This is a genomic window from Candidatus Zixiibacteriota bacterium (genome assembly GCA_035380245.1).
GTDB lineage: Bacteria > Zixibacteria > MSB-5A5 > GN15 > FEB-12 > DAOSXA01.
The window spans coordinates 517,083-632,425 of the sequence record DAOSXA010000001.1 but is presented as its reverse complement, the minus strand read 5'-3'; the positions used below and the strand labels follow the sequence as shown (position 1 = coordinate 632,425).

94 protein-coding genes, 4 tRNA genes and 1 pseudogene (2 of these 99 cut by a window edge) are annotated in these 115,343 nt (G+C 53.1%); 52 read left to right on the top strand and 47 right to left on the bottom strand.

Annotation, left to right across the window (positions count from 1 at the left end; translation table 11 throughout):
• The 6 genes from guaB to PLF13_02520 form a co-directional block, all read right to left on the bottom strand.
• Positions 1–915, bottom strand: partial view of an IMP dehydrogenase gene (gene guaB / locus PLF13_02545; protein HOP06148.1) — the 5' portion only. Its footprint begins 552 nt before the window's first position; 915 of the gene's 1,467 nt are visible here — the first part of the coding sequence; its start codon is at positions 913–915; its stop codon lies off the left edge, out of view.
• A gap of 35 nt (positions 916–950) precedes the next feature.
• Entirely contained in the window at positions 951–1,667 is a 717-nt protein-coding gene (locus PLF13_02540) for a C4-type zinc ribbon domain-containing protein (GenBank protein ID HOP06147.1), read from the bottom strand.
• Positions 1,668–1,850: 183 nt separating this feature from the next.
• A tRNA-Val gene (locus PLF13_02535) sits at positions 1,851–1,924 on the bottom strand.
• A gap of 22 nt (positions 1,925–1,946) precedes the next feature.
• A tRNA-Ile gene (locus PLF13_02530) sits at positions 1,947–2,020 on the bottom strand.
• A gap of 206 nt (positions 2,021–2,226) precedes the next feature.
• Complete coding sequence (locus tag PLF13_02525) at positions 2,227–2,874, bottom strand: nitrilase-related carbon-nitrogen hydrolase (protein HOP06146.1); 648 nt, start codon at positions 2,872–2,874, stop codon at positions 2,227–2,229.
• Positions 2,875–3,081: 207 nt separating this feature from the next.
• On the bottom strand, positions 3,082–3,816 hold the full coding sequence (locus PLF13_02520; protein ID HOP06145.1) for a head GIN domain-containing protein: 735 nt from the start codon (positions 3,814–3,816) through the stop codon (positions 3,082–3,084).
• 176 nt (positions 3,817–3,992) lie between these two features.
• Between PLF13_02520 and PLF13_02515 the strand changes: the two genes are divergently transcribed.
• The 3 genes from PLF13_02515 to PLF13_02505 are packed head-to-tail and all read left to right on the top strand — an operon-like array spanning position 3,993 to position 7,281.
• Complete coding sequence (locus PLF13_02515; GenBank protein ID HOP06144.1) at positions 3,993–5,312, top strand: efflux RND transporter periplasmic adaptor subunit; 1,320 nt, start codon at positions 3,993–3,995, stop codon at positions 5,310–5,312.
• A gap of 2 nt (positions 5,313–5,314) precedes the next feature.
• Entirely contained in the window at positions 5,315–6,064 is a 750-nt protein-coding gene (locus PLF13_02510) for an ABC transporter ATP-binding protein (protein ID HOP06143.1), read from the top strand.
• Positions 6,061–7,281: an ABC transporter permease gene (locus PLF13_02505; GenBank protein HOP06142.1), complete on the top strand. Its 1,221-nt coding sequence runs from the start codon at positions 6,061–6,063 to the stop codon at positions 7,279–7,281. Before PLF13_02510 ends, PLF13_02505 begins: the two co-directional genes overlap by 4 nt.
• An 86-nt stretch (positions 7,282–7,367) precedes the next feature.
• Here the strand turns inward: PLF13_02505 and PLF13_02500 are convergent, their stop codons facing one another.
• The 3 genes from PLF13_02500 to PLF13_02490 form a co-directional block, all read right to left on the bottom strand.
• Entirely contained in the window at positions 7,368–8,258 is an 891-nt protein-coding gene (locus PLF13_02500; GenBank protein HOP06141.1) for a caspase family protein, read from the bottom strand.
• A 396-nt stretch (positions 8,259–8,654) separates the two neighbouring features.
• Positions 8,655–9,080, bottom strand: a complete 426-nt coding sequence (locus PLF13_02495; GenBank protein ID HOP06140.1) for a hypothetical protein — start codon at positions 9,078–9,080, stop codon at positions 8,655–8,657.
• Between the two features lie 89 nt (positions 9,081–9,169).
• Positions 9,170–9,835 (bottom strand): OmpA family protein, encoded by a 666-nt coding sequence (locus PLF13_02490; GenBank protein HOP06139.1) that lies wholly within the window; start codon positions 9,833–9,835, stop codon positions 9,170–9,172.
• Positions 9,836–10,186: 351 nt separating this feature from the next.
• Between PLF13_02490 and selD the strand changes: the two are divergent.
• The 6 genes and pseudogenes from selD to PLF13_02460 all read left to right on the top strand — a co-directional run bounded on the left by selD (position 10,187) and on the right by PLF13_02460 (position 16,545).
• Positions 10,187–11,161, top strand: a pseudogene (gene selD / locus PLF13_02485) (selenide, water dikinase SelD).
• A gap of 11 nt (positions 11,162–11,172) precedes the next feature.
• Positions 11,173–13,317 carry a hypothetical protein gene (locus PLF13_02480; protein HOP06138.1) on the top strand — a complete coding sequence of 715 codons (2,145 nt, stop codon included), beginning with the start codon at positions 11,173–11,175 and terminating at the stop codon, positions 13,315–13,317.
• A 536-nt stretch (positions 13,318–13,853) separates the two neighbouring features.
• Positions 13,854–14,432 (top strand): RNA polymerase sigma factor, encoded by a 579-nt coding sequence (locus PLF13_02475; protein ID HOP06137.1) that lies wholly within the window; start codon positions 13,854–13,856, stop codon positions 14,430–14,432.
• Complete coding sequence (locus tag PLF13_02470) at positions 14,402–15,049, top strand: zf-HC2 domain-containing protein (GenBank protein HOP06136.1); 648 nt, start codon at positions 14,402–14,404, stop codon at positions 15,047–15,049. Before PLF13_02475 ends, PLF13_02470 begins: the two co-directional genes overlap by 31 nt.
• Before the next feature lie 60 nt (positions 15,050–15,109).
• Positions 15,110–15,817, top strand: coding sequence for a DUF1573 domain-containing protein (locus PLF13_02465; GenBank protein HOP06135.1), 708 nt, complete (start codon positions 15,110–15,112; stop codon positions 15,815–15,817).
• Between the two features lie 155 nt (positions 15,818–15,972).
• Positions 15,973–16,545, top strand: coding sequence for a superoxide dismutase (locus PLF13_02460; GenBank protein ID HOP06134.1), 573 nt, complete (start codon positions 15,973–15,975; stop codon positions 16,543–16,545).
• Between the two features lie 304 nt (positions 16,546–16,849).
• Here PLF13_02460 and PLF13_02455 read toward each other — a convergent pair whose 3' ends face one another.
• Both PLF13_02455 and PLF13_02450 read right to left on the bottom strand, forming a co-directional pair.
• Entirely contained in the window at positions 16,850–17,284 is a 435-nt protein-coding gene (locus PLF13_02455; GenBank protein HOP06133.1) for a PilZ domain-containing protein, read from the bottom strand.
• A 215-nt stretch (positions 17,285–17,499) separates the two neighbouring features.
• The gene (locus tag PLF13_02450) at positions 17,500–20,316 is read right to left on the bottom strand and encodes a M6 family metalloprotease domain-containing protein (GenBank protein ID HOP06132.1); all 2,817 of its coding nucleotides are present in this window, start codon (positions 20,314–20,316) and stop codon (positions 17,500–17,502) included.
• A 182-nt stretch (positions 20,317–20,498) separates the two neighbouring features.
• Between PLF13_02450 and PLF13_02445 the strand changes: the two genes are divergently transcribed.
• The 6 genes from PLF13_02445 to PLF13_02420 all read left to right on the top strand — a co-directional run bounded on the left by PLF13_02445 (position 20,499) and on the right by PLF13_02420 (position 27,508).
• Positions 20,499–20,879, top strand: a complete 381-nt coding sequence (locus tag PLF13_02445; protein ID HOP06131.1) for a hypothetical protein — start codon at positions 20,499–20,501, stop codon at positions 20,877–20,879.
• A gap of 188 nt (positions 20,880–21,067) precedes the next feature.
• Positions 21,068–21,823 (top strand): DtxR family transcriptional regulator, encoded by a 756-nt coding sequence (locus PLF13_02440; GenBank protein HOP06130.1) that lies wholly within the window; start codon positions 21,068–21,070, stop codon positions 21,821–21,823.
• Positions 21,820–22,098, top strand: coding sequence for a FeoA family protein (locus PLF13_02435; protein HOP06129.1), 279 nt, complete (start codon positions 21,820–21,822; stop codon positions 22,096–22,098). The genes PLF13_02440 and PLF13_02435 overlap by 4 nt, the downstream gene beginning before the upstream one ends.
• Positions 22,099–22,159: 61 nt before the next feature.
• Positions 22,160–24,349, top strand: a complete 2,190-nt coding sequence (gene feoB, locus PLF13_02430) for a ferrous iron transport protein B (GenBank protein HOP06128.1) — start codon at positions 22,160–22,162, stop codon at positions 24,347–24,349.
• A gap of 65 nt (positions 24,350–24,414) precedes the next feature.
• Positions 24,415–25,623: a hypothetical protein gene (locus PLF13_02425; protein ID HOP06127.1), complete on the top strand. Its 1,209-nt coding sequence runs from the start codon at positions 24,415–24,417 to the stop codon at positions 25,621–25,623.
• A 142-nt stretch (positions 25,624–25,765) separates the two neighbouring features.
• Positions 25,766–27,508 carry a DNRLRE domain-containing protein gene (locus tag PLF13_02420; protein ID HOP06126.1) on the top strand — a complete coding sequence of 581 codons (1,743 nt, stop codon included), beginning with the start codon at positions 25,766–25,768 and terminating at the stop codon, positions 27,506–27,508.
• Between the two features lie 310 nt (positions 27,509–27,818).
• Here the strand turns inward: PLF13_02420 and PLF13_02415 are convergent, their stop codons facing one another.
• Both PLF13_02415 and PLF13_02410 read right to left on the bottom strand, forming a co-directional pair.
• Positions 27,819–29,951, bottom strand: coding sequence for a DUF4388 domain-containing protein (locus PLF13_02415; protein ID HOP06125.1), 2,133 nt, complete (start codon positions 29,949–29,951; stop codon positions 27,819–27,821).
• Positions 29,952–31,034 carry a type IV pilus twitching motility protein PilT gene (locus PLF13_02410; protein ID HOP06124.1) on the bottom strand — a complete coding sequence of 361 codons (1,083 nt, stop codon included), beginning with the start codon at positions 31,032–31,034 and terminating at the stop codon, positions 29,952–29,954.
• A gap of 633 nt (positions 31,035–31,667) precedes the next feature.
• Between PLF13_02410 and PLF13_02405 the strand changes: the two genes are divergently transcribed.
• From PLF13_02405 to PLF13_02370, 8 genes are all read left to right on the top strand, one after another.
• Positions 31,668–32,063: a hypothetical protein gene (locus tag PLF13_02405; GenBank protein ID HOP06123.1), complete on the top strand. Its 396-nt coding sequence runs from the start codon at positions 31,668–31,670 to the stop codon at positions 32,061–32,063.
• A gap of 821 nt (positions 32,064–32,884) precedes the next feature.
• A complete protein-coding gene (locus PLF13_02400) occupies positions 32,885–33,013 on the top strand; it encodes a hypothetical protein (protein HOP06122.1) in 129 nt (42 codons plus the stop codon).
• A gap of 118 nt (positions 33,014–33,131) precedes the next feature.
• Positions 33,132–33,497, top strand: a complete 366-nt coding sequence (locus PLF13_02395; GenBank protein ID HOP06121.1) for a septum formation initiator family protein — start codon at positions 33,132–33,134, stop codon at positions 33,495–33,497.
• A gap of 8 nt (positions 33,498–33,505) precedes the next feature.
• Positions 33,506–34,318, top strand: coding sequence for a DNA repair protein RecO (gene recO, locus PLF13_02390; GenBank protein ID HOP06120.1), 813 nt, complete (start codon positions 33,506–33,508; stop codon positions 34,316–34,318).
• 10 nt (positions 34,319–34,328) lie between these two features.
• The gene (locus tag PLF13_02385) at positions 34,329–35,663 is read left to right on the top strand and encodes a glycine--tRNA ligase (protein HOP06119.1); all 1,335 of its coding nucleotides are present in this window, start codon (positions 34,329–34,331) and stop codon (positions 35,661–35,663) included.
• A 205-nt stretch (positions 35,664–35,868) separates the two neighbouring features.
• Complete coding sequence (locus PLF13_02380) at positions 35,869–36,798, top strand: hypothetical protein (protein ID HOP06118.1); 930 nt, start codon at positions 35,869–35,871, stop codon at positions 36,796–36,798.
• A gap of 27 nt (positions 36,799–36,825) precedes the next feature.
• Positions 36,826–37,635, top strand: coding sequence for a hypothetical protein (locus tag PLF13_02375; GenBank protein ID HOP06117.1), 810 nt, complete (start codon positions 36,826–36,828; stop codon positions 37,633–37,635).
• On the top strand, positions 37,625–38,812 hold the full coding sequence (locus PLF13_02370) for a hypothetical protein (GenBank protein HOP06116.1): 1,188 nt from the start codon (positions 37,625–37,627) through the stop codon (positions 38,810–38,812). Before PLF13_02375 ends, PLF13_02370 begins: the two co-directional genes overlap by 11 nt.
• Before the next feature lie 183 nt (positions 38,813–38,995).
• Here PLF13_02370 and PLF13_02365 read toward each other — a convergent pair whose 3' ends face one another.
• The 3 genes from PLF13_02365 to PLF13_02355 all read right to left on the bottom strand — a co-directional run bounded on the left by PLF13_02365 (position 38,996) and on the right by PLF13_02355 (position 40,712).
• Positions 38,996–39,256 carry a hypothetical protein gene (locus PLF13_02365; GenBank protein HOP06115.1) on the bottom strand — a complete coding sequence of 87 codons (261 nt, stop codon included), beginning with the start codon at positions 39,254–39,256 and terminating at the stop codon, positions 38,996–38,998.
• Positions 39,257–39,618: 362 nt separating this feature from the next.
• Positions 39,619–40,152 carry a hypothetical protein gene (locus PLF13_02360; protein HOP06114.1) on the bottom strand — a complete coding sequence of 178 codons (534 nt, stop codon included), beginning with the start codon at positions 40,150–40,152 and terminating at the stop codon, positions 39,619–39,621.
• An 11-nt stretch (positions 40,153–40,163) separates the two neighbouring features.
• Positions 40,164–40,712, bottom strand: a complete 549-nt coding sequence (locus tag PLF13_02355; GenBank protein HOP06113.1) for an outer membrane beta-barrel protein — start codon at positions 40,710–40,712, stop codon at positions 40,164–40,166.
• A 168-nt stretch (positions 40,713–40,880) separates the two neighbouring features.
• On the opposite strand from PLF13_02355, the gene PLF13_02350 reads away from it, so the two are divergent.
• From PLF13_02350 to PLF13_02340, 3 genes are all read left to right on the top strand, one after another.
• Positions 40,881–41,417 (top strand): DUF4416 family protein, encoded by a 537-nt coding sequence (locus PLF13_02350; GenBank protein HOP06112.1) that lies wholly within the window; start codon positions 40,881–40,883, stop codon positions 41,415–41,417.
• A gap of 310 nt (positions 41,418–41,727) precedes the next feature.
• Positions 41,728–42,990 carry a UDP-N-acetylglucosamine 1-carboxyvinyltransferase gene (murA, locus tag PLF13_02345; protein ID HOP06111.1) on the top strand — a complete coding sequence of 421 codons (1,263 nt, stop codon included), beginning with the start codon at positions 41,728–41,730 and terminating at the stop codon, positions 42,988–42,990.
• Positions 42,991–43,122: 132 nt separating this feature from the next.
• Complete coding sequence (locus tag PLF13_02340) at positions 43,123–46,638, top strand: hypothetical protein (GenBank protein ID HOP06110.1); 3,516 nt, start codon at positions 43,123–43,125, stop codon at positions 46,636–46,638.
• A gap of 75 nt (positions 46,639–46,713) precedes the next feature.
• On the opposite strand, the gene PLF13_02335 is transcribed toward PLF13_02340, so the two are convergent.
• Positions 46,714–46,989: a hypothetical protein gene (locus PLF13_02335; GenBank protein HOP06109.1), complete on the bottom strand. Its 276-nt coding sequence runs from the start codon at positions 46,987–46,989 to the stop codon at positions 46,714–46,716.
• Positions 46,990–47,188: 199 nt separating this feature from the next.
• The gene (locus tag PLF13_02330) at positions 47,189–49,663 is read right to left on the bottom strand and encodes an ATP-binding protein (GenBank protein HOP06108.1); all 2,475 of its coding nucleotides are present in this window, start codon (positions 49,661–49,663) and stop codon (positions 47,189–47,191) included.
• Positions 49,664–49,949: 286 nt separating this feature from the next.
• Between PLF13_02330 and PLF13_02325 the strand changes: the two genes are divergently transcribed.
• Together PLF13_02325 and PLF13_02320 are read left to right on the top strand one after the other, a co-directional pair.
• A tRNA-Glu gene (locus PLF13_02325) sits at positions 49,950–50,025 on the top strand.
• Between the two features lie 152 nt (positions 50,026–50,177).
• Positions 50,178–50,555, top strand: a complete 378-nt coding sequence (locus PLF13_02320; GenBank protein ID HOP06107.1) for a CrcB family protein — start codon at positions 50,178–50,180, stop codon at positions 50,553–50,555.
• 206 nt (positions 50,556–50,761) lie between these two features.
• Here PLF13_02320 and PLF13_02315 read toward each other — a convergent pair whose 3' ends face one another.
• The gene (locus PLF13_02315; GenBank protein HOP06106.1) at positions 50,762–51,319 is read right to left on the bottom strand and encodes a GNAT family protein; all 558 of its coding nucleotides are present in this window, start codon (positions 51,317–51,319) and stop codon (positions 50,762–50,764) included.
• Positions 51,320–51,436: 117 nt separating this feature from the next.
• On the opposite strand from PLF13_02315, the gene PLF13_02310 reads away from it, so the two are divergent.
• On the top strand, positions 51,437–51,781 hold the full coding sequence (locus tag PLF13_02310) for a hypothetical protein (protein HOP06105.1): 345 nt from the start codon (positions 51,437–51,439) through the stop codon (positions 51,779–51,781).
• A 39-nt stretch (positions 51,782–51,820) separates the two neighbouring features.
• On the opposite strand, the gene PLF13_02305 is transcribed toward PLF13_02310, so the two are convergent.
• Positions 51,821–52,978, bottom strand: coding sequence for an MFS transporter (locus tag PLF13_02305; GenBank protein HOP06104.1), 1,158 nt, complete (start codon positions 52,976–52,978; stop codon positions 51,821–51,823).
• A gap of 164 nt (positions 52,979–53,142) precedes the next feature.
• On the opposite strand from PLF13_02305, the gene PLF13_02300 reads away from it, so the two are divergent.
• The 3 genes from PLF13_02300 to PLF13_02290 all read left to right on the top strand — a co-directional run bounded on the left by PLF13_02300 (position 53,143) and on the right by PLF13_02290 (position 58,124).
• Positions 53,143–55,506 (top strand): TonB-dependent receptor, encoded by a 2,364-nt coding sequence (locus PLF13_02300; GenBank protein HOP06103.1) that lies wholly within the window; start codon positions 53,143–53,145, stop codon positions 55,504–55,506.
• Between the two features lie 457 nt (positions 55,507–55,963).
• Positions 55,964–57,169 (top strand): 6-phosphofructokinase, encoded by a 1,206-nt coding sequence (locus tag PLF13_02295; protein ID HOP06102.1) that lies wholly within the window; start codon positions 55,964–55,966, stop codon positions 57,167–57,169.
• Between the two features lie 178 nt (positions 57,170–57,347).
• Complete coding sequence (locus PLF13_02290; GenBank protein HOP06101.1) at positions 57,348–58,124, top strand: response regulator; 777 nt, start codon at positions 57,348–57,350, stop codon at positions 58,122–58,124.
• Here PLF13_02290 and PLF13_02285 read toward each other — a convergent pair whose 3' ends face one another.
• The 3 genes from PLF13_02285 to PLF13_02275 form a co-directional block, all read right to left on the bottom strand.
• Complete coding sequence (locus PLF13_02285; GenBank protein HOP06100.1) at positions 58,125–58,583, bottom strand: DNA-deoxyinosine glycosylase; 459 nt, start codon at positions 58,581–58,583, stop codon at positions 58,125–58,127.
• Between the two features lie 72 nt (positions 58,584–58,655).
• Positions 58,656–58,743, bottom strand: a tRNA-Ser gene (locus PLF13_02280).
• A 272-nt stretch (positions 58,744–59,015) separates the two neighbouring features.
• Positions 59,016–60,242 carry a right-handed parallel beta-helix repeat-containing protein gene (locus tag PLF13_02275; protein ID HOP06099.1) on the bottom strand — a complete coding sequence of 409 codons (1,227 nt, stop codon included), beginning with the start codon at positions 60,240–60,242 and terminating at the stop codon, positions 59,016–59,018.
• Positions 60,243–60,359: 117 nt separating this feature from the next.
• Here PLF13_02275 and PLF13_02270 point away from each other — a divergent pair, with 117 nt between their 5' ends.
• Entirely contained in the window at positions 60,360–61,496 is a 1,137-nt protein-coding gene (locus PLF13_02270) for a hypothetical protein (protein ID HOP06098.1), read from the top strand.
• A 57-nt stretch (positions 61,497–61,553) separates the two neighbouring features.
• On the opposite strand, the gene PLF13_02265 is transcribed toward PLF13_02270, so the two are convergent.
• On the bottom strand, positions 61,554–64,502 hold the full coding sequence (locus PLF13_02265) for a S8/S53 family peptidase (protein HOP06097.1): 2,949 nt from the start codon (positions 64,500–64,502) through the stop codon (positions 61,554–61,556).
• 327 nt (positions 64,503–64,829) lie between these two features.
• On the opposite strand from PLF13_02265, the gene PLF13_02260 reads away from it, so the two are divergent.
• Positions 64,830–65,345 carry a DUF6125 family protein gene (locus tag PLF13_02260; protein ID HOP06096.1) on the top strand — a complete coding sequence of 172 codons (516 nt, stop codon included), beginning with the start codon at positions 64,830–64,832 and terminating at the stop codon, positions 65,343–65,345.
• Between the two features lie 71 nt (positions 65,346–65,416).
• On the opposite strand, the gene PLF13_02255 is transcribed toward PLF13_02260, so the two are convergent.
• Complete coding sequence (locus PLF13_02255) at positions 65,417–66,373, bottom strand: SDR family oxidoreductase (GenBank protein ID HOP06095.1); 957 nt, start codon at positions 66,371–66,373, stop codon at positions 65,417–65,419.
• Between the two features lie 213 nt (positions 66,374–66,586).
• Complete coding sequence (locus tag PLF13_02250) at positions 66,587–67,984, bottom strand: sodium:alanine symporter family protein (protein ID HOP06094.1); 1,398 nt, start codon at positions 67,982–67,984, stop codon at positions 66,587–66,589.
• A gap of 298 nt (positions 67,985–68,282) precedes the next feature.
• Here PLF13_02250 and PLF13_02245 point away from each other — a divergent pair, with 298 nt between their 5' ends.
• From PLF13_02245 to mfd, 5 genes are all read left to right on the top strand, one after another.
• The gene (locus PLF13_02245) at positions 68,283–72,956 is read left to right on the top strand and encodes a PAS domain S-box protein (protein ID HOP06093.1); all 4,674 of its coding nucleotides are present in this window, start codon (positions 68,283–68,285) and stop codon (positions 72,954–72,956) included.
• Positions 72,953–73,705 carry a response regulator gene (locus PLF13_02240; protein ID HOP06092.1) on the top strand — a complete coding sequence of 251 codons (753 nt, stop codon included), beginning with the start codon at positions 72,953–72,955 and terminating at the stop codon, positions 73,703–73,705. The genes PLF13_02245 and PLF13_02240 overlap by 4 nt, the downstream gene beginning before the upstream one ends.
• A 122-nt stretch (positions 73,706–73,827) precedes the next feature.
• A complete protein-coding gene (gene motA / locus PLF13_02235; GenBank protein HOP06091.1) occupies positions 73,828–74,685 on the top strand; it encodes a flagellar motor stator protein MotA in 858 nt (285 codons plus the stop codon).
• A 5-nt stretch (positions 74,686–74,690) separates the two neighbouring features.
• The gene (locus tag PLF13_02230; GenBank protein ID HOP06090.1) at positions 74,691–75,545 is read left to right on the top strand and encodes a flagellar motor protein MotB; all 855 of its coding nucleotides are present in this window, start codon (positions 74,691–74,693) and stop codon (positions 75,543–75,545) included.
• Between the two features lie 165 nt (positions 75,546–75,710).
• The gene (gene mfd / locus PLF13_02225; protein ID HOP06089.1) at positions 75,711–79,130 is read left to right on the top strand and encodes a transcription-repair coupling factor; all 3,420 of its coding nucleotides are present in this window, start codon (positions 75,711–75,713) and stop codon (positions 79,128–79,130) included.
• A gap of 1 nt (position 79,131) precedes the next feature.
• Here mfd and PLF13_02220 read toward each other — a convergent pair whose 3' ends face one another.
• On the bottom strand, positions 79,132–80,163 hold the full coding sequence (locus PLF13_02220; protein HOP06088.1) for a hypothetical protein: 1,032 nt from the start codon (positions 80,161–80,163) through the stop codon (positions 79,132–79,134).
• A 184-nt stretch (positions 80,164–80,347) separates the two neighbouring features.
• Here PLF13_02220 and PLF13_02215 point away from each other — a divergent pair, with 184 nt between their 5' ends.
• On the top strand, positions 80,348–81,184 hold the full coding sequence (locus PLF13_02215; GenBank protein HOP06087.1) for a hypothetical protein: 837 nt from the start codon (positions 80,348–80,350) through the stop codon (positions 81,182–81,184).
• 153 nt (positions 81,185–81,337) lie between these two features.
• Here PLF13_02215 and PLF13_02210 read toward each other — a convergent pair whose 3' ends face one another.
• The 12 genes from PLF13_02210 to PLF13_02155 all read right to left on the bottom strand — a co-directional run bounded on the left by PLF13_02210 (position 81,338) and on the right by PLF13_02155 (position 90,850).
• Positions 81,338–81,781 (bottom strand): spore germination protein GerW family protein, encoded by a 444-nt coding sequence (locus PLF13_02210; GenBank protein HOP06086.1) that lies wholly within the window; start codon positions 81,779–81,781, stop codon positions 81,338–81,340.
• Positions 81,762–82,424 carry a hypothetical protein gene (locus tag PLF13_02205; GenBank protein HOP06085.1) on the bottom strand — a complete coding sequence of 221 codons (663 nt, stop codon included), beginning with the start codon at positions 82,422–82,424 and terminating at the stop codon, positions 81,762–81,764. The genes PLF13_02210 and PLF13_02205 overlap by 20 nt, the downstream gene beginning before the upstream one ends.
• A 236-nt stretch (positions 82,425–82,660) precedes the next feature.
• Positions 82,661–83,821: a hypothetical protein gene (locus tag PLF13_02200; protein HOP06084.1), complete on the bottom strand. Its 1,161-nt coding sequence runs from the start codon at positions 83,819–83,821 to the stop codon at positions 82,661–82,663.
• 198 nt (positions 83,822–84,019) lie between these two features.
• Positions 84,020–84,328 carry a zf-HC2 domain-containing protein gene (locus PLF13_02195; protein HOP06083.1) on the bottom strand — a complete coding sequence of 103 codons (309 nt, stop codon included), beginning with the start codon at positions 84,326–84,328 and terminating at the stop codon, positions 84,020–84,022.
• Entirely contained in the window at positions 84,325–84,909 is a 585-nt protein-coding gene (locus tag PLF13_02190; protein HOP06082.1) for a sigma-70 family RNA polymerase sigma factor, read from the bottom strand. Before PLF13_02190 ends, PLF13_02195 begins: the two co-directional genes overlap by 4 nt.
• A gap of 379 nt (positions 84,910–85,288) precedes the next feature.
• Positions 85,289–86,146, bottom strand: a complete 858-nt coding sequence (locus PLF13_02185; GenBank protein ID HOP06081.1) for a GNAT family N-acetyltransferase — start codon at positions 86,144–86,146, stop codon at positions 85,289–85,291.
• A gap of 73 nt (positions 86,147–86,219) precedes the next feature.
• Positions 86,220–87,689 carry a cation:proton antiporter gene (locus PLF13_02180; protein ID HOP06080.1) on the bottom strand — a complete coding sequence of 490 codons (1,470 nt, stop codon included), beginning with the start codon at positions 87,687–87,689 and terminating at the stop codon, positions 86,220–86,222.
• 313 nt (positions 87,690–88,002) lie between these two features.
• On the bottom strand, positions 88,003–88,470 hold the full coding sequence (locus tag PLF13_02175; GenBank protein ID HOP06079.1) for a DUF488 domain-containing protein: 468 nt from the start codon (positions 88,468–88,470) through the stop codon (positions 88,003–88,005).
• Between the two features lie 182 nt (positions 88,471–88,652).
• Positions 88,653–89,555: a class I SAM-dependent methyltransferase gene (locus PLF13_02170; protein ID HOP06078.1), complete on the bottom strand. Its 903-nt coding sequence runs from the start codon at positions 89,553–89,555 to the stop codon at positions 88,653–88,655.
• A gap of 83 nt (positions 89,556–89,638) precedes the next feature.
• On the bottom strand, positions 89,639–90,091 hold the full coding sequence (locus PLF13_02165; GenBank protein ID HOP06077.1) for a hypothetical protein: 453 nt from the start codon (positions 90,089–90,091) through the stop codon (positions 89,639–89,641).
• Positions 90,092–90,292: 201 nt separating this feature from the next.
• On the bottom strand, positions 90,293–90,631 hold the full coding sequence (locus tag PLF13_02160) for a hypothetical protein (GenBank protein ID HOP06076.1): 339 nt from the start codon (positions 90,629–90,631) through the stop codon (positions 90,293–90,295).
• 3 nt (positions 90,632–90,634) lie between these two features.
• Positions 90,635–90,850: a hypothetical protein gene (locus tag PLF13_02155; protein HOP06075.1), complete on the bottom strand. Its 216-nt coding sequence runs from the start codon at positions 90,848–90,850 to the stop codon at positions 90,635–90,637.
• A gap of 1,931 nt (positions 90,851–92,781) precedes the next feature.
• On the opposite strand from PLF13_02155, the gene PLF13_02150 reads away from it, so the two are divergent.
• Together PLF13_02150 and PLF13_02145 are read left to right on the top strand one after the other, a co-directional pair.
• Positions 92,782–93,147, top strand: coding sequence for an EF-hand domain-containing protein (locus PLF13_02150; protein ID HOP06074.1), 366 nt, complete (start codon positions 92,782–92,784; stop codon positions 93,145–93,147).
• A gap of 201 nt (positions 93,148–93,348) precedes the next feature.
• Complete coding sequence (locus PLF13_02145) at positions 93,349–93,687, top strand: winged helix-turn-helix domain-containing protein (GenBank protein HOP06073.1); 339 nt, start codon at positions 93,349–93,351, stop codon at positions 93,685–93,687.
• Here the strand turns inward: PLF13_02145 and PLF13_02140 are convergent.
• Positions 93,666–94,028 carry an ASCH domain-containing protein gene (locus PLF13_02140; GenBank protein HOP06072.1) on the bottom strand — a complete coding sequence of 121 codons (363 nt, stop codon included), beginning with the start codon at positions 94,026–94,028 and terminating at the stop codon, positions 93,666–93,668. The two genes, PLF13_02145 and PLF13_02140, sit on opposite strands and share 22 nt — an antisense overlap.
• A 1,021-nt stretch (positions 94,029–95,049) precedes the next feature.
• Between PLF13_02140 and PLF13_02135 the strand changes: the two genes are divergently transcribed.
• The 3 genes from PLF13_02135 to PLF13_02125 are packed head-to-tail and all read left to right on the top strand — an operon-like array spanning position 95,050 to position 98,335.
• Positions 95,050–96,783, top strand: a complete 1,734-nt coding sequence (locus PLF13_02135) for a peptidyl-prolyl cis-trans isomerase (GenBank protein HOP06071.1) — start codon at positions 95,050–95,052, stop codon at positions 96,781–96,783.
• Between the two features lie 8 nt (positions 96,784–96,791).
• Positions 96,792–98,090: a peptidylprolyl isomerase gene (locus tag PLF13_02130; protein ID HOP06070.1), complete on the top strand. Its 1,299-nt coding sequence runs from the start codon at positions 96,792–96,794 to the stop codon at positions 98,088–98,090.
• The gene (locus PLF13_02125; GenBank protein ID HOP06069.1) at positions 98,090–98,335 is read left to right on the top strand and encodes a S4 domain-containing protein; all 246 of its coding nucleotides are present in this window, start codon (positions 98,090–98,092) and stop codon (positions 98,333–98,335) included. Before PLF13_02130 ends, PLF13_02125 begins: the two co-directional genes overlap by 1 nt.
• A gap of 143 nt (positions 98,336–98,478) precedes the next feature.
• Here the strand turns inward: PLF13_02125 and PLF13_02120 are convergent, their stop codons facing one another.
• The gene (locus PLF13_02120; protein ID HOP06068.1) at positions 98,479–99,828 is read right to left on the bottom strand and encodes a GNAT family N-acetyltransferase; all 1,350 of its coding nucleotides are present in this window, start codon (positions 99,826–99,828) and stop codon (positions 98,479–98,481) included.
• Positions 99,829–99,875: 47 nt separating this feature from the next.
• On the opposite strand from PLF13_02120, the gene PLF13_02115 reads away from it, so the two are divergent.
• Positions 99,876–100,145 (top strand): hypothetical protein, encoded by a 270-nt coding sequence (locus PLF13_02115; GenBank protein ID HOP06067.1) that lies wholly within the window; start codon positions 99,876–99,878, stop codon positions 100,143–100,145.
• On the opposite strand, the gene PLF13_02110 is transcribed toward PLF13_02115, so the two are convergent.
• Positions 100,142–100,411 (bottom strand): hypothetical protein, encoded by a 270-nt coding sequence (locus PLF13_02110; protein ID HOP06066.1) that lies wholly within the window; start codon positions 100,409–100,411, stop codon positions 100,142–100,144. The two genes, PLF13_02115 and PLF13_02110, sit on opposite strands and share 4 nt — an antisense overlap.
• Positions 100,412–101,019: 608 nt before the next feature.
• On the opposite strand from PLF13_02110, the gene PLF13_02105 reads away from it, so the two are divergent.
• Positions 101,020–101,598, top strand: a complete 579-nt coding sequence (locus tag PLF13_02105; GenBank protein ID HOP06065.1) for a cation transporter — start codon at positions 101,020–101,022, stop codon at positions 101,596–101,598.
• A gap of 248 nt (positions 101,599–101,846) precedes the next feature.
• Complete coding sequence (locus tag PLF13_02100; GenBank protein ID HOP06064.1) at positions 101,847–102,812, top strand: hypothetical protein; 966 nt, start codon at positions 101,847–101,849, stop codon at positions 102,810–102,812.
• Between the two features lie 14 nt (positions 102,813–102,826).
• Here the strand turns inward: PLF13_02100 and PLF13_02095 are convergent, their stop codons facing one another.
• Positions 102,827–103,816: a YCF48-related protein gene (locus PLF13_02095; GenBank protein ID HOP06063.1), complete on the bottom strand. Its 990-nt coding sequence runs from the start codon at positions 103,814–103,816 to the stop codon at positions 102,827–102,829.
• A 40-nt stretch (positions 103,817–103,856) separates the two neighbouring features.
• Positions 103,857–106,478, bottom strand: a complete 2,622-nt coding sequence (locus tag PLF13_02090; GenBank protein ID HOP06062.1) for a patatin-like phospholipase family protein — start codon at positions 106,476–106,478, stop codon at positions 103,857–103,859.
• Positions 106,479–106,523: 45 nt separating this feature from the next.
• On the opposite strand from PLF13_02090, the gene PLF13_02085 reads away from it, so the two are divergent.
• The 3 genes from PLF13_02085 to sppA are packed head-to-tail and all read left to right on the top strand — an operon-like array spanning position 106,524 to position 110,773.
• Positions 106,524–107,309, top strand: a complete 786-nt coding sequence (locus PLF13_02085) for an RNA methyltransferase (protein HOP06061.1) — start codon at positions 106,524–106,526, stop codon at positions 107,307–107,309.
• Between the two features lie 7 nt (positions 107,310–107,316).
• The gene (locus PLF13_02080; protein HOP06060.1) at positions 107,317–108,372 is read left to right on the top strand and encodes a hypothetical protein; all 1,056 of its coding nucleotides are present in this window, start codon (positions 107,317–107,319) and stop codon (positions 108,370–108,372) included.
• A complete protein-coding gene (gene sppA / locus PLF13_02075) occupies positions 108,344–110,773 on the top strand; it encodes a signal peptide peptidase SppA (GenBank protein HOP06059.1) in 2,430 nt (809 codons plus the stop codon). The genes PLF13_02080 and sppA overlap by 29 nt, the downstream gene beginning before the upstream one ends.
• 84 nt (positions 110,774–110,857) lie before the next feature.
• On the opposite strand, the gene PLF13_02070 is transcribed toward sppA, so the two are convergent.
• The 3 genes from PLF13_02070 to PLF13_02060 are packed head-to-tail and all read right to left on the bottom strand — an operon-like array spanning position 110,858 to position 113,758.
• A complete protein-coding gene (locus PLF13_02070; GenBank protein ID HOP06058.1) occupies positions 110,858–112,540 on the bottom strand; it encodes a PilX N-terminal domain-containing pilus assembly protein in 1,683 nt (560 codons plus the stop codon).
• Positions 112,541–112,558: 18 nt separating this feature from the next.
• Positions 112,559–113,377 carry a prepilin-type N-terminal cleavage/methylation domain-containing protein gene (locus PLF13_02065; GenBank protein ID HOP06057.1) on the bottom strand — a complete coding sequence of 273 codons (819 nt, stop codon included), beginning with the start codon at positions 113,375–113,377 and terminating at the stop codon, positions 112,559–112,561.
• Positions 113,378–113,386: 9 nt separating this feature from the next.
• Positions 113,387–113,758 (bottom strand): prepilin-type N-terminal cleavage/methylation domain-containing protein, encoded by a 372-nt coding sequence (locus PLF13_02060; GenBank protein ID HOP06056.1) that lies wholly within the window; start codon positions 113,756–113,758, stop codon positions 113,387–113,389.
• Between the two features lie 344 nt (positions 113,759–114,102).
• Between PLF13_02060 and PLF13_02055 the strand changes: the two genes are divergently transcribed.
• A protein-coding gene (locus PLF13_02055; GenBank protein HOP06055.1) for an acetolactate synthase large subunit crosses the window boundary here: on the top strand, positions 114,103–115,343 show its 5' portion. 409 nt of this gene lie beyond the right edge of the window; only the first 1,241 of its 1,650 coding nucleotides appear in the window; its start codon is at positions 114,103–114,105; the stop codon falls past the right edge of the window.

Here is a 115,343-nt window from a genome sequence, read left to right as displayed (position 1 = left end):
CGTACAAATCGAGCCGGGACCGATACCGACTTTGACACAGTCCGCACCACTGTCTATGAGAGCTTTGGCCCCGTCGGCCGTGGCGATATTACCGGCCATCAGCGGGGTTTCGGGATATTTTTTCTTTAGTTGAGAAATAGCGTTCAGGACACCCTTGCTATGGCCGTGCGAGCTGTCGACGCACAGCATGTCGACTCCTGCCGCGATCAACGCTTCGGAACGGGGCATTAAATCGTCACCAACTCCCACCGCTGCCGCTACGCGGAGACGCCCGTGCGGGTCCTTGCACGCCAGCGGATACTGGATTCGCTTCACGATATCTTTAACCGTGATCATCCCTTTGAGCATCTGGTTTTCATCGACTATCAGCAGTTTCTCGATGCGATGACGATGCAGCAATTCCTTGGCCGTGTCCAGGTCGGTTCCGGGCTTGACCGTAACCAGATTTTCGGTCGTCATCAGGTCGCTGATCGGTTGATTCGGATCGGGGGAGAAGCGCAGGTCACGGTTGGTCAGAATGCCGACGAGCTTGCCGTTATCGGTGATCGGGATGCCGGAAATGGAGAAGTGTTCCATTACCTGCATGGCGTCGCCGACCGTTCGATTGGCGGGAAGAGTGATTGGATCGACGATCATACCGGATTCGGATCGTTTTACTTTATCCACCTCGCCGGCTTGATACTCGATATCCATATTCTTATGGATTACGCCAATTCCCCCCAGACGAGCGAGCGCCATGGCAAGGTGCGATTCCGTGACGGTATCCATAGCCGCGGAGACAACCGGAATATTGAGTTCGATTCCGGGTCCGATTCTGGTCGAGACATCGGTTTCCCGCGGGAGTACCTCGGAATAGCTGGGTACCAGCAAAACATCGTCAAACGTCAGAGCGATCTTGTCGAGCAGTCTGGCCATGATTCACCTGTAACTATGATAAGCAGGCTTATGCTTCAATTGGACTGTTCGTCGTCCCAAAAGAGCAGGCAGCCGCAGTTTTCACACGTATAGATTTTGTCTCGCTTCTTGATTTCCTGTACCTTGCGCGGCGTCAACGCTTTGTAGCAGGCGCCGCAGGCCCGCTTTTTCACCACGACTACGGCAGCGCGACCTTTGCCGCGACGCACTCGTTCGTAGATGCTCAGCGTCTTGCGCGGTATTTGCGATGAGACGTCGTTGCGTTCCTGCTGTTTGCTGCTGACTTTTTCGCCGATCGAATCGACTTTTTCCTGCAACACCGCCAACTGTTTGGTGTTGGCCTCTTCGATCTGGGCTGCTTTTTCTTTCAGTTCGACAGTCTCTTTTTCGAGATTGCCGATCAGATCGATTGTTTCCAGCAACTCAGTTTCTCTGGAGGAAATTGCTTCTTTGACCGTGTCGATCTGGGCAACCAGCGCATCGTACTCCTTGTTGGTTTTGATCGACATCATCTGCTGCTGATATTTCTGCAGCTCTGCTTCTTGAGCAGCGACCTCAACCTCAAGGTGTTTCTGGCTGATTCTGGACTTATCCAGTTGATCCGTAGCTGATTCGTATTTCGCTTTAGCTTCTTCGATCTCGCGATTCAGGTTCTCCATCATATCCGGGAGATACTCTTTGGATCGCTCGAGTTCACCCAGATCGTAATCGATAACCTGCAGTTTCAGCAACAGATCAAGATCGTCGGCCATCGAATCCTCCTGCACGTCGGAATTTGTTACACCATTCATCAAAACAAAAAGCGCATCCCTACGTTGTTACGAAGGAATGCGCTATCCTTATCTCCCGCCTGTCACCGGCCTGCCGGTTCTCTTTGTACGGCGGCTCGACGCCAGGCATCATGTTGTTGAAGGCTCGTCTCATTTTTTAACACATGGGCAATACTGGACTCGAACCAGTGACCTCTCGGATGTGAACCGAACGCTCTAACCAACTGAGCTAATTGCCCATCAATCAAAATCGTCAGTTCATGGGCCCTGCAGGACTCGAACCTGCGACCCGCTGATTATGAGTCAGCTGCTCTAACCAACTGAGCTAAGGGCCCTGAAAATCAAGACCCTAAGTATAATTCCACCAATCCGGGGCGTCAAGGGTAATTAACAGCATTTATGTGAGCCGATTCCATCTGAGATTAGTCGTCGGAACGGCCTTGTCGACTCATTGATGCCCCCTGTGGTATATTATTTCTATCGACAGAATAGCAGCGAAGAAGAGTGCCGCAGGTCGAATGTCTGGATTCTCGATATTTCTCTATATCTCGACAGTCAGTGTCTCCGGGCGGCCTCGACCGGCTTCGGCCAGGATTGAGCCATCAGGTGCGACAACCATCGAGTTACCCCCGAATTGATACTTGTCGTCGGAGCCAACAGCGTTAATACCAATGATATGCACATTGAAGTCGACGGCTCGCTTAATTAACAGGTCGCGATAGTCGTCAATCCGTTCGATTGGAAACGCTGCCGGGACAAATATCTTTCGAGCTCCGGCTTCAGCCAGACGGGTGAAAATGTCCTCAAAACGGAGATCATAACAAATAGCTGTTCCCAAACGGTCGGTCGCGGTCTCGAAAAGACCAATCCGATGGCCGGATTCATATATTTGCGGTTCGCCGAACGGGGGGAACAGGTTGATTTTATGATAGAGACGATATTTACCCCGCTCATAGAAAAGGTAGCTGTTGAAGAAGCCGCCCGGTTCCTGGACCGGCAAGCCGAGCATCACGCCGAAGTTGAACGGCGATAAGGTCTCACAGATTTTCTCCAGCGGCGTGACCGGACGGCGGTGATAGAGACAACCGGTTGCAGCCAACTCAGAAAAGCAGACCAGGTCGGGATTGTCTCCCTTAGCTCGCTCGAGATGACCGGTGATGTCCAGGTCTTTGATATCTTTCTGAACCACGATTATTTTCATAATGGGGCAAGATAGGGGTGGGATGACGGAGGAGCAAGGCATAAGAAAAGCCGGCAGGGAGGGCGCCCCGCCGGCTCAGAGGCGGAGGGTTGCGACTCCGCCCAGCGTATGCGTGTGGCATGTGAGAAAGGGATGGTCTTTATGTCGAACTAAGGGCGACGCCGCCGTCCATCCGGCGCCGCCCAGAGTTGGGAACTATCTCCTCCGAATCGAGCCTGAACCCGACACATTGGTGTCGATCCGCTCCGGTCGTCCATAGTAGAGTATGTTTCCCGAACCGGACACCGAGGCATCCAGATCGTCGGTTGCTTTTACTTTGATATTGCCGGATCCGGATACCCGGGCGCGAGCACTTCGGGCAGCTAAATCGCTGCCGTCGATTGATCCCGATCCGGATATTTTCACGTCCAGTTCATCTGTTTCGCCCTCGAGAACCCCGTCTCCGGATCCGGAGAGGCTGATGGTCAGCAATTGGGTTTGGCCGTTGATCCAGAAATCACCCGAACCGCGTAAATCCATATCGAATTCATCGTTTTTAAGTCCGTCGATCTCAATATCCCCGGAACCGGAATGAACAATCTCAACCAGTTTGGGGACGGTAATCGTGATTTTACAGCCCCGGCGGCTGCTATAGGACTCCCGGCAAGTGATATCGAGTGTCTTGCCGTGAACCTCGGTTTCAATGAAGTCAACCAGGTTGTCGTCTAGATTTACTTCTACCTTTTGAGGGCTTCCGATTGTAATATATAGGTCGGCGCCGATATTGGATTCGATGGCTTCGAAATCCTGCAAGGTTCGTTCCTGGGTGATCATATCTCCGGAACCTCGCTCACCTTTCCAGCCGTCGAATAATCCTCGTGCTCCGGAAGTGGAGGTGAAGGATAAAATAAGTGTAATCGTTCCTATTATAATTGCTTCGGATGTTTTCACATGGACCTCGTCTGATTACTTAGATCAGTCCTCTTTACGAATTCGCTTGCAGGAAGTTGCATAATTCAGGATTCCAGGAAAAAAGTTTCCCGATACACTTGATTAATCGCTGCCGGGACCGAAGTTGTCCTACTGCAGAACGATGAAAAGCAGAGAACCCGTGATTAAGGATTAGCATGAAGTTACGCAAAATAATATGGTTGGTACTGGGGCTGGTAGTGGTCGTTGCCGCGGTCTACCTTTTGAAGGCCGGTCTTAGCGACGCAGCCGATCTGCAGTACCAATTTGCCGAACTCAGTAAAGGAGACGTGGAGAATAGCGTCTCAGCCACCGGCAGTCTCTCTCCGGTGACCACCGTTGAGGTAGGAACTCAGGTTTCCGGCACCATTGATCGCGTTTCAGTCGATTTCAATGATATCGTCCATCAGGGTCAAGTGCTGGCCGTACTCGATACCTCACTCTTGAAGCTGGCGGTTTTAGAAGCTCAGGCAAACGTAGAAAAGACCGAAGCCCTCCTCCAGGAGGCACAATCCAATTACAACCGTAACCAGCGGCTTTTTGAACGAGGACTTATTTCAGAAGCCGATCTGCTGCCGTTTTCCGTAGAATTAAAGACTCAGAATGCCTCTCTGACTTCGGCCCAGGCAGCTTTCAGTCGTGCCGAACGCAACCTCGAATACGCCGTCATTACATCGCCGATCAATGGAATTGTGGTTTCCCGCGATGTTGAAGAAGGCCAAACCGTGGCGGCGAGTCTTTCGACACCAACCCTCTTCGTTATTGCTCAGGATTTGGCTCGGATGGAAATCCTCGCTGAAGTCGACGAGAGCGATATCGGGGAAATAAAAGAGGGGCAGGAGGTGCGGTTCGATGTCGCCACTTATTCCGACAAAGAATTTAGCGGAACGGTTAAACAGGTGCGATTGCAACCGGAGACAGTCTCCAACGTGGTGACTTACACGGTAGTGATCGAAGCTTCCAATGAAGACGGTTATCTGTTGCCCGGGATGACAGCCACTATCGAGTTCATTACCGATCGACGCACCGATGTCCTGTTGGTGCCTAACAAAGCTCTCCGTTTTCAGCCTGATGAGAAACAAATGATGGCGGCTATGGAGAAAATGCGCTCCGAGCGCCAGGCTCAACGGCAGACTGACGGCAATCAGCCTCCGAGTGAGCGTCCGGCTGACAGCTCCGGCGCCGGTGGCGGTGGTCAGGCTATGGGACCCGGCCAGGGTATGGGAGGGGCTCAGGGAAGCCCGCCTAATGATATCGGTTCAGTCTGGTATCTGGACGACTCCGGTAACCTGCGTCCGGCCATGTTGCGTACGGGTCTTTCCAATGGAACTCAGACTGAGGTCGTAGCCAGTCGTGATCTGACTGAAGGAATGAAAGTGATCATTGGCACCGGCACCGGTACGACAACCTCATCATCAAGTAGTAATGACAGTCAGCGACGCGGTCCCGGTTTTGGTGGTCCGCCGCCCGGATTCTAATCATGGCTACGGTAATTGAAACACACGGTCTGAAGCGAATCTTCAAGGTTGGTCAAATAGAAGTACCGGCTTTACGTGGTATCGACCTGAAGGTCGAAGCCGGGGAGTTCGTGGCAATCATGGGCTCCTCAGGTTCCGGCAAATCAACTCTGATGAATTTGCTCGGTTGTCTGGACAGTCCTTCCGAAGGAGAGTACATCCTTAACGGAGAACGGGTAGACGGCCTTTCCAAAAACGAACGGGCAGCGATTCGTAATCGGAATATCGGATTCGTTTTCCAGGGTTATAATTTGCTGGCTCGGACCAACGCCCTCGAAAATGTTCTGTTGCCGCTTTTTTACGATCGCGAAGGACGTGTCGCAAATCCGGAGCAAGCCGCCCGTGAGGCGCTCAGTCGTGTCGGACTCGGAGACCGAATGGATCACACCCCTAACCAGCTTTCGGGTGGTCAGCAACAGCGCGTGGCTATCGCTCGTGCTTTGGTAAACCGTCCGGCGATATTGCTCGCCGACGAACCGACCGGTAACCTTGACAGCCGCACTTCTGTCGAAGTAATCTCGCTTTTCCAGAAACTGAACGACGACGGCGTTACGGTAATTCTGGTTACTCACGAACCGGATATTGCCGGTTTCGCTAAACGAGTGGTCGTACTGCGCGACGGATTGATCGTCAGCGACAAAACACACGAGCAACAGCGGGTCGAAAATGCCGATTCAAATGCCTCGCTGGAAGCGGAAAGGAGACCGTCATGATATCGGTAGGGAAATTGACTGCGGCTGCTTTTCGCTCGATCATGCGTAACCGCATGCGGAGTCTGTTGACCTCGCTCGGCATTATCATCGGAGTCGCCGCGGTGATCGTCATGGTGGCGGTCGGTGAGGGCTCCCAGGCCAAGATCGAATCGGATATTAATGCTCTCGGCACCAACCTGTTGATCGTTTTCCCGGGTAGCGCCACTTCCGGCGGTGCACGAATGGGTGCGGGAAGTTTCAACCGCTTCACCTTTGACGATGTCGATGACATCCGCCGTGATGCCACTCTGCTCTCGGGTGTGTCGGCAGTGGTTCGCTCCGGTGGGCAGATCATCGGCGGCAGTTCCAACTGGTCGACCGAAATCTACGGTGTCGATATCGACTATTTCGATATCCGTAACTGGCAGCTCGAGAGCGGTGCGTTTTTCGAGCAGAAGGATATCAACGGTAAACGCAAAGTAGCCCTGTTGGGAAAAACCGTGGCCGATGAATTATTCCCTGACCAGGACCCAGTTGGGCAGACGGTGCGTATTCGTAACATTCCCTTCTCCGTTATCGGTGTTCTGAAAGAAAAAGGTCAGAGTGGTATGGGTGCGGATCAGGATGATGTCGTTCTTGCTCCTTCCACTACGGTTCTCTACCGCCTCAAGGGTCGTCAATGGGTTGACATGATCAACGCCAGCGCCGCCTCCACCGAGCAGGTCGATGCCGCCATAGAAGAGATGCGCGAGATTCTGCGCCGCTCTCATAAGCTGGAAGAAGGTGACGACGACGACTTCAGCATCCGCAGCCAGGCTGAAATTACCGAGGCTGTGACCTCGACCACCAAGACCTTCACGTTGCTTTTGGGCTCCATTGCCGCGGTCAGTCTTATCGTCGGCGGGATCGGCATCATGAATATCATGCTCGTTTCGGTGACGGAACGTACTCGCGAGATCGGTATAAGGCTTTCCGTTGGCGCCCGTGAGAGTGATATCCTGGTGCAGTTTCTGACCGAAGCCGTGGTGTTGAGTATCACCGGCGGATTGACCGGGATATTGGTATCGGCGGCGGCAGTTCAAATACTCGACTATGCCTCGGATCTCAATCCGATCATGACTCCGGAGATCATGATTATCTCGTTCCTTTTCTCGGCCGCTGTCGGTGTATTCTTCGGATTCTACCCGGCCCGTAAGGCGGCTGCGCTCGATCCTATCGACGCCCTCCGGCACGAATAATCGGACAAATCAGATTAAAAGCAAAAGAAAAGGCTCGCCGTAATCGGCGAGCCTTTTGGCACGGTTCGTACGAACCGATGCGAGTCTTACATATCCATGTCGCCGTCGTAGGCGTCGGTGTGGATTGGGTCGACCTTTACATGGCGAGCGGAAGCCCAGGCCTTGAAACCGGCCTCGGCGTACGGAGCCGCTTCCTCGGCATAGATAAGGCCCTGATTCTCAACGCCGTCGAGCCAGTACCAGGTCCAGGCACCGTGCTCGAGATCGGGAGCATCGTAGGAGTACTTGACGTCTGAGGCGGTGGCCATGAAGGTACCGCTGACCACGTCGTCGTTGAAGTCACCGATGACGCAGGCGTCAATCGTAGCCAGCTTCTTGGTGCAGTTGACAGCGTTGAAGTACGACATCACCATGCCGTGAGGGATGTAGTACAGGTCGGCGGAAATGATCGCCGAGCCTTCGGTCGACTTCATGCCGTGACCGCTGTAGGCGAATGCAACCTCATCACCGGGGTCGGCGTTGTCGATCAGCCACTGGAGACCGGCGATGATTTCGTTACCGGTCGCGGCGCCATCGAGGTCCATGCGAACGGTGAATCCCTGGCTCTGGAACCAAGCCTTCATCGCGATTGCGTCGTCGTCACAGTACGTCAGGTCGTTGGCGGTGCCTTCATAATCGGAGATACCGATCACATAAGCGTACTTGTGAGCGGGGTTCGGATTGGGGTCGCCTTCGATGGTGTCTGGCGGCGGCTGCGGAACCGGCTTCTTGTTCAGGGCCATGATAGCCGGATCAGTCAGGTGCATCGTGTACTGAGCCACGACTTCAGGTGGACGAGTCTCAATGAACGTAGGACGCTGAACTAAGGCGATTGAGTGATCTACCGAGGAGTTGACCGGCTGAGTCGGGTTCTCGCTACAGCCGAATACCAACAGCAGAGTCACTACGGCCAGCAACAGAGCTAGCAGATGTCTCATGGGACCTCCTGTAAGAGGGGTTGGCGGTTTTTTGCGGTCAATGCTTAAGAGGATTAAAACTGCAATAATGATACTGCAAACAGGAGAATAGCGTCCTTTTTCTGTATTTATTATCGGCGTCGAGAGGCCTTACCTGTGTGATCAGATACGATGTGAACGCTATGCGATGCGATCTTCATTTGATCTCTCATACCGACGGTTTGCTATCGTGTCGTAAGTTTGGATTTAATAATACGATAGCAGTAATGATAGACAAAAATATGGCGGTTTTAGCTAAAATGTGGATTAAGATTATTGTCGAGCGTCACGGGAATGCGATTCGAGTAAGACACAATAAAACAGCGAGCGCTGTTCATGCGCCCGCTGTTGATATCTCCTGGGTTAATCGATGCTGTGTTAGTGATTAGCCATCGAAGTCGCTTTGTTGAAATCTTCCTGCACTTTACGGAGAGCTTTTTCCAAATCGGCTTTAGCCTCGGCAAAATCCGCATCCCCGCTGTTGGCAAGGCGATCATAATTTTCCTTGAGGGCATCGATAGCTTTTCCAACCTGCGCCACCGGTTCTTCCAGGGTTTTACGAGTAGGTTCCGGAAGCTCGGTAATCTGTTGCTTCAGGGTTTCATATCGCCCGCCCCATTCTTCAATTGCAGCTTCCATCGTCTGGAGATAGATCTTACGCATCTGTGGTGAATCGAATCCGCTCTGAGCGGTATTCTGATCGGCTGTTTTGTTGGCCCCGGCTTCTTCTTTATCAGTGCTGCCGCAGCCGACGAAGAGTAGGGTCAGCAGGGCAAGCATCAGGGCGGTAATGGTTAATTTCATGTCCAATCCTGTGTTAGTGGTAAGAGGTCACCACTCTCGATGACCTGTAATATTCTCTTGATACGGTTAAGAGATTACTCTGCTATTGCTTAACCTTCGACTTTCTTCCTTGCCGCATCTTTCAACTTATCGTTGGCATAGATAGCGATTTCCACCCGACGGTTCAACTGGCGGCCTTCGGCGGTCGCATTATCGGCGATAGGTTGATCCTCTCCGTATCCCATGATCTTGAAACGGTTTGCCAGCACCTGCAGGCCGGTCATATAATTCGCTACCGATTGCGCCCGATGCATCGACAAGTCCAGATTGTGCTCGTTGGTTCCGGTGGCATCGGTATGCCCTTCGACCAGGATGTCGGTATCCGGATACTTATTCAAAATCTGAGCCAGATCGGCCAGGTTCGACTGGGCCGCCGGACGCAGGGTGGAGGAGTTGACGTCGAAAAGGATTCCGGACTCGAATGTAACCTTGATACCTTCACCTACGCGCTCGACCTTGGCTCCCTCCAGATCACGCTCGATCTCGGCCGCCTGTTTGTCCATCTGGTTGCCGATATATGCCCCGGCTGCGCCGCCTATAACCGCTCCGAGAATCGCGCCCACGGCGGTATTGCCGGCTTTATCGCCGATTATGCCGCCGACCACGGCTCCGGCGCCGGCGCCGATAGCAGTACCTTTGTCGCGACGAGACCAGCCACAGCCGGTGACACTCGTCACCACTAACACCGCTACCATCAGTAATGCGATCTTTTTCATCTTAATGATCTCCTGATTCCTGATACTGTTTCCAACATTTATAATAATACAATAATCATAAAAGGTTCGATCCGGTCAACAAAAGTAGCACTAAATCATTTCCGAACGCTATCGCAGGAGTTGCTAAATCAGATTCAATTATTGCTCCTATGCTCTTCAGTTATCGTGCTTGTTAAGTTGACAGGACCCCGCCTCGTGAGTAAACTGTGATGTGTTCTGGAGCGACCGGGAGCTTAAAAGTCGCTACAGCCACGTTGAAGGAAGACTTCTATGGACGACAAACGTCTTGAGACTACGATAAAGTTGACGGCTGAAGTGTCCTGTGCGGGGTGAGCGTCGAAATTAGCGCCAAAGTTGTTGGCGGAGGCACTTGCAACGCTGCCTAAAAGCAGCCACCCGAACCTCTTGGTCGGGTTCAACAAAGCAGATGATGCCGGGGTGTATCGGCTTACTGACGAGATCGCACTGGTACAGACAGTCGACTTTTTCCCGCCGATTGTCGATGATCCTTACGATTTCGGTCAAATTGCGGCCGCGAACGCTCTGTCTGATGTTTATGCCATGGGTGGTAAGCCGTTAACGGCGTTAAACATTGTCGGTTTTCCGGACGGTAAGATGCCAACCAGCGTGCTCACCGAGCTGCTGCGTGGCGGGACGGATAAAATTGCCGAATCCGGAGCAATTGTAGTTGGTGGTCATTCGATTAAGGACGCCGAGTTAAAATACGGAGTGTCCGTAACCGGTCTGGTTCATCCGGATCGGGTTATCAGTAACGCCGGAGCGAAACCTGGCGATAAAATCTATCTGACCAAGCCGTTGGGTACCGGTCTTATTACCACCGGGATAAAACGCAAAGCGGTGGGGCCGGAATTGGAGCGAATCGTAAGCGCTCAAATGGCTCAGCTCAACGATAAAGCCGCAGAACAAATGGTTCGTTTTCGGACCCATGCCGCTACCGATGTGACCGGATTCGGACTCCTCGGGCATGCTCTCGAGATGGCTCTTGGCTCCGAAGTATCGTTGCGTTTTCTTGCGAACGCAGTCCCGACCATGCCGCAGGCATGTGAGTTGGCCAGGGCTGATATGATCCCCGGCGGCGCCAAAGCCAACCGAGCACATCTCGAAGGCCGTGTGAAGATCGCCGATAGCGTTCCTGAGGATCTTGTCGCGGTATTTTATGATCCGCAAACCTCGGGCGGACTTCTAATCGCGCTCGATCCTGATGATGCCGAGCCGTTTGAAAAGGCGATGAGTGACAACAAGCGAGCCGCCTGGTTGATCGGCGATGTTACCCATGCGGGAGATTTCCCGCTCTACGTGGAATAATCCGACAGACCATGTCCCAGTTATCGCAACGCAGTAGAATTATATTCTATGTTCTGACGGTAATCGTTCTGATTGGCGGAGCGGTGTTCTGGTTTCAGGACCTCGACAGCGATCCACCGTCTTATTTTTCCGGCCGAGGTCAGTCGCTCGCAACCGATCCGGCTCAATACGTTTATCACGCTCGCAACAAAGTTCTTTTCGACGACTGGGATCCGTTCGATTATTCCCGCTGGACCGTTTATCAGCACTCACTCATGTCGCTGGTCGGCTATCTCTGCTTTTCACTAAGTTCCGTATCCCGGGCTACCGCTCATGTCGCCGGTATTCTGCTCTCACTGAGCGGATTACTTCTGCTACTGGCTGGTCTTTTACGTCATTTCCGGCCCTGGACCGCTGCGGTAGCAGCTTTTTGCTTTCTGATAAATGTCACTGCTTTCACCTACGGTCGTCTTTCGTACCTGGAAAACGGTCTGCTCTTTCTGGCCGCGTTGATGTTTTTTATCTATTCCTGGTACGGGGATAAACTTTGGGGTTTGATTGCTACTGCGATTCTGGCGGCCGCAGCTACTTTCACCGGCAAGCTGTTCGGCGCACTGCTTATGCCCGCCCTGCTGGTGACTCTGTTTTTCCTCGATAAGGATGAACGCTGGAAACGAATCGGCATAGCTGTCGGTGCTTTTCTTGTTTCCGGCCTGGTGCTGATTTTCCTTCTCTATGGCTCGGACCTGACCGCTGCGTTCGGTTATGTTGGCGAACAGTCTTACGGTCTTCGCGGCTTCCCCGAGGGATTAACATCGCCCTGGGCGTTTCTGGAGCATGTTGTGTCGTACGGCTATAAGATGCGGCTGTTCTATCTGAATCCTGATATTTTAATGTATATAGTAGTCAGCGGAACACTCCTGATCCTGGTGCGGTACAACAAGGACAGCGCATCAACCCTGCGCTCGGTGCCGCGTCCTTTGTTTTTTGTTATGGCCTGGATTGCTCTCGGCTGGCTGGGTCTCGCGCCGCTCACCTATTCCCCGATCAGGTACAGCCTTCTGTTCCTGCCGGCAGCGATTGCGGTTTTATGGATGGTTCTTGATATGTTCCTGAAGAATGCCGGCCGCAAGCTCTCGGTAGTCTGGCCGGGTTGGACCGGTATGACCGCGATTGCCCTTCTCTGGTGGATTCTGACCTATCACACGGTTGCCAACCTGTTTTTCTTCAATCTCTCATCACCGCCGGTTACCATGCTTACCTGGACTACCGTTGTGGCTGTGCCGGTGGTTCTTGCTCTCGGTTTTTTCATATTAAAACGACACAGCTTCCGATTCTCGCGCAAGTGGTTGATAGCGGTGCTGGCGGTAGCTCTTGCCGTCACTACTCTGGTCAACGGTTTTCGGATCCGCCGGCTGCATTTCCTCGATCACGCTTTTACGATTCAGGAAGCCTGCCGGGACCTTGGAGAAATCGTCGGTCCGGACGCGGTTATTTCCGGCCCATACGGACCGGAGCTGACTTTCGATTCTAAATTGAAATCGTTCATTCACCTTTTCGGTGTGGCCGAGGTGGATTCGACCCTGTTTAATCGTTATCCGATCACTCATATTGCCATCGATGTCTCCAACGCCGAAGAAGCCGTTAAACAATATCCGCAAATCGGTGGACTCAAACCGATCGTAAGCTACTGGATCCGAGACATTGAGGTGCAGGTTTATAACGTCGCCGGAGCCTTCTCCAATCCGCAAGCAAATCGTTATCAGCCGACTCATTACGAACGCGCTATTTCTTATTACCTCGCTCAGCAGTACGACAGTTCAGCCCTTGAGATTGAACGACACCTGGCGCTGCATCCTGAAACTAAATCGCTCGGTCTGCTTGCAACCGATATCATCTGGAAACAGAAGCAGTACCAGGCAGCGATGGGGCTTATAACGAACCTGGCCGAGAAGTATCCTACCGACTGGAACGTACAGATGCAGGCGGCCAAGATAGTCCAGGTGGTAGCTTTAATGGCGAAAGACAACAACCTGCTGGCCCGGGCACGCAGCTATTACGAAAAGACGGCTTTTGTTAACCGTTTCCGAGGGCTTGAGGCTCAGAAAAGCTACTATGACCTGATGCAAAGAGCCGAGCGTGCCCGTCAAAACGCCGCCGGCAGCCAGACCCCGTAACTCCGTCTATAAAAGGCTGTAGTATTTGTAGGGAAGGTTTCTCCGAGACCTGCCATCTTCCGTCCGATGGAATGGTGGTCCACCTTCACGTGGATTCCCGACTCTTCCTTGTCACGTCGCTCTGCGGCGTGACAGCGACCCCGAAGGGGGCGTAGACACCGCTGGTGCCCCACCCGTTTCCGGCTGGGGCGATGTCTTCTGTAGGTCGAAACTCCTGTCTGCCGAAGGCAGATCGCGAAGCGAAGTTTCGACACCTTGTCTGGTGGCCCACCCGTCCACGGGTGGGATGTTTGGTACAAACCGGGTAGATAGGTAACAGATTAGACCGGGAACATAGGTAACAGTATCTTGAGGCATTACGGATCGACCCAACGGGAGTCGGCTGTCCTAAGCCGCCCCGTTATTCCGCCGATAATCGGACCAGAGACCTCTTTGAGGGCTTTTTCGACTTGTTACCATCTTGATTTGTAATAACTTATAGGTGGTTGGGCAAGGTGCCCATAACCATTTTAACCGCTAAGGCGTCATAAGTGCAGATGGAGCCCAAAAAGGACCGCTTCTGGAAGCTTCTGGAACCGGAGTACGTTAGGGCGAACATGTTCTGTCGTCGGCTGGCCGGCGATGCAACTCAGGGAGACGATGTTTTCGAGGATGCCCTGATAATTGCCTATCGCAAATTCCACCAGCTTCGCGATGAAATGGCGTTTCGCTCCTGGCTATACAGGGTCATGGCCAACACCTACACCAGCAGCGTCCGAAGCTCCTGGTTCCGGCGTCGGGTTGACCTGACACCGGAGATAGAGCAGACGCTGGTCGGTGACGACCCGCTTGGTCGACATACTGCCGGCCGCTGGCTTAAACGGGCCATGGCGGTACTTTCGCCCCAGCAGCGTGTCCTGATTACGCTTCATGAACTGGAAGGCTGGACCCTGACGGAACTTTCCGAGCTGACCGGTAAACCGGAGTCGGCGCTCAAATCGCGACTTTTCAGAGCCCGAAACCGGATGAGAAAGGCAATCGAGAAATACTCGGTGTGCGCCACTGAAAATAGACCGCTGTCGGATAAGACCGACGAGGAGACAGAATGCAGTGCCGCGAGGCTAGAGCCAGAATAAAGCAGTTGTCAAACGGATCACTTGATCCGGTTGCCGATGCCGATCTGAAGCGTCACCTGAACGAATGCCCTGACTGCGCCCGGTTTTGTGAGTCCACCGTACTGATGTCACGGGTACTCGAATCCGTCCGCCGGGAACAGACCGGGGATATGATGCCGTTGTCGGAGCGGCGGCGTCGGGTGATGGAACGCATTCGGACTCATCGATGGCCGAATTCTCAGCGCCATTGGAGCTGGACCGGACAATCGGTTGTCGCTGCCGTTACTACGGCGGTCGTGCTCCTGCTGTTGTTGGTGCCGTTCAATTATTATCGTATTGTCAGTTACAATCTGTCTTTGGCCGGAGTAAGTCAGGATCTGGCCGAGAATGAATCATTTTGCGATCTGCTCTATAACCTGGGTCTGCATGACGCCAATGTCGATGTTCTCGGGTGCGACAGTACCTGTAAAGTGCTGGTGCTCGATCTGAAGACTCGTGAGGAAGCTCACCTGGTTTATAGTGCCATTCAGCAGATCGACGATGATGACCTCATGGCTCAGATTGTTCCGGTGAAATCGCCCGCGAGCAGTAGTTTGCTCGAACGAGCCAACGAAACCCTGCGTGTGGCTCTCAACTAATGCGTCTGTTTGACTAAGTCATCTTACGACCGTGAATTATAACTTGGAGATATTATACCAATGAGACTAAGACATCTTCTCCCCATGCTGTTGGTGCTCACCCTGGCCGCTGCCGTTTCAGCCGGTCCCGTGTTGTCCGTATCCGAACAGGATTTCAACTTTGGCCAGGCGCCGCAGAACGCCAAAATAAGCCATATCTTCTGGCTTCGTAATACCGGTGATGATACTCTCAGGATTATCAACGTTAAACCGGGTTGTGGCTGTACTCAGGCGCCGCTCGACAAGAAGCTGATCAGCCCGGGTGATTCGGCTTGCCTTGAGATCATTTTCAGCACTAAGTCCTACAAGGGACGCGTAGTGAAAAGTCCGACTATCATGACCAACGAGGGTGGGCAGCCACATCGGGTCAGAATTCACGCCGTAATTCAGGAACAGCCGAATCAATCCTATCCGCTGATCCTGTCGCCGTCGGCTATGGACCTGGTCGATCTTCCCGGAGCCGATCAGGGCAAGTATCGGATCAACTTCAGTAATCAGTCCGATCAACCGCTTCATTTCAAGATGATCGATATTCCCGCGGATCTGGTTGCGATTGATTTACCCAAAGAACTCGCTGTCGGTGCGAATACCGATGTAACGCTCGAAATGACTTCGGTCGGGCAAACCAAGGCCTTTCTTAAATCGTTGACCTTCGAATTGGATGACCCCGATACCACTCGTGTAACTCTCCCTCTTAAATACCAGCCGCACGTCAACGCTGAGCGTTGATTTTCCGGCATAGATTTTTAGCCGCCGGTCTGCAATCGATTTTATTGCGACCGGCGGTTTCGTTTGCCGGCATTGGTTGACATGTGAAGACGTCCGGTGTATTCTGCTTTTCATATTCGACAAGGATTGATCTTGTCATAAAAGGAGGATAAACCATGGAACACAAGCTGCCCAATCTGCCGTTTGCCAAGGATGCTCTGGAACCGCATATCTCCGCTGAGACCCTGGAATACCATCACGGCAAACATCACCAGGCTTACGTCAACAACCTGAACAATCTCATTCCCGGCACTGAGTTCGCCGACATGCTTCTTGTGGATATTATCAAGAAGGCTTCCGGTGGAATTTTTAACAACGGTGCTCAAGTGTTTAATCACACCTTCTATTGGAATTGTCTGGGCGGTCCGGGCGGTGAACCGACCGGCGCTCTGGCCGAGGCGATCAACAAAGCCTTTGGCTCGTTCGCGGCCTTCAAGGAGAAGTTTTCCAATACAGCCGCCACGACCTTTGGTTCCGGCTGGGCCTGGCTGGTCAAGGATGCTTCGGGGAATCTCGAGATTGTCAGCACCTCGAACGCCGCTTGTCCCGTCAGGGACGGTAAAACCCCGTTGCTAACCTGCGATGTCTGGGAGCATGCTTATTACATCGACTATCGCAACGCCCGTCCGAAATACATCGAGGCTTTCTGGAATCTGGTCAACTGGGATTTTGTCGCCTCACAGCTTTAGACTAGCACGACATTAAGATATTCAACGAAAAGGCCGGTCGTTTTAGAAACGACCGGCCTGTTTCTGCGCGAGAAATGGGGTTTGGAGAGGTTACGATTCTCGTCGGGTGAGAATCGTGAACCGTGATGTTCTGGCTCTTCAAACCCATGAATCGCCCGAAAGTTCCAGAGTTTATTGTTAAAGTTATAACTGCCCTTAGACTATTGGCTTAGGTTGACCAATACGGCTCTAACAGGATCTCTGCCTGCCTGGCGGGAGGGCTTGTTGCCGGATAGTATGAATAGCTTCTTTTAACCGGATTCGGTTATTCCTCGGGGTAACCGGTTTCGCGGCGCATCCTGTCATAGTCAGGAAGCTGTCTCCAGTCCCGAAACCAGCTTGAAGCCAACAGGCTTGAAATCATGTCGGCATCGAACGGAGCAATATCCACGATCTCCAGACCGATATGGTAACTCCCGCGAAGCAGAGCACTGGTACAAGCTAGTTGCCAGCGACAAGCAGCAGAGAAGAATATCTCTTCCGTCTCATCGACTGACCGCGGTAAACGCATCCGCATCGAATAGGTGCGATTGCGGGCAAGTTCGTGTTGAGCCAGCAGGCGAAGGCCACCGATGTTGAGGTCGGCCAGGCTGCCCAGGAACTCATCGGTCTCGGAGTCATAGATTTCGATGTAGTTGATCGGCTTTTTACGTGGGTGTCGGCGCTTGTTCGTGAAGGCTTCGTTCTCTTGTTCGTCCATCGCATTGCTCCTGCCGAATTGGTTTCTCTATGGAAATTATCGGCAGGAACAGTGTATTTCTGAGTTGCATTGCCGGATACGAACGTATCTCCCGCAAGGATATGTTGAGAAATAGTGTGTGGGCATGTGTTGGGAGCGCGATCGCTCAGTCTATGGCTGTGAAAAAAAACGGCGGACCGAAACAGCCCGCCGTTAAGAGCGATAACTCATTCAGGCTATTTACCGGCGCAGGGATATAGATCAGGACCGTTCTGGAACATGTAAGTCACGAGGTAGACCAGGTCGGTGATGTCCGGTTCGGGATTTACCGAACCGTTCATGTTCGCTTCCCACATGCAGGGTGGTTCCGGTCCGTTCTGGAACATGTAGGTCACGAGATAAACCAGGTCGGCAATGTCCGGTCCGGATCCGTTGTGGTCGACATCCCCGACAATTTGGCAACAACTGCAAGACTCAACCAGGTAGTCCTTAACCCATTGTACAGCCAGTGTTCGTGTGTTGTCCAGGTCGGCCGGATCGGCGTCGTATAATGTGATCAGGACCGAGAAAATAACCAGTGAATCGGTAGCGCCGATAGTGAAATCGTTAAGATAGGTCAGCACCATGTGCTGGTCCTCGGCGCTCGCATGAGCGGTGTATCCGGTTTGCTGCATGGCGGTCATCAGGTCCGAAGCGACAAAATCGCCGGTGGCCCAGACATAGTCTGAGTTGGCGGCGCAGTAGGCGCCGTAGGGCTCGCTGTTGTCGTACAAATCGCAGGAGTCGTTGAGGAACCAGCCGATCAAATCGGTGCTTGCCAGGCGACGTGACTGGTCGATGCAATCGAGGTCGGTGCCGGTCTGATAGAGCATCATCCCCGGTGTAATGCCGCTGACATTCCAGCCATAATTATCCGGAACATCCCAGTCGGTAACCTCACCGATAGTCAGTCCCGAGTGGACCGCGGCGTCGTAGGTGAAGATTGTCGTTCGGTGAATCACGAAATTACAGTCGGTCAATGACTTCGGGGCGTACCAGGTGTCCTCGACAGCTAATGTCGAGTCGGCTGTCACATGAGTACCGCCGAAAAACTCGTCATAATCAGTGCTTGTTGCGGTGGGGAGCATCCAGCGGCGGTCATCGACAAAGCAGTAATGGAACTGCTGGAAAAGCGACCAGTTGCCGACAGTGTCGGTCCCGTTAACGTAACAGATCACCGAGGAACCGTCGTACAGCCATACGTTGGCGGTCTGATCGCAGTCTTCGTTCGGATGTGCCATGTTGGCCCCGCCGGAGGAGGTGTTCGATTGATGACCGTAGTTGGCCAGATTACTGACAGTGAGAGAGACACATGCGGTTGCCACCGTGTCCCAGCGTTCGAAGCGATAATCGCAAACATCACCGATCAGGTTGTGGTTGGTGTCGGCCTGATCCGGATTCGGTTCGTACGGGCAGTTGTCGTCGCAGCCGACCGTCTGGCCGCCGGTGCAGGGATTGTCCCAGGCTACACCGGAGCCGTCGCCGTCGTCCAGGACGCCGTCGAAGTCGATATCACCATAGGGATTGAAAACATAGGCGTACATCTTGTCGTCAACGATCGAGTCCACTCGCACGGTAATGTTGGTCGGGCCGAAATACCCTTCGCTCGACGGTGTCGTGGTCGGAGAGAATTCCGTCTGGCCCGGAACGTCCGGGTTGTATGTCGCCGCGCGGCGGGTTTCGTACGGATACCACCATTGGGCGCTGTCGGTCAGGCGGCCCTCGGGATTCTGATAGAGGTCCATGCTCGGATTGTAACCGGCGTCAACCACTGTCACCGTGTAGTGAGGGTAAGAGGGCATGCCGTTGTTGATTCGCCACCAGTAGGCTCCCAGGGAATCGTGTACGTGCGAGATGAGCAGGCCCCGGTCGAGGGTGTCGCAGCCATAGGTCAAGTCCGGCCAGAAATAACAACTGAAATCGGAATCGACCTTATCGAACTTGCCGGTCGAGCGCGGATTCCGGTATTCCAGCAGGAAATACTCACCCTGTGTCTCGTGGATCGGCAGCAGGTAAAGCGAACTGTCGGCATGAGTGTTGATGTCGTAAATCACCAGGTCTTCGTATTCGCCGACCAACTCGATCGGATCGATCCAGCCAAGCTGCATTTTACCCCAGCCGTTGATGTGCGGGGGGACAGCCGACCTGATCGACAGAATGCCGTAACCGGCATAGCCCATCAGACACCAGTCCACCCAGGGATGGTCGTTATCGTCGTTGGGAGTGAAGTAAGTGGTCGTGTCGAGTTTGGAATCGTAGTCGTACATGTCCGGCAGACCGAGATTGTGCGTTGTCTCATGGCAGAACACCCGGATCTGGTTGAGCGAATCGACACCGCTGAACTGGGTGGGATTGCTCGGATCGCGCAACGGCCGCAGTTCCGGTGAGGTATTCCAGGCGGATACGTAAACACCGTCGTAAGGTCCCGGACCGCTGTTGGTCGGATAACGATAGGCGTAAGACCAGATATCGTTCGGGTCGCCGGTGTCCTCCTGGCCGGTGCCGGCACGGACGAAAATGACCGCATCGACATCGCCGTCGTTGTTGCCGTCGTACTGTGAAAAATCGACGGAGGCATCGAGGATAGGGAGGAGGTCCTGGAAGTCATAGCCGGCATTGTAGATTCCGGCGTTGTACCATTCCAGAACAGTACCCGTTACATGGGCGTGACCGTAGGATACTTCTTCGAAATAATCGGCTACCGATCCGGGAGGATAGGTGTCATGGGACAGGATCATGCTGTCGAACGTGGCTGATGGGTAAGTCGACCAGCGATCGGACCAGCGAACCAGCACCACCAGGATTTTGACCGTGTCGCCGTCGAAACGGAAGGCTGCAATGTCGGCCGAATCCTCCGGCGTCAACTGTGATCCTGCTATTTTTCCGAATTGTTGGACCTGAATTTCCGGCGGGATATCGAGCAGAATTCCCTTGTCGATATCGACGGCGAAAGACGGTGTCGCCGCGAGTATCAGTAAAATGATTATCAGCGCAGACACGTGAGACTTGTTCAAAACTACCTCCTCGAATGCCTCTCTATCCTCTCTATCGGAGAGGTGAGATAGAATATGTAGAACAACGCGGTGGTGACAGGTCGAACTGAACGGCCCGGTGGCGAGTTCAACAATAGATACTGTAATGTATTGAACCCGAGCGACTTTGTCAATCAAAACGGACTCGTCGAGTGATGTTGCGAATGCAACTTGCCATCGGCGTCACGCTTCGTATATTAGCGGAGGAATATCGAAACGAAGGGGACATCATGGAATCGGAAACCGGACTTCTTTGCTGGAACTGTGGCCGCGCCACCGGAATCGAACACAAAGTATCACGTCACGACGCTTGCCCGCATTGCCTGGCCGATTTGCGTTGTTGTCGCGGCTGTCGGCATTGGGAGCCGGGGCGAAGATTCCAATGCAAGGAACCGATCGAGGTCAATATCCCCAACAAGGAAAAAGCCAACTTCTGCGATTTTTTCCAGATGCGCGATGTCTTCAAGCGGCCGGGGGGAATAAGCACCCAGACCGACACGAAGGACGACCGCAAAGCCCGTTTCGACGATCTGTTCAAAGACTGAAGTCAACATCACCCGAAGCTGACAGGCCGAGACACCTTACGGAGCATGGATCCCGCGCAGTCATGCAGGTTCCTTCGAACCTGCGATCTTGCTGTGAAAGAAATCACAAAAAACCTCTTGACAGAATGTTTGGTGTGCCATACATTTTTCTGCCAGGCAAAGATGATCAGAGATGAATGGATTAAATCATGTCGTCAGAAGCTCTAAGCGCCAGTCTTGAAGACTACCTGGAGGTGATATACCACCTCATCGCCGAGAAACAGGCAGCACGAGTCAAAGATATATCCAAACGACTCAAGGTTAATTATTCCTCCGTTACCGGAGCCCTCAAGTCGCTTTCATCCCGAGAGTTGGTAAACTACGCCCCTTATGAATTGGTCACCCTGACGCCCCGGGGTGAAACTCTGGCCCGCGATGTTATCCGGCGTCATGAGGTGCTGCGGGACTTTTTCGTGAAAGTACTCGCGATCGAAGAGAAGCATGCCGACGAGGCGGCCTGTAAAATGGAACACGCCGTGTCGGCGAAAATCCTGGAGAGATTCATTGCCTTCGTGGAATTCGTCGAGACCTGCCCGAGGGGCGGCGCCTCGTGGATAAAAGGATTCGGGTATCAATGTGACCAGGACGATTCAATGGAAAATTGTGAAGCCTGCGTTTCGGGTATTCTGATGGATTTAAAAAAGAAAAAAGCGGATATCAAGAAAAACGAACGAACGGCTATCCCTCTGGATGAATTGCGTCCCGGCAAAAAGGGCCGAATCGTAAAAATCAGTCGGAGCGGCGATGCCAGACGACGAATCGCTGAAATGGGAGTAACCTCCGGATCCCTCGTGGAGGTAGAACGAGTGGCGCCGCTGGGGGATCCAATCGAAGTGAAGGTCAAGGGTTACCACCTGTCGTTGCGCAAAGATGATGCAAATAAGATAATGGTCTATGAGCTATGAACGGATCGACGGAAATAGCCCTGCCTAATACCGCTTCTTCCTCGATTCTGCGAGGACCTCTGCCGCTGGCTTTGAGCCATGCCGGAGAGAGTTTTCGGATAACAAGGATTAATGGTAGTCGAGATTTGAAAGAGCATTTATCGGCCCTGGGATTAACGCCGGGTGTTGAAGTGGTAATTCACTGCAACGACCGGAAAGGCCCGGTGATAGTCGGCGTTAAAGGTAGTCGCTTGATAATCGGTCAAGACGCCGCTCTCAAGATAATGATCGAGTAATTTTTTTGAGCAATATGTTTGGCTTGCCTAACTTTTATTGGTATGACGAACAAACGGTAATATGAAGTCGAACAGCGTATCCGGTCGAAAAATCAGGATAGCCTTAACCGGTAATCCCAACTCGGGTAAAACTACGGTTTTCAACGCCATAACCGGCTCGCACCAACATGTGGGAAACTATCCCGGAGTTACGGTCGAGAAGAAAATCGGTTCGCGTCGTTTCGAAGGAAACAATCTGGAAATTGTCGATTTGCCGGGAGTTTACAGTCTCACTCCGCATTCGGCGGAGGAGGTGGTGGCCCGCAACTACCTTATCGAAGAAAAGCCGGATGTGGTAATCGACATAATCGACTCCTCCAGCCTGGAAAGAAACCTGTATCTGGCGATCCAGTTACTCGAGATGGGCGTACCGCTGGTGCTGGCTTTCAACATGAGCGATGTGGCTGTTTCTCGCGGTATCCGTATCGATATAGAAAAATTGTCACGATTGCTCAACGTACCCATCGTTCCGACGGTTGGGAGTCGCTCTCGGGGAATCGATGAATTACTTCAGACATCGGTGAATACGGCCGGTAATACGAACGGTACTCGCGGCCTGGTTATCGGTTACGGACCGGAAATCGATGCCGAATTGGACGGACTGCGTCAACTCATATCAGCCGACAACGGCGCCGCTCCCGGGCGACGTCGTCGTTGGCTGGCGTTGAAAACACTCGAAGGCGACCGGGAAATCGAGAAGCTTGCCGAATGGAAGGATGTTTTCAACACCCCCGATTTGCGCGATACCGTAGAAAACGCCGCGAGTCGTCTCGCAAGCAGTCTCGAAGATTCTCCCGAAGTACACATGGCCGAGTCGCGTTACGCCTACATTTCGGACATCGTGAGGGAAACAGTTTCTTCGGCGGTCGAACAGAAAAGAAACATGTCGGACCGCATTGACAGCATAGTCACCAACCGTGTCTTAGGCCTGCCGATCTTCCTCGGTCTCATGTACGTTGTTTTCCAGCTCACCTTCACCGTCGGCGAACCGTTGATGGGTTGGATAGAAAATCTATTCGGCTGGCTTGGAGGCTTAATCGAATCGAACTGGCCGAGCGACAGTGCTCTCAAATCGTTAATAGAGGATGGGATTATCGGCGGCGTGGGTGGTGTGCTGGTGTTCCTGCCCAACATACTTTTGCTATTTCTGGCGATTGCCGTTCTGGAGGACTCGGGCTATATGGCACGAGCAGCCTTTATCATGGATCGACTCATGCATAAGATTGGCCTCCAGGGCAAGAGCTTCATTCCGCTCCTGATCGGTTTCGGCTGTACTATTCCGGCGATCATGGCTACTCGCACGCTCGAGAATCAACGCGACAGACTCACCACGATGCTGGTAGCGCCTTTGATGAGTTGCGGTGCGCGCCTGCCGATCTACACCCTCCTTATCCCCGCTTTTTTCCCACGTCCGTGGCACGGCATCATGTTGTGGACCATCTACGCTATCGGTATCGTGTTGGCGATCGTAATTGCCAAGTTACTGCGCTCGACGGCGCTAAAGGGTGAATCCGCACCGTTCGTCATGGAATTGCCGCCGTATCGCATGCCGACTCCGAAAAGCGTACTGCTTCACATGTGGGAACGCGGCCGGTTGTATCTCAGGAAAGCCGGTACGGTTATTCTCGCGATTTCAATCATTCTCTGGGCGCTGACCACATATCCGCAGAAAACCGTTTTCGACAAAGACTACGACGCGGCCATTGACCGGATTCAATTAAACTATAATGCCGAACTTGTGAGCAGCGACTTGAACGAGGATGCTGTTCAAGCATTTCTGGACAAACAACTCGCCGCCGTCAAGCGAGAACAACAAGCCGAAGCCATGGCTTATACGGCCGCCGGCCGCATCGGTCATTGGATAGAACCGCTGATCAAACCAATGGGCTTCGATTGGAAAATCGGCACCGCCCTGATCGGAGCTTTTGCCGCCAAGGAAGTATTCGTGGCGCAAATGGGAATAGTTTATGCGATCGGTGAGGAAGCCGAAGAAGCCGACGCCCTGAGACAACGACTACAGGCATCTTATACGCCGCTGGTCGCATTCTGCATAATGCTATTCTGTCTTGTCAGCGCGCCGTGCATGGCAACGATAGTCGTAACCGGCCGCGAAAGCAATTCCTGGAAATGGGCTCTGCTGCAACTGGGAGGACTGACCATGGTGGCCTGGATCCTGGCAACCGCCGTGTACCAAATAGGATCGATCTTGTGAGTGGATGGGGCGGGATCAGCGAGATCAACAACGAAATGATAGATATCAATCGAATGGAAGGATGAATGTCAGTAAAGAGGATGATTCAAACGTTCGCCGTCGTATTATCGACGGCTTTGTCTGCCGCTGCCGGCAACGATCAACCGGCCGAACCGGACAACGGCTTGCCGACGGTTCACGTGGAAATGGCTATTCAGGCTGAATCCTATTCGGGCGGAGATTCAACTTACGCTTTCGGTTTCGCTCGTCTGGCCGAGACCGGATTCACGATCAGAGAAGCCAAGGCGATCATTGAAGGCAATTACGAAAATTACCTGGAGTACAATCTCGAGTTCGGATCAGCCTCGTGTCTCGACGGCGGTTTCATGGTAATCGAAGCCGGTTTGATGCTCAACCTCTCCTCCGATTGGAAGGCAGGCATTACCAAAGGACATGTCCTGCGCGGGTTCGAAATGTACGATGAATGCGTTCAGTTGTTGACGGCTGAAAAACCGGTCTTCGCCAAAAAATTCAGTCCCTGTCACCCGTTGGGTTTCGCGGTCGAATTCGATAAAGACCTGGGTGAGCATTCCGGCATTTTCACCCAACTCGTGATAGCGGAAGGCAGCGGCGGAACACTTGACGACGAGCACGATATCAATTTGGGGATTCATTATAGAACACCGCTTCCCGGACTGACCCTGGCTGCCGGTTACGATTTCTGGCGATGGAACGCACCTTACAATACAAAAGACTCTATTCCGACTCCCGGAGGTGCTCGCGACGACTATACCGTTTTCTGGACCGAGCACAAACAGATTTACGACGGTCACCGCGCCATTGCAGGCCTCCGTTACAACGACCATAACCTGGAATTGCAGGGGGAAGTCTTCCTCGGTAAAGGGTTCAAAGATGCCCTGGATATCCCTTACTACGCCGATATTTGGGCCGACTCCAGCAGCACGGCCAAGACGGTAGGAGCTCCTTTCGAGGATCTGGAGATGAACGCGGTCATGGTACAGGCCGGTTACAGCCTGCCGCTCGAAAGCGAGCGCTTCACTTATCTGCAACCATACGTGCAATATCAATGGTGGGATCAGGCCGCCAACCTCGAAGGTGATTATCGGAGCAGTTTTCTGACCGTGGGGATTAACGTCGGCCTTGGCCCCGGAGACGCTCGATTCAAAATGGATTATCAGACTTGTTTGGGATTCGCCAACGACGGCGGTCTTCCCGGATACGGAGAAGATCAACAGGCCGATCGACTCCTGATAAGACTGCAAGTAGGAATTTAGATCATACATAAAGCGATACATCGTACCGCATCGCCGGTCTCTTTGGATTGATAATGATACTTCACTTATACACCAGACAAGGTGGACGCTTTCAGTCCCCATCACCAAGCTACTACAGCCTTTGCAGAAAGGTAGGAGAGTTATGATTAGAGTTATTACGGCGGTCGCTGCCGTTGCCTTGTTAACAGGCATCATTGCGGTCGACCTCGTTGGAGCCGAGACCCGCGATGTGACTGTCTATATGAACCGCAGCCAACTAGTCGACGGCATTTTCCCGCTTCCCAGTAATCCCGCCCCGGTAACGGCTGACAAAAACCGCACCCAATATCTGTGGGAGGATTTCGAAGGAACAACATTTCCCCCGAGTGGCTGGGATACGCTCAACCTCAATGAAGGATATGGCTGGTTCCGAGGCACTTATACCGGCGGCGGGACGAATGCCGCCCTCGTTACCTGGGATCAGACCGATCCGGTTACCCTGCAGGATGAATGGTTGCTGACCCCGGAGCTTGACGTGTCCGGCGCTTCATCCCTGCTCCGAGTCGAATTCTACATGCTTCAGGGTTATGACTACCCCCATGATTTTAAGGTCTATGTCACCGACGACAACGGCGTCAACTGGACCGAAGTGTTCGATTCCTACGGCACCGGCTATCCCGAGTTCCAATGGTACTTCGTAAGTGTAGCCCTTGACGCCTGGGCCGGAAACACTAATCCGATAAGGATCGGCTTCCAATACTACGGTACCGACGCTGATATTTTCGGACTGGACAACATCGAGGTGACCGATGATCCCCCGGCTACCGGACGTTGCTGTGTTTATACCGACCCCTCCGATCCCGACTGTTATGACGGCATCATACAAACCGAGTGTGATGCCCTTGGCGGTACCTGGAGCGAGGGACTCGACTGCCTGTCCGATCCCTGTCCGATTCAGGGGCTGCAGTTGGAGCCTTCCGACGACCTCTACTCTGATCCTGATGAAGGCAGCGGACATCAACACCCGGTGGAACAAGCATCGCTCTGGACCGCCGATTACGACGGCGCCGGACATCACGAACGGATTATGCTGCGCTGGGATCTGACCGCTTATGCCGGGCAAACGATCGACAGTGCTTTCGTTAACTTATATCGCTATTTCCGTTGCCCCGGCGATTACTATACCGAATGCGACCTGTTCGTTGCCACGGAAGATTGGGATGAAGACACCTGGAATGAGTACAACCATGTTTCACATAACTCGACATCATCCCTCTACTATAATTTCGGCCCCGCCCTCGGCTGGTATCGACTGGATATTTCGGATGTAGTCAACCAATGGCTGGCCGGTACGATCAACGACTACGGTATCGTAATCCAGGCACAATACGGCGAGAAATTCAGTAAGTTCTACTCCAAGGAAGGGACTTACCCGCCGTATCTGGAATTGTACGGGGTGGCCTCGTTCGATCAGGACGGCGATGGTGTCCCCAACAGCTCCGATAACTGCCCGTTGACGGCCAATCCGCTTCAGGAGGACATCGACGCCGACGGCGTGGGAGACAGTTGCGACAACTGCCTCAATGTATATAACCCCGACCAGGCCGATACCAATTCGAACGGCGTTGGCGATGTTTGTGAAAGTTGCTGTGAGAGCCGGGGAGATATCAACCATAGCGGTTCCGGAGGACCGGATATTGCCGATCTGGTGTACCTGGTTACTTACATGTTCCAGAACGGACCTCAACCGCCATGTGATGAGCCCAGCGCTCCTGACTGCCCGGAACATCACTTCAGTGAGGCCGATATCAACGGTGACGGTAGCTGTATGCCGGATATTTCCGATCTGGTCTACCTGGTGACCTACATGTTCCAAAACGGTCCGGAGCCGGTACCTTGTCCCTAAACGACAACTCCTTTCTGTTGACACGCGGGTCGGTGCAGCGCAACAAGTACCGGCCCGCCCCCCGGCAGTTGGCTTAGAAAGTTACCAACATCTCATTGGCGAGACATCTGCCATTGTCCCCTCAAAAACCGGGGCGCCTCCCCTTCTGATCCGGATCGGAGACGCCCCGATCCCTCGTTTAGAACCAGTGCTGTTCATTAATCTGAAATATCTCCCCGATATCTGTCAATGACAACAAATCCATTGGTCGCCGACCAGGATCTCGTAATTCGGCCTTCGGACAACGTGGCTGTGTTACGCTGAGAAAATCCTACAACAACTGGCCGGCGCGGAGGCGTTCGTCGATCAAACGGCAGCCTTCCATCAGGATCGACTCGTTCGGCTCGCTGTTGTTCGGAGTGGGTAGTTGTTCGGGGGTGAGCGGTGTCACCTGCCAGAAACCTTCGGCAATCGCCAAACCCTCGTAGACTGCTTTGGCCCCGGTCAACTCGCCGCATTTGGCGTGTGTGATCTGGCCGGTGTTGAGGTAAATAACCAGTTCGTTCACTTCGGAATCAGCCGGTTTGACATCGATCCGAACGGTCTTCTGTCCCGGACCGAGCGCCTGCAACAGGTCGATCAGGTTCATGTCGGTAAGCTGACCCGAAGCTCCCGACTGCCTGAGTGCCTGGGTCGAAAGAGTTTTGCGCTGCTGAATCATTCCCTGCAGTTTGCGCATTTTGGTAATGAGCAGATCGAGGTTGACATCGAGCCCGAGAATGTCTTCGATTCCCTGATCCATCAAATCGGTCAACTCGTGGGTGGCCGTGCCCTGGACGAGCAGGAAGGTCGGAGTTTTGGCCAGGTCCATGCCGCTGCCGGTCAACTGGTCGATTACGGCGTAGATGCGGTTGCGGTCGCCGTGCAGGAGCATGATCGCCATCTCCGGCTCGGAGCGACGCACCAACTCCATGAAGTCCGATTCGATACTCTGTGAAATCGTGCGGAAACCGGCGCTCTTGATGCGTTGTTCGACGGGATAAATAGCACCCGGATGATCGCTGTAGATCATGACCTGGATCGGCGGCTCGTCCGACTGCTCGGTCAGAATCTCTTTGTGAACCATCGTAATGAACGCTTCGACCACCTCGGTCAGGAAAAGTTTCCCGACCAGGTCACGCGTCTTCTTTTTGACCACTTCGAATTTGTCGAGCGAAACATGATCGGAGTCCGGTATCGCCTCGCAGAACAAATCGGCGATTGTCAGGATATTGCCGCCAAGTGTTTCGATTGGCAGACGTTTGGTGAACTTACCGCCCAGATTCTTGTACATCGAGCGCAGTATCCCCACCACGGTCGGTGAGTAGTTGATCGACTGGAGCAACCGCACGGTCATCTTGATAACCTGCTGCTGGTCGTGCGAGTCCTCGATGCTGTAATAATGTTTCGACAGGTCGTGCAGATAAGCGGCGTTGACGATTACCAACCGGTCCTTGTCGGGAATGCCAAGCTGTTTGCAGAGCAGGTCGGCATAGCGCCCCACGTTGCCGCTGTGATTGATTGGAATTTTACGTTGAAGCGCCAACAGCGAGGTGAACAGCTCGAGGTTGCGAACCAGCAAATCTCCCTCTTCGATCAACGAACCCTGATCGAGCAGAAGATTAGAAGCGGATTCGTAATAGCGCACCCGCGTACGCGGAGAATTTTTGCGAAGACGGTCGATCAGGTCCAGATAATCGCCCGAAACGGTGTCTTTGATAAAAACCGTGTGGAAAGCGTCCTTACCGATCATCTCGATCGCATCGTCGGCGGAGTCGGTATGTTTTACCTGATAGCCGTCCCGTTCGAGCAGGGACTGCATCAACGGCGGGGCATATTGCTCGTCGCTGCATATCAGCACGACCGGTTGTTGCGCGGCAGGTTCGTTTTCGGCTTTTTCGGTTTCGACCGCCTCTTCCATCGAGGTCACATCTTCCGGAATCTGGAGCAACTGGCGGTCGGCCAGCGTGATGTCGCGTCCCTGGTAATGACGAGCGATAACCGTATCGATGGCCAGTTCGGCAGCCACATACATTTCGATATCTTTGCCGCGTGCGACAAAGCCGAGTTCGTTGCGAAGGTCGTCATCGGTGGGATCTTCGCAGGCCACTTTGAGCAGGTTGTCGTCCGGGATGTAGTCGAACGGCACCACCTTGCGCGCGAGAACGATTTTGGGAGGAATCATCTTGAGTACGACTTCGGGGATCACCAGGTCGGAAAGCACCACCCCCTGACAACCGAACTGGATCGCCAGAGCTTTCACCAATCCCTGTTCGTCGATATAGCGATGATAGAGCAGTTGGGAGCCGATTTTACCGCCGTGAGCTTTCTGACGGGTCAACGCCTCCTTGATCTGCTCCTCCGTTATCAGCCCCTCCCGAATTAGAATCTGATCCAGTCGAATGCGCTTGCTCTTGCTGCTCATCTATACTTCCACCGGTTGACTGTCCTCGAGGTTGACTTTGCTGTAGAACTCGGCCGGGTCGGTGGCAACACGAACCGCCTCCTGGGGGGTGATGATGCCGCTGTCGACCAGAGCTTTGAGATGACTGTCCAGCAGCCGCATACCCTGTTTGCGGCCGGTCTGGATGGTAGACGGAATCTGATGGGTGCGAGCCTCACGAATCTGATTGCGGATCGACGGACTGGAGAGCATCAACTCGTAGGCCACTATTCGTCCCGAGCCGTCGGCCCGATTGAGCAATTGCTGCGATACCACACCGCGCAGGGTGTCGGCCAGCATGATGCGAATCTGCTGCTGGTAATCGGCCGGGAAGACATCGATAATCCGATCAATCGTTCCGACCGCCGTACAGGTATGCAGAGTGCCAAGCACGAGCAGACCGGTTTCGGCCGCGGTGATGGCTAGCGAAATCGTCTCGGTGTCGCGCATTTCTCCCACCAGGATCACATCGGGGTCCTCACGCAGGGCTGCCCGCAAGGCCGAGGCGAAACTCTCCGAATGCAGACCGATCTGGCGCTGCGAAACGAGCGAGTTCTGCGGATGGTGGACAAACTCGATTGGGTCTTCGAGCGTGATGATATGTTTGGAGAAGCGACTGTTGATATAGTCCACCATCGCCGCGAGCGTGGTCGATTTGCCGGAGTTGGTCGGCCCCGTCACAAGCACCAGCCCGCCCCGATGTTCGGCCAGCTTGGCGACCGTCTCGCTGAATCCGAGATCATTCAGGGTGTAGATATGTTCGGGGATAACCCGTACCGCCGCCGCGATACCGGTGATCATCTTGTACATGTTGATCCGGAAACGAGCGACCTGGTCGATGCTGTAGGCGAAATCGAGATCGCCGGACTGCTCGAACCGTTTGATCTGAGTGTCGGAGAGAATCTCGTACAGGAGTGCCTTGATCGCCTCGCTGGTGAGTTTCTTATGCGAGGTTTTGTCCAGACCTCCGCCCGAGCGGACCATGGGAACTGATCCGGCGGCAAGATGCAAGTCGGTGGCGTTGGCCTGCTTGACGATTCTGAGCAGTTGGTCAATTTTAGCCATAGGATCGTGAGAACTCCATTCCTCCGTCTATCTCTGTAAGTATCGGCTAGTTGGGCTAGTTAGTTGAGAACCGAACCGCTATGTGCAAGAATTGAACAGAGGGGGGACGGGGTGATCGCTCGTGTCGGTATTGGGGTCAAGTCTGTAATGCCACCTAAAACATAGAGCCGTTGATTCTCGCTAGGGAATTTGACAATCGGGAATTCGTTAATTAACAAGTTAGCAATCTATCTCATTATCATATCTGAGCTTAATGGAGACGCGGCGACTCGATTATTTAACAATCGGGGGGATGGAGATTTGACAAGTGGGGGGGGGTAAATCCCGGTCGCACCGGTCATGTTCAAGGGCCCAAGTAGAGCATGAGCGACGCTATGATGCCTGCTGTTGTGCGACGGGCCTACCTCGCGGGACTCAAAGGTCGTAAAGCTCGCGCAATTGGCTCACGAAAGAGCACTGGTCATAGCTTGCTACAATCGCCGCAAAGGATAGGTGGGGGATGAAAGAAGTGAAGTAGACGCTGCCAGTATGACAGACTGCACCTATGTACAGCACGACAGCCCCCCCCTAAAAAAAAGATTAGCCCCATAGAAATTGCTTGACAGCCACCCATAGCCCCTATAGCTTTAGTCTATGATAAAACGTGATGTAGAATCGCTATTGAAGTGGCGTCACAGCCTTGAGCGCGAGCGCGAGGAGATTGAAAGGGCGATAGCCGAATGTGATCGGCAGATCCGTTACTTCGATGGCGTTCAGGGGGAGCTCCCGAACCTGGAAACGGAGTCGAAGCGTGCTGCCAGCGAGATCCAAGTCGAGAAGCTGCGAGAAGCTGTGATGCTCACTCTCCATAAGTACAGAGGGAAGGCGCTGACTAAGGAGGAAATAGTCACACTCTTGGGAGAAGAGACCGGATTCCCGATAGAGCATCCGGGATTCGCCGCGAGATTCAACGGCTTTATCGGGAGCTTGGTCCGGAATAAGCATATTAAGAAGACTACTAACGGAGAATTCGTTTACGAAGACTCATAACATGAACAAAAAAGCCGGAGCTGGAACTCCGGCTTAAATTTGAAATACTTGAGGCTGCATTTACCCTGAGCATTTCATATGCAAAAATATAGTGCTATATCCCATTTGTCAAGCACTAAGTGCTTAATCGACAAACATTTCCACGTTGACTGCAAGTCTAATTCGATTAATGACTTAGCCCGCCCACCCCCACCCCGCGCTATGTTGTGACTCATGTTGAGGGTTCCTAGCGTCTTATCCCTAAGGAAAACTCAGGCTGGCGGTTACCGGCCTGAGTAATAATCGAAGTTGGGGCGCGGATGGGTCCCCGGCGCGGGGATTTGGATTCGCGGCCGTGGGGTTCGATTCCCCAGCGCTCCACTGATATTATACGGTATCGACGTTCCTTGTCAACATTTGAAAGGAATGTCGATTATCTGAACTTGAAATTTATAAGGAATATAATATGGCTAAAACTACGCCTTGGCATTCGATCCTTCCTGGTACGAACTGTCATCATGACAACACAAAGTGTACGGAAGGGAATAATATCGAACCCCGATACAAGAAATCGGGAACTGGCGGTTATCCGCTCTGCGCCCATTGTGCTCGGTTAAATCGGGAAGGTAAGTAGCGCCTTGTTCGAGGTGAGAGTTCCTTACTCTCACCTCAATACTAAATTGCCTAGCAGATGGAGGTGGAAGAGGCAAGAAGGTGCCTCCCTCTCTTGGCCCTCACTCTTTCAGTTTAGCACTTCCCCCTCCCCTCCGTCAGCGACTCAAGAGGTTGTTGGCGGAGGGTAGAAGGGGCAGAGACTAAACATCGAAAGGAGGTGAGTGCCAGTGAGCGGAAACGCTAAAGACCGTGAAGGTCTTGTGGAAGTTTTCTGCCGTTACATCGTTCGTAACGGCAAGAGGATTTACCCGAAGAACGCCAAGTACTTCCACTTCTGGGTGAAGCCTAAGAAGTAGTCGGCTTGGCTGCCTCTTTCCCTCCATACTTGCTCTACTTAGGGGTCTTGATTGACGAGTTGCGTCGCTCTTATCTCTTTTTTGTTGCATCCCGGACCCGCCGAACTAATTTGCCTATATGCCGCGTCGTGTCAAACAAAGTCGCAAAATTCTCCAGCCGCTGGCCGAGAATTTCGTCAGCCGCCTCTCCAACGCCGATGCCCGTGTCCGCAGGCGTTTCATGAAAATAGGCCTCTGGCTGATCGGCCTCATGTTCTTCTGGTCGCTTATGGTCGGCGACTACGGCATCCCGCGCATCATCCGCCTCGAAATGGAAAAACAAGCGCTGATCGAGTCCAACCAGCGTATCCTCCTAGACCTGATCGACGACAGCCGCATCAAAAAGATGCTCGAAACCGACCAGCGCTATATCGAATATATCGCCCGCACCCGCTATCGGATGGTTCGCCCCAACGAAACGATCTACTACTATCGCGGCTTCTGAGCGATCCCATGTCTCTGGAAAAAACCGAAGCGATCGTCCTTAAGGCCTTCAACTGGTCCGAGTCCTCACGTACGGTTGTTTTCTTCAGCCGCGATTTCGGCAAGCTGGCCCTGGTCGACAAAGGCGGCCGCAGCATGAAATCCCGCCGAGGACGGCTGCAAACGTTCGCCCGGCTGGAGCTGTCGTTCTACGACTCCAAAAAGGAAAGCCGGGGCTACGTGCGCGAAATCGACGCCCTGCAGAGCTTCTCCATGGAGGGAGACGGAGCCCTCGGAAGGCTCGCCTATGGCTCGGCCGCCTGCGAGTTGATGTATCTGCTCCTGCCGGAAGACGAGCCCCAGCGGCAACTTTACGATTATTTTGCCTCGTATCTGGGTTATGTGGCGGCTGTCCCCAAAACCTGTCTGCCGTCGCTGTTCGTGGCGTTTTTCCTGCGGGTGCTGTCGCAGTTGGGCTATCATCCGTCGCTGGCCTACTGCGCCGGTTGCGGTCGTCCGGCGACGAGCGATGAATCCAACGGCGGCTTTGCCAACGGAGCCGGCAACGTGCCGTTTTTCGCCGATCGCGGCGGGGTGCTTTGCCCCTCTTGCCAAGCCCCGACAGATTATTATATTCCCCTTTCCGGCGTTGGCTACCGGCATCTGGCAAAGCTGCAAAACGCCTCGCTCAAGGAAGCTGCGGGGATGCCGATCCGCTATGCTGAGGCGGCGCAATTGCTCGAAGCGCTGACACGGTTCGCCGCCTGTCAGACCGATCTCAAGACCGATCTGAAATCGCTGGAGTTTTTACAGAAGTTGAAGAACAGTACCTTGATCGAATAGAAAGCAGACCATGGCCAAAAAAGAATCCGACCTGATGGACAAACTGATGTCGCTGTGCAAGCGACGCGGATACGTGTTCCCCTCCTCCGAAATCTACGGCGGGCTTATTTCCTGCTGGGATTACGGCCCGCTCGGCGCCGAGCTGAAGCGCAATCTCAAGACCTTCTGGTGGGAGGCGATGACCAGCCGCCGCTCCGATATCGAGGGCATCGACGCCGCTATCCTGATGCACCCCCAGGTCTGGGTGACCTCCGGTCATGTCAGCGAGTTCAACGATCCGATGGTCGACTGCAAAACCTGCAAGGCACGCTTCCGGGCGGATAAACTCGAAGAAGCCCGTTGCCCGCACAAACCCTCCAAAAACCCGATCGAAAACGGCTGCGACCTTACCCCGGCCCGGCAGTTCAACCTGATGTTTAAGACCCACATGGGGCCGGTCGAGGATTCCTCGTCAGTGGTCTATATGCGCCCCGAAACGGCCCAGGGAATCTACGTCAATTTCCTGAACGTGAAAAACTCCTCGCGGCAGAAAATTCCGTTCGGGATCGCCCAGATCGGCAAGGCTTTCCGCAACGAAATCACCCCCGGCAATTTCATCTTTCGCACCCGCGAGTTCGAGCAGATGGAAATGCAATATCTCGTGCATCCGACCGAGGATGAGAAATGGTTCGAATACTGGCGCGAGCAGCGCTGGAACTGGTACCGCGACCTCGGGATCAACATGGACAAGCTCCGCTGGCACGAACACGGCCCGGACGAACTGGCCCATTATGCCAAGGCCGCCTACGATATCGAGTACGAGTTCCCGTTCGGCTGGCAGGAACTGGAGGGCGTCCACAACCGGACCGATTTCGACCTTTCGCGCCACATGGAAGCGACCGGCAAAGACCTTCGCTATCAGGACGACCAGTACAAAGAAAAATTCATCCCCTACATCGTGGAGACTTCGGCCGGCTGCGACCGCACCCTGCTGACGATCCTGGTCGACGCCTACGACGAGGTCGAGATCAACGGCGAGAACCGTGTGTTTTTGCGCATCTCTCCCAAGGTGGCACCGATCAAGGTTGCGGTATTTCCGCTGGTCAAGAAGGACGGCATGCCGGAATTCGCTGAGAAAGTTTACGATGAACTGCGTAAGCGTTTCAAGGTTTTCTACGATGTCTCCGGGGCGGTAGGGCGTCGTTATGCCCGTATGGACGAGGCCGGGACGCCGTTCTGCTGCACGGTCGACGGGCAGACGCTCGAGGACGAAACGATGACCGTCCGCGACCGCGACACTATGGAGCAGAAGCGGATGAAAGTCGCCGAGGTGATTGACTTCCTCGACAAAGCCGTGCGGGGGTAGACGAAAACCCACCTGAAAGGCGTGTTGAAAAAACTCTTTTGCGGCGGAGACAAGCCCCGCCCGCTACGCGAGGTTAGGGCTCGTAGTCGCGTAGTCGGGGGGCTTGTCTCCCCGACGATGAGAAGTCAGTCGAGGTTTCTCAACAATCCCCTTCGCTGGGGTGACGCGCTACGAAGCATCGTCAGGTGTTGTGATCACGGGCCAGATGAGGACGTCTGCCGCCCACAAGATCAATCCGATTTCATTGGTTGATCTGCCGCTCGCTCTCGTCTATATTGTGACGCGGGAAGAAGATCACCGTCAGGAAGGTGGGAGTTTGCGAATGGCAAAAGGGTATATGTTCGCAAAGACGTTCGCTATCATTGTGGCTACTCTGGTCCTCGTTGGGGCGGCTTATGCTCAGGACACGCCTCCTCCTCAGATCACTGCCGAGAAGGCGGTGGAGTTGGCGCGGGAGTACGTGATCGGAGCAGATACCGTTGCGGAGAAAGCGCTCAAGATGGGCGAGCCGAAGCTTGCCCCGCTACCCCGCGACACCAACGTCCCGCTCGACAGCCTCTTGTTCCCCGACCTGCTTCTCGATCGTCCGGCCTGGGCAATTGATCTGGAGGGGTTCCGCCCGATCTTTTGGAAGGACCTCAATCCCCGGATGCCTTTGCCGCCGGACAAAGGCACCGTTTACATCGACGCCGAAACCGGACGGTTGCTCAAGGTGATGCTGGTTGATGCAGAACGGTTTGTACCAACGACGGACACCGTGCGGACCAGTCTCAACACGCTCTTCGGGGCTTACAAAAGGATCAACTGGTCTTTGTCGAAGCCCACGCCTCTGACACTTGCGACAGTTCTCAGCCGAGGCGACGTCTGGCCCCCTTATGGGGCCCTAGCGCTTAGCGCGTACTTTGTCGAGACAGAATTCCCCGAGGGCTACCCCCCGTCCACGGCCATGCCGCGTCCTGGTGAGCCCTGTTGGATGATTGGAATCAAATGGCGGCTCGATGTTCCTGTTCCTGCTCCCGGCGCTCAGCGAAGGGGGCTGAAACCGGGATGGACGGTCTTTTTTCTTAAGGAGCAAAAGGCGCAAGGGGGTCAGCCGGGAATGTCGCAACTGGATGTGCCGGAGGACTGGTGGTAAGCGATGACCTCTCGGACATGAGGGAGAGTGATAGTCTATAAGATGCGTTGTATCTCGAAAACGATCACGGTTATTGGGATTGTCGTCGTTCTTTGTGCGGAGGCGTATGCTCAGGACATGCCTCCTCCTCAAATCACTGCCGAGAAGGCGGTGGAGTTGGCGCGGGAGTACGTGATCGGAGCGGATACCGTTGCGGCCAAAGCGATCAAAACGGGTGAGCCGAAGCTTGCGCCGCTGCCTCGCGACACCAACGTCCCGCTCGACAGCCTCTTGTTCCCCGACCTGCTTCTCGATCGTCCGGCCTGGGCAATTGATATCGAGGGATTCATCACGCTGGTGTGGGGAGATAAGGCAACCGACACGTCCTTGCCGGACAAAACAACGGCTTATATCGACGCCGAGACCGGTCGACTGCTTAAGGTAACAATGGTAGATGGAGAGAGGTTTGAGCCCTCATCGGATACCACTTCGTACAGCCTTGTTACGCTGTTCGCTTCTTTTCGGGGTGCTCAATGGTCTTTGCCCTCGTCCTCGGTGGTGTCGCTTGAGGGGGCACTCGGAAGAGGTGACTTCTGGGTTCCATTTGGGGCTCTGCAGCTGAGTGCGTATTATGTTCAGGTGCATTTGCCCCCTAATAGTGAACACGCGAGGGAGGTACCACCGGATGACGAGCCGGTCTGGATGATTGGGATCAAATGGAGAAGTGACATTGTCCCCGCAGCGGAATACCCATTGAGACCGGATCTACGACCGGGCTGGACATTCGTGTTCTTGGAGAAAGATAGCGCTGTTTACCCGCCCAAGATGTTGCAGCGAGACGTGCCTGTTGACCGGTAGAGTTTTGAAAATAACTGCCATTATTGCTGCCGTAGTCCTTTCTGCGGCGATGTATGCTCAGGATGCCCCTACTCCTCAAATCACTGCCGAGAAGGCGGTGGAGTTGGCGCGGGAGTATGTGATCGGAGCGGATACCGTTGCGGAGAAAGCGCTCAAGATGGGCGAGCCGAAGCTTGCCCCGCTGCCCCGCGACACCAACGTTCCGCTCGACAGCCTCCTGTTTCCCGACCTGCTTCTCGATCGTCCGGCCTGGGCAATTGATCTGGAGGGGTTCCGCCCGATCTTTTGGAAGGACCGGGACTCTGAGCGACCCTTACCGGACAGGGGCACGGCCTACATTGATGCCGAGACTGGGCGGCTGCTCAAGGTGATGCTGGTTGACGCAGAACGGTTCGAGCCTTCAGTCGCTGATCCCCCGCGCTACCTTGTAACGCTGTTTCCCGAGTTGCTTGATGTGACTTGGTCATTGCCGGAGCCTCCGGTCCCAACTCTCGCTGAGGTCCTAGGTCGCGGCGAAATCTGGCCTCCCTACGGAGCCTTGGTGTGCTGCGCCTATTCTGTTCAAGCAGGGATCGAGGAAGGTGTCGAACAACTACCCGGCAGACCGCCATTGGATGAACCGCTATGGTTCATTGGTATCAAATGGAGGCTTGATGTCGTGCCGCCGGCCCCCGGAGCTTTGGGACCGGGTCTGCGACCTGGCTGGACATTCTTCTTCCTCAAGAGGCAAAAGGTCGGGTGGCCCTGGGCTTGCCCAGGGTTTCCAGAAGAGAACACAGGTCAATATCAGTCGGTGGAATCGTCCGGGAATTGTCGGGTTTCTCCGTTCTCGGGGCTTCGCCCGCGCTCACTTCGGAACGCCGACCTACGAAGGAAGAATGCAGGTTCGAAGACGGACCTGCGCTACGGTGTTTTGATTCGTTGCTTCCGCCCGGGAGGGGCACCTTTGTTCGGAGCTTTCAGATATATCCCGCCCGTGGACGGGCGGGCCACCAGGTTCCTAGTAGGTCAGAACCCCCGGTCGGCCGCAGGCGGATCGCGAAGCGAGGTTCTGACAAGCAACGAAACCACCGGGCAGAGACACCTGACGGCACAACAACATTGGGGCAGACGAAGACGTTTGCGGCCAAAGGACGAAGAGAAGATAGGCTCCTGCTTCCGCAGGAGCGACGTTTGACGGGATGTTGTTGTCGATTTGGAAATCCCACCCGAGGGGTGGGGCACAGGACGTCCCACCCGTGGACGGATGGGCCACCAGACGGAAGGGGGGACTCTACGGAGAGGTGAATTCAAGACATACAAAAAGGCCGGGACATCCTGTCCCGGCCTTCGTGCTCAACCCTGTTGGGCCTGCGGATATTTAGACACACCAGATACCGCGCTCAAGCGCTTTCGTGATATCATCCATTGACGGGAAATACAACACACTCATGCGCTTTCCGGTCTTGCGAGGTTTCGCCGCCACCTCACAACCGTTGATAGTAATCCGGGGCACATCAACCGGGCTGTCGCATTCCACGACGTTGGCCAAAACCCCGCGCTCGTTAAGAAAGTTAACTACGAAGTCCCGTGTCTTAGCCTGACGTGGATCCTTACTCGAGTAAACAAGTCCAACTTCCATAAGGACCTCCAAATCTGATCTATCTATACTTCTCATCAAGGCTGTCGATCAACTAAAACCACACATTCTTTAATCTTTATACGTTAGGGAATCACGAGAATAACGTAAAATTCGTACAAAGAATGCCTTTTGGTAAAGATTTCTTGTATCGCATCGCTCACTCGCAAGAAGCAGCCGGTGGAGCAGTCGCGCCATCGGCCTCGTTTGCACGTTGAGAAAGGCCTTTGGCGGCGGAGACAAGCCCCGCCGCTACGCGTCTTAGGGACTTGATCTCGCGCCGCGGGCGGCTCTGTATCGCTCTAACCAGGATAGAGTCATGACGAATACCCGGACGTTCGACCTTCTCAAAATTCCCGAGAGCATCAACTGCCGCTGGCGGAAAGCGTCACGACAACCTTACCCTCGGTAATAACGAACGTCTCGCCGTCGTTGCCGGTGCTGCCGGCGTAATAATCGAACTTGCCGGATCTCACCAGCGACTTGAGTCGCGGGATATTCCGAAGAAAAGTCAGAGATTCGCCGTAGGTAATCCTGGTCGTTCCCGGCGATACCGTGAGACTGTCGATGATAACATCGGCCGTGGGGAGAATCGAGGTCGGATTGGCTCCCGCGCCGCTGTAGTCATCGACATAAACGCTGAAAGCCACATCCGAAGTCTCGGTTGAAACAATCGTGAATTCCACCCCTACGGCATCGATAAAGTCGATATCGTCCTTGTGATCATCCCAATCCGGTTCGGTCGTCAGGTCTACCTGGTAGAAGTAGAAGCCGGCCTCGGCAGTCATATCGAAATCCTTCACGATCACGAAAGTCCCGGAAACGATCAGGCACCCGGCAACCAGCAGAGCCGACACGATCAAGCCCCCAAGCGGCAGCATCTGAATCTTTTTCAACATGGCGGTACTCCTTACTTGATGCCGAAGTTATAAGTTACACCGGCCATCAGGTTGATCGCTTTTTTAGAGCCGCTTTCCTGCGGCGCGATCATAGCTACTCCTCGGACATCGATATCGAGAAACGGCGAAACACCAATTCCCAGCCCCAAACCGGCATTGAACCCGAGTTTGGATTCATCATAACCGGTATCGTCGTTCTTGACCTTGAACGAACCGATCCCGCCGGTAAGAAACGGTTTGAGACCGAGTTTAGCGGGGGGAAAACCGATAGTGGCATCGAGACCGAACGCCGTAACCGTTGAACCATCGATTCCCAAATTGACACCGTCGACCGGATCCGGAGCACCCCATTGGGTAGAAGCAAAATAGGGCTCAATCTGCAGGATCGGGAGCAACCCGACTCGCCCTCTGGCGCCGAATACGGTACCGTTTGTCTGGTCATCCTGGACCACCGGGATACTCACACCGCCGAATGCCCCCGCCCCGAACTTGGGAAGCTGGGCCGAAACGGTACCAACCAGAAGAACGGCTGCGATTGCTGCCGTCAGCAACGTCTTCATTAATGACTCCTCCGTAATTATGTAAATGCTGTCACATGATCCTTATAAAAGGAAAATGCCTTTGATACAAATGTCTGTCAACATCAAATACGGCTTTCCCCGGTGTTGTTGGGCTTTTACGACCGGTTTTTGTTGATTCTTTCCCCGGCGCCCGGTAATCAATATGCCATGGTTAGAACTCAAGAACCGCCCGAGGGCCGTCTGGTAGTGGCGGTTATTTATTCTTCGGTAGATGCTGTCGCCGATGCTCTTCGCGTAATGGAGCGCCGGTTCGGGCGGGTGGATTTCGAGACCGCCGACCTGGACTGCAACTGCCGCCAGACCTACAAGGAAGAAATGGGTGAGGACCTGCGCCTGCGCTTTTTCGCTTTCGAGAAACTAGTGGCCCGAAATGCCCTTCCGGAAATAAAGAGCGCCTGCCGCAAGATCGAGGCTGCGTTTTCGGACAAAGTGGAAGATTATATGTTCCGCACGGTAAATATCGATCCCGGTATCATGACCGCCGATAACCTGGTTATGGCCGCCGCCCGCGATTACCGCCATCGGATCTATCTGCGTGACGGCGTGTTTGCCGAGATTGCCCTGATCTGGGCCAAGGGTCGATTCACCCGCCTGCCCTGGACTTCGACCGACTACTGCCAGGCCGAGGCCATTGAGTTTTTCGAGCGGGTCCGAGCCAGCTTTGAAGTCGTCCAACCGGTGTGATCCTGTTTCTTTTTTTTCCTCTGACAATTCAGCAAACTTACAAAGATGTAAACAAAATTAGCCATTCCGTTTACATTTACGCCAAGATGTAAACAAAATGTACGGTTTTGTTGACATCCGGTCCTCAAATTCAACTGCTTTTCAGATACTTCAATGATTCACTGCGGGTAATGGCTTTGATCAGCCCCCCCTTCTCCCCAGTTTTAAGTTTATTTCATCCGGATCAGCTTCATTAATAGTATCAATACAAAAACCGCGATGGGTATATCGTTCGGTTGCCCGTTTATATGAAAGAAAGGCTCTTTACGCGATGGATAAATTCGTGGTCAACGGCGGTCGTCGTCTCAGGGGAAAGCTCCAGGTAGAGGGTTCAAAAAACGCTGCTCTGCCGATTATCTGCGGGGCGCTATTAATCAGAAAAGGAAAGACGATTGTCAGGAATGTACCACCGCTCCGAGATATCAGGACGATAATCCGGGTATTGGAATACCTGGGAGCGGTGGTTGAATATGATGACCACAAGCACGTTATGGCAATCGACGCCTCCCGGGTCAACCGTGCTACGGCTCCTTATGAGTTGATGCGACAAATGCGGGGCTCGTTCCTGGTTCTGGGACCGCTTCTGGCCCGTATGGGGCAGGCGCGGGTGTCATTGCCGGGCGGCTGTGTGCTCGGCGCGCGTCCGGTCAATTTCCATATCCAGGCGTTCAAGGACATGGGCGCCAGGGTGACGGAAAGGGCCGGATATGTCGTGGCGCGGGCTAAACAATTGGCAGGAGGATCGATATATTTCGATCGTCCTTCACACACCGGGACTGAGAATATCCTGTTCGGAGCGGTGACGGCTAAAAATAAAACGTATATAGCCAACGCCGCCTGCGATCCGGAAATTGTTGACGTAGCGAACTTCCTGAATAAAGCCGGAGCTAAAATTCACGGCGCGGGAACGCCTAATGTAGTAGTGGAACCGGTTAAGACGCTTAAAGCGGTTGATTTTCGTGTCTCCGGTGACCGTCTGGTGGCCGGGACTTACCTTATTGCCGCCGCTGTGACGGCGGGTGATGTTTCCGTTTCCGGTATCGATCCGAATCACCTGACTTTGGTTCTTCATAAGTTGCAGGAGATGGGTTGCCGAACAGAGACGGAACGCACGAGCATACGGGTTAAAGGGCCAAAGAGACTCAAGCCGGTGTCGGTAACCACCTTCCCCTTCCCCGGTTTTCCGACCGACCTGCAGGCCTGTATCATGGCGGCTGCCTGTATCGCCGACGGCACTTCGAATATCCGCGAGACGGTGTTCCGGGATCGCTGGTCGCACACTATGGAGATGCGTCGACTCGGCGCCGAGATCAACGTCAGCGGTGATGAAGCGATAGTTTTCGGAACCTCGAAACTCCAGGGGGCCGAAATTATGGCCTCCGATATCAGGGCCGGAGCCGGGATTATCCTGGCGGCTCTGGCGGCTGAAGGGAAGTCGGAAATCCTTCGAGTGTATCATGTCGACCGGGGATACAGTCGGATGGAGGAAAAGCTGTCGGAGCTTGGGGCCGATATAACAAGAGTAACAAATTGATCTCCGGGACAGATTGTATCAAGCCTGCCTCGACGGGATTTTATAGCACCGGATTTTAATGAACCAACGGGCGTCTGAATCGTTAAAACAGTGCCGCCTGTGACATGTCATAATTATAGGATGTGGAATTCCATGAAAAAAACGTTCCTCCTGACGGCTCTGATGTTGTTGGCTCTTTCGGTCGCTGCCTCGGCCCAGGAAACCTATTTCGGTAAAAACAAGGTACGCTACAAGGATTTCGACTGGAACTATATCCAGACACGGCACTTCGATATTTACTTTTATGAAGACGCCTATGAAACGGCCAAATTCGCCGCGACTGTGGCTGAATCGGCCTATGTAGAAATCAGCACGGAATTGAATTATCTCGTGCAGCGACGAATCCCGGTCTTCATCTACAATTCACATAACGATTTTCAGCAGACCAATATCCTCTCGTCGCTGATCGGCGAGGGCACCGGCGGCTTCACCGAAGCTTACAAAAACCGCATGGTCGTCCCGTTCAGCGGTTCTTATTCGGATTTCCGCCATGTGCTGCACCATGAGTTAACTCACGCCGTCGTGTACGATCTCATATACGGTCGAGCTTTATCGTCGCTGATTTCAAAACAGCGGCTTTTCCAACAACCGCTGTGGCTGGCCGAAGGTTTTGCCGAGTATTCATCACGTCACGGCTGGGATTATTTTTCGGATATGTGGGTGCGCGACGCCACTATCAACGGTTATTTGTATCCACCGCTCTACCTCACGGGCTACAACGCCTATCGTGAGGGGCAGGCTATGGTCAAATATATCGCCGACAAATACGGCGAAGACAAGATCGGCGAGTTGTTCAAGCGAGGGAAAGTGTTTCTCTCGATGGACCGCACCATTAAACACACTCTCGGAATCGATATGGAGAAATTCTGGGAAGAATTCTCCAAAGAGATGAAACGGCGCTACTGGCCGGAAATAGCCAAGCGTAAAGAGATTGAGGAAGTTGGCAAGAAACTGACCAAATCTCGCGAGGACGGTTCCTACGCCAACGAAAAACCGGTGTTCTCAGCCGAAGGTGATGTGATCGCCATGTTCACCGACCGCTGGGACTATACTGAGATCGTACTGATCTCGATCGATGACGGCAAAGTCGTAGACCGTCTCGTAAAGGGTTCCCGTTCGGGTGATCTGGAGTCGCTTCATTCCTATGTCTCGGGTATTTCGTTTTCGCCCGATGGTCGCTACCTGGTGTTTGTGGCCAAATCCAGCGGCAAGGAATCACTGTTCTTCATGGACCTGCGGAAGAAAAAAGTTACGATCAAGAAACGATTCGATTTTTACAGCATCATGTCTCCGGCTTTTTCTCCCAACTCCGAGATGGTGGCTTTTTCCGCTCTTGAGGGCAACAAGCGCGATATATTCATTTATGATATGAAAAGCGACGAAGTCCGCAGAATCACCGATGACCGCTACGACGACGTCGACGTGAGCTGGTTCCCGGGCTCGACTCGTTTGGTCTTTTCCTCGGATCGGCCGCATCCCGATAATTCCGATCCTCGGACCGAACCTCATCCTTATGTCTCCGACGGGGCATTGATGCCGGGTGATTTTGACTACGGCTCCTACAATCTGCATACGATCGACATCGACAGTCGGGAAATCAAACCGCTTCCGGTAGGACCGGGGCAAAATGTCAAACCAACGGTTTCACCCGATGGCTCCAAGGTTGCCTTCATATCCAATCGCAACGGCATCGACAACGTCTATATCACATATCCCGACTCCGGTCAGGCGGTAGCGGTGACGGATATTCTCACCGGGATCATGTATGTATCCTGGTCTCCCAACGGTAAAAAACTCGCGGTGGAAGCATTCAATAAAGGCGGGCTGGATATTTTCGTTTTGAAGGATCTGGCGCCGGTAGGGAACAACGGTGTGCTCGAACCGACTGATTTCTACCAGGGCCGGTATGATACTTACGTCAGAGGCAAAGAACCGGACCAGGACAGCGCTGTAGCGACACGCGATTCACTACCGCTCGATTACAACGCTGTCCCATCGGACCTTCCGACGGTCGATACGGTTGAAACGATCTCGGTATCAGACACGCTTACGATCGACAGCGGCGCCGTCGATACAACTTTGGCCGTGATCGACACCACTGCTGCTTTATCCAATATCGCCGTTGATACGACGGCAGCAACTACCGAGACAACCGTTGACAGCGCGAAGGCCGACAGTACGGTTTTAGCAAGCGTCCCTGTGGATTCCATAACAACCGCCTCCGACACGACAACCGTTGCCGACACCACGGTAAGCACCTCCGATACCACGGCAACGACTCCTGAGGTAGTGGATAAAGGCAAAGCCGACGGGACCATTACTGAAACCGGTATTTACGACGGTGAATTCGTTTTCGTGGGAAGCTCCAGCGATGATCCGCTGGGAGACATCATGCAGGATATGGATGGGGACAGCACCGGTCACGGCATGCGAATTGGGCAAACCGAACCGGCCTCGTTCGACTCGATCGCTCCGCCAAACTCCGAAGGTGATTATGAAGTCAAACCATACAAGGTCAAGTTCACTCCCGATTACGTCGGAGGCGGATTCGCCTATGACACCTTCTTCGGGCTACGCGGGCAGACGGTGTTCTGGTTCTCCGACTATCTCGGCAATCATGATATTATCTTCTTGACCGATTTGTACAATTCGATCGATCAGTCGAACTTCCAGGCCTATTACTACAACAGCACCAAGCGCACTAATTTCGGTGTCGGCCTGTTCCACAGTAAGAACTATTACATCGAAGAAATCAGCGATTATGAATACCTGTTCAGCGACCGTTTTTATGGAATACAGGCTTTCGCCCGAAGGCCTTTTTCGACCTTCAGTCGCGTGGATGCAGTAGTATCGCAGTATTTCATCGATCGCGAATATCTCGACATCGATGACACCCGGCCTGACCGTAATGCCCGGGTGACAACCGGTTCGCTGGAATGGGTAACCGATAATATCATCTGGGGATTAACCGGACCGACAAACGGTCGCCGCGCCAAGCTGACTTTGACCGCCGGACGCAATTTGTTCGACACAAAGGGCGTGGAGTTCTACTCGGCGGAATTCGACTATCGTAAGTATATCCGTCTCGGACAAAGCTACTCCTTCGCGATTCGTATGTCGGGCGGTTACAGCGACGGCATGACGCCCAAGACCTACTTCCTCGGCGGCACCACCAACTGGATCGGCAATCGCACCCTCGACGCCGAGGTCTACGACGTCGAGAATCTGTACTTCGCCGACGTGGTCACTCCGTTGCGCGGAGTCGATTATTATTCCCTCAGCGGCAACCGCTATGGCTTGATGAATCTCGAATTCCGCTTCCCGTTGATCGATTACTTCGTGATGCGTTTCCCGCTGCCGTTGGTCTTAAGCCGAGTTGGGGGAGCGTTGTTCTACGACATGGGGGCAGCTATTCGCAAGGGGGAGAAATTCAGGTTTGGATCATCGTCGGGCGGCGACCACCTGGAGGACGTCCATGCCGCCTTCGGATTCGGTATGCGCGCCAATCTCGGCTTCATTCTTCTCCGCTACGACATAGCCTGGGCAACCGACTATTTGCATGTCGCCGAGAAACCGCAGTATTATTTTTCCATCGGTGCGGATTTCTAATCGACCGGTCCAAAACACGAGCATAAAAAAACGCGGCCGTCCTGGTCGCGTTTTTTATTTCTGCGAAGAAAGTCCTTATTTCTTCTTGGCCTTCTTATGTACCGAGCAGAATTTGCCCTTGCCGTCGGTGAAACGCTTGCAACGCTTTCCATCCTTGGTAATTGCGGCGCAACGGACTTTCTTTGCTACTTTCTTCTTCGGTGCAGCCTTCTTCTTGGCAGCTGCCTTCTTCAGAGCAACCGGCTTCTTGGCAGCGACCTTTTTCTTCGGAGCCGCTTTTTTCTTGGGAGCCGCTTTTTTCTTAGCAGCTACCTTTTTCTTGGGAGCGGCTTTCGTTTTGGCTTTGCGCATCGAACATCCTCCATGAAAGGGTTGTACCGCGAACGAACGGCCGGAGCATCTTCAAGTCAACTAAAAATACATGATCAATTCTTTTCTCCGTCCGCTATCTCTATCGTCGTGTGCTTCGCCAACAGAATCTACTTCAAAAAAAGATTTAAAATTAACCTGCGTCAACAATTAATCGCACACATCCACTACGACGGCTTCATTACTTCTTCGATGAGTTCAACGACGTATCGTTATTATCTCGTCCGAAATTCTGCGTAACGTAGGCCATCTCTACCAACTTGTCGTCTACGGCCGCGAGAACCGAGCCCTTGCTGAAACATCCGCTTGCGAGTCGTTTACCCGATTTGATGCCGGTGAGAATCTCGATCCCCTCGTCAATCGTTTTTACGGAGTAAATGTGGAACTTACCCGCCTTGATCGCATCGATGACATCCGGGCGAAGCAACAGGTCGTTGACGTTTTGATGCGGAATCATCACGCCCTGTTTGCCGGTTAGTTTGCGGGCAACGCAGACATCGTAGAAGCCCTCGATCTTCTCGTTGACACCGCCGATCGGTTGAATTTCGCCTTTCTGGTTGACCGAGCCGGTCACGGCGATGTCCTGGCGAATCGGTATCTCGGACAACGATGAGAGAATAGCGTAGATTTCAGTCGAAGACGCAGAGTCGCCGTCGACGCCCGAGTATGATTGCTCGAACGAGATCGATGCCGACATCACCAGCGGTTTGTCCTGAGCGAACGTCTGGCGCATGAAGCCGCCAAGAATGAGAACACCCTTGTTGTGAATCGGCCCGGAAAGTTCGGCCTCGCGCTCGATATTGATCACGCCGGCTTTCCCCAGCGAGGTAGCCACGGTGATGCGAGTAGGTCGACCGAAAGCATATTCACCGAGATTGTAAACCGAAAGACCGTTGATTTGCCCGACCGTGGCTCCCGTGGTGGACACCATGAGCGTTTCCTGATCATACATTTCCTGGATTTTATCCTCGACCAGGTTCACTCGTGAGCGTTTTTCCTGAATTGCCTGACGGACATCATCTCGTGAGACCATTTTATGGCGGCGACGCGAAGCTGAGAAGGAAGCCTCGCGAATGATATCGGAAAGGGCGGTGAAGCGGGTCGAGAGACGATCACGGCGACCGGTCAGGCGTCGGCCGTATTCGACCACCGCCTGCATCCCCGACAACTCGAACGGAAGAAGATGTTCGTTGCGCACGAGTTTCCCTACGAACTGGAAATAATCCTCGGAGCTGTGCTTGTCGAATTTCATCGAGCTGTCGAACTCGGCCTTGATCTTGAAGATTTTTTTGAAATCCTCATCCATGCGCCAGAGCAAATGATAGATCTCGGGTTCGCCGATCATCACCACCTTGACATCGAGGGGAATCGGTTCCGGTTTGATCCCGGAGCCGGCCATCATGTAAAACGGATCGTACCCGGCGATTTCAATTTCCTGATTGCGCAGAGCCCGTTTCAGGTGGATCCACATATTCGGTTCGGTGAGAAGATCCATGGCGTTGATCACGAGAAATCCGCCCGAAGCCACCAGTAACGATCCGGAGAAAATCCGCGTAAAATCGGTGCGCCAATAGCCGAAGCGGTCGACGACACGTTCCAGCGAGCCGAACAGGTTTTTATACGACGGTGATTTTTCGACAACAATCGGAACGTGAGTGGTTTCGGCATTATCGAGAATCAGGTTGACCTGAAACTCCTCGAACGGCTCCCGCTTTCGGAACGGCGGCGGTTCTTCTTCACCTCGCCGCGGTCGTGCCTCGTTGAATCGATCGATGTCCGAGGTCAACGCGTCCTGGACTTCATCGAGGTAATCCTGGATTTTCTGATCAGGATAGCGCTTGCGCAGAAGACCGACCTTATCGGCAATGAACGGCGTGATGATCGAGTCATCCAGTTTCTCCAGGGCAGCTTCCGCTTTACCCGAGAGTTTGCGTGATTCCAGGCTGGTGCTGTCGAACTCGCGCCTGAGGCTGTCCCATTGCCGCCGCAGTTCATCGAGGCGGGAGAGCGGGAATTTACCGTCGTTGGCCAGATGCTCCAGTTTATCGATCGAGGCCGGTTCACCGTCGATCAACGGCTGAATTTCGTTCCGGACAGTCATGCCCGCCTGCACCTGAACCATGACAAAACCGGCGGCATTGAGCTTTTCCTCGAAGGCGCGAATGAGTTTCTTCTGACGATTCTCGAACTCGCGCACGATCCGGCCGTGCTTCTCTTTGTAATCATCGCTGATGAAAATTTTCGGAACCGCTTTACGGATAGAGTTGATCAGATACTCCATATCCTTACGGAAACGGCGGCCGTCGCCCGCCTTGAACATCAGCACCCGGGGATTGTCTTCATTCTTGAAATTGTTGACGTAACAAACATCGTAAAGCTCCGGTGCGGCGTGGTCGAGTTGTTCGAGGAGATGTTTGATCGTCGTTGACCGACCGGTGCCGGCCAGACCGGTGACGAATACGTTGTATCCGGGAGACTTGACGGTCAGACCGGTTTGGATGGCGTTGATGGCTCGCTGTTGACCGATAATGCCGCAGCAGGGATCGATATCATCGCTGCTGCCGACGCCGCTCGGACGATAATCGACGGTATAATCAAGGTCCTTGAATTTGACTTCTTTGGATTTAAGGAAGCTTGCGCTCGATTTTACGGACATAGAGGCCTCCTGAAAGGGTTGTTGTTCGCTGCCTGTTATATGCGAAAGAAACCGTTCCGGGAAAAGGTAAAAACCTCACTCAACTCACCAAACGATTCCAGGCGCGATCTCAGCAACAGCGCTGCGAGCAACATCAGGCTGCCCGTTAAGTTGGATTAGGGCTCATCAACGCGAAACGACGGGGCTTGTCTCCGCTGCCGATTTTGGACCGTATATGTCCTCTTGACAAGCAGGAGATAATATGTATATTCAGCCACGCCTCGGACAGGAGGCGCGAAAAGTCTACGGCGGTATCGTCTAGTGGACTAGGACGGGTGGTTCTCAGCCATCAAACCGGGGTTCGATTCCCCGTACCGCTACCAAATAAAGCAGCCCGGTCTTTGCCGGGTTGTTTTGTTGAGCCTGCTTTTGGCTTGCCATAAAATGACTCGGACCATTTTCAGCAGCGATATCGGTACCGGTCCGGTATGCGTCAGGTTCAGGAACGAAAAGAGAGCGACACGATATGACAACCATGACCCAGAAACTGATCTACCTGGCCCTGGCCGGCGCTGCCGGTACCGTTGCCCGCTTCATTCTGGCTGAGATGGTGGTTCGCCTCGACGGGATTCCGGCTCGCTGGGGAACGATTGTTGTCAATCTCACCGGCTGTTTTCTGGCCGGTCTCGCCTGGACATTGTTCGAGCAACGCTGGCCCGGATCGGCAGAGATGCGGCTTTTGGTCATGGTCGGCTTCATGGGCGCTTTCACCACTTTTTCCGCTATCATTCTTGAGACTTCGGAACTGGTCCGTGCGGCTCAATGGATGTATGCCGCCGGACATGTGATTGCTCAGAACGGTCTCGGTTTCGCCGGGCTGTATGTTGGAGTGATGATCGGACGGCATATCTGAGCGGATGGATCCCGGCAGGTCCAAAGATGCACTTGCCGCGGGGATTGTTGACAAATCTAAGACAAGCCACGCCGCTACGCGATAAGGAATCCTAATCCCGCATAGCGGGCGGCCCTGTGTCGCCCGGATTACGATCGTGTCTTACTGAATAGCCGTGCGTATGACTTCCCTACGGTGCCAGTGCCTCGGTCAAGGATGCTTTGAATCTACCACTCACGGTCGGATAGAAGCAGCGAATAGATATAACCGTCGTGGAATTCCTTGTTGAAGAAATAATGGGAGCGAAGAATCCCATCGCGGTGGAAACCGAGTGATTCCAATAATGCCACCGTCCCTTTATTGAATGCCGCGGTCTGCGCATGAACCTTGTAAAGACCGCGATAGTCGAAAAGATAATCGGTCAGGATCATGATCGCTTCGGAGCCATAGCCGTTTTTGCGTTCATCCGGGTCGACAATCAATCCCAGTTCGGCTGAGCGATTGAGTGAGTTGAATCCGAAAAACCGCACTATACCGACCGGCATTTTATCTTTCTTACGGCAAATCGCGAATCTCTGCTCTGCATCGGTAATGTTGCGCGCCTTGAATCCTTCCATGAATTCAGCCGCGGTTCTGAGTATAAGTGGATGGCTGGACATTGATTGCGGTTCACTCAACGCTCTCCAGAGCCACATGTTTTCGAGGTCGGTCGGGGTGGCCGGACGAAGATAGACCTTGGCGCCGATCAGCGAAGGGGCCGCCGTGAGTTTGTCTTCATTGGACATGGTCGGATGCTCCTGTTGATTTCAACGTTAATGCTCTTGATATGGCTTGAAATGAGAGCGATTTCAACAATAATGTGGTTTGTTGACTTCCTCGAAGAAGAACCTTAGTTTTTCGTCATGAAGAAACAAATCTATCTGCTGCTGGCCTGTGTAGCCCTTTACTTCATCATTTCGGCTGCACTACAAGTCACCTATGGACCGTCTTACGGCTGGTTCGAGGGTGAGGACCATTGGGAGCCGGACGGACAAGGAGGCTGGGTGATGCATGGACACCCCGCTAAACCGATGCCGACCGAGCCAAGTGTTTATATCCCCATTATCCTGCTTTATCTGCCGGTATTTGTGCCGGGATTGTTGCTGGCTTTGTTTTTATTCACGCCGCTGTCGCGTAAATTGGAGACACCTCGTCCTCAGGAACAGGAAGAGGAACCGGCAATTCCGACGGATGATCCCGGAGAGTAAACAGAAGACAATAGATGCAAAGGCCGACAGTCTCCGCACCTACTGAGTTTTTACCGTTTCGGGTGTGCCGTTCTTCGGAACACGCAGGGCAAATAGCATATCAATGAACACGATCGTCGCTCCGGCCACGAAAGTGACCTGGTGGCCGAAAGCATTCCAGGCCATACCGCCGACCACCGGTATAATCACGGCGGTGATATGATTGGCGGTCGAGCCGAACGAAAGACAACCGGTCAAATCCTCCGGGGTGGAAATTTTACGCAGATATGATTTGATCGCAATCGATGATCCGAACAACATGTTGTCGACCAGATAGAACGAAATCAGAATCGGCAAAAAAGACACCCAGGCATAACCAAGAAAGATAAACACCAGCAGGAAAGAGCAACTCACCAAAACGATTCGTTCTCCGAGTCGATCACTCAAACTTCCAATCCAGCGATTGGTAAATACGGTAATCACGTTGTTGGCGAGCATAAGCATCGAAATCGCCGTTATATCCAGACCGTGGTTTTTGACCAACAGGAAAATGGCGAAAGTGGTGAAGATATGCCGTCGACAGCCGCGCAGAAACGACAGGGTATAATAAAGCCAGTATTTCTTTTTCAGGTGCATCTTGCGCTTTTCGCTGTCGGCTCGGTTGGCCGGCAGCGCCAGGACAAGATAAAGACCCACCAATGCCACAGCGCCGCCAATCAGATAGAACGTCACGCGGTAATCAAGAAACAACGTCAACAACAGAATCAGGCACGCCCCGATCAGTCCGGCCATTGACTCGAATGAAGCTAATTTCCCCTGCGCCCGCCCCAATTCTTCGCTACGCGCGAGTATGAGCAGTTGCGATGAGTTGGTTGGCTCGAAATAATGAAAACCTAACGACATCAGCACTGTCGCCACTCCCAACATGACCAGCGAGGGAGCCAGCCCGCACAACAACAGCCCCAGACCGACTGTCACGATCGACAGACCGACAATACGCGATTCAGTCAGATATAACGCCAGCGCTCCGACACCGAAGGCGAGTAAACCGGGAATTTCGCGAGCGGCCTGAATGATGCCGACATCGGTGGCGGTGGCCTCAAAGGTATCTACGGCGAAGTTGTTGAACATGATCCGCCAGGCATAAAAACCCACCCATACGGTCATAGAAGATAGAGTGACCGTAAAAACCGAGACTTTCTTGATACCTAGCGCCATTATCTTTCGAAGATAGCAGAAAAAAAGAAACTGACTATTGAAAAAATCTCGGCTCTCGCTCGGGACTGCTTGTTTTGCCGATCTCTTTTGCATTTCTTGAAGTTTATTGAACTAAACCGATCCGCATGCGTCACTGATATACCAATACCGCCTAAGGAGGATATTTGTCTCGCTACCCTCGCAGGCTTGAAGTTTGGCCGTTGTGGATTCTGATCATCCTCGTCTGGTGTGTGTCCCCGGTTCAGGGAAAACCATCTTCACAAGGCGGTGTGATTACCGGACAGGTCAGTGATTCACTCGACAATGAGCCGTTGAGTGGGGCGTCGGTAGCCTTGGTCGATCACTATAGCGGTACGATAGCGGATGACAACGGCCGCTTTATCCTCCGTAAATTAACTCCGGGAATATATCGACTCCAAATAAGTCAGGTCGGTTACGAGACAGCAATAGTCGACAGCCTCGTTCTATTGAGTGGAGATACGCTCCGGATTACCTGTCGCCTGAACCGAAAACCGATTAAGCTGTCAAATATCACCGTTGCTCCCGGAACATACGGCATCATGGAGCAGACACCGACTACCAGCACCGGCATGACTCGGGATCATATCGAGACCATACCACACTTCGGTGAGGACCTTTATCGAGCGATTAAGCGACTTCCGGGAATTTCGAGTGGTGAGTATTCAACTCGTTTTAAGGTCCGAGGTGGCAATTACGATGAAGTGCTGGTCACCCTGGACGGACTTCGTCTTTACGAGCCTTTTCACCTGAAAGATGTCGACGGCGGGGCATTGAGTATTATCGACATCGGAGCGGTGGATGATGTCGAGATAATGACGGGCGGCTTCGGAGCGAACTATGGTGATGCAATGAGCGGCGTGTTGACCATTGATTCCCGACGTCCCCGCCATGATGACCCCAGGTATACGGCGGGATTGAGTTTATTTAATGCTCGGTTACTAGCCGATGGATTCTATGCCGACGGTCGGGGAGAATGGCTGGTCGCAGCGCGGCGCGGGTATTTCGATCTGGCTCTGCAGCTTGCGGGTGAGGATGATGATATCAGCCCGGTCTACTATGACCTATTCGCTAAAACTCGCTATCAAATCAGCGGAAATCATATCCTGAGTGTCCATGCCCTCCATGCCGGAGACAGGTTGGAGTATTTTTATACCGATAATGATGCCGACAGCTTGTTCGCGGACTGGAACAACAGTTATCTCTGGGCTACGTTACACTCACAGCTCGGGAAAAGAATCAGCGTTTTCAATCTGGTGGGAGCGGGATATTTCGACCATGAACGACACGGGCAGGGGTACAATGAAAGTTACGGCTATGCGTTGTATCGAATCAGGGATGCCGAAGACTGCCACATGGCGGCTGCCCGTTCCGACTGGCAATGGGACCTCTCCGATAAAATTCTCCTGAGCTGGGGAGGTGAGTATCATTATCTAGGCGCTGATTTCGATTACCTCGAAGAAAGGCTTTACAATCGTGGGGCTTTTATTGATACAACCCATGTCTTTCTTGAGCGTTCGGGACGTCGGTATGCTGCTTATTTAACCGGTCGCCGGCGCTTTAAGGAAGCACTGACCCTGGAACTAGGTGGAAGGTACGACCATGCTACTCACACCGGCGGAGAACACTTATCACCGAGAGCTAATGTCAGTTACGAGTTGTCCAGTAATACGAGCCTGAGACTTGGCTGGGGTTATTTTTACCAGAGTCAGGAAGTGAGTGATCTGGAAGTACCCGATGGCGACACCCTGTATTCTCCCGATGAACGAGCCGAACATTTTGTCGCCGGTTGTCAATGGGAACCACGGCCGGGATACATGCTGCGATTCGAGGCATACTATAAACGCTATCACAATCCACGCTCTGAATTCCGGAACCTGTACGAGAATCTTCACATGTTTCCGGAAGCAGAATGGGACAGAGTCTACGTGACCAGATCCGCGGCTCGGGCACGCGGTGTTGAGTTGTTTTTCAGCAGGGACAACGGCGGTAAACTGGCCTGGTGGCTCAGTTATGCCTACGCACGGGCTGAGGATGATATCGAACAGGTGAATTACAATGGATCAATCCAGGACTACGGTCAAACAGTGCCGTCGTTACAGGATCAGGAACACACTCTTCATCTTGACCTGGCTTACCGTCCGACCGGTCGCTGGCAAATCAATCTCGCCTTTGCCTATCATACCGGCTGGCCATACTCCAGTCGCAGCCTGATCGTACAGACCGATCAGTACGGACGGCCGTATGCTTATCGAACTCAACCCCAGTATTGGGACAGCCGCGTTGATTATTACCAGCGGATCGACATTCGCGTGAATCGTCATTTCAATCTCTCCCGAGGGCGACTGACCGCTTTTGCCGAGCTGATAAACGTTTTTGACCGGGACAACTTGCGCTGTTATTACACCGATATGGAGTGCGCCAACCACGAGTGTTATCTTGTTATGAAACCTCAATACTGGTTCGGTCGACTGCCCTCGTTCGGTATAACCTATAGCTGGGATTTTTAATACCTGTCGTAGCAATTGAAGAGTTATGATGGAAACCATCCCGGCAGATAGAGATATCTCGCCGCAATCCATTATAAAACAATAAGTTAGCTTGCGGGAGTGTTGTGCGGTTAAGGACTCCAACGCCGCATAACAAGTGGCTTTGTGTCGACTGTATTACCGTTGTGTCCGGAACTTCGGTGCGGGCGTATGGCTTTTCAACAAACCCAAAGGCATGGTATTTACGTTTCATTTCTATTGCACGGTTTCCTTTGACCTGCCGTAACGGATTAATTATCTTAAGAGTCTGGCCTTCAGGAACCGTATCGGTTGACCGATACTTCGAGTCGAACGAATGCCTCAAATAGACCGACCCGCGATGAAACCTCGCAACCGGTAAAATCGTTCCTGTAAGGAGTATAAGGACAATCCGGATCGTTGAATGATCCGATTAGATAAGACCTACGGAGGTGCCTAAGTGGCTAACGTCAAGAAGACAAAAGGTGTGATCGGGATTTTAACCGGCGGTGGTGATGTCCCCGGTTTGAATCCTGCTATTCGGGCGGTGACGATCAGAGCACTGCGCGAGGGATACCAGGTAATTGGGATTCGTCGTGGTTGGGCCGGCACGATCGATATTGTTCGAGATAAAAAGGCCGACAACAGCCATTGCATCCAGGTGCTGACCGAGGAAATCGTCAATAAAGCCGGTCGAACCGGCGGGACTTTTCTGCATTCATCGCGGACCCATCCCGGCCATGTACCGAAATCACGGATTCCGGATCATCTCAAGGACAAATACACGGATGAGTTAAACGACATGACCCCCGAGGTGATCAAGAATCTGGATTTTCTCGGTATCGACTATTTAATCCCTATCGGCGGCGATGATACGCTCAGTTACGGTGTTCATCTTTTCCGGGAAGGTGTCAAGGTGGTGGCAATACCGAAAACCATGGACAACGATGTCCCCGGCACCGATTATTGCATCGGCTTTTCCACCTGCGTGACACGTACGATCCAGATGACCCACAGCCTGCGTACCTCGGCCGGTTCTCATGAGCGGATTCTGGTGTTGGAAGTTTTCGGCCGTTATGCCGGTTTCACGGCAATGTTGCCGACCATGGCCGGCGCCGCCAACCGCTGTGTAATTCCGGAATACAAGTTCGACATTGGACTCCTGACCGACCTGCTCTGTGCCGATCGACGCAACAATCCGAGCAAGTATTCGGTGGTGCTGGTTAGCGAAGGCGCCATCTTCGAGGGCTCGGAGATGATTTTCCAGGATCAGACTACCGATGCCTACGGTCATAAAAAATTGGGCGGTATCGGAGATTTGGTATCCGCTGAAATCAAGGAATTGTCACCCAAGTATAACTGTGGCCGACCGGTCAATCTCATCACTCAGAAACTGGGATATCTGGTGCGCGGCGGTGATCCGGACGCAATCGACTCGATCGTTCCAATGGCCTACGGCAACCTGGCTCTGGATCTGCTGTTATCCGGTGTTCACGGGCGACTGGTGGTACTCAAGAACGGTCGTTACGACAATGTCCCGATTGAAGTCGTAACCAGTTCGAAGAAGTTCGTCAATGTCGAGCGTCATTATAACACCGAGCGACTTCGCCCGCATTATAAGAGCTTTGAAATGCAGCCGCTGTTTATCATGACTTCAGAAAAATAGCGTCTGTGTTTCGATCGCAACCTTTCAAGCGTCGACTTCTAAAGCCGGCGCTTTTTTTATCCGGATCGGCCATGATTTCTGAAAGCCCTTGCCCTAAAGCAACATCCGGCTTATGTCGACACTCCAATAAGACATAGTTTGACCTCATGATACGGATATCACACGGAGACGGACTTACATGGTGATCCTTTTGGTAGCGGAACCGACCGGCGTTTGGTGCGACTTGCGAGATAAGCTCGACGCCGCTGGACACATTATTCTACAAACACCGAACTGCAGCCTGGCCCGTAAGGAGCTGGATCGACGAGTCGAGATTGATCTGGTCATTGTCGATGCCGGCGAATTCGGTCGGCGCGGCATGGACTTCATCAAATGGATCAAGGGTAATCCTCGCTATCAACCCATCCCCGTAATCATGGCCGGGACATCGTTCGATGAAGGAACACTCAGTCATTATATCGAGCTGGGGGTGAATGACATCATCCTGCTTCCGGTGCAGGCGGCGACACTCGACGCCAAACTGGCCAAGGCTCGCGCCACCGGCAAGAGAACGGTTTTAGTCGTCGACGACGAACCGGTTATTGTCGAAGTGCTTAAAGAGTTCCTCGAGTTGGAACGTTACCGGGTTCTCACCGCCGGAGACGCCGAAAGCGCCCTGGAATTGCTGGAAGAGGAAATGGTCGATGTCGTGGTGTCGGATATCATGTTGCCCGGCATGCAGGGAACCGAGTTGTTGATCGAGGTGAAACGCAAGTACAATCCGATGCCGGTAATTCTGATCACGGGTTGCTCCAAACAGGCCGCACCGCGACGAGCGATAGAAACCGGCGCTGATGGATATTTCGCCAAGCCGTTTCATAACAAGGACCTCGCTTTCACCCTGCGAAAGGTTCTTTTACAATACGACAACCGTCGCCGCTCGGCATCGGTGGCTCCCCCATCCGTTCCATCCTGATCAGCGCAGAAACAAGGCAAGACTGCGCCATTGTCGCAGGCGTTGACGGTCACGCCCGGCATTGGCGCTGCTCGAGGAGAGCAGTGTAAGCGTTCGATATCCCATCTCTTCAATCGTTTTTCGTTGGGAGGCGGCTTTGAGGCCGTTGAAACAGACCACTTGTAATTGTGGACAACGGTCCTTGAGAACGGTGAAATCGTTCAGCGTCGAAGTTTTGATGCTGCTGTCGGCGGAACCCTGACGTTGCCCCCGAGCGTAGATATCCCACAAACCGATACCGCGTTCTAGCAGTGTCTCGATTTTTACCTCATAAGAGATATGATGAATTTCGCGACCGATTGCCGTTCCGATCAGATACCAGAAACGATTTTGTTTATTGCCGTAGTATTCCTGTTTTCGGATCGACTCATCCGATGGGAGCGACCCGAGAATAAGCAACCGGGTGCGCCTGTCGATCACCGGCGGCAAACCTGTCTTAGCATTATTCGGGGAAATAATCACGTCTTATGCCATACAATATCGGCTTGATTATGGCGGAGGAGGTAGGATTCGAACCCACGGTACCTTTCGGCACAACGGTTTTCAAGACCGCCGCTTTCGACCACTCAGCCACTCCTCCGGCAAAGACGATTGCGGTGAAACAGATCAGCGCCTCTCAATGAAAGGCTAAATCCACTCACCGACCGGTAAATAGTGTCTAATTGGCTGGAAATTGTCAAGGCAATAGTGCTGTAGGATGAATCCTCAGTTGTAGGACAGGTCTCCCCGAGACTTGCCAAGGAATCTTGACATATTTGTTTCCCCACCCGTGGACGAGTTGGCTACCGGACGAGATATGGGGCAGACGAGGACGTCTGCCGCCCACCATCATCACGCGCCGTTCAAACAAAATCAATTCTCAATGTCCGGCACGTGCCAGGCCTGAGGACCGCCGTAAAGACCGATATGCGAGCGGGTGCCGTCGGGATTGTAGATGGTGGAGTCACCGGCATTGATGCCCGGTGATCCGGGTTGAAGGCGATAATCGTTCTCTCCGGCAAACATGGGATCATTACCGAGGTTGCCGTTGAAACCCTTTTGATCCCAGATATCGCGGTATTCACCCTCCTTGTTGCCGAAAACGATGTTGTTGGAGAACTGCCATTTGGCCCAGTCGCCATAATTCCATACTCCGACACAGGGGCAGACCCATTCTTTACGCCAGCCGTTGTCGGTAACGATATTATTGACGATACGGCCGCGGCATTCGGTCGACCAGGGAGCGATACCGCAGTTGCCGTTATGATGAACGACATTGTTGGCAATATCCATATATGACTGGCCGGTAGCGATAATGCCCCAGCCAAGGTTGTCGTGGACGAGATTGTTGCGGGCAGCGACCCAGGAAGTGCCGAACGCACCTATCCCTTTCCAATAACCGGTCACCTCGTTGCGATAGGCGAGACAGGTAGCATCCCAGGTAACGCCGATTCCGGCGCCGCGACCATCCTTGATCAGGCAGTCGGTGACAATCGCCGTCGCGCCGCGATAAAGGGCGAGACCATCCCAACTATTATTGACCAGACGACAATGATCGATCATCAAGTTAGCCCCCTCGCGCCCCACGATACCGCCGATCCCCACCACTACCGATGAATCCTCGTGGCGATGGTCGTTGTCAATGATGTTGACCTCGCGGATACAAACCTGCGAGCGCCGCACTACCAGCGCACCGTCGGTGGCGTTGCCGTCGTGATCGCGAAGACCCCCGGTGATAGTCAGATTCCGGATTTCTGTCGTAGGGGAGTTGTTTATGAACAGGCCGTAACCGGCGTTGGTGACCAGAACCGTACCCTCCCGATCTTTGCCTATCAGTACAAGCGACTTATTCTCAACGATAAAGCCATACGTAGCGATTACCTCGGTCCGTGGATCGAGACAATTGCCGCAGGTGGAATCGACCAACGGTGATGGTTTAGCCTCGAAAACCTTGGTCCCGAGCAGCAGAGTATCGCCGTCCTGGGCATAGTTGATAACGGACTGAAGGTCGGAACCGCGTTCGACCGTCAGAGTGGCCGCCGTGAGCGATGCTGTCGCCACGAACGCAAGAAAGACAACAAGGGTGGTATGGATTCTCATAATGGTTCTAATTACAATAGCAAACGGTGTTAATTCAAGGAAAATATCACTGACCGATCGCCGGATTCAGATGACTGCTGAGGTTGACGGGAGGGTAAAACTATCTATATTGTAAGCATGCTGTCACCTCAAGCGGGAGATATTCGTCACGGGCAGCGTGTTGCGTTGTTGATCTCGCGTCAACCGATGCGCCCCTGCGGAAAAACAACCTGGGTGCGTCAAACCGTTGCCGCTCTGGAGTGGGTGCGTAAATGCGGTTTGACCGTGATAAGCTCAATCGGCGTAGCGGGCTGGGATCTTATAACTACCGCCGCAAGTGAAATGAGTATTCCATTACAACTCTACTTAATTCCCGGTGCCGATGATTGGGATGGCTTTTGCGCTCAAGTTGCCCATGACTTCAGACTGAACACCGAACGAACGCAATACATCCCGGTTCATCCGGTCAGGACCGGCGGTGACCACCGAACCCTCATGCAGCTTCGCGATCTTCTGGTTGTCGAGGCGGCCGATCTTCTTGTTCCGATTGCTATCAGCGACAAAGGCTCAATGAAGAACCGGCTGGAAAAGGCCCGCGCAAAAGAGATAGCAGTCGATGAGCGTTTCCTCTGTGAGGCCTCCGTTTCACCCGCACCGATCGGCTATGTTGTCGACCCGACCCAACTCACCAACGAGGCAAGGAAGATGACAAGAGACTATTATGTACATTGGACACGCGCCAATAATGGTCCCTGGCCGGATGAGCACTCGGCTGATTATTGGCATGCCGTTGTTCGTTCCCAATCGTACCCTCGATCCGGATATGAAACACTGCGACATATTGTCACCACCGGGCGAATTATCGCCTCCTCACGGCACATGAGAAACGGTATTGCGACCGTTGGATTTTCCGATCTGCCCCCGGACAAAGCCGCCGGTTTGATGCGCTATCGGTCGCGTTACCGGGAAATGTCGTTTGAGCCTTACGGTGTCGGGATTAGGAAAACTGCGGGAAAACAACTCGGCCTCGAGCCGGTGTGCTATATGACCAATGACGAGAACGTCAACGATCCTGTTGACCTCTGGCGGTATCAGTCACAAGGTCAAAAAAGCGATTGGCGTCGAGAGAGTGAATACCGTGCCCGCGGTGATGTCAATTTGAATCGCCTGGAAAAAGATGATCTGGTTCTGTTCACGCGTTTTCGCTCAGAGGCAAATGCTCTGGCTGGTAATACCGGTCTGTGTACGATTCCCTTTTTTGAAAACCCCGTCTGAACGACAAAGGCCGCTGTCTTTAACGGACAGCGGCCTTATCGATAAATCAGTCTTGTTCTATTTTAACAGCATCATCTTACGACTGGCGCTGAAGGTGTCGGTTGTCAGTTTGTAAAGGTACACACCGGAAGCCAGATCGGAGCCGTCGAACTCGATCTCAACTTTACCTATTCGAGCGGTGCCGTCGAACTGCTTGACCACCTGGCCGGCAATGTTATAAACGGTCAGCTCATAGTCCCCTGCTTTGGCCATTTCAAACGATATCAACGTCGTCGGATTGAACGGATTCGGATAGTTCTGCGACAGGGTGAAACTGCCCGGCAAAACTCCATCGTTGGGATCGTCCACATCGGTCGGAATCTGATCATAGGCGGCACGGGCGCGGGTGGCGACATCGTACATACCGTTGAGGTCGTCGGCTGCCATGATGGCGAAGGCCACCGTGTCGGACTGACCCGGAGCAAGGTTCAATGGCTGCGCCGCGATCATCTGTATCAGATCGTTGGTTGTGGTTTTGTAGGTATTAGCTGAAACAAAGCTGTTTTTTAGGGAGTTGTATTTTTCCAATTCGGTGAAACCATCACCAAAAGAGACCAAATCACCGGTCTCCGTCATCGCCGTAGCGGTCCCACCCTGAAGAACGGTTGTGGCGCGGAAGTCCGAATAAACATCGTACGGTTTATAAGCGGTCCAGAGGAACTCGCCGGTGGAATCCCAGCCGCCGCTGTTTTTGTTATACAAGACGACATCCCAGTCGGTAAACAGACCGACATAGATGCCGCCGACGGTTGTAAGCTTATTGGTATTGGTGATGATATAACGTAGAATGATGAAGTCGTCATTGGGATAGTCGCCCCAGGCATAGCTGTATTGCTCGACCAGTACACCCAGCGGATGGGTTGCTCTTGAATCATCGAAGCGACAGTGAGATTCCTGGTCGGAGTTAGCTCCCGGTTCGGCCATACCAATACTGCCGTCCGGTACGAGACCGAAATCGGAATCCAGATCACCGGAGGTGTTGAGGAGACCATCCGACACTGTCGTAGCGCCATTGCCGATTACCAAACCGCATTGATACAACTCGTTGTCCGAGCCGTCAAAAGAGAAACCAGCGCCACCTGCCGGATACAAAGAGCCGTAGGCAAGTCCCATCGCACCGTAGTTTGAGATCGAGAAATCGATCCGGCCGACATCGTGTGTCACGAACCAGCGCTCACTGGCTGGAGTGACCTGGAAGAACAGATTGACGGTCTCGCTGTAGCTGATACCGGTGATGGTCAACGGCAGCGATAAAAGAGTGCCGATCGTGACGGTATCGGAAACCACGATACGGAACTCGTTCAAGGCGCTCACTGTATCGCCCGCGTTGATCGTGCCGATGTACGAATTGCCGTGCAATACGGTCAGCGAGGGATCACTGCCGGTGATGTTGATCGAAACATCGTACGCCCTCGATCCAAGGTTCTCCAGAACCACCTTACCGACGACAGTGTCGCCGGGACTGATCGGATCATGGGGAAATGAATAAACACGCAGACTCGGAGCGGTGTGCGACGAAGATATTTTCGAGAGTGCGGCGAGACAGTCGATCATGCCCCAGCCGTAGTCGTAGTTCGGGAAAGAGGGGCTGCCGCTAACATCCTGATTGCAGGAAGTCAGAATGGCGGTCTTGATCTCGGCTACCGAGGCATCCGGATTTTTCTGCCGCAGCAACGCTACCAGTCCGGAAACCTGCGGAGCGGCCATGGAGGTGCCGCTCAAGGTGGCATAACGGTCCCCCGGGATAGAGGAAAGAACCAAATACCCCGGCGCAACCACATTGGGTTTGACGGCCCCGTTGCAATCGGACGGCCCGCGTGATGATTTGTACCAGATTTCCAGCGGGCTGGTCAGGATATCAACGGCACCGACGGCAAAGCAATCTATGGAGTCGATAGCGCGGTTGGCAGGATTCCGTATACTTTCGTAAGTGTTCCCGGCGCCGTCGTTTCCGGCCGAGAAGATATTGACGATACCGAGACTTTCGGTGTAGTCGATCATATCGTAGAAGATATTCTCACAGCCGATACCCGCTACCCCCCAACTGTGGTTGATCACATCAGGAACATCGGAAACGGTATTAAAATCACCGTCCGGATTGGCGGCCCATTCAAAAGCGTCAATAATTGAGACACCGGCGATATCAATAACCGCAGCGGAAATCCATTCGGCATCCGGAGCTACGCCGACAGTGTCGCCGGTAGCATCGTCGTGACCAACCATCAAGCCCATCGTATGAGTACCGTGCGTAGGGTTGCAATCGGACTTGCCGCAGTCAGGTATGGTTGTCGGAGTAGCCAGGGCGTCAGTCCGGGGAAAAAACCAGGCCGCGGCATAGTTGCCGTCGTTGCCGCGCCAGGATGAACTCAGAGCCGGATGATCACCGTCGACACCGGTGTCGAACGAACAAACCAGTCGTCCCGCACCGGTATATCCCTGTGCCCAGGCAAGGTCGGCGTTAATGGCGATCAGATTGTTGGTTACCGTGGAGGCATCAGTAGACATCGATGGGGCAACCTGAGGCTCTTCCGGTTCAATGAGACTGATGCTGGGAGCGGCATAGATTGTTTCGATGTTCGGATCGGAAGCCAATTGCTCGATTTCTTCGCGAGTTAGCTCCGTCTCCACGATATTGACCAGCCAGTGCCCTTTAATCTGCCCTACCTTGCCTTGTGTTTTAAGCGTCTGCAGACGTTCCATTACCGGAGTCTGTGAGATACTGTGGTTGCGTTCGAGTTCACGGCGCATGGCCTGAAAACGACCGACGCGAGTGGTGTTATCGGAGGCGGCAACAGACAGCATCTCAGCTTTCGGAGTCGCCAATACCGGGCGAATCCAGACACTTATGAGCTCATTCTGATCGGCCGTCGCCAGTTGGGACTGAAGATCCGGGCCAATGTTTCCGGCCATCAAAGAACCGGCCAGTATTAAAAGACTGATTATCGTAGAAACGGTTATTTTTGCCATTATATCTCCATGTTGTTGACGAACGTATCTATCAGTATGTCCAATCCGAGCGAAAACCATGCCGCCCGGCGAGCTTGATTGACTATCTTAACTTATTGTTTGGCAATCTCTTACGGGAGCGAATTAAGACCGCATAAAAGCCCCCTGACAGATCAGTCAGATATTGCGCAAACCTTTTCAAGCTCTTTGACTTAGCCTTTTGGATATTGATTTGACCAACATCCTCAAAAAGCTTGTCAAAAGCGAAGATATTGCAAACTTTGGGTTTTGTAAATAGGTCAATACAGAATTGGCTGTTGGACTACGAACGCTAACCGGGGACCGACAATGAGCATGGATCAAATAAAGAGTCTTAGTCGTGAAAAATTAGAGGGAATGCTTGAGGATTTTGCCAAGAATTGGCTGGCTCATGACGGCTTATGGTTTCAGGCAGTCGAACGCCACCACGGCCTGGAAGAAGCTATCGAGCTGGACACTGAAGCCTGGGAGCGGTTTACCGTCATTGAGGCCAAAAGGATCATGAAACGCCACGACATCGCTGAGAACAGCGGCCTGGAGGGACTCAAGAAGGCGCTCGGATATCGGCTGTACGGGGTGTTGAATGAACAGGAAATCCGTCACGAGACTGATAATTCGTTCGAGTTTTTCATGATTGACTGTCGCGTGCAGTCGGCCCGTCGGCGCAAACAGATGGCGCTTTTTCCCTGTAAATCAGTAGGTCTGGTGGAATACGGCAAATTCGCGGAAACAATCGACCCGCGTATTAAAACGGAGTGCATTGGTTGTCCTCCGGATGAAAACGCCGGAAAAGAATTTTACTGCGGCTGGCGTTTTACGATATAGAAATCCCGTACAAAAAAAAACCGTCCGAACCAGGTTCGGGCGGTTTGATCGTCTTATGGCAATTACTCGCCTCAGGCAGGTTTCCCTGCCGGATCCGTAACCGATTGAGTTTTGAACCACGCAACCGTTTTCTTGAGGCCTTCGGCGAAATCCACGGTCGGTTTATAACCGAACGCTTTCAGCTTGTCGATCGAAGCAAACGAATGCTTGATATCGCCCTGGCGCTCCTCGGCGTAGTTGGCCGGAGTATCGACCCCGATGATTTTCCGGAGCTGGTCGAGCAGATCGTTGAGTGTGAACTGCCCGCCACAGGCGACATTGAAATGATCGCCGCAGATAGCATTGTTGGTGGCTGCGAGGATATTGGCCTGGACGGCGTTGTCGATATACGTGAAATCGCGCGACTGTTCACCGTCACCGAAAACGGTTGGTTGTTTGCCGGTCAAAAAGGCGGTAATAAACTTCGGCACCACCGCGGCGTATTCACTGCCGGGGTCCTGACGCGGACCGAAAATGTTAAAATAGCGCAACGCAACGGTCGGGAAGTTATAAAGCTGCCAGAAAACTTTGAGATAATACTCGTTGGTAATCTTGGTAACGGCATAAGGAGAAAGCGGACTGGGGACCATCGCTTCATGTTTCGGGAGTTCTTCGGATTCACCGTAAACCGATGAAGAGGAGGCCATGACGAACTTCTTTACCCCGGCGTCGCGGGCGGCCTGAAGCAGGTTCAGAGTGCCGTCGATATTGACCGCATTCGAGGTCAGCGGATTCTTGACCGAACGTGGCACCGAAGGCAGAGCGGCCTGATGCAACACGTAGTCGATTTCACGAACAGCCTGGACCACGGTCCAATAGTCGCGAATATCTCCTTCCATTACGTCCACGGAATCCGGCAGAGCAGCGATATTCTCGGACCGACCCGATGAGAAATTATCTAAAATCCGCACCTGTTCGCCCATTTCCGCGAGTTTCGTGGCCAGGTTGGACCCGATGAATCCGGCGCCGCCGGTAACGAGATACCTCATAAGCTCTATTATCCTCTTAAGTTATTGTCCTTCAGTTTATCTATCGGCTGACCGGACGATTCCTCAAGCCCGGTCGAGTATACCTGTCAAAATGTGGCTCTGTCAATGATGTAGTCTGCGGCTCCTCAGCCCGGCGTCTCACAAACGTAAAGGATCTTGGAAAAGAATGTACCCGGTGTCAGGCCGGGTCCGTTAATTAGTCGAAGATTGTTATCAACGGAACGGCTTATGCAGCCCCCGGGCTTTTTCGTCCATGTATTTCCTGGTCATAGCGGCCATTACGCCTGATAATCCTATCAGGGCAACCAGGTTCGGGAAAGCCATCAGGCCGTTGGCCATATCTGAGAAATCCCAAACCGCCTGGATCTTAAGCACCGCCCCGAGGAAAATGAACAACACGTAAATCCAACGGTAGTACCGTTTGGCGCCTGTGCCCAAAACGTATTCGATTCCCTTCTCTCCGTAATATGACCAGCTTAATGAAGTAGAATAACCGAATAGCAAAACCGCCAGGACAACCATCCAGCGGCCGAATTCACCGAGTGAATTCTGGAATCCCGCCATGGTCAGAGAAACACCCTGGGTGTTGGGATCAAGCCCCCATTGACCGGTAGAAAGAATCACCAGGGCAGTCATGGTACAAATAACGATAGTGTCGATAAACGGCCCCAGCATAGCCACGAGTCCCTCGCGTACCGGTTCCTCGACTTTGGCGGTAGAGTGCGCCATGGGAGCGGAACCGAGCCCCGATTCATTCGAGAACAGGCCGCGCCTAAGCCCGTGCTGTATCGTAAACCAGACACCGGCTCCGGCAAAACCTCCTGCCGCGGCAGTCGGATTGAAAGCGAAAAAGAATATCGATTGCAGACAGGGGATGAGCCGATCGTAATTGATAGCCAGCACGATCAGAGCGGAACCGACATAAGCAACCGACATGAATGGGACCAGGTAGGAAGCAACGCTTCCAATTCGTTTGATCCCGCCGATAATCACCAGCGCTACCAGACCGGCCAGGATGAGACCGATAATGATGCGAACAATTGTCTCTGATCCCGAGCCAATCCCGAATGCTTCTATGATCGAATGAGCAATGGTATTGGACTGGGCCATGTTGCCGCATCCGAATGCAGCAAAGGCCGTACATACGGCAAACATATAAGCCAGGGGCCGGAGTGATTTACTCATGCCAAGTTCGATGAAATACATCGGACCGCCGCGTACGTTGCCGTCGGGATCGATCTTGCGAAATTTGATGGCCAGCGTACACGAGGTGTATTTCAGAGCCATACCGAACAGAGCCGATATCCACATCCAGAAAATCGCCCCAGGTCCCCCAAAATAAAGGGCAATGGCCACACCACTGATGTTGCCGATACCGATTGTGGCCGAAAGAGCAGCGCAAAGCGCCTGGAAATGAGTCAACTGCCCTTGATGGGCCGGGTCGTCATATTTCCCGCTGACTATGGCTAAACCGTGGGCAAATCCTCTTATCTGTATGGCGCCCAACCTGATAGTAAGAAATATCCCCGTCCCCAGCAGGAGCATTGCAAAATATGGTTCACCCCAGATCCAGTTGGCTGCCGTACTCAGAAGGTGATTGATCGTTTGCATATATCAGGTTAATAGGCAACAGCGATGGCTAAGGCAAGTAAAAATCGGCTTAGGACTACCGATCGGTGACTCTTCTGGCTCGCGCAAGATGATACTGCACAACGCTTAAGCTATTAAACCGAGTTGCCGATAATCAAATGAGAATCCTTATATCCGCCTTCTCTTAAGAATGGCGGTGTTGGTTTCCGGAAAAGCATGGTTATAACGACTGCGTTCGATTGCTTAGATAAAAAACGGGGGCATTTTGAGGACCGTTACGCAAAGCATGCATGACAATGGAATTGGACTAAGAGTACGAGTGCTGACACCTTTAGTGGCGGTCCTGGCGTTTCTGATATGCGCCTTCTTCTATTTTTCCTATCAATACCAGAGTGATGCCGTACACGGCCAACTGGATATGCGTCTGCAATCGGTTCAGAGAACGTTTCTTGGATCCAGTCGCTATCATGCACGGCAAGTGCATCAGGCTGTGGAAACTATCCTCATGAACGACTTCGTAGCTCAACGATGGTGTGCAAAGGACACCACCTCGATAAAAGCGAGATTAAACGAGTATTTTTCTATTCTGACCAAGGATCTCGGCGCAGAAGAACTTTATTTTTCCGATACCGCGGGGAACATTATTCTCAGATGGCAAACCTATGATAATCCTGAGGTATCCGGCCAGTGTCTGACCATGGTATCGGCAATGCGTCAAAAGATGGGGGTGGAAGGTCTGGAATTGGATGAAGACGGACGCCTCAAAATGTGTGTCGTACATCCTTGGGAGTATGAGGGACGGCTGATAGGTTATATCCAAATCGAGTGCGGAACCGAATGGATACTCAAGGAAATAGCCGGACAACTCAACATTGAACTGGCGGTGTTGATCAAGAGAGAACAGGTTGATCCGGCTCTCTGGACGGAAGCACTTCATTCCACCCATAGACTTGTCGGACCGGGTAATAATCCTGATTACCTGCTTTTAGCCAGTACCATTGACAATCTTCCGGCTGATGCCTGGCGGGCTCTTCTAAGCCATTCCGGAATAAATAAGAACAGTAATTCAGATACCCATTTCTTCGGGATTGGCAAGCGGGAGATGTCCGCCCGACTCACCAAACTGCTGGACAGCTCGGGGCAACCAATCGGCGAAGTAGCGGTGATGTACGACTACACGGAGCAGTGGGATCGTCTGATGGTCGATCTGCGTTGGTTGATCTTAGTGTCTTTGGCAACCGGTTTTGCCCTGTTCCTGTTCATCTTCGTGTTGCTGTCTCGTTTCGAAAAAAACCTGTCAAGAGCACAACAGGAAGTCGTCATCGCCACCGAGAGGGAAATAAGGAACCAGCGTTTATATTTATCCCAGATCGAGTCCGAAAAACAGACTTTGGCTGAATCCGAAGAGGCACTAAGGAGAAGCCGGTCTGAAATCATGGAGCTTCTATCCAATATCCCGGCCAACATCCTGGAGATTGACCGCGATGGCCTAGTGGTATATGCCAATCGGCGATTGCCGTTAGTCGGTTCCAGAGAAGAACTACAGGGCAGCAGTTTTGCAAAGCTCCTTAAAGAAGATTCCGGACTACGATTCGAAAGCGGGCTCGCCCGGGTTTTTCAAACCAATAATAAGACATCAATTTCCGTAGTTGATAGCAGTGATGTCACCTGGCATCTGGTTATGTTGCCGCTGCATCACGCCGGTCGTTTCGATTCCATCATAGCCGTCTGTGACAACCTGTCGGAAGTACGTGCCGCTCAGGAACGACTCGAATGGCTTGAGCATGCTGTTACCCATGCTCACGAAGGGGTAGCCGTTGCCGACCTGAACGGGCAGCTTCTGTATGCCAATAATGCCTGGCTCAAAATGCACGGACGCGACAGTCAGAACATAGTTGGTATTAATCTATCCATTTTCCACACCCCCCGACAGTTAATACAGGAGGTCGAGCCGTTCAACCGGGAGGTTATGAAACATGGATTGCTGGAAGGTGACGTCGGCCACATGCGAAATGACGGTACGGAATTCCCCTGTCACATGACCTCGGTGTTGCTTACCGATGATGCCGGCACACCGGTCGGTTTTGTCGGACTGGCTGAAGATACAACGGAGCAGAAACAAGTCGAGGCTGAGCTGTGGGAGAGTCAGATTCGTTTCGAACGGCTGGTATCGAATTTCCCGGGCATGGTCTACCAGTTCAAATTGCAACGAGACGGAACCATGACGTTCCCCTGGGTCAGTCGTGGTGCGGTGGATATATTCGGGACGTCGGCAAACGAATTGATGGATTGTTTCGATTTAGTGCGGAACTCAATCCCTGAAGACGACATCGAACATATCACAACGACTATCAAGCGATCGGCGGAGAATCTGAGTGTCTGGGAGGAGACTTTCCGGGTGATCGTGGATGGTCGAGAACGATTCATGCGTGGTTTGTCGCGACCGAGAGCTTTAATCAACGGTGATGTCCTCTGGGACGGGGTCATGGTAGATGTCACTGAACAACAGCATAACGAGGAAAAGCTGACAAGGGCTCTGTCTCAACTTGAAGCGGTTCTTGATTCCGCTCGCCAGGTAGCCATCATTGCTGTTGATGAACAAGGAGTTATTACCCTTTTCAACCGTGGCGCAGAACGGCTGTTGGGATATGATGCCGATCAGTTGATCGGTCATGAAACGGCCTGTTTGTTCTACGATCCCCAGGAACTGGCTGATTTCATCAAGTCGGTTAAAGGGAGTGATGTTACGGCCGATGATCCCCTGGCGCCTTTTGCCGGTATTACCGGATCCGGATATCATGAGCGTCGCTGGAGATTTTTCCGCAAAGACGGACAAGCCATTATAGTCAAGGCCGTAGTCAGCCAAATGCCTGTATCAGATCATCGGATCAGCGGATATCTGCTGGTAGCGGTTGATGTCTCTGAACAGGTCACGGCTGAAGCATCTCTGGAGCAGACGAATCGTGAGCTTCAATCCGTCGATGAATTGAGAAAAGCCAATACGGTCCATCTTACCGGCCTGATTGACGAACTGCGGGCAGCCAACCGGCAGGCGGAGGAAACACTCAAAAGTCGCAGCCTCCTGCTGGCGCGATTGAGTCACAAAATAAGGAAACCGCTGAAGGCGATGTCTCGTCTCGCTGAGCGTGTTCTCGAAACCAACCTCACTGAAAAAGCCTCAGAATATGTGGAGACGATTTCAGAGCAGGCGGAACGTCTCGTTACGTTGATGACCGGTCTGCTGGATATCACCAGTTCCGATTCCGGTCGGAGTCAACTGGAACCGATCGAATTCTCCTTGGAAGGAATCCTGCGTCAAGCTGTGCGCTCGATGCGTCGGCAGATGAAAGAGCACCATGTCACTGTCAGTGCAAGAATGGACTGCGAATTGCCAACGGCGGTGATGGGTGATCCCGACCGACTGCTGCAGGTTCTGGTAATCCTTTTGGATAACGCCGTTCATCACGCTCATGATGGAAGTGTAATGATCGAAGTGGCTCGGGAGTGTTGTCCGGGCAAGCGTCCTCATATTCGGTTCAGCATTACCGATTCCGGATCAGGTTTCCATCCCAGTGAAAAAGGATCGGTCTTTCAATTACTCACTGAAAATGAACCCAAATATGCTCAACAGCTCACCGGGGTAGGATTACCTCTTGCCGCCCGTTTGGTCAACTTGTTGGGGGGAGAAATCTGGGTGGACGACTCTCCCCGGGATGAGTTGGAACAAACCAGAGGAGGACGGGTTAGCTTCACGGCAGATCTGCTCTTGAAAATTAAGCCGGAAGTATCGCTCGACGATAAAACCGTGCCTCATCAAACAGCACAACTCATTTCTGAAAAAGTGGAAACGATAAAGCGTCTTGAGCGACTCCTTCAAACCTGGGGTGTCACGGTTGTACGTGATTACGCCAAACTATCAAAAGGTAATACGTCAACGGTTGATTCGGATATTGTGTTGATTGATGAAGCTATGTTCGATTCAGACAAACTTGAGATTCATAGTCTCCTTAATGGATTACTTAAATTCTCCGGAACTATTGTGCTGACCGATGACAAGCAGTATCAATCGCGCCCCGGTCTGAAGACGAAAAATGTCCTTCAAGGTAAATTTCATCGGGGTGAACTTTATCATTTGGTTCGACAAGTGGCCGGCTGGTGTCACAAGGATGTTGACTGGCATCCGCTCGAACTGGACCTTGACAAACTCGCTCAGGCAACGGCCCCACCGGCGGATGAGACTGACATAGAATGGGGGCGAGTTCTGATCATCGATCGAGACGATGCCGATCGAAAGGCGGCTACCGGTCTTCTGACTCGTCACAAGTTCGATGTCACAGCGGTATCATCGTTAGCGGACGGGCTGAAGCATCTCTCTGATGAGACTGTCGATCTGGTCATACTCGATATTGATCTGGCCCGGGCAACCGGTCCCGAATCGATTGAAGTTGTCCGAGATGCCGCAGGTGAAGAGCATCATCCAATGCTCGTCATTGCTGCCCCGGGAATAGACCGAATGGAGCTTCCGCAATGGTTGTCGCAAGCGATCGATGAAACTTTGACAAAACCGTATGAACCGGCAGCATTGATTTCATTGGTAAAACGTATGATTCAACCGGGTTGGTTGTCCCCTGAACAAGAAATGAATCTACCATCAGGATTCGATGAGAGCTTTTTACTCGAACAAGCCCGGGGTGATTATCATATCGCCTATGAACTAATCGGGACTTTTACTCGTAAAGCCCGGGAATATCTGGCGGAAATCGAACGGGAGTTGTCTTCGGATGAAAACGAAAGGCTCTATGCCCTGATCAGTACTTTGGGTGATGAGGCTAATGAGATCGGTTTTTACGATCTGTCGGAATTGACTGAAAATCTCCGAAAAGCGGTCATGGACGACGATACCCTGACTATGGATGAATCGATGAAACGAATTGAACGTCTGGTGAAGAAGATCACTATCCATGTAACCACCGAAAAAACGAGTGTGTCGTGAAGATACTATTAGTCGAAGACGAACCAATTTCAGCGAAGGTCCTGACCAATGCGCTGAACCAGGGGAACCATGAAGTCCTGCTGGCGACATCGGGTTTGGAGGCATATCGCTTATTGTCCACGAGCGATGATATCGACCTGGTTATCTCAGACATTATCATGCCGGGGGTCGACGGCCTGCAGTTGATTCAGCGCATTAAAGATGAACCGCGCCTGAATCATATTCCAGTGGTTCTCACCACCGCGTCAACGGATTCAAAGACCGTTTTACAAGGACTACACCTGGGAGCCACGGATTTTATTGCCAAGCCGTTTGATGTCGTTGCGCTTGGAGATAAACTGAAGAAAATTGAGCAAGGTCTCCGCAGCGGGGTGTTGGTCGTGGAAAATGAAAAGATCGTCAGAAACCTGCTCCTGCAAATTCTCCATCGGGAAGGATATTACGCTGTCGGCGTTGAATCCGGACCGGAAGCGTTGGATATGCTCAAATCCAATAAGCGGATATGCCTGGTGTTGACCGACATTTTTATGGAACCGATGTCGGGCGAGGACCTCCTCATGGAAATTAAAAAGGTTAATGAGTCGATGCCGGTGGTTTTGATGACCGGTAATACCAGCCAATTCACCGCTGAAAAGGCAGCCGCGCTCGGGGCAGCGGGATATCTGACTAAGCCGTTCAACCGCGACGAGATAATCAGGGTAATAATGCCCTGTTTGAGAACTAGACCAGCGGCTCAGTCATCTCTCTGATCCGGCCGGTTCGATCCGGATGATCCTTCGTCTATCGAACCCTTCAGAAAGGTCGCAAATTGCCGATTTATACATTGATAACGGTTTTGTAAACATTCTTGGGAAATAGCGGATAAAAGACTATGTTTATATTCATCGGCGCAGCAATTGTAATCGGGTGCGTTTTGGGTGGTTTCGTCTGGCACGGCGGCCAGATCATGGCTCTCAATCAGCCGAATGAAGTTTTGATCATCGGTGGTGCGGCGCTGGGCTCACTCCTGATTTCCACCCCGTTGCCAACCGTAAAAGCCATGGTCGGACAGATTAAGGGCGTCATGGGGGGAGGAATGAAAAAGCAGGATTACCTTGACCTGCTGGTTATGATGTTCGAAGTATTCAATGTTGCCCGCCGCGACGGACTGGTCGGTCTCGAAAGCCATATCGAGCATCCCGAAGAATCCGAGATATTTCAGCGCTATCCCAAGTTTCTAAAAAATCACCATGCTCTGGCATTTTTCGCCGATACCATGCGGGTTATTATCTCCGGTGCGGTCCAGCCACACGATCTGGAAGACCTGATGGACTCCGATATCGAAGCCTGTCATGAAGAAGAAATGCAACCGCCGGATTCGCTCAACGCTGTATCCGACTCGCTGCCCGGCCTTGGAATCGTGGCGGCGGTATTGGGTATCGTTATTACAATGGCCAAGCTCGACGGTCCGCCGTCGGAGATCGGCCATTCGGTAGCCTCGGCTCTGGTCGGGACGTTCCTCGGCATTCTGATGTGTTATGGCTTCGTCGGCCCCCTGGCGGCTTCGATGAAACACCGGGTGTTCGAGAACCGCCAGTATCTGACCTGTATGAAACATGCCCTGCTGGCCTTCAATAAAGGTGTCGCCGGTGTGATCGCAGTCGAATTCGCTCGTCGTGCTCTTTTTATGGATGTCCGACCGGACTTCCTCGAACTTGAGTCCGCCTGTAATGCTGCCAAGAAGAGGTAGGTCAGGTGAGCGAAACCGAACAACAACCAATTATCATAAAACGCAAGAAGGGCGGCCACGGCGGTCATCACGGCGGTTCCTGGAAGGTAGCTTTTGCCGACTTCATGACCTCGCTCATGGCCTTCTTTCTGGTAATGTGGCTGGTTGGCCAGAAACAGGAAGTCCGAGACGCCGTTGCCGGTTATTTCCGTGACCCCGGCAAATTCCAGGAACAGGGAGGCGCCGGTATGCTAAAAGGCGGGCGTTCGGTCCTGCCGACGGATGGCCCCACTTCGGGTTTGCAACAAAAAGCCCCGGATCGTTCAGGCGGAGGCGGACCGACAGAACTGGAAAAACAGGAAATGGCTCAGGCGGCTCAGAAAATTATGGACGAACTCCGCAAGCAGGAGGCCTTCAAGCGGTTACGTGACAATATCCGCTTCCAGCTCACCACTGAGGGCTTGCGCATTATTCTGAATGAATCCGAGGATTCTCCCGCTTTCTTCGAACCCGGCTCGGCTAAGTTGCTACAGAAGTCAGCCATTATTCTTATCACCATTGCTCGTGAGTTGGGTCGGCTTCCCAACCGACTGGTTATCGAGGGGCATACCGATGCCTCCTACGGCGGCGATGGAATCTACACCAATTGGGAACTGAGCGCCGACCGCGCCAATTCAGCCCGGGCGTTGATGGAGGTCTCCGGCCTTTACAAAGGCCAGGTGCGACAGGTGCGCGGCTATGCCGATGAAGTCCCGATGATCAAGGACAATCCTAACGATGCCCGAAATCGGCGCGTTACCATTATTGTGTTATATCATTGGACGGAGTCTCGTTATGACGAACTCGAGGTTGGCTCTGACCTCATGATGGAACTCCAATAGCTCGAAGACTATTTTTTATAGCCGACGGAGATTCGGCTTATTGATACCTTGATTTTAAACCGCTTTCGCCTATATTGGCGACGAACGAAAAAGACAAACACCCCCCGGTCGGATCCCGATCGGGGCTTTTGTGCTGTTCGGTAGTTTGGAAGGAAGAAGAGATTCATGAAAGCCATAGCGGTTAAAGAAAACCGGCGTATTGATGCTGTTGCCGCACGTTTTACCGGTTCCGACAGGTTCTTAAAGTTGATAGAGCGCATCAGGACCGACGTTCCCGATTGCGTCACGGTTACGGGACTGGCCGGCTCCACCCCTTCATTGCTGATCAGCAGCCTGTACAATACCCTCACAAGACCGATCCTGGTAGTGACCGAAGGTCCCGATGAAGCCAGTCATCTTTACGATGACCTCGCGGCTCTGATGGGTGAAAACCAGGTGGGGCATTTCCCGGCCCGGCAGATTCTTCCTTATGACTTCCGCGCTCCGGTGGGCGAAATCCTGGGACGCCGTATTTCCACACTGTCGACCTTGGTGTCCGGCCATCTGCCCGTGACAGTCTGTTCGGTGCGGTCATTGATGGAACCGACGATTGATATCGACTTCCTTCGTTCCAGTCAGGTCAGTTTCCGACGCGGAGCGGAGATCGATCTGGATGATCTGATTGACCGATTGGTGCAACTCGGTTATCGTCGTGTTCCGATCGTCGAGGAAGTGGGTGATTTTGCAGTTCGCGGTGGATTGATCGACTTGTTTACGCCGGGCGCGGAAAGCCCGATCCGAGTCGAGTTATTCGGCGACGAGGTGGATACAATCCGTGAGTTCGATGTCGCTACCCAGCGTACTACCGGCCGGATTGACGAAGTCAGCCTTTTACCTAAACGTGAAATCCCGATTACTCAGGACACTCTCGAAAATTATCTCGAACGCCTCCCGCAGGAAGACGGCGATTTTATCCGTTTACGCTACCTCAACGATCCCGAGCTGCCGGGTTTGGAATGGCTCTCGATATTATTTGGTATGAAAAGCGGTCGCCTGACCGATTATTTGCCCGACAATTGTCTGATATATTTCCAGGCGGAAGGGAATCTTCGCACCGCCGCTGAAGTAGTCATGGACGAGGCGGAAACGTTGCGCAAGCGTTTAACCGGCCGACTGAGTCGTCTCCCGAATCCTGAGGAATACTACACTCCCCCTGAAATTCTATTCACCGGACTGGCGCACTCGAAACGAATTGACCAGGTGCCGTTTCGAGGCGGCCGCGCCGACATTATCGACTTCGGCTGCCAGTCGCATCCCTCTCTCGGTTCGCGCCTGGACCTGCTGGGCGAAACGGTCCGCGAGTTCGAGGCGTTGGGACTGACTTATTTCGTGGCGACCGATACCGAAGGTCAGGCCGCCCGACTGGCGGAGTTAATCGCCGACAAATCCGGGCTCGATTTTGATCCGCCGTTGGATGTAATCAACCTGCACGGCGGGTTCGTTAACCGCCGCGACGGCTATGCCGTCCTGACCGACCATGAGATTTTCAGTCGTTATCATCGGCGAATACGGCGTAAGAAGTTCAAAGAAGGCGTAGCGATTTCCGACTATGCCAACCTCAACCCCGGTGATTTCGTGGTTCACACCGAATACGGTATTGCCCGTTATCTCGGATTAAAAACGATTACGGTCGATCAGAAAAACCGCGACTGCCTGTTGCTTCAATACGCCGAGAAAGACAAGCTGTACGTCCCGATCGAGGAATTCAACCGCGTTTCAAAATACTCCGGTAAAGATTCCGCCCCGGCGCTGACCCGGCTCGGAGGTCCCGCCTGGGAGAAACTCAAGAAAAAGACCAAGAAGGCGATTGCCGACATGGCGGCCGACCTGATCAAACTCTACGCCGAACGGCGGGCGCAGGCGGGTTACAATTTCGGTCCGGATACAGTCTGGCTCAAACAGCTCGAGACCTCGTTCCCTTACGATGAAACTCCCGACCAGATGAAAGCGATCAACGACGTCAAACGCGATATGGCCGAGGACAAACCGATGGATCGCCTGATCTGCGGTGATGTCGGCTACGGTAAAACCGAAGTGGCGGTGCGAGCGGCATTCAAAGCAGTCGAGCAGGGTAAACAGGTAGCGGTGCTGGTCCCCACCACGATTTTAGCCCAGCAGCATTTCCAGACATTTTCGGAGCGGCTGCATGAATTTCCGGTGCGGGTGGAGATGCTCTCCCGGTTCAAGACGCGCAAAGAGCAACTCGAGATCGTGGACGAACTGGCCGAGGGAAAAGTCGATCTGGTGATCGGCACCCATCGTCTTTTTTCGAAGGATGTGTTTTTCAAGGATTTGGGACTGCTTATTGTCGATGAGGAACACCGTTTCGGCGTCCGTCATAAGGAGAAACTGCGTCAGCTCAAAGCCTCCGTGGACACGATCAGCATGACGGCCACGCCGATCCCGCGCACGCTGCAAATGGCTTTGATGGGTGCGCGCGACATGAGCCTCATTACCACCTCACCCAAGGATCGTCTGCCGATTTCGACCGAGGTGGTAGAGTTCGATCCGGCTATTATTGCGACGGCCGTACTGCGTGAGATCGACCGCGGCGGGCAGGTGTTTTTTGTCCACAACCGGGTACAGACAATCGAGGCGATGTATCGCTATCTCAAGAAAGTGGTGCCGCAGGCCGAAATCGGGATCGCTCATGGTCAGATGCACGAAAAATCGCTCGAAGGAATCATGCTGGCGTTCATGTCCGGCCGCTACAACGTTTTGTTATGCACCTCGATCATCGAGTCCGGGCTGGACATCCCCTCGGCCAACACGATCATTATCAACCGTGCCGACCGGTTCGGGCTGGCTCAGCTTTATCAAATTCGCGGTCGGGTCGGTCGTTCGGCCCGGCGGGCCTATGCCTACCTGTTGAGTCCGCCGACACGGCTGATGTCGGCCGATGCCGTCAAACGGTTGCGGGCGCTCGAAGCCCATTCCGATCTGGGCTCGGGCTTTGCCCTGGCCATGCGCGATCTGGAAATTCGCGGCGCGGGAACGATCCTCGGTGCGAGGCAATCCGGTTTTATTGAGGAAATCGGTTACGATATGTATACCCGCCTGCTCGAAGAGGCGATTGCCGAGGTTCAGGGGAAACAGATCCATCGGTTGCCCGAGGTCAAGATGGAGTTGGACGCCGAGTTGCACCTGAGCGACCGGTATATCAACGACCGCCATCAAAAAGTAGATATCTACCGTCGCCTGGCCGACTGCACCACCCTCGATGCCGTCGAAAAGCTGCGCGATGAGGTCCGCGACCGTTTCGGGAGACTCCCTCGTTCGGCTGACAACCTGTTCGATGCTGCGGCGGTCAAGGTCTCAGCAGCCGTTCTTGAAATGGAAAAGGTCAAGCTGAAGCGGGGCATGGCCAATCTGTTTTTCAAACCGGATCGCAAGCTCGAACGGCGCGAAGTGGAAGCCCTCCGGAAGGCCACCGACCAGCCGATGGAGTTCTCGCTGATCGGTCATCCGCAAGTAATGATTGACCTTTCGAGTGTCAATGCCGAGCAGCGCCTGTCTTATTTACGAGGCGTGCTCGGCAAAATCTGAGCTATCGTGTCATCGAATGACGAGTATTCCACAACCGCAGGTCGAATTGACGATGCTCCGGGACATTGATGCCCTCCATTGGGGCGACGAAGTCTATCAGACCAAGGTAAAGGTCGAACAGGAAGTAAAATCGGCTTGGATTTGACGTCCCGGCGGCAATGCTGTCCGGATGATCCCAGGTGAATCTTATAGAAAGCAGATTTACGTAAAAAACACCGTTCAGGGTTGTTGTGTCTCCAATAGAAACAGTCTGCCAAAGAGTGTCAGGCCAGCCGTACTCCACCATTGAGAACAACTTTGTCGATTGCTTGATCTCACCTGTATCCAGCAAAAAGATGCTCTGGTCGCTGAAGTTGTATAACAGACCTGAGTCGTTCAAAGTGAATGAAAAATGACTCACCTTGCGAGGGGAATCCGTCAAATAGTCCCAGGTCAGATCGCTTCGTTCCGGAAGGCAGTAGTAGAAGCCGGAGTCGGTCGTATGCTCGAATATCGAGTCGCGGTAGTACCAGTAGTAGGTAGTCCCGCTCTGTTCCACCGAAGCGCGACAGCAGGTCAGTTGCATGCCGCTTTCGTGGTCCAGCAGACCGTTGCCGTTGGCGTCACCGAACCATTCGCCGGAATCCGCCTGGCTGTTGGGCAAGGTGAACTCGCCGTCCGCATTCAGATCCTCCCACGGGATTAGCGGATTCCATTGATAGGGCTCGGTGTTGTTCCAGGAGTTACAGCGACCGTCATGGTTCAGGTCCTGGTTATCGTCGCCCACACTCATGATGAAACCGTCAATGCCGTCGTCATATTCTCCGTTGCCGTTCACATCGGTGAACGGCTCGCCGACAATTATGTCCCCGTCAATGTACGGTTCCAACACTGTCGGATAGACATTCATAATCGAGACGGTATCGAAATGAACGTAATCTCCGAAAACCGGAGGCAATATGATCGGGCTAGTACTCTGGTCACCACAGCCAGGTAATACCAGACACACCACTACCACCGATAGACAAATCGTTACATTAATTGCTCTCTTCAAGAGATTCCTCCGCATCATTATGAGTTCTTGTTTCAAAATAGACTTCACCTGCGATATTGTCAAGGCCGGAAGCTGCCACAACAGCCCTTTACGGGCCAGGTTAAATACTTATATTTCTGTCAAACGATTCATCCGATATGTTCGTTGCTTGAGCGGAGGACAGATTCTTTAGGAGGATTTCTATATGCGCAGGTGTAAGGGACTTCTATTCATAGCCGGTTTGATGTTGCTGCTATTGATCGCGGTTCAATGCGGTGATGATAAGACAACCATTCAAAGCAGCAACAAAGTAACCGTGAGCGGCCAGGTCGGGGTTTTACCGGATTCGTTTCCTGAGGATGGATACGTCACGCCGGAGCCCTATAGCGTGATGACGGGCCTGCCGGCCTATCTCGATTTCGAGGATATTAACGAAAGCGATCCTGCGGCCGAAGTGCCGAGCACTCAAACCGATGACTCCTCGAACTACCGAATTGACCTCGAACCGGGCTGGTATCGTGTACTTGTGAACACCGATCGCAGCTTCCCGAGTTTTTTCGATTCCGTACACATTGCAACCGACACATCTCTGAACTTCATCGTTCAGGTTGACTTCCCCACCGCCGACTCGGTAGTAATCATCTTCGACTATCTTTCGAGTCAGGACGAACCCATGATCAGGCCATTAACACCGGAACAGGAAATAGCATATATCGGACAGCTTAACGAGGCAATTCACCGCCTGCTTGATACGACCGGAATGCGCAGGGTTGGGCTGATTGTGCTGGAGCCGATGTCAGGCGGGGCCACCTGGTATACCATACCCGTCTGCGAAGGCCATCTCACGTGGGAAGCCTACTTCGCCATTTCAATCCAGCTTCGTTTTCCCGGTTATCCGTTTCCCGAGACTATGAGATTAGTACCGAGCGTATTCGATTCAGACTTCGACACGAGTAATTTCCGGTTCGATAGCTGCTGGCTCTGGCCGGACTCTATCGGTGGAAAAGCCGATGTATTTTCAGAACCGAATATCAACCTCTGACCTGGCGCAACTCGAACGTGGTATACGTTTCGTGCGACAATTCTTGGTTCCGTTATAATTTGAATACGGGTAATCCTGCTAAAATTATGACATAACAAAAGGCCGCATCTGAGACGCGGCCTTTCGATTTGGCGTTCCTTGCCCCGTGTGCGACTAATCCTTGTCCTCCGAGTCTTTATCCCCGGAGGCGTCCTCCTCTTCAGGCGGGAACTCCTCGTCGAAGTCGAAATCGTCGTCATCGGATTTTTTGAACTTGTCTTTGAACTTGCTGATTTTCTTGGCGATACCGGGGATGGCATCGATAATCGTATCCCATTTACCCTTACCGGCCGGGAGCAGTTTGGCGCCGTCTTTATCGATAATGATAAACGCTGCCGGCTCAATCCTGGCCCCACCGCCGCCGCCGCCGCCGAAACCGGATACCTTCTCCTGGGAGCCTTCGCCGCCGCCCGCTCCGAATCCGAACGAGATCTTGACCACCGGGATAACGGTTTTATCGCCGACCGTTACCGGATCGCCGATCACCGTTTCGGATTTGGCCATTTCGCGAAGTTCTCCGACTACGCCTTTGAGTATATCAACTACGTTGTTTGACATCCTGGTCTCCTTCTGTTCTTCCTATCGTAACTTTCGCTATTTCTCTTAACGGCAGACGCCAAAGCAGGCCAATCGTTTTGCCTGCCAGGCGGTACATCGGCAAAGCCACCGCCACCCGGCCCTGAGCGGCAAACGAAGCCCCGGTCCAGTCCGGGACGAAATGTAATCGCCCGACTACGGCCGGCACCGCTCCCAGGGCAGCCTGGTAATAACCGTAAGTAACCCCGGTCAAATCGGGTTCCTCGAAACCGGCCTCGATTTTAGCCTCGAGTTCTTCGATAATCAGCGAACCGAGTAATCCGACTGTATAGCGCCAGAGAGCGCTTCGGCTCTTAAGCAGCACGGCCGCAATGTCTTTGAACGAGCGCCGCCGCCTTGAGGTCTTCTTCTCGGTCCTAGGTTTCGGCTCCGCTTTTTCACGCGGTTTATCCAGGGGGCTGCTCTTGAACCGTACCCCGAACAGCTTAAGGCGACTGGTGCGGGCGCGGTAGTCGATCTCAATGCCGCTGCGACCGAGCCCGGCGAACAGGCGGTGTCGGTCCGGCTGGTTAATATAGCGCACTCTCAGGCGCAACATAAGCAGGCCGATTATAACGGCGGCGATGACGAGCAGGATTATCCCCATAAGGGTATATATCGACATAATTGGCCTCAGTGCCTAGTTGTACGGATATTATGCGCGCTTGTCTCAGAAAATATACGGAATGGGATGGCGCCGGGCAAGCGCTACAGATGAAGTCTGATTTAACATTTACAGCCGAAATGCACCATTAATGTTTGTGTCAGGTATTTTCACCGATTCTCAAGGAGAGTAAAACGATAATACATACGCGGTAGCAGCTTCGTAATTGTTCGCTGAATACCGACCGCTGATGTAAACTACTTCGACAGCCTTCGGATAAAATTCATCTCGCTCCGTTTTTCACGGGCAATTTTATCGGGGACTCGGTCGAAATACTCCAGGGCGCGTCGGGCTAATTCACGAGCATCGTCAAAACAGTCTTGTTTGTCTCGGCAGGTCACCAGTTTGTGGTCGACTTCGATAAGATTGAAGAAGTTCCCCGGTCGCCTGAGCAGTTTATCGCGAATTCGCTCATAGACAGTCGCTGCGCTGTCATACATCTTCTGCTTGTAATAAGCTTCGGCCAGCGGCCATAAAAAGACCTTGCCGTCGGAATAACGTTGGGCCATTTCGCGGCTGACCGTGATGGTGGAGTCGTACTGCTCGCGGTCGAGCCAGATCCAGATCAGGGCATTACGAGCCGACTCACATGAAACCAGCGAGGAGTCTGTAGCCAGACGCAACTCGGCAATCCCTTTATCCATTTCATTCTTGAACAGGCCTACCGTGCGTAAAAAACCGGCTTTGGCGGATTTCCAATAGTGATACAGCCCGAGACCGAGGTAGAGATCATAAGCGGTGCTGTCCTGGTCAATTCCTTCTTCGAATGAATTCCGCGCCGAAATCGCCCCGCGCAGAGCGCCGGTGAACGAGCCGAATCGGGATTCGTAAAGCGACCGGTACGATTTGGCATTGCCGACATAGTTATACATCCAGGCTGCCGTATGGGAATCGACACCCGAATCAATCCTTTGTCGAGCTAATGCGGCGGTACGATCTATCCACAGTTTAAAGCTGTCAACCAGATACTCCTCTTCGTAATCGAACATACGTGCCAGAAGACTGACGGCGCCTGCGAAATACCCACCGGGATCATCAGGATCAATTCGTCGAAGTTTTTCAGCCAGTGAGTCGGCCTGGTCGAAGCGGTCGTTAAACAGCGCTTGTTGTGACTCGATCAGGAGATGGGCCTGGAGACTGTCGGGATAGGCTAGGGTTTTGCCTGCCGACATCAGCGATAAGAGCAACACGGAAGCACAGATAAGCCAGCCACTTACGTGATTCGGGAAATCGGCCTTCCGGCTCGGGTGAATTCGAGTCGCTTTGACTTCGGTTGTATCCTGAGCCCGCATTGTGTCATAAGGCTTTTTTAACAGGCCGCTTGGAATAAGGGATAAGCCCTGAGAAATTTGTCTCATCGAGTGGAATTTAGCTCAGGCCGGCAGGGGAACAACAAAAACCGCCGGACTAGATAGTCCCCCGGCCGGGGACAGATGTATCGACAGGGAAATCAGATCGGAAGCGAACGTAAGATGCACCTGCTCGAAAGGTCTATATTCGTTATAGAAATGATAGCGATTGGTGAGAAAATATGAAGCACCGATAAGAATAACCAGCTAAGCCGCCGCGACAAGAGTCTTGGCGGCGAACTCAAAAGGGCGTTTTCGAGAGCCTCCAAGTTCCTCATCGATCTTATCGAGATCGACAAGAATACGGTCGCGCAGGCGGGAAACACAAGCGCTGTTGTCTTTCTGTTCACTGCCTAATCTGGCGGCAATCAATTGATTCAGCTTGATTTCGAGATCGTAAATCTCCGAGCAGTGACGACACTTGCTAAGATGCTCCTGCACCTGCTTTACATCGATTTCGGACGCTTCTTTATCAATTATCTCATAGAGTAAGTCGCGTGCTTCCTGACATGTCATGTGGCTTTGTCCTTGATGTACCCGTTCTTGACTGCATAGTCCCAAAGTTGCTTCTGAAGTAATTTCCTGCCCCGATGAAGTCGCGATTTCACCGTGCCTAGCTGAAGATCCGCTATCTCGGCGATCTCCTGATAGGAGAAACCCTCGAGAAATGAAAGGACCACCACCAGACGGAAATCATCGGGCAGGTTTTCTATCGCTTTCTTAACATCATCGTCGAAGACTTTAGCGAATAACGCTTGTTCAGGATCTTTAGCCCCGTCAACCGTGGCCAACTGGCCGTATAGGAAATTGTCATCGATATCGTCGATATTGGCCGTCATCGGGGACCGTGATTTTGACCGGTACTGGTTAATGAAAATGTTGGTCATGATTTTGAACAACCATGCCCGGCAGTTCGAACCGGTCTCGAATTTGTCCCAGAAACGATAAGCCTTTACATAGGTCTCCTGAACCAGATCCTCCGCATCCTTATCGTTCTTACTCAATCGCAACGCCGTACGATAAAGCGCATCCATGTGCGGCAGAGCCTCTTTTTCGAACTCCTGCCTTTTCTTCAGAGCCGCTTTCTGGTCGGTCATTTCATGCCCCCCGGAAATGAATCCGATCCCTGCAATCGTCTCTGAGCCTTGATAGATAAACGTTTCAACCCCGGCTCAAGTTCCCCGGAGGAAAAATCAGACAAAGCTGTCGGTTGAGACCGCTGCAGGAGAATATGTAAAGACGACAATAACAATCTATTTATCTCCGTTTGCCCGATAAGATAAGACTCTGTTATTGCTTTGACAAGGCTTTTTGGATTTTGTTCCAAACAGCAGTGAAGTTAGTGACAACCAATTACTTGGCTAAAAGAACCGAAATGCCTGTAAAATCGGTCAAATAAGTTTTTCAGAACCAACAAATCCGCCCACCTCGGGATTGCATCGACGTGACCGTCTTTTTCGTTCTATGAATAGCTCGTTACCCTTTACCGGGGCTTCCCAGCGAGAGTATATCGGGTGGCGCAGGCGGGCAGGGTTCGCCCAGAAACATCCGCATTGTATACTCCGGTCCTGATTTTGCCCCAAGGGCCCGGATTATTCCGGCGCGTGCAGAATCGACCTCGGGACATCGGATATAGAGCGGCAAGTCGTCTTGCTCAAAGGCGGCGTTTATCAGGGCCGTTACGATTGCCGCCCGCTCCGGAACCGCCCCGGCCAACAGCGGACCCGCCTGACGATTAGTCGTGGTGCGGGTGGTGAACAGGTACCCGCATATTTCATTCTCGTATCGGGCTATAAATCCGGTAAAGCTCGGATTATGCGAAGCCAGTTCGATCATATCTCGGCGGTTGGCGCCGAAGCGCGGTGTGTCAAAAGCGGTCAAGTCGTCAAGGCATTCGGAACGATAGCACTCCACGGTCAGGTTCGGGCAGTCGACCGAAAACGGTTCTGACGGTTGAATCAGCCAGTGGCGTGTCGGGTAGAGTGGCTTGAAGCCGATTCGTTCGTAAAGCGGGACAGCTTTAAGCACTGCCTCCAGAAGAATCGTGCGGCAGCCGGCATCGTGGAGATATTCAACACCTCGCCGCATGAGCTGCTCACCCAATCCCTTATCGCGTTGCGTGACTTTGACATACAGCCAGCCGAGCCAGCCGATATTGCCGTATGCGGTTGCCGTAATCATTCCCACCGGTTCATTCTGTACCATAAGGGCAAAGCAGCCGTCCGGATCGTGAGCCATGACGGTGGCCAAATGTCGCACGAACCAGTCGGCGTCGATCAGAGGTTCCTCGACCAGGCGGAATTTCAACAGGTCTGTATTGAGAGATACAAACATCGATCGATTTTTCCAAGAAAGAGCCGCTGTCGTTTCCGGCAGCGGCTATTAAGTTGCTCTATGGCCGTACCGGCTAGCTGGAATGTTTTAACAAAGACAACTTCAAAGCCGGAGGTGTCACCAGAGTGGTCACGATGACCATGATAACTACCGCAGAATAAGTGCTGGAAGACACCACAGCGTGGCCGTCAAGCATGAGCTTGGCGCCGATACCGGCGAAAATCAATCCAACCTCGCCGCGCGGAATCATACCTAAACCGATAGCGACCCGGTTGGTTTTCCTATCGAATATGGCCAATGAACAGGCTTGTTTTCCGATGATGGCGGCCAGTGTCATAACCGCTGCGAATCCCAGAATCTCTACCTGAGCGAAAGTGGTCAGGTCGACCATCATGCCCATACGAACGAAGAAAATCGGCACCAGGAACACGGAGATCGGAGTGATCAACTCGTGAATATGATGGCCGTCTTTATCTTCGAGTTTTTTGTATTGCACCGGGTCCAGAATCAAACCGGCGGCAAAAGCACCTACGATCGGAGCCAGACCGATCTGACCGGCCAGGAACGCCAGGGCAAAACAGACCATGAGGCAAAAAGACAGAAACACGCCGGTTCCTCGAAGCCGGAACGCCAGATTGAAGTAAGTCGGCAGCAGGAACTGTCCTAGAACCACCGCCCCCACGATAAAGAGAACCGCCTTGGCGATAATCCAGAGAATCATGCCGGACCCGACTCCGCCACCGGAGCCGCTGGCCACAGCGGTAATGATCCCGGCTACCACCGCCAGAATCACCAGTCCCATGATATCGTCAATTACCGCCGCACCCAGAATAACCTGGGCCTCCTTGGATTTTATCTTCCCGAGATCTTTAAGAACACGAGCGGTAATGCCGACCGAGGTTGCAGTCAAAGTGGCACCGATAAAAACATGGACATAAATCGATTCTTCGGGAAGGAACCAGGCGCCTACGCCCCAACCGAGGAAGAACGGAGCAATTACACCGAATGTAGCAACCATAAAGGAAGTCAGCCCCACCCGCATCATTTCTTTCACGGAGGACTCCAGCCCCACCTCGAACAACAGGATAATAACACCCAGTTCCGCCAGGACCTCCAGAGTTATATCATGCTTGAAAGGTTCGATGAAATCCAAACCCAGAAGATGCAGGTTGCCCAGAATCATGCCAAGCACCAGCTCTCCGAGAACGGCCGGTTGACCGAAACGCTCGAAAAGATCACCGCCGAGCTTGGCGGCCAGAAGTATGACGATCAGGCTGAGAAGGATTTCCAACACCGGTCCGCCGTGACTGTCGTCTTCTTCATCGTGTTCGGCTTCGTTTGGTGCCGCCTCCGTGGCCGGTTCGTTATGGATAGCCACCTGTTCGTCGGGAACTGCTGTGACCTGTTGTTCGACACTATCCTGAACCCCCGACTCGACGGTATCGAGCGGGTTTTCATGCTGACCGAACGCCGGACCGTACACGGCGTAGACGGCCAACACCATCAGGATAATGATAAGTCGTTTCTGGGTAAGGAGCCTCACAATGCCTCCTGAACTGTTTTACTATTCTGCGTGTTAAAAAATCGCGAGAATTTAGCCCATTTTGTTGAATCAAGCAAGGATAAATGCGCAGTGATCTATTAGCACTCGGAGTCTGTTGGAGAAGTCATACAACCGGATTTTCGACAAAACTCGACTATAACTCGGGCGACACCAAGCCGCCCGCTACACGAGGTTAAGCTCCTTTAACGCGTAGCGGTGGGGCTTGTCTCCCCAGCGTTTGGGTTCGTGTGGAGGTTTGCCAATAACCACCCTAAGGTGTGGCACCGAAAGACCTCTAACGCTTACGACCACCTCACAAATGCACCAAAGGCAGATCAGCGAGGCGAGCGATAAGCGGGGCGAGGCGGCCGCGATGGCAGTCGCTCGGCTTCGTTTCGTAGCACATCAGAGCGGACAGGTATTTTTTTACGATTCCTGCCAAACGGTTTACTGCGTCCGGGATGTCCGGCAGATATTCGTTCTCGTACCAGTCAAGAACGCGCCGGGAGGCATCGGCGGAGGTCGCGTCGGAACGGATCTCTTTCGGGATGCCCAACTCCGGCAGGTGTATGTATCTGATCCCCGCGGACTCGATCGCCTCGCGCAGACGGCTGCCGGTGTAGTCCGGATTGCGCGAGTAGGCGTCGCGACGGACATCGATCAACTGCCTCACACCGTGATCTTGCAGTAACACGATCAGGTCGGTGATTGTCCGGCCCTGATAACCGATCGTGTAAAGGGCGGGCTGAAGATCGAACAGGTTGGGAGAGTTGTCCGTCATGGAAACAGAATAGGATGATCAGTCTGAGAGGGCAACGGGAAATGTGGAGTCGCCAAGTCGAGGCGTTTGGGCCACCGAGACAGACGAGACGTCTGCCACCCGCGAAATGAGTTAAAGGCCGGATTCGAAGACGGATCCGGTCTACGGATCGGCTCACTCCGGAACCAGACTTGCGATGCCCGCTAATCAGAGTCAATGTTTTTATACGCAGCCATCCAGATTGTCTCGTACCAGTTGCGACGGAGGACGATGCGGGTCGCGCTCATCCCGGCACAGTACATTTTCTCCAACACGAGACGAGCCCCAGAAGCGACGAAATAAGGATCAACCGAATTCTGCACCACCGTAAAACCGTTGTCGGTGAGTAAGCGATGCAGCACTGATGAGGTAAAATGCGACAGATGGATTTCATCCATGGAGCCATCGAGAGCGATGCGCGGCAATCCGAGTCGACCGGGATCTCGCCAACGATTGATACCGACCGACCGAAAAAATCGTTTGGCCGAACTTTTAGCATTTCGTTTCAACGAACGAAGATCGTTGGGAACACACACCACCAAAAGACCTCCATCGGACAACAAGCGGTAGCACTTTTTGATCGTGGCTCGTGGATCGGGCACGTGTTCGAGTACGTGAAAGATAGTGATGTTGTCGAACCGAGTGGAGTTATCGAAGTCGATATCGAGCACGTCCCCTTTGATGAGTGGTAGGTTGTATTTATCACGAGCGATAATAATCGCTGAGTCGGACAACTCGGTCCCCGCGACAGTAGTGAAATGCGGACGAGCATGATGGAGGAACTGGCCGATTCCCGCACCGATATCGAGAAGACTTCCTGGTTTGTGTATCGGCAGGAGTTTAGCCAGGCGACGGCGCCAGAGGTCATCGCGTGCCTCAATCCGATCCAGCCAGGAGTCGTATTGTGACGGCTGAGAATAATAATGACCGATTTCTTCTAAGGTAGGACGAGGATTGTCGAACACGAAGCCGCAGGTGCGACAGCGACAAAGGTTGTTATCCGGATCGACCTGTTCGAGATCGGAAGCGGCACATATCCCACATCGGTCAAGGACTTCCATTTTCATAGGCGCCTCCAGCTTATTCCGCAAGGAGGCGAACCGGACGACCGGTATCAAGTTTGAATCAGTGATATTGTTTGATCGTCGGATCAGGGCTCGTAGGTTACGTGTTCGATCGATTTCAGCTTTTTGCGGTTGGGATGTTTGCTGGAGGGAATGAAAAAATCTTTTCCTTCCTTGCGGCGCATCCGAATCGTGTAATCCTGGCAGGCCCGACAACGACGAATCGATCCCAGCGCCTCGCGTTTTATCCGACGGCGTTTACGATGATTGGGAGCGTAGACCGGATGTCCGATTATCTTGTAGCCCTTGAACGGATCGTCGTTGTCGTGGAATTTTACCCCGGCGATAACATTGTTGGTGCCTTCCTCGTAGAGAGTTGCTCCGGGGCATTCAATGAAAACATATTCGTCGGATTCCTCTTCCTCGATAAATATCCGACTGGATGCAATATCGCTGATGTTGCAGGACGGGCAGACCCAGACGCCGTTTTGATCGACAAGGTCCCTACCACAGTTAATGCAGGTTTGCTTTTCGCCCATAGACTATCTCGCTGTTTACCTTCCGGCGAATACTAGTTTCACGGATAATTGTTTCAAAAAGCAGGTGTGCAAAGACACTGCCGGACGCTGGGTGCCGGGCTTAACTACTTGCGGTACTTACGTTAAGGCATGAATGAGCGAGTCTTGCAATTTGCAAAACCGCCCCAATAGTCTGGCTCGAAGGCAGTGGGATATGGGGACTTACCCCTTGACCAACAGGAAAACGGAGCTGATGGTAACGGTCACCGGCAATAGCGCGACGAAGCTGTAGGAGGTCATCAGACTGCCGACAAAAGCCAGGGCAATAGCCGGAATAACCAGGTATTTCAGAGCTGAAAAGGTCACTCTGGCAACGGTCATGATGATAAACAACAATAAGGCCGCCAGAACGATATAAGCCGCATAAAGCCCGTTCTGGCCGAAATGCTCAACAATCATAGCCTTAATCGGGTCCAGAATGCCGGTGAGTTCACCGGCTTTGGCACCGGCCTGATTGACCAGTTGATCGAGTTTGGCCTCGGCGAGTTTGTCGAAGATCATATTCTAATCTTCCAACGGTTCGATTGTCAGGGATGATTCGCCCACCCGGGTCAAGCCGACCATCCGCTGGGTCAGGAAATTCTGTGAGGTGATCCATTCGTGGGAGAGCTTCAAAACGTCCTCGTGATCCATGTCGCTTTCCCAGTCCATTACTATCTGGTCAAAAACCTCGTTGTCGATGACCACGTCATCCATCGTAAGAACAAACTTTACTTTCATAACGTACCGCCTTCGTAAAGCCATTTCAGTTTCGGTTCAACCGGATAGATGCAAGCCTGATGCCTAAATGCCGAAGAGGCCGAATGAGCCCAATTATGATTTTCTAAGTTGTTCCCGTACAGTATGTTGTGCGGGCGTGGTTGGCTCAGGTGAGGGGAGTAGATGATAATAAAGACAGGCAAGGCAAGGGGGGTGAAATATGGGGTTGATCCGACAGGTGTGGGTTGATTCGGGCTGAAACAAAAAAAGCCGAGAATCCCTCGCGGAATTCTCGGCCGGTGGCCCACCCGTCCGGTGGCCCACCCGTCCACGGGTGGGAATGAGTAGTCTTGAGTAGGTCCGGTAGCCCACCCGTCCGGGATTGTTGACAAGCCTCATCTGCGGCGGAGCCCACCCCCGCCACTACGCGTTAAAGAACTCTAACCTCGCGTAGCGGGCGGCCTTGTGTCGCCCGCATTACAGTTGTGTTTTACTGAATATCCGAGCGTATGTCTTTTTCAACACTCCCGTCCACGGGTGGGGATTAAAAATCATGGCGATAACACAATGGCATGTCTCGGAGAGACATGCCCTGCTACAGGTGCGGACGAGACGTCTGCCGCCCACCAAATGAGTTAAGGGCGGATTCGATGACGGCACGCCACATGGAGAACGGTTGTCCGGCTCCGAAACAAAAAAAGCCGAGAATCCCTTGCGGAATTCTCGGCCGGTCGTATTACGGATCTTGATCAGTCAAATGGAGTCGGCCGGAAGGCAACCTGTTTTTCAGGCTCGCTCGACCCTGGACATTAGATGAGCGCGTGTCGGGTCCTTGCGGTAGTGTCGGCTGCGAATGGACGTTACGCAGTCGCCGGAGCCTGTCCTTGCTCCTCCACGACGCCTGAGTGGCAATTCAGGTTGCCGGACAAGCCGTACTCCTATTGCTCAGTGTTTTGTTCTTACGTTCTCTTCTCTTGTTGCCGATGCCCTGCCATTGGACAGAATGGTTTTCAGGTCAAAAGCAACAAGCGTTGTCCATAGGCGAATCCTCCTTGATTGCAGGTTCACGGCCCAGACGGCGCTGGATACAACTCGGTGGATGTTTTAAGCCTGCGATTGAAGGATTTGAAAAATGAGGTGGTGTGAAAGAAGTGTCTCCGCAATTAGCCCTGCGTGGATGTATTGCGGCCCCTCTTACGCTAACAGTATAGCTCGCATGCGACATTGTGTCAAGCGGAAAATGGACTTATAGGGCTTATTATCAACAAGAAAACGGCGCAGCTTCTGCGTTGATGACTCGATCGAACCTGTTACCGGTTGAAAGGGGGGAATCGATCTTGACGTTGAGCATCGGACTTGACAATGCCGGTCTCGCCGTCGTTCCGCTACAGTGTGACGGAATGAGAAGAAAATGGCGGACTCCGTGTAATAAAGAACCCCTCCTGAAGAGAGCGTTGAAAAACCTCTGCAGATGCCTGTTCTGCCGGGAGACAAACCACCGGGCAATGCGATTGGAAATTCTCACTTCATATAACGGGTGGTCGTGCGTCGCTCGCATTACGGTTGTGTCCTGTCGAATGTCAGAGCGAACGGCTTTTTTAACAAGCGTTAAAGGTAGGACGCCCGGGCGTTTGTCCCACCCGGGAACGGATAGCTAATTGCTTGTTTAGTTATCGGTGAGCTGTATCCATAAAGAGAAACCGGTCGGGTTGGTGTGCTCTTCCAACCCGACCGTGAGAATAAGAGGAGGTATGTAGGTTAGCATGACATGCGCTGTCTGCGTCCGTATTGGTTAGACAACCGAGGGTAGAAGGGGATTAATCCGGATACAAAACGATACAATAAACGGCCGTTCGCATTGTTATCGTCTTGCTGTTCCGACCGATTCAATGAGCAAGGCCCACAGTGAGCCGAACCTGGAACCGCAATCATAATCCCGAAAGGAGGATGCTATGGTAGACGGAATTCAGGGAAACATGGGAATATCTTCCGATATGATGACGCAGATGCGGGAGAAGATGTTCGAGAGAATGGATTCGGACGGCGATGGACAGATCGATCTCGCGCAGTTGCAATCGGAAGCCGAGCAGGCCGGGCAGGTGGATGACCGCTTTGAGGCCATGCTTGAGCATCTGACTGAGGCTGATACCGATGGAGACGGTATGGTCAGTCAGGCCGAGTTCGAGGCGATGGAACCCCCACCGCCGCCGCCTCCTCCGGAGGACATGAGTGATATGGCTATGTCCATGTACAGCGAGTCGGCCGAGGTTACTGAGGATAGTACCCTTACCGGCTATTTGCTCGATCAGCTCTGTTAGTCTTCTGCCCTTCAGTATTCTCATCCCTTGCGGGACAGACACTTATCTGTCCCGTTTTTTTTGTGCCAGGATTAATCCTCAACGATATCTGGGTTGTCCATTTCTGCAGATAAGATATATCTATCGTCCGGCTGGAGCCGGTCGGAATTAACGACGGGGTTGTTCGTGGATTTTGATACAAACGAAAAGGTGCACGAAGAAATGACAAGAAACGTTGGGACTCTTACAATTCATCGTCCCTCGCGACAGGTCTCTGTCAACGGCCGGGACTTTCGGCTGAGCACCGCGGAATTCGATCTTCTCTGGTATCTGGCCGGCCGGGCCGGTGAGGTTGTTACCCGGGATGAGCTGTTTCAACAGGTGCTGGGATTCGAGTACAACGGCCTGGACCGAACGGTCGACCTGCGGGTTTCGCGGATTCGCAAGCGGATCGGCGACAACAGTGGCGCGCCGCGTTTGATTAAGTCGGTTCGGAGTGAGGGATATCTTCTCGTAGCGCCCGAGGAACATGTACCGGCTTACGAGGCCAACTCGAAATAATAGGCGACGAACTCGAAATCATCTGAGACTTCGCCAAAAAACTCCCGATGATCCTCGCGGAATTCATCGGCTGTGCTGTTGGTCTCTCCGCGATAGAGCCGTTCCGGGATATTGTCCCAACGGCATAGCTCCATGCCGATGATCCGAATCGTGCAGCGAGGGCGACGCTCACTGTCGTAGACGTCGTAATAATCGCCCACCACCAGAGCGTCGTCGTAATCTCCTTCCTTCAAATCAACTTCTCCCAACGGACATACCGAAGCGGTCTTACGTCCCTCGATTATCTGGTCAACCAGGCGGTCGGCCACGAAAGTCATTCGTTTGGGCGGATTACGGTACATTGCGGTCAAGCCTCCTTTCGCATCTCCAAAGCTGTATGCAGTCTCTTCTGAAAGAGATAGGGAATAGAACGATCTCGGGCAAATGAAAACCCGGAACACCGTTCGGGTTCCGGGTTACAGGAATTGGCAATTTGACGTGGGCGGCAGATGTCGGTGACTCACCCGGTTGGGATTGTTGACAAACCTCAATCGCGGTGGAGGCAAGCCCCCCCGCTACGCGTTAAAGAGCCTTAACCTCGCGTAGCGGGCGGCCTTGCGTCGCCCGCACTTCCGCAGTGATTTGTGCGAATGTCCGAGCGTATGTCTTTTTCAACATTCCCGGTTCACGGGTGGGATAATCGAGTCACAATACCGTGCGCTAGTCCGTCGTCGGAACTGCAACTGAAAATCCAGAAACCGACCAGAATAAACAGCGCGAAATAGCTATTGGTAATTGAGGGCGATGCATATCGATCTTTTCCTTGCGATACCGAGTGTTGTTATAATGCATTCGAAGTTGCCGAAGAGACCTAAAAGCATCTAGATCACATGCTACTGATTGTCAATAGAATGGCAATCGCATGATACTCGCAGGCCTGACTCGAGAAGTTACGGCAGATACTCCATGTGAAAGGTGGACAGCGACACTTGCTATCTGCCGACACCGTGGAGGATTTTGGAGCGAGGTATTTCCCTGGATTTATTGAGAGCAGGTTCCACGGCGAGGTTGAGGAGATATCTGATACATATTTATGTTAAAATCAAACAGATGGTATTGCGGAACCCTCATTGCGAGAACTTACCTCTGCCCCTAAATGGTAATTTCTCAACATCCTGAGAGAGAGGGATAGAGAAAGGGGTTTATCCCGGATTCGTACAGGCGACCGAATACCGTCCGCCGCTGAACTTCTACCCTTCCCCCAAAAGCGCTTGGCAACCGCAGCATAATTGCATATACTACATAGCTTTTGCCGTCCCGAGTTTGCGGAACCGGGACCGGTCTTTGGGGTAAAAGGTGACGTTAGGAGGTTGCGAGACAATTATGAGAGCTAAGTTAGTTATTGTTTCAACATTGATGATTCTGCCGCTCTGTCTGAGCGCACTGATCGGTTGCAGCGGATCCGACAATCCGACGCTGGCAACGGTGAACGGTTACGAGATCAAAAAGAGTGAGTTTGAACGTCTTTATCCGCCGAACGCCCCTCAGATGGCTTCGGCCCAGGCCGAGTACGACCAGCGTCACATGGTACTCGATTCGCTGATCGTCACGCGCCTGCTGATTCAGGCCGCCTATGAAAACGGTATCGATAAATCCCAGGAATTGGCTCGGGCGGTACTCGATAACCGTGAGAAGTTTCTGATCAGCACCCTGTATAACAACGAGATTATCGGCAAATCCAAGCCGTCCGAGGCGGAGATTAGAGATTTCTTCAATCACCTCGATTACAAGATCAACGTCAAACAGATAATCGTCGACAACGAGGACACCGCCAAGATGGTATTCGAACGACTGAACAGCGGTGAGCCGTTCGAGAAGCTGGCCGTGGCCTACTCGATCGCCCCAACCGCCAAGCGCGACCAGGGTAATCTCGGTTTCATAACCTGGGGATCACTCCCGGATGAAGCCCAAAAAGCCGCCTGGAGTATGGAAGTGGGAGAGACCTCCCCTCCGATCAAAACCTACATTGGCTGGTATATCATCAGGGTGACCGACCGCACTCCGAACAACGAAGAACGCAGCTATGACGAACTTAAGGAGTCGTTGCGGCAAATGATAACTGGTCGTAACTCGCACCGCCGGACGTTCGAATATCTGGAATCGCTCAAGAAGCAGTTCGATATCAAGGTCGACACCGCCACGTGCAATTACCTCATGCACAAGCGCCAGACCATGTATCCGGAACAGCTTCTCAAAACTCTGCCGCGAAACGATTTCGATCTCGAACAACTTGATCGCAACGAAAAAGAACTCCCGATCGCAACCTGGAACGGCGGGCACATGACGGTTATGCAATACCTGACCCAGGCCGCGGTTTATCCGCCACGCGTCAAACCGGATCTTGACGATTACGATTCCCTGGCGGCGATGATTTTCCAGTTGAAACGTGACGAGATACTGATTCTCGAAGCACACAACAAGGGGATCGATTCCGATCCTGAATTTGTCGAGAACCTCCGCCTTTTCCGCGAGTTGACCATGGCTGAGTTAATGAAAAAAGATTCACTCCCCAAGCCGCTCCCGCCGGACGATGCCGAGATGCGTGAGTATTATGACTCGCATCTGGAGCAGTTCTCCAAACCGACTCAAGCCAAGGTTTGGGAAATTCTCGTATCGGACGAATTGAAGGCTACTCAGCTCAAGAAATCGATCAAATCACTCAACGAATTCAAACAGAAGGCTTATGAGCTTTCGGAACGTCCGGGCAAACGTGCCGCCTATGGTGATCTGGGTTATGTCGCTCGTACGTTCTATCCCAATGTCTACGATGCCGCAGTCAACACGCCGGTCGGTCGTATCGGCGGGCCGGTGGTGTCGATGGGCAAATACTCGATCTTCTGGGTCGAGGACAAGATCGACCCACAGGTGAGTGATTTTCTCGGGGTGAAGAGAAATATCTACGAAATCCTTTCACAGCAGCGGACTCAGGCGATCTTTGACGACTGGGTGGCAAAGCGCAAGGAGCAATCAACCATCGAAGTGAATGATGATGCTCTCTGGTCGACGATTGACATGAGTCGGTACGAGACCGCGGATACGGCTGAAAACAACGGATAAGGAAGTCGATGCATAGGATTTTGCGAGGCGGGGTAATGGCCCTGCTAATGCTGGCGGCAACGGCTGTCATGGCTCAACGAGAAGTAATCGACCGAATCGTGGCGATTGTCGGCGATGAAGTGATACTGGCCTCTGAAGTGGCCAGTCAGATGCAGCTTACAGCGATGCAGACCGGTCGCCAGCCGCGCACTGAGGCGGAAGCCCGGGAATTTCGCGATGAAGTACTGGAACAGATGATCAACGACCGTCTGTTCCTGATCGAGGCCCGCAAGGATACCTCGATCACGGTCCGACCGGAAGAGATCGACGAAGCCCTGGACAATCGTATCAGTCAGGTTTCGAGTAATTTTGGCAGTAATGAAGAGTTCCTCGATGCTTTATCGGCAGAGGGACTTACGTTGCGCGAATTACGGAAAAAATTCCGTACCGAGGTCGAAAACCAGCTTCTCAAGCAACGTCTGATTCAATCCAAGCTCTATACGGTCTCGGTGTCCAAGCACGAGGTGATACAGTTTTTCGAGGAGTATAAGGACTCGATTCCGGCTCAGCCGGAAGCGGTCCAACTGGCTCATATCCTTCTCACGATAGAGCCTTCGAAACACGTTCAGGATTCGATCAGAGCTCGGGCGGAAGAACTGAGGCAGATGGTTCTCGATGGAGCGGATTTCGGCCAGGTGTCGGAGGAGTACTCCTCACTCGGGGCCGGAGCCAACGGCGGTGATATCGGTTGGGTGTCCCAGGATGATGTCGTACCGGAATTCGCACGGGCCGCTTTTAATCTCCGACCGGGAGGGATCTCGGGCGTAGTTCAGACCGAGTTCGGTTTTCATATTATCAAAGCTGAGGATAAGAGCGATGATCGCATGAAGCTGCGCCATATTCTCCTGGCGGTACAACCGACTCACGATGACACTGTTCGAGTGTATCAACTGGCCGATTCCCTGATTAACGAAGTCCGTAACGGGGCTTCGTTCGGAGAACTCGCCAAAATTTACTCCTACGATGACGACTCTCGCACCAATGGGGGAGAACTGGGTTGGTTTGCAACCAGTAAAATGCCGCCTGAATTCGTCGATTCGGTTCAGGGATGGACCGAGGTCGGTACGGTACGCGGACCGGTGGCGACTCAGTTCGGTTTGCATATCCTGAAGCTGCTTGACTATCAACCGGAAAAGATGTTCACGCTCGAAGACGATTTCGATCAGATCAAAGAACTGGCCCGGCAGGATAAAACCGGCAAGGTGGTCGACGACTGGATCCAGGACATCCGCAAGAAGACTTATGTCGATATCAGGAATGTGGAATAATGCGGATCGATGACTGGCTCTCGACTGTGGGAGTAGTGAAACGACGCACGGTGGCCAAGGAATTGGCGGGTAACGGACTCGTTCTGGTCAATGAGCACAAGGTCAAACCGGCTCATCAGGTTAAAGAGGGTGACATTATCCGTATCAAAGGAACCCAGCCGGTTGCGGTAGAAGTGACGGCGCTGCCGGCAGGGTCAGTCCCTAAAGAAAAACGCTCGGAGTATTTTAAATCGCTCCCGGTGTGATTTCCCCCTGACAAAGACTTACTTAATCCCCCCTTGACTCAAGCCAAGAGGGGATTTTTTATCGTCGGTTGTATTGATCTGTCGGATGAATAAATGGAGATGCCGTCCCGACTGGGGGATGTATCCGGACGGGTAGAACCTGTTTAACTTCGAGATAAGCGCAAGTGCCGAGCGAGCCAGGTCAAACCGGGTACATAGTGCAGCCATTGTTTGACTCGGCGCGGATAAAATCCGGTAATCATCGACACCGGTCGATTGCGATAGATCCAGAGGTGGCGATTGGGGCGAGTGGTCATGTTCCAGTTGCGATGCCAGGACATGTCGGTCAGGCAGTTGACGCATTGTATTTCCGGGTCGGCGTAAGCCTGTTGCAGAACATACTCGAAAAGCATGTTGCCGGGCGAATAATGTGAGTATTCTTCGCGATGGGCTACCTTCTTGACCGCCAGAGTATGACCTAAGGCGAAGCCAACCAGACCGGCGATCGGTTTGCCGTCGGCAAAAAGCAAATAAACCCGTGTTATGTTTTTGGCTGCCAGGCGCTCGATGGTTTTACGGTGTGAACAGGCGAGCGAGGGATTCGACAGGAGGTCATCACCGTGAGCGGCGCGCCAACTGGAGGAGTCGATGTCGACAAATGCCCGCCAGGCCTCGATAGCGTCGAGCCCGGTCGCGGCGCTGAAATGAACTCCCGACAACTGATCCAATTTCTTAGTGGCTTTCCTTAGCGCACGCCTGAAATTACGGCTGAGGCTGTGGAAATAGTCCTCGTAGAGACCACGTGTGAATAATACCGATTCGCCGTCGCAGGGTTCGTGAATAGTGCCAACCAGGCCCCGTCCGTTCGGCAGGCAGTTGACCAGGGGAGAGCTGTCGGCCAGGCGTACCACATGAAGTTCGCCCCAATCGGGACATTGTTTGGCAAGGCCTTTTATCAGGAACTCGATCACCTCGTCCGATTGTTGGCGGTCGGTGAGGATGTCTACCCCGTAAGTGTGAGAGTCGTAAGGAGTACGGACAATCGTGTAGGGTCGGAAGAGACGATGTTCGCGACGATAAAGCACGGGCATGATTCCGGCCAGGCGTTGCCCGCGACGAGCGATCAGACAAACCCAATGCTCGTTAGGGAGTAAACGATGACTGAAATAAGGGAGGAGCCAGTCGATACCCGACATGGGAACAGGACGGGGATCATCGAACAACAGCCGATCCCATTCGGAACCATACCGCTCGAGTTCGATCAGGTCGGTCACGATGTCGAGACTCAACTCACAACGCCAGGAGTCATCGGTGACGACTGGTTGCGGTCTGAGACTGCTGTCGGTGATTTTTATCAGTTCCGGATTCATTGATTTCGTTATCGGTGTACTCATCCTTTCGGTATTAACAGCATCGGTAAAATCGGCGTCAACTTTCAAATGTTTCGGAACGTTTAAGCGGGAAACTCCGTACAGGTTGAATCGAATCCACATATCGGACTTAAATTTCGCCAATTTATGATTCTACGAACATAACCGGCTGAGTTGCGGAAAGCGCGAAAGTGGCTGAACGACCGGGTTTGTTATTGCTTTCAAACGGTAAGCGTGGTATTCTCCGCCTCATGAAAACCGGCAGCAGTAACGAAAAAAGTGCTTCGATACCTCAACTGGTCTGGCGTAAAGCGACCTGTCGAGTATGCGGGGAAACATTCGACTACAGCTCACGCCGGGCGCCTGCTACCTGTCGTAAAGGCGAATGCCTCTATAAATATCATTACAAAATCGAAATGGAAACCTGGGCCGACTACCAACCGACCCTGTTCGACCGTTAAACGCAGTACCTTCCAAGCCAATCTTCAATTTTCAGTGATATCTCGTCCCTGATGCAACGGAAATCATCAAGGATTTCCACCACTTTTCCTCGAACGGCATCCGGATCATCAAACAGCCAGTGCCGCTTAGTCCCCGTTCCGGGAAATACCGGGCAGTTGGCAGCGGCCTTATCACAGACAGTTATGACAAAGTCGAAGCGGTCGTTGAAGTAGCTCTCGATCGAGTCCGATGTCTGCTCTGATATCTCAATGCCGGTCTCAGCCATAACTTAAACGGACGGCGGGTGTACTCCTTTGGGTTTCAGTCCTGCTGAAGCCACCTGTAACTTGATGCCAGGACAGTCGGCATAGGCGCGAAAAAAGCCTTCCGCCATCTGAGGGGTTTGGTGAAAAACCTCAGTCGCGGCGGAGACAAGCCCCCACCGCTACGCGATTAAGAGTCGTGACCTCGCGTAGCGGGCGGCCTCATGTTGTCCGCATTACAATCTGTGTTTACTGAATATCCGATCGTATAACTTTTTCAACAGTCCCTGAGAGCGGCAGGAGTTGCCGGTATGCAGGACTAGTATTTACAGGTACAGTTTATAAGTAATTCCTACTTAGGAGTATTTTTCTGTATCATCGTTTGATTGTGCTTATCCCGGTGTAAGTGATGATAGCCTGAAAAACCGCACTAGTCAAGGGAAAAGGGACAATTTTAATCCGTAATTTTGGGAACAAATAAAGCATGCTTTTGTCTAAGCAGGCAGATGAAGGGAACCGGCGAGAAAATGGGCCGATATTATCAATAAACTGATTGACTCAAACCGGTTATCGCTTTAATATAGGGAAAACAGAGAGAAATACTCTATTATAACTGCTAAGGAGAGACTCCGTGAGAAAAGCTGCTATTCTGATGATTGCCGCCCTGGTGCTGGTTTTGGCCGGTAGTCAGGTGTTCAGCGGCGAATCCTGTACCGCCGCCAGGAAAACTTCCGCCAGTGCTGTTGCCAAAACGAGCGACGCCAAAATGTCGATGGCTTCAGTTAATATGACTCCGGAACAATGTGCCCAGGCCTGTGGAATGAGTGCTGAAGAGTGTAAGCAGTTCTGCGCCGATCACCAGGGTTGTGGTTTCACCAGGATCGACATCAAGGGGATGACCGGCAGCGGTTGCGAGCAGGCTGTTACCACTGCTCTCAGCAAAGTTGAAGGGGTCCAGAAGGTTCTCAAGGTTGATCATAAGGAAGGTTATGCTCTGGTCTGCACTATGATGGATAAAGTCAAGGGCGATAACCTGATCAAGGCGATTTCCGACAAGGGCTATACGGCGGAGATCATTCCGGCGGCAACCGGGACAACCGTTGACAATGCGGCGGTAAAGAGCGGTTGTGATCCCAAAACCTGTGCCGCCAGCGCCAAGGGAGGCTGCTGTGCGGGCAAGGGCTCGAAAAAGACTACCGATCCTCACTAACTCTTTGATTGGATGAGATTTCCCCCAGGCGGGTGTTTTGTCACCCGCCTTTTTTTCGTGGTTTTGTTTAGTGGGAGGCAGACGTCCCGTCTGCCCGGATAGCATTAAATTGTGTGTGGATTTGCCAGCATTCCGCGGTGTACGGACGAGTGGTCCGAACATGAAAAAACAACACAACATTTCTTGCCGATGAGGGCCGATAACGTATAATAGATAACCTCAGAATTGACTAAGAGAGAGTTATTGTCTTGATCCGATATGTCGTTTGTGCTCTGTTGGTTGCCTTGCTGATAGCCGTCCCGGCGGCCCTGGGGGCAAAATATGCCGGGGAGCCGTTCAGCCTCGGAGTCGGCGGTCGACCACTGGCGCTGGGAGGCGCTACCGTGGCTGGTCCGTTTGATGCTACTGCCGGTTATTGGAACCCGGCCGGTCTCAACGGCTTGTCCGGTCGCCAGGTTATGGCGATGCATTCAGAGACATTCGGTTCGCTTCTCAATCATGATTTCGTAGCGTATGTCGATTCCCGGCGCGACAGCAGCGGTCTGATCGGCGCGTTCGGCTGTTATCTTTATTACCTCGGCGGCGACGGTATCTATATCACCGATCGCGACAACTCCGGTCGCACCGTAATAGTAGGGGAGGAGTCGCATGCCGATGTCATGTTCGGTGCGGCTGTTTCGGGACAGCTCATGGACAAGCTCGAGTACGGTCTCACCGCGCGTTTGATTTACCGTGATCTGGCCGGTGAGTCCGGCAAGGGATTGAGTTTCGACGGCGGTTTACTTTATCATGCGCGGACCTGGGCAACGCTGGGTCTGATGGTCAACGACATCACGACCGGTTTCGTGCGATATTCGGGGGAGACCTTTGGCCGGGGAGCTTATACCGAATCGATATATCCCACGGCGCGTCCCGGTTTACTTCTGGAGCGCTGCCATAATGACTTTGTCGGGCGGTTTGCCTTCAGTGGTGAAATACGTTTCGAGGATCGCAAATACTCCGATCAATACTGGACCGGGGCGGTTTCGGCCGATACTCATTTCGGCTGGGAAGTGGAATACCGCAAGCTGGTGAGCGGCCGTTTCGGTTTTAACGGGGGCAAGTTCACCGCCGGTCTGGGTGTCTCCGCCGGCCGGGCGGTGTTCGATTTCGCTTTCCAGAACAATCCTGATTTCGATGAGACCTACCGCGTCAGCGCCGGTTATGCCTGGTAGACCTGCCGCCGCAGTTATTCTTCACATGAAACATCGATCCGGACGAACTTGATGATCGTCCCGTTCTCGCCGCAGGCTATGGAGATGCGTGAGTTGGTCGGTGCGATCTGGCGCAGGCAATCAGTTGTTCCCAATTCGATTTGTTCGAATGTCACGCCGCCGTTGATCGTATGAACGGCGGTGCCGTCGTCGCCAACCGCCAGGCCGATCAGGGAATCGGCAAAGGTGACGCCGCGCAGGATCGTCCCGACCGGAGTGGACTGCTTGGTCCAGGTAGTACCGCCGTTGTCGGTGTGCATGACGGTGCCGTTGATACCGACAGCCCAGCCGTAGCTGTCGTCGAGCATATCGATACCGAACAGCGGATTGAGCATGTTGGTCGGTTGACGAAGCCAACTGGTGCCGCCGTTGTCGGTGTGCAGGATCGTACCGCCGGTACCGACGGTCCAGCCGTTAAGAAGATCGGTAAAATCGACACGATAAAGAATGGGGACTTCGCTCACTTGCGGCGGGTAAACCAGCCAGATATAACCACCGTTTTGGGTATTTAGAATAACGCTGTCGCCGACAGTCCAGGCGCGCAGATGATCATAAATGTACAGGTCGGTCAGATGACGTGAGCTGATAACGGTGCTGCTCCAGTTCTGGCCGCCGTCCACGGTTCGCAGCAGAGTTCCGTTGGTCCCTACCGCCCAGCCGGTATCGTAATCGAGGAATTGAACGCCATAAAGCAAAGAGGTTTGTCCGCTGTCCTGAAGGAACCAGTCTCGACCACCGTTGATCGTGCTTAAAATGACGCCTTCGTCACCCACGGCCCAGCCCCGGTCGGCATTGAGAAAGAATATGTCGTAGAGCTCCTGAGTCGTGCCTGAGTTAAGAAAAGTCAGGTTATATTCAACGCAGTCGTTGTCTTCGAGCTCGTTAATGGTTTTGTCGCTGCAGCGAGTCAATGACAGACCGGCAATCAGAAGTCCGGTCAACAGAATAGCCTTTTTTTGCATCATATCCTCTCATACACGGATTGTGCGATGTGTGTTCCGACCTTTAGAAATTCAAGCCGACGTTCAGGTAGTAACGTTCGAATTCTCCGGTCGCGACGCCGTATCCGAATTCGATGGGACCGATTAAGGCATCAAACGCTGCAATGACTCCGAAGCCGTGGCGGATATTGGACAGCTTAATGTGATCGGTACTCGAATAAACCTGACCGACATCATAACGAGTGATGAAATAAAACTTCAGCGGCAGGCGTAAACGAAGTTCCTGGGCCATGGTCAGGACTTTGTCTCCGACCAACTGGTTGGTTCGGTAACCCATGAAGGAATGCAATCCCCCGAGGTAAAATCGTTCCGAGGGTGGCAGGTTGGAGCGGGATAAACCAACGGCTATATGAGGGTGGTAGTTCAGGAGGGAACCGAGCGGCCAGTAAGCCTCCACCGAGGAATAGAATTTGGTGAATTCGGTTTCGCCGCCGAGATACTCACCGGCGAGACGCAGTTCGAATTGATGACGTTTACCGGAGTTGGTGAAATTGACCTGGTCGAAATTCTCAACCAGTGACTCGAATTTGATGGAGCGCAAACCGAACTCGTCGACCTCGTCGGTACTCTCCTGTTCGCATCGTACCTGCTCGATCACTAATCCGGCCGATACGATACCCAGGCGAGCGATCTGCTGGCCGATACTGGCCTCGAAGCCGTAGCGGTTTTCTTCTCGCTCATCGGTGATTTCACCGGCTTCATCGAACAGGTTGCGTTCCAGGCGATTGTAGAATCCGGTAAAGCGGGCGGTTAAATAGGTGGAGAATATCCGATCCGCCGAAAGGCGGACGAAACAACGTTGCCGATCCTCGGCATAGCGCCCATGAATCAAATACTCGATACCGGCGCCGTAGACATTGTCGTCGAGAATCTCCGCAAACTCCTCCGACTGAAAACGGTCGTCCCAATGCCAGCCAAGACGAACCTGGAAATACTTATGCTCCTCGACGCTGATACGAACCCGAGCCCCGGCCCGATCCGGTTCAAGATCGACCGCCACCCGATCGAACAACTCGGTGCCGTATATATTGGCCAGGCCGAGCGCTCCTTTGTGAGCGGAATAAGGCTCACCTTTCTTGAGCGGAAAACCGGCTCGAATAAGCCAGTCGCGGGTGCGGCCGGGATTGTCAACGGTGATATCGGTGATGATCGCTTCGTCGAGATGCAGGACGATATCCTTTCCGCAGGAATCGATATCAACGGAAATGACACGGGCCAGATCGTACCCGTCGTTTCGATAACGTGTCTCGACAGCCTCGATCCCGTGATGAAGGACGGTCGGTGTCAGTCGGTCCCAGTCGCCGTAGAGTCGCTGTATCAGTATGGAATCGGGATAAACGCTGTTACCCTCGATATGAAATTGGACTTCATCGACGGCAACCTGCGGTATGAGCTTAATCGACAGTGAATACGCTGATCCGTCTTCGAAATACAAATCAGTGAGGTCGGCATCGAGGCGGAACAACTTGTAATCGTTGGCCGTTCGTTTCAGTTCTTCGATCAACTCCGCACGGGTGAACGGTCGGCCTATAAAACGATCTTCGATAACTGCTGCCGTAGTTGCGGTGCATCCGCTGATAGAGACCTGTTCGATCATGAAGCGGGCGGCATCACGCTCGGACTGGTCGCGGATTATCTTGCGTACGGCGATCAGTCCCGCCTGATAGCCTAACCCGACCAGGCTGTCTCTCAATTCGAAATCGGTCGAAGTGATATCGTCGGGTAACGGAGTGACGATACAGTCCGCATCGGCCAGGGCCGAAGTCAACTTGTCGGCGGACATGATCGAAGTTACCTGGTTGGCGATATCTACGGGATTATTGATCTTGTTTTTAGGCAACAGCGGGCTGGTAGTGTTGATCGCCACGGCATAGTCGACCGTGTCGCACAGGCTGCGGACAAGGTCGACCGGTACCGGCATGACCATGCCGCCGTCCAGGAGCAGTTGGCTGCCGCGTTCGAGGGGAGTGAAAACGAGGGGAAAGGCCAGAGTGGCACGCATGGCATCGGCCAGTGAGCCGTGCGAAAGGATTACCGGACGCCCGGAGACGATATCGGTAGCGACGGTGCGGAAGGGGATCGGCAGGCGGTCAAAATCACCCCCGCACCGATAACTGGCGCTGGTGGTCAGGTTGGTGAACAAGGTGGTCAGTCGCTGCCCGGCGGTAAGGGCACGCGGTATCACCGGATGGAAACCGTCGAAACGAATCGACACCAGGTGCCGGTCGCGGTCCTGTCGCTGAGTGAGAAACATGCTGCTGCGGGAAGGTTGATTCGAGAACAGGCTGGTCAGGTCCATATCGCGGACAATCGTTATCAATTGATCGGCGCTGTAACCTGCCGAGTAAAGACCGCCGACCACCCCTCCGATGGAAGTACCGGCTATGGCTGCAACCTTGATGTTGTTCTCTTCGAATGCTTTCAGGACGCCTATCGAGGCCAAACCGCGGGCGCCGCCGCCGGAAATAGCCAGTACAACCGGGTAACTCGGGAGGCTGTCATCGGCAGCCAGTCCATCGAGCCCGCCGATCGTCACATGAACGTCGCGAGCCGATACCGATAAACACGGTAGCAAAAACAGCAGGATCAGAAGAGTATATTTCACTTGCCAACTAAGGTCACGCATCGGTTCTTCTTGCCAAACACCGGAAGTATTTATTCAGGTTCAATTATGTCGGTAACATCGGGCGAGATCAAGAATATAAAATCGTTGCTTAGTCATAAAGGGCGTCAGCGTCTGGGATGTTTTTCCGCAGAAGGGGTGCGTTTGCTCGAAGAGGCGTTGCGTCATCGTTTTTTGCCGGAAACGGTATATTTCAGCGAGTCGCTGCTTTCCGAACGCGGTCTTGAACTGGCCGAGGGATTCCGTTCGCGTCGGGTCGAGGTTAAAGCCGTAACGGCGCAGCAGATGGAGCGTATGAGTGATACCCGTTCGCCTCAGGGGATTCTCGGACGATTCGTGTTGCCCGATCAATCGGAGGCAAAACTTTGGACCGGTTCCGGCCGTAATATACTATTGTGTGAAGATATAAACGATCCCGGCAATCTCGGTACGCTGATCCGATCGGCGCTGGCATTCGGTTTTGACCGTCTGGCCTTATGCGGGAATGCGGCGGAAGTATATGCGCCCAAGGTGTTGCGGGCCTCGGCCGGAGCGCTGTTTGCGATTAAAACAGCTCGGACTAATGTCGACACACTCCGTAAGCGTCTGGCCGACAGTGACTGGCGGTTGGTGGCCGCGGATTTACGCGGTGAGCCGATTCGCCGATTGACCGCCGGAATCAAAGGAACCGGCAAACTGATTCTGGCGCTAGGTTCCGAAGCGGAGGGACTTTCGTCCGAATTGCTGGAATTGGCCTCCTTGCGGGTGCGGCTCGAACATGATCGCAAGGTCGAATCACTTAACGTGGCGGTGGCCGGTTCAATCTTGATGCAGCAGATTTATGATGCAATTTAGGAGTATTATGATACGAATGCAGCGCCTTGTTCTATTTGTCCTGATGCTGGCAGTCGGCGGAACGGCGGTTGGCCAGGAGGTCCATGAGGAATCGCGAGGATTATTCGGAACTCGCCAGTTGCAAGCGACGGTTCCGATGGGGCGAGAGGCTACGCTGGAGATCCGTGCTGCTTCGACCTTGCGAGGAGTAGTTGAAATCTCGGTAGGCGACTCGGATAATGTCCATCTGGCCTATTATAAACGAGCCAAAACTACCTCGCGCTCACGGGCTGTGGATTATATCGATTTGATCTCGGTGCAACTCGAACAAACGCCGGTGGCTGCCAGACTGGAAATGCGAGCGCCTAACCCGGCGCCGTGGGAGGCCGATGAGGCCGGGCTTGTCCATGTTGTTCTGACCATCCCGCGTAATGTGGCGGTCAACGTAGACGCCGCTTATTTCGATATTTCAGCGGTCGGACCGTTTTCGGAGTTTATTGATAACTCCTCACTTGGGCGGATAGACGTATCCGATGTCTCCGGTCGGGTCGATATCGCCACCGCCAATCAGAAAGTTTCGCTCGCCCATCTCACCGGCGATGTCTCCGCGACCACGAGCAACGCTTCCCTGCTGGCCCGTGATATCAACTGTTCCGATGCTCAGGGATCATTCCGCAACGAAGGCGGAGATATTATCATCGACGGTCTCATCGGTGAGTTGAACGTACGCACCAGTTACGGCCGGATCGATATCGACGATCTCACTCCGGCCGGTACGAAAAATTATATCAGGGGTTCATCCGGCCCGATTTTGGTCAATCTGACACGACTGACCGACGGCCAGTTGATTTTGGCCAATCGCTATGACGATATCGAGATCGTAGTGCCGACCGATATCTCCGCAGTAATGGCTTTGTCGGTGGATGAGGAGGGCAAGATCGAAGCGAACAATTTCAATTTCAAGACGGAGTTGGTGCAGACCAACCGGCTGAACCTGGTGGCCGGTGACGGAGGTGGTTTGATCAGCGGATCGATCAGGGGCAAAGGGAACATCTATGTTCGTGGTTCGGACGAAGAATTTTAGCCGCGGTTTGTACGCGATACTGGCGGTCATATTCATTTTATCGACGGCGGCGGTTTTAGCCGGGGAGAGGGTGGTTTTCCCCGAGGGAGTGTTCTACTATCAGCCGGCCTCGACAGTGTTCGGAGTCGAGGCAACCTGGGTCAATCCGGCCGGGCTGGCCGACTACCATGCCGCGGCGTTTCAGGTAATAGCCGATCTGGCCGACGAGCGTTTCGCCCGGAGCTGGGGGGGGACGATTATTCGGGATCGCACCGGGATAGCCTATCGCCGGGTCGACAACAACGCCGGTGACGACTGGCAGGAGTATGTCTTAGCCGGTGGGATGAAACTTGGCAAGACGTTCAGCCTGGGAGCATCTTATCGCTATTACCGAAGCGGCGATGAGAATCTGAAGCATGATCATTTCTGGAATATCGGGTTGATCGGCGGGACCGGCGGCAAGTTCAAATATGGGGCGGTGTTTTCGAATCTCAATCGTACGCACGATGCCGCAGGCAATGAGACCGATGTGGAGCAGCGTTATTCGATTGGTTATCGACCGATGGGACAAGCCTTGACGTTGGCAGTCGATGCACTGCTTTCGACCGGTATGAGTCTATCCGATGCCGATTACGTTTATCATGCCGAATATAACGCCGGCAGCGGTTTCTATCTCAACGGTTTCTACGACTCCAACGACAATTTCCAGATCGGTGTCAGAATCAACCTGGCTCGCTATATTACCGGGGCCAAGTCAACTTTCGATAACGGCGGTCACCGCCGCACGAGTTTCTTCTTCGGCGGCACCAGTCTCCAGCAGGCATCCGTTATGCACTCACGTCAGCGGCGTCTGGCGGTTGGGGTAGGCGGGGCCATTCGCGAGAATCCGGTTCAGCCGGTCTGGGGACGCGAGCGAACCTCGTTTACCCGGCTGATTCTGGCGATCCATCGCGCCACCGAAGACCGCACTGTCGGAGAAATGGTTCTGAGTCTGGATCGTCCGTCGTTCGGATTTGCCCAGGCCCAGGAATTGCGTGAGGCGATCGAGCGGTTCCGGGCACAGGGGAAAAAGGTGACGTGTCATGTCAGTTACCCGAGCAACCTCAGCTACTATATAGCCTCGGCGGCCGATCGAATTTTAATCCCGCCAGTCAGCCAATTGAGACTGGTAGGTCTTCGCGCCGAGTTGACTTTCTGGGGTGGTACCCTGGATAAGTTAGGTATCAAGGCGGAAATCCTCAAATGCGGGCGCTATAAAACCGCCGCTGAAACCTACAGTCAAAACGAGTCTTCCGAGGCCAATCGGGAGCAGCTCAATCGCTACCTCGACGAGCTGTACGATCAATTCGTATCGGCGATAGCGCTGGGAAGAGCGTTGTCGGTCGATTCGGTAAAAAGTCTCATTGACCGGGGTCCGATGACTTCGGTGCAGGCGCTGGAGTGCGGTCTGGTGGATGGTCTTTCCTATCGCGACAAAATGAAAAAAGAGTTCCTGAGGCCGATGCCCGAAATCGCCTTCCGGCCCTATCTTGCCGATACGCTCCAGAATGACGGCTGGCCGCCGGCGCCGGAAGTGGCGGTGGTAGTTGCCGACGGAGAAATTGCCGAATCGGCCGGTGGTCAATGGCCTTTCCCGGATTCGGATAATCTCACTCCCGGTCTTGTGAAGCAGGGATACGGTCAGGCTGCCGCCGATCCCGATGTCCAGGGAATCGTACTTCGTATCAATTCTCCCGGCGGAGAGGCGCTGGCTGCGGAGGAAATGTATCATGCCGGTGAAATCGCGGCGGAACGTTTTCCGGTTGTGGTTTCCATGGCAAATGTCGCGGCCTCGGGCGGGTATCAGATAGCCATGCCGGGCGCGGTTATTTTCTCCGATGAGGCCACGATCACCGGTTCGATCGGAGTGTTCGGCGGCAAGGTCGATCTGAGCGGGCTGTACGACAAGATCGACCTGACCAAAGAGCTTTACGTACGGGGTAAATATGCCGGTATGTTGAGTATCTCGCGGCCATTTACCGATGAGGAGCGCGACAAGTATCAGGAGTCTATCGACAGTTTCTACGATTACTTCGTTGGCCTGGTGGCTGAAAGCCGCGGATTATCAAAGGACTCCGTGGCGCAAATCGCTCAGGGACAGGTCTGGACCGGTCGTGAAGCGCAGGATAACGGCCTGGTGGATTCGCTGGGTGGTGTGTACGAGGCAGTTGAATACGTGGCTGAGCAAAGAGGTTTGAATGACTATCGGGTGGTGGTTTATCCCGAGCGTAAAAGCTGGCTGCAACTGCCGATTCCTTCGGTCTTTCGCTGGTTGTCGAGGACATTGCTGCCCGGTGGCGGCGATAATACCGGGTCGATCGAAGCGCCTCCGTTCGAGGAAGGCCTCTACACCCGGCTTCCTTACGATATTACCGTCGAATAATCATTCTCCCTCTCAAGACAAAGAAAAACCCGCCCGGGTCGATGGGACCCATGAGCGGGTTTACTCTCTGCAACACGCGATGGATTACAATTCGCTGTTGGCGTACCAGTCTTCCTCCTCATAGCCAACATAGTGCTGCTGCCAACCGGTACGTTGGAAGACACGCAATGCGGGAGTTTCCGGCGGGAGTGAGTCCGGATTGTCCAGCATGGTGTCGTACTGCCAGTTACGGTTAGGCGGATTGTAGTAGATACTGCCCCAGGAGCCGTTGGCCTGATGAGAGTTCCACAAGTTAACGGCTGAACCCTTCCAGTTAAAATTCACACCCGTCCAGTTTTCCAGGAAGCGCGGAAGGTTCTCGAAACCGCCGTTGTAGCTGGAAGAGGTAGTTTCCGTGTTACCCGTCAGGTAACAGACGTTAACGGTAGTCTCCGAGGCCGGACGGGAGTATTTGTTCCAGGTGGATTTGTAGTCAACCCAGTTGTCGGAAAGGAATGTAACGGCATCGGCTAGAATTGAGGCCGGTTTTTTATCGACTGAGTTGTAGTCGCCCCAAGTGTAGACCGGGTTTTCACTCGCCACGGTCAGGCCGGCATCCAGTTCATCGCCGTTTGTCAGACGAAGCGCCGGGTAGTCGCCGTTTACGTCCGAGTAATAGATCACGGTCTCATCGGAGCTGGAAATGAAGCCTTCATCGTAGGCAGCTTCCACATCAAGGTCCATGACATCTACCTGGGAGCCCTCGCGCTGATCCGTAAAAGCGTTATCGGTGAATGTAATCACGCCCAGGGCAACCATGGTATCGGTTACATCCGTCCAGGCCTGCGTAGCGTCGGAGCGATAATAAGCGCGGCGATCGATAAACTTGAGGGTAGTGGCATCCTTATCTTCGTAAGAGTCGGGATTGGACGTGGAGCGCTCGATCAAAGAATGCGCATCACCGCCTGCTGTCGATGAGAGCGGCAGGTTCAATTCTCCCTGGCCGTGGTTGGAGTCGCGAACACGCCCCTCCCAGAGGATGGTCGACGTATCGTACCAGTTGGTGTTGTTGGCATCGATCCAATCACCGGACTGATTCATGCTCACCAGATCTCCCGAGGAGTTTTTGATCTGTACATCGCCGTACGATGTTCCGCCTGGTCCCTTACGACCGTGGTAAATTTCACCGGAGGCCGTAACGTAACTGTCCATGCGCAGGGTGTTGTCGGACTGTAAATAGAGGTTCCCGTTGGAGTGAACGCGACCGATCAGACTCATAGCCGGACCGGGAGCGATCTCCAGATCGTTGCCGTAGAATACCGCGAACTGGAACAGGGGTATCAGCGCCGACTCGAAATACTGCGAGAGTACCACCCGTCCGGGATCCTTCAGATTCTCGGCCACGGAAGTTATCGAATAGGACTTCACGAGTGCATTCAAACCGGCCAGGGTACCGTTGGTCAACACCTGAATGGTGGCCGGACCGTTGTCATCGACCGAATCCAGAACGCCACAGCCGTTAAGCGTATCGTAGGTTATGACCGGGAATGGTCCACTGGGCGGCCCACCGAGAGTGTCATGAGCTGTCTGGAGCCTTGCAGCGGCCCGCTCAAGACCTGCCTCGGCGGCATAAAAGGCTCGCATCTCGTGCATGTGATTGCCGGTGATGTCCACCTCATCGTCGGAGGTCGAAAGGGCGGCCAGACCGAGCAGGGTCAGCATGAGCACCAGCACCAGGGCGATAAAGGCCGCGACGCCGCGCTCGTTGGTCAAGCTTTTAGAAAACATGGCTTAATATCCCTTCCGTTACATATTTCTCACGAATACCGACGTGGCAAAGTCGCGCTGCCGGTATGGATTATCGGGGAAATCCGGGTCGGGTACATTGGAACGTCCCCGAACTGAAATGAGCACTTCTCGAATGTCGTCAACGGGTACCGGATTATCGACCACAGCCCCGCCGCTCATACGATAAGAAAACTGCAGATCGCTGATATTGTCGGCGTATACCTGCGGCGGCATACCCGGGAATTCCATCATCAGATTAGGATGATCCGCATCGGTGGTGTTATCGATATAGAATTTAACCTGGGTCAGATCCATGATCTGCGATCCCGCGCCGTACTCATCCAGAAGCAACACGGTGTTGTGCTGGAGCTTATTGGCTGAGGGCTGCACATGGGTGATCTCGATCCACTGGCCGTAACCGGAATCAGGTTCCCAGATATAAACCCAGTCGCCGTCGTTGTAACAGGTATAGTTTGTGGCCGTATCGACTTTCAACTCCGACGAAGTGCGCGGCATCGGCAGACGAAGCTCAGTGTCGCAGCCGCCGGCGTTGTAGCGGATGGTCAGAGTGTCGGGATTAGTATTGGCGGCCTCGATACCCGGCATCCCCAGCGGAAGATTGTAGCCCGCCATACGCACCTGGCGTGCCAGTTCATCGATCGAGGCTCGTGCGTTTTGCTGAATTTCGGTTATGTCTTCCTGGATCAGGTAGTTCTTGTGCTGAATGATATAGGTGTGAAGAATGGCCGTAGTGATAATTCCGGTGATGACCAGGGCGACCAGCAATTCCAGCAGAGTCAAGCCGTGATCCGACATGTGTCTGTTTCTGATATTCATTGCTACCACCTATATTGAATCGGATTTAATAAGGGCTGTAAGGGATTCCGAACGATCGCTTCCCTGAATATCTGTCCAGGCGACACTGATTTGCACCCGACGCAAATAGTTTTCCTCGAACGAGACTACCCACTTGCGGTTGAATTCATCGATTTCATCGGAGCCGCTGTCGGGATCGGGATCTCCCTGCAATTCTTCCAGCTTCTGCTGAAGCAACTGCACTGCGGTGGTAGTTTTATTGGACCAGTCATTGCCGGACAGAGCAACCATGCCCATGTTTATAAGAAGAAGCAGAGCGACGCTCATGATCACCATGGCGATCAGGACTTCGAGAATCGTCAGCCCTTTTTCCGCTCTTTTGATTTTAGGATTATCTCTCATTCTATTACCTCGCCATTTGTTTTGCCCTTGTTTATGCAAACGAGGTGCCGTAGAAACCGGGTAAAATCCAGACGTTTTCGTAACTTATTGGTAATTAAGAAAAAACGCAGTCGAATGGACCTGAAAACAGCCTCTAAAAGCTGTTGATTCGGATCGTTTCGAATCGAAAAGTTGGAGTCTTCTGTTCAGATAGAAGCCATAACATGTGGGGAACTTCCTACATCCTCAACCATTATGGAAGAGAGCGGACAGACCTTAAAACAGCCGGTGGAATAAAGACTTGTTCGAGAATACATGGGTCGATAATATCAAACCGAAGACGGATTCAAACAGGGAGTTGATTCATGCCGAATGCATCGGAGATATTCGTTAAAGCTCTGGAAAATGAGGGTGTTGAATATATCTTCGGAGTTCCGGGCGAGGAGAATATAGATTTCCTCGAGGCGGTTCGCCGATCCCGGATCAAGTTTATCCTAACGCGGCATGAACAAGGGGCGGGCTTCATGGCCGACGTCTATGGACGTCTGACCGGTCGGGCCGGAGTATGTTTATCGACACTCGGCCCCGGCGCTACCAATCTCCTGACGCCGATTGCCGACGCCCACCTCGACCGGGCGCCGCTGGTTGCTATTACCGGTCAGGCGGATACATTGCGCATGCATAAAGAGTCGCACCAGTACGTTGATATCGTCTCCATGTTTCGCCCGACCACCAAATGGAACACTCGGATCGGTCGCCCCGATATGGTGACCGAGGCGGTCCGCAAGGCGTTTAAACTGGCCGAGGCGGAGAAACCCGGGTCGACTCATCTGGAATTTCCGGAAAACGTGGCGGCTGAGAAATGTGGTAATCCCCAGTGTTTTGAGGTGCGCAAGGTACGTCGTCCCGCCCCGGATTACAAAGCGGTCAATTGTGCTCTTGATCTGATCAAGCAAGCCCGGAAACCTTTGATCCTCGCCGGCAACGGGGCTATCAGAAAACGTGCGACCCGGCAGTTGCGAACATTTCTCGAAAAGACCGGTATGGCGGTGTGCAACACGTTCATGTCCAAGGGAGCGGCAGGGGTTGATTATCGCTACAACCTCTTTACGATCGGTTTGCAGAGCCGGGATCATATCACCTGTGCGATAGAAGAGGCCGATCTGATTATCTGTCTCGGTTATGACATTGTGGAGTATTCTCCCCAGCATTGGAATCCGAACGGAGAAAAGAAAATCATCCATATAGATTTCGCTCCGGCTGAAGTCGACTACTGGTACAATCCGGTCTGTGAGGTAGTGGGAGATATCGCCTCGACGCTCTGGGAAATAAATGAGCGGATCGACGACACGTTGCCGCGTGAAACCGGGAAATACGCTCTCAAACATCGCCGTCCGATTCTGAAGGATATCCACCAGTACGACAAGAGCAAAGCCTTCCCGTTCAAACCGCAGAAGATTTTACACGATGTCCGCGAGGTGCTGGCCGACGAGGATGTGTTGATTTCGGACGTCGGCGCTCATAAAATGTGGATCGCCCGTATGTTCCTCGTGCATGAGCCGAACACCTGCATCATTTCCAACGGATTCGCCTCGATGGGGATCGC

What these genes read in the sequence shown, in the direction of transcription:
- PLF13_02540 (HOP06147.1), bottom strand. Translation starts at nt 1,667, where the DNA reads ATGGCCGACGATCTTGATCTGTTGCTGAAACTGCAGGTTATCGATTAC.
- PLF13_02515 (HOP06144.1), top strand. Translation starts at nt 3,993, where the DNA reads ATGAAGTTACGCAAAATAATATGGTTGGTACTGGGGCTGGTAGTGGTC.
- PLF13_02510 (HOP06143.1), top strand. Translation starts at nt 5,315, where the DNA reads ATGGCTACGGTAATTGAAACACACGGTCTGAAGCGAATCTTCAAGGTT.
- PLF13_02505 (HOP06142.1), top strand. Translation starts at nt 6,061, where the DNA reads ATGATATCGGTAGGGAAATTGACTGCGGCTGCTTTTCGCTCGATCATG.
- PLF13_02500 (HOP06141.1), bottom strand. Translation starts at nt 8,258, where the DNA reads ATGAGACATCTGCTAGCTCTGTTGCTGGCCGTAGTGACTCTGCTGTTG.
- PLF13_02495 (HOP06140.1), bottom strand. Translation starts at nt 9,080, where the DNA reads ATGAAATTAACCATTACCGCCCTGATGCTTGCCCTGCTGACCCTACTC.
- PLF13_02490 (HOP06139.1), bottom strand. Translation starts at nt 9,835, where the DNA reads ATGAAAAAGATCGCATTACTGATGGTAGCGGTGTTAGTGGTGACGAGT.
- PLF13_02480 (HOP06138.1), top strand. Translation starts at nt 11,173, where the DNA reads ATGTCCCAGTTATCGCAACGCAGTAGAATTATATTCTATGTTCTGACG.
- PLF13_02475 (HOP06137.1), top strand. Translation starts at nt 13,854, where the DNA reads ATGGAGCCCAAAAAGGACCGCTTCTGGAAGCTTCTGGAACCGGAGTAC.
- PLF13_02470 (HOP06136.1), top strand. Translation starts at nt 14,402, where the DNA reads ATGCAGTGCCGCGAGGCTAGAGCCAGAATAAAGCAGTTGTCAAACGGA.
- PLF13_02465 (HOP06135.1), top strand. Translation starts at nt 15,110, where the DNA reads ATGAGACTAAGACATCTTCTCCCCATGCTGTTGGTGCTCACCCTGGCC.
- PLF13_02460 (HOP06134.1), top strand. Translation starts at nt 15,973, where the DNA reads ATGGAACACAAGCTGCCCAATCTGCCGTTTGCCAAGGATGCTCTGGAA.
- PLF13_02455 (HOP06133.1), bottom strand. Translation starts at nt 17,284, where the DNA reads ATGGACGAACAAGAGAACGAAGCCTTCACGAACAAGCGCCGACACCCA.
- PLF13_02445 (HOP06131.1), top strand. Translation starts at nt 20,499, where the DNA reads ATGCAACTTGCCATCGGCGTCACGCTTCGTATATTAGCGGAGGAATAT.
- PLF13_02440 (HOP06130.1), top strand. Translation starts at nt 21,068, where the DNA reads ATGTCGTCAGAAGCTCTAAGCGCCAGTCTTGAAGACTACCTGGAGGTG.
- PLF13_02435 (HOP06129.1), top strand. Translation starts at nt 21,820, where the DNA reads ATGAACGGATCGACGGAAATAGCCCTGCCTAATACCGCTTCTTCCTCG.
- feoB (HOP06128.1), top strand. Translation starts at nt 22,160, where the DNA reads ATGAAGTCGAACAGCGTATCCGGTCGAAAAATCAGGATAGCCTTAACC.
- PLF13_02425 (HOP06127.1), top strand. Translation starts at nt 24,415, where the DNA reads ATGTCAGTAAAGAGGATGATTCAAACGTTCGCCGTCGTATTATCGACG.
- PLF13_02420 (HOP06126.1), top strand. Translation starts at nt 25,766, where the DNA reads ATGATTAGAGTTATTACGGCGGTCGCTGCCGTTGCCTTGTTAACAGGC.
- PLF13_02415 (HOP06125.1), bottom strand. Translation starts at nt 29,951, where the DNA reads ATGAGCAGCAAGAGCAAGCGCATTCGACTGGATCAGATTCTAATTCGG.
- PLF13_02410 (HOP06124.1), bottom strand. Translation starts at nt 31,034, where the DNA reads ATGGCTAAAATTGACCAACTGCTCAGAATCGTCAAGCAGGCCAACGCC.
- PLF13_02405 (HOP06123.1), top strand. Translation starts at nt 31,668, where the DNA reads ATGATAAAACGTGATGTAGAATCGCTATTGAAGTGGCGTCACAGCCTT.
- PLF13_02395 (HOP06121.1), top strand. Translation starts at nt 33,132, where the DNA reads ATGCCGCGTCGTGTCAAACAAAGTCGCAAAATTCTCCAGCCGCTGGCC.
- recO (HOP06120.1), top strand. Translation starts at nt 33,506, where the DNA reads ATGTCTCTGGAAAAAACCGAAGCGATCGTCCTTAAGGCCTTCAACTGG.
- PLF13_02385 (HOP06119.1), top strand. Translation starts at nt 34,329, where the DNA reads ATGGCCAAAAAAGAATCCGACCTGATGGACAAACTGATGTCGCTGTGC.
- PLF13_02380 (HOP06118.1), top strand. Translation starts at nt 35,869, where the DNA reads ATGAGGACGTCTGCCGCCCACAAGATCAATCCGATTTCATTGGTTGAT.
- PLF13_02365 (HOP06115.1), bottom strand. Translation starts at nt 39,256, where the DNA reads ATGGAAGTTGGACTTGTTTACTCGAGTAAGGATCCACGTCAGGCTAAG.
- PLF13_02360 (HOP06114.1), bottom strand. Translation starts at nt 40,152, where the DNA reads ATGTTGAAAAAGATTCAGATGCTGCCGCTTGGGGGCTTGATCGTGTCG.
- PLF13_02355 (HOP06113.1), bottom strand. Translation starts at nt 40,712, where the DNA reads ATGAAGACGTTGCTGACGGCAGCAATCGCAGCCGTTCTTCTGGTTGGT.
- PLF13_02350 (HOP06112.1), top strand. Translation starts at nt 40,881, where the DNA reads ATGGTTAGAACTCAAGAACCGCCCGAGGGCCGTCTGGTAGTGGCGGTT.
- murA (HOP06111.1), top strand. Translation starts at nt 41,728, where the DNA reads ATGGATAAATTCGTGGTCAACGGCGGTCGTCGTCTCAGGGGAAAGCTC.
- PLF13_02340 (HOP06110.1), top strand. Translation starts at nt 43,123, where the DNA reads ATGAAAAAAACGTTCCTCCTGACGGCTCTGATGTTGTTGGCTCTTTCG.
- PLF13_02335 (HOP06109.1), bottom strand. Translation starts at nt 46,989, where the DNA reads ATGCGCAAAGCCAAAACGAAAGCCGCTCCCAAGAAAAAGGTAGCTGCT.
- PLF13_02330 (HOP06108.1), bottom strand. Translation starts at nt 49,663, where the DNA reads ATGTCCGTAAAATCGAGCGCAAGCTTCCTTAAATCCAAAGAAGTCAAA.
- PLF13_02320 (HOP06107.1), top strand. Translation starts at nt 50,178, where the DNA reads ATGACCCAGAAACTGATCTACCTGGCCCTGGCCGGCGCTGCCGGTACC.
- PLF13_02315 (HOP06106.1), bottom strand. Translation starts at nt 51,319, where the DNA reads ATGTCCAATGAAGACAAACTCACGGCGGCCCCTTCGCTGATCGGCGCC.
- PLF13_02310 (HOP06105.1), top strand. Translation starts at nt 51,437, where the DNA reads ATGAAGAAACAAATCTATCTGCTGCTGGCCTGTGTAGCCCTTTACTTC.
- PLF13_02305 (HOP06104.1), bottom strand. Translation starts at nt 52,978, where the DNA reads ATGGCGCTAGGTATCAAGAAAGTCTCGGTTTTTACGGTCACTCTATCT.
- PLF13_02290 (HOP06101.1), top strand. Translation starts at nt 57,348, where the DNA reads ATGGTGATCCTTTTGGTAGCGGAACCGACCGGCGTTTGGTGCGACTTG.
- PLF13_02275 (HOP06099.1), bottom strand. Translation starts at nt 60,242, where the DNA reads ATGAGAATCCATACCACCCTTGTTGTCTTTCTTGCGTTCGTGGCGACA.
- PLF13_02270 (HOP06098.1), top strand. Translation starts at nt 60,360, where the DNA reads ATGCTGTCACCTCAAGCGGGAGATATTCGTCACGGGCAGCGTGTTGCG.
- PLF13_02265 (HOP06097.1), bottom strand. Translation starts at nt 64,502, where the DNA reads ATGGCAAAAATAACCGTTTCTACGATAATCAGTCTTTTAATACTGGCC.
- PLF13_02260 (HOP06096.1), top strand. Translation starts at nt 64,830, where the DNA reads ATGAGCATGGATCAAATAAAGAGTCTTAGTCGTGAAAAATTAGAGGGA.
- PLF13_02255 (HOP06095.1), bottom strand. Translation starts at nt 66,373, where the DNA reads ATGAGGTATCTCGTTACCGGCGGCGCCGGATTCATCGGGTCCAACCTG.
- PLF13_02250 (HOP06094.1), bottom strand. Translation starts at nt 67,984, where the DNA reads ATGCAAACGATCAATCACCTTCTGAGTACGGCAGCCAACTGGATCTGG.
- motA (HOP06091.1), top strand. Translation starts at nt 73,828, where the DNA reads ATGTTTATATTCATCGGCGCAGCAATTGTAATCGGGTGCGTTTTGGGT.
- mfd (HOP06089.1), top strand. Translation starts at nt 75,711, where the DNA reads ATGAAAGCCATAGCGGTTAAAGAAAACCGGCGTATTGATGCTGTTGCC.
- PLF13_02215 (HOP06087.1), top strand. Translation starts at nt 80,348, where the DNA reads ATGCGCAGGTGTAAGGGACTTCTATTCATAGCCGGTTTGATGTTGCTG.
- PLF13_02210 (HOP06086.1), bottom strand. Translation starts at nt 81,781, where the DNA reads ATGTCAAACAACGTAGTTGATATACTCAAAGGCGTAGTCGGAGAACTT.
- PLF13_02205 (HOP06085.1), bottom strand. Translation starts at nt 82,424, where the DNA reads ATGTCGATATATACCCTTATGGGGATAATCCTGCTCGTCATCGCCGCC.
- PLF13_02200 (HOP06084.1), bottom strand. Translation starts at nt 83,821, where the DNA reads ATGAGACAAATTTCTCAGGGCTTATCCCTTATTCCAAGCGGCCTGTTA.
- PLF13_02195 (HOP06083.1), bottom strand. Translation starts at nt 84,328, where the DNA reads ATGACATGTCAGGAAGCACGCGACTTACTCTATGAGATAATTGATAAA.
- PLF13_02190 (HOP06082.1), bottom strand. Translation starts at nt 84,909, where the DNA reads ATGACCGACCAGAAAGCGGCTCTGAAGAAAAGGCAGGAGTTCGAAAAA.
- PLF13_02185 (HOP06081.1), bottom strand. Translation starts at nt 86,146, where the DNA reads ATGTTTGTATCTCTCAATACAGACCTGTTGAAATTCCGCCTGGTCGAG.
- PLF13_02175 (HOP06079.1), bottom strand. Translation starts at nt 88,470, where the DNA reads ATGACGGACAACTCTCCCAACCTGTTCGATCTTCAGCCCGCCCTTTAC.
- PLF13_02170 (HOP06078.1), bottom strand. Translation starts at nt 89,555, where the DNA reads ATGAAAATGGAAGTCCTTGACCGATGTGGGATATGTGCCGCTTCCGAT.
- PLF13_02165 (HOP06077.1), bottom strand. Translation starts at nt 90,091, where the DNA reads ATGGGCGAAAAGCAAACCTGCATTAACTGTGGTAGGGACCTTGTCGAT.
- PLF13_02160 (HOP06076.1), bottom strand. Translation starts at nt 90,631, where the DNA reads ATGATCTTCGACAAACTCGCCGAGGCCAAACTCGATCAACTGGTCAAT.
- PLF13_02155 (HOP06075.1), bottom strand. Translation starts at nt 90,850, where the DNA reads ATGAAAGTAAAGTTTGTTCTTACGATGGATGACGTGGTCATCGACAAC.
- PLF13_02150 (HOP06074.1), top strand. Translation starts at nt 92,782, where the DNA reads ATGGTAGACGGAATTCAGGGAAACATGGGAATATCTTCCGATATGATG.
- PLF13_02145 (HOP06073.1), top strand. Translation starts at nt 93,349, where the DNA reads ATGACAAGAAACGTTGGGACTCTTACAATTCATCGTCCCTCGCGACAG.
- PLF13_02140 (HOP06072.1), bottom strand. Translation starts at nt 94,028, where the DNA reads ATGTACCGTAATCCGCCCAAACGAATGACTTTCGTGGCCGACCGCCTG.
- PLF13_02135 (HOP06071.1), top strand. Translation starts at nt 95,050, where the DNA reads ATGAGAGCTAAGTTAGTTATTGTTTCAACATTGATGATTCTGCCGCTC.
- PLF13_02130 (HOP06070.1), top strand. Translation starts at nt 96,792, where the DNA reads ATGCATAGGATTTTGCGAGGCGGGGTAATGGCCCTGCTAATGCTGGCG.
- PLF13_02125 (HOP06069.1), top strand. Translation starts at nt 98,090, where the DNA reads ATGCGGATCGATGACTGGCTCTCGACTGTGGGAGTAGTGAAACGACGC.
- PLF13_02110 (HOP06066.1), bottom strand. Translation starts at nt 100,411, where the DNA reads ATGGCTGAGACCGGCATTGAGATATCAGAGCAGACATCGGACTCGATC.
- PLF13_02095 (HOP06063.1), bottom strand. Translation starts at nt 103,816, where the DNA reads ATGATGCAAAAAAAGGCTATTCTGTTGACCGGACTTCTGATTGCCGGT.
- PLF13_02090 (HOP06062.1), bottom strand. Translation starts at nt 106,478, where the DNA reads ATGCGTGACCTTAGTTGGCAAGTGAAATATACTCTTCTGATCCTGCTG.
- PLF13_02085 (HOP06061.1), top strand. Translation starts at nt 106,524, where the DNA reads ATGTCGGTAACATCGGGCGAGATCAAGAATATAAAATCGTTGCTTAGT.
- PLF13_02080 (HOP06060.1), top strand. Translation starts at nt 107,317, where the DNA reads ATGATACGAATGCAGCGCCTTGTTCTATTTGTCCTGATGCTGGCAGTC.
- sppA (HOP06059.1), top strand. Translation starts at nt 108,344, where the DNA reads ATGTTCGTGGTTCGGACGAAGAATTTTAGCCGCGGTTTGTACGCGATA.
- PLF13_02070 (HOP06058.1), bottom strand. Translation starts at nt 112,540, where the DNA reads ATGTTTTCTAAAAGCTTGACCAACGAGCGCGGCGTCGCGGCCTTTATC.
- PLF13_02065 (HOP06057.1), bottom strand. Translation starts at nt 113,377, where the DNA reads ATGAATATCAGAAACAGACACATGTCGGATCACGGCTTGACTCTGCTG.
- PLF13_02060 (HOP06056.1), bottom strand. Translation starts at nt 113,758, where the DNA reads ATGAGAGATAATCCTAAAATCAAAAGAGCGGAAAAAGGGCTGACGATT.